The 115343-nt window shown below is 55.0% G+C and carries 95 protein-coding genes and 1 pseudogene (1 of these 96 running past the window's edge); 46 read left to right on the top strand and 50 right to left on the bottom strand.

The genetic code is table 11. The features are described 5' to 3' along the window. On the top strand, window positions 1–75 hold the end of the coding sequence (locus CUN67_RS09665) for an IS1182 family transposase (RefSeq protein ID WP_208715061.1). Its footprint begins 1335 nt before the window's first position; 75 of the gene's 1410 nt are visible here — the last part of the coding sequence; its start codon lies off the left edge, out of view; its stop codon occupies window positions 73–75. Window positions 76–235: 160 nt separating this feature from the next. Here the strand turns inward: CUN67_RS09665 and CUN67_RS09660 are convergent, their stop codons facing one another. The 5 genes from CUN67_RS09660 to CUN67_RS09640 are packed head-to-tail and all read right to left on the bottom strand — an operon-like array spanning window position 236 to window position 4906. After that, window positions 236–919, bottom strand: a complete 684-nt coding sequence (locus CUN67_RS09660; protein ID WP_208715060.1) for a GntR family transcriptional regulator — start codon at window positions 917–919, stop codon at window positions 236–238. Between the two features lie 45 nt (window positions 920–964). Further along, window positions 965–2380 (bottom strand): dihydropyrimidinase, encoded by a 1416-nt coding sequence (hydA, locus tag CUN67_RS09655; protein ID WP_208715059.1) that lies wholly within the window; start codon window positions 2378–2380, stop codon window positions 965–967. Next, window positions 2377–3126, bottom strand: coding sequence for an amino acid ABC transporter permease (locus tag CUN67_RS09650; protein WP_208715058.1), 750 nt, complete (start codon window positions 3124–3126; stop codon window positions 2377–2379). Before CUN67_RS09650 ends, hydA begins: the two co-directional genes overlap by 4 nt. A gap of 17 nt (window positions 3127–3143) precedes the next feature. Then, the gene (locus tag CUN67_RS09645) at window positions 3144–3974 is read right to left on the bottom strand and encodes an ABC transporter substrate-binding protein (RefSeq protein WP_217621302.1); all 831 of its coding nucleotides are present in this window, start codon (window positions 3972–3974) and stop codon (window positions 3144–3146) included. A 35-nt stretch (window positions 3975–4009) separates the two neighbouring features. Next, window positions 4010–4906 carry a dihydrodipicolinate synthase family protein gene (locus tag CUN67_RS09640; RefSeq protein WP_084874788.1) on the bottom strand — a complete coding sequence of 299 codons (897 nt, stop codon included), beginning with the start codon at window positions 4904–4906 and terminating at the stop codon, window positions 4010–4012. Between the two features lie 90 nt (window positions 4907–4996). Between CUN67_RS09640 and CUN67_RS09635 the strand changes: the two genes are divergently transcribed. The 8 genes from CUN67_RS09635 to CUN67_RS09600 all read left to right on the top strand — a co-directional run bounded on the left by CUN67_RS09635 (window position 4997) and on the right by CUN67_RS09600 (window position 15448). Further along, a complete protein-coding gene (locus CUN67_RS09635) occupies window positions 4997–7954 on the top strand; it encodes an FAD-dependent oxidoreductase (RefSeq protein WP_208715057.1) in 2958 nt (985 codons plus the stop codon). Next, window positions 7947–9179, top strand: a complete 1233-nt coding sequence (locus CUN67_RS09630) for a M20/M25/M40 family metallo-hydrolase (RefSeq protein WP_208715056.1) — start codon at window positions 7947–7949, stop codon at window positions 9177–9179. The genes CUN67_RS09635 and CUN67_RS09630 overlap by 8 nt, the downstream gene beginning before the upstream one ends. Further along, on the top strand, window positions 9176–9904 hold the full coding sequence (locus CUN67_RS09625; protein ID WP_084874777.1) for an amino acid ABC transporter ATP-binding protein: 729 nt from the start codon (window positions 9176–9178) through the stop codon (window positions 9902–9904). The genes CUN67_RS09630 and CUN67_RS09625 overlap by 4 nt, the downstream gene beginning before the upstream one ends. Window positions 9905–9920: 16 nt before the next feature. Beyond that, window positions 9921–10853, top strand: coding sequence for a LysR family transcriptional regulator (locus CUN67_RS09620; protein ID WP_208715055.1), 933 nt, complete (start codon window positions 9921–9923; stop codon window positions 10851–10853). Between the two features lie 199 nt (window positions 10854–11052). Further along, window positions 11053–12279 carry an MFS transporter gene (locus tag CUN67_RS09615; RefSeq protein ID WP_208715054.1) on the top strand — a complete coding sequence of 409 codons (1227 nt, stop codon included), beginning with the start codon at window positions 11053–11055 and terminating at the stop codon, window positions 12277–12279. Between the two features lie 58 nt (window positions 12280–12337). Then, entirely contained in the window at window positions 12338–13837 is a 1500-nt protein-coding gene (locus tag CUN67_RS09610; protein WP_208715053.1) for an amidase, read from the top strand. Between the two features lie 11 nt (window positions 13838–13848). Then, complete coding sequence (locus tag CUN67_RS09605; RefSeq protein WP_208715052.1) at window positions 13849–14196, top strand: RidA family protein; 348 nt, start codon at window positions 13849–13851, stop codon at window positions 14194–14196. 4 nt (window positions 14197–14200) lie between these two features. Further along, window positions 14201–15448, top strand: coding sequence for an NAD(P)/FAD-dependent oxidoreductase (locus CUN67_RS09600; protein ID WP_208715051.1), 1248 nt, complete (start codon window positions 14201–14203; stop codon window positions 15446–15448). A 5-nt stretch (window positions 15449–15453) separates the two neighbouring features. Here the strand turns inward: CUN67_RS09600 and CUN67_RS09595 are convergent, their stop codons facing one another. Beyond that, a complete protein-coding gene (locus CUN67_RS09595) occupies window positions 15454–16368 on the bottom strand; it encodes a LysR family transcriptional regulator (protein ID WP_208715050.1) in 915 nt (304 codons plus the stop codon). 86 nt (window positions 16369–16454) lie between these two features. Between CUN67_RS09595 and CUN67_RS09590 the strand changes: the two genes are divergently transcribed. Then, window positions 16455–17375: a carbon-nitrogen hydrolase family protein gene (locus CUN67_RS09590; RefSeq protein WP_208715049.1), complete on the top strand. Its 921-nt coding sequence runs from the start codon at window positions 16455–16457 to the stop codon at window positions 17373–17375. 51 nt (window positions 17376–17426) lie between these two features. Here CUN67_RS09590 and CUN67_RS09585 read toward each other — a convergent pair whose 3' ends face one another. After that, the gene (locus tag CUN67_RS09585; protein WP_208715048.1) at window positions 17427–17795 is read right to left on the bottom strand and encodes a hypothetical protein; all 369 of its coding nucleotides are present in this window, start codon (window positions 17793–17795) and stop codon (window positions 17427–17429) included. A 183-nt stretch (window positions 17796–17978) separates the two neighbouring features. Between CUN67_RS09585 and CUN67_RS09580 the strand changes: the two genes are divergently transcribed. Further along, window positions 17979–18596 carry a DUF3313 domain-containing protein gene (locus tag CUN67_RS09580; RefSeq protein ID WP_208717148.1) on the top strand — a complete coding sequence of 206 codons (618 nt, stop codon included), beginning with the start codon at window positions 17979–17981 and terminating at the stop codon, window positions 18594–18596. 88 nt (window positions 18597–18684) lie between these two features. Here CUN67_RS09580 and CUN67_RS09575 read toward each other — a convergent pair whose 3' ends face one another. Together CUN67_RS09575 and CUN67_RS09570 are read right to left on the bottom strand one after the other, a co-directional pair. Further along, a complete protein-coding gene (locus CUN67_RS09575) occupies window positions 18685–19296 on the bottom strand; it encodes a TetR/AcrR family transcriptional regulator (RefSeq protein ID WP_208715047.1) in 612 nt (203 codons plus the stop codon). Window positions 19297–19358: 62 nt separating this feature from the next. Next, window positions 19359–21029 carry a DUF4091 domain-containing protein gene (locus CUN67_RS09570; protein WP_208715046.1) on the bottom strand — a complete coding sequence of 557 codons (1671 nt, stop codon included), beginning with the start codon at window positions 21027–21029 and terminating at the stop codon, window positions 19359–19361. Between the two features lie 452 nt (window positions 21030–21481). On the opposite strand from CUN67_RS09570, the gene CUN67_RS09565 reads away from it, so the two are divergent. From CUN67_RS09565 to CUN67_RS09535, 7 genes are all read left to right on the top strand, one after another. After that, on the top strand, window positions 21482–22747 hold the full coding sequence (locus CUN67_RS09565; protein ID WP_208715045.1) for an ABC transporter substrate-binding protein: 1266 nt from the start codon (window positions 21482–21484) through the stop codon (window positions 22745–22747). A gap of 88 nt (window positions 22748–22835) precedes the next feature. Next, window positions 22836–23771 (top strand): carbohydrate ABC transporter permease, encoded by a 936-nt coding sequence (locus tag CUN67_RS09560; protein WP_208715044.1) that lies wholly within the window; start codon window positions 22836–22838, stop codon window positions 23769–23771. Between the two features lie 98 nt (window positions 23772–23869). Next, complete coding sequence (locus tag CUN67_RS09555; RefSeq protein ID WP_208717146.1) at window positions 23870–24652, top strand: carbohydrate ABC transporter permease; 783 nt, start codon at window positions 23870–23872, stop codon at window positions 24650–24652. A 27-nt stretch (window positions 24653–24679) separates the two neighbouring features. Continuing rightward, complete coding sequence (locus tag CUN67_RS09550; protein ID WP_208715043.1) at window positions 24680–25804, top strand: ABC transporter ATP-binding protein; 1125 nt, start codon at window positions 24680–24682, stop codon at window positions 25802–25804. 15 nt (window positions 25805–25819) lie between these two features. Then, entirely contained in the window at window positions 25820–26737 is a 918-nt protein-coding gene (locus CUN67_RS09545) for an ROK family protein (RefSeq protein ID WP_208715042.1), read from the top strand. Further along, window positions 26734–27504 (top strand): transcriptional repressor AgaR, encoded by a 771-nt coding sequence (gene agaR / locus CUN67_RS09540; RefSeq protein ID WP_208715041.1) that lies wholly within the window; start codon window positions 26734–26736, stop codon window positions 27502–27504. Before CUN67_RS09545 ends, agaR begins: the two co-directional genes overlap by 4 nt. Before the next feature lie 20 nt (window positions 27505–27524). Further along, the gene (locus CUN67_RS09535) at window positions 27525–28688 is read left to right on the top strand and encodes a Gfo/Idh/MocA family protein (RefSeq protein WP_208715040.1); all 1164 of its coding nucleotides are present in this window, start codon (window positions 27525–27527) and stop codon (window positions 28686–28688) included. Between the two features lie 33 nt (window positions 28689–28721). On the opposite strand, the gene CUN67_RS09530 is transcribed toward CUN67_RS09535, so the two are convergent. Next, window positions 28722–29531, bottom strand: a complete 810-nt coding sequence (locus CUN67_RS09530) for a DeoR family transcriptional regulator (protein WP_208715039.1) — start codon at window positions 29529–29531, stop codon at window positions 28722–28724. A gap of 249 nt (window positions 29532–29780) precedes the next feature. Between CUN67_RS09530 and kbaZ the strand changes: the two genes are divergently transcribed. The 5 genes from kbaZ (at window position 29781) to kbaY (ending at window position 34952) form a co-directional block, all read left to right on the top strand. Continuing rightward, on the top strand, window positions 29781–31061 hold the full coding sequence (gene kbaZ, locus CUN67_RS09525) for a tagatose-bisphosphate aldolase subunit KbaZ (RefSeq protein WP_208715038.1): 1281 nt from the start codon (window positions 29781–29783) through the stop codon (window positions 31059–31061). Between the two features lie 12 nt (window positions 31062–31073). Continuing rightward, window positions 31074–32201, top strand: a complete 1128-nt coding sequence (nagA, locus tag CUN67_RS09520) for an N-acetylglucosamine-6-phosphate deacetylase (protein WP_208715037.1) — start codon at window positions 31074–31076, stop codon at window positions 32199–32201. Between the two features lie 180 nt (window positions 32202–32381). After that, window positions 32382–32618: a hypothetical protein gene (locus tag CUN67_RS09515; protein WP_208715036.1), complete on the top strand. Its 237-nt coding sequence runs from the start codon at window positions 32382–32384 to the stop codon at window positions 32616–32618. Between the two features lie 307 nt (window positions 32619–32925). Next, on the top strand, window positions 32926–34095 hold the full coding sequence (locus tag CUN67_RS09510) for an SIS domain-containing protein (RefSeq protein ID WP_208715035.1): 1170 nt from the start codon (window positions 32926–32928) through the stop codon (window positions 34093–34095). Next, window positions 34095–34952, top strand: coding sequence for a tagatose-bisphosphate aldolase subunit KbaY (gene kbaY / locus CUN67_RS09505; RefSeq protein WP_208715034.1), 858 nt, complete (start codon window positions 34095–34097; stop codon window positions 34950–34952). Before CUN67_RS09510 ends, kbaY begins: the two co-directional genes overlap by 1 nt. Before the next feature lie 117 nt (window positions 34953–35069). Here the strand turns inward: kbaY and araD are convergent, their stop codons facing one another. The 11 genes from araD to CUN67_RS09450 form a co-directional block, all read right to left on the bottom strand. Further along, entirely contained in the window at window positions 35070–35768 is a 699-nt protein-coding gene (gene araD, locus CUN67_RS09500; RefSeq protein ID WP_208715033.1) for an L-ribulose-5-phosphate 4-epimerase, read from the bottom strand. Next, on the bottom strand, window positions 35765–36625 hold the full coding sequence (locus CUN67_RS09495) for an L-ribulose-5-phosphate 3-epimerase (protein ID WP_208715032.1): 861 nt from the start codon (window positions 36623–36625) through the stop codon (window positions 35765–35767). Before CUN67_RS09495 ends, araD begins: the two co-directional genes overlap by 4 nt. Next, window positions 36622–37278 carry a 3-keto-L-gulonate-6-phosphate decarboxylase UlaD gene (ulaD, locus tag CUN67_RS09490; RefSeq protein WP_208715031.1) on the bottom strand — a complete coding sequence of 219 codons (657 nt, stop codon included), beginning with the start codon at window positions 37276–37278 and terminating at the stop codon, window positions 36622–36624. Before ulaD ends, CUN67_RS09495 begins: the two co-directional genes overlap by 4 nt. Then, window positions 37275–38756: an FGGY-family carbohydrate kinase gene (locus tag CUN67_RS09485; RefSeq protein ID WP_208715030.1), complete on the bottom strand. Its 1482-nt coding sequence runs from the start codon at window positions 38754–38756 to the stop codon at window positions 37275–37277. The genes ulaD and CUN67_RS09485 overlap by 4 nt, the downstream gene beginning before the upstream one ends. Then, window positions 38753–40048 carry an MFS transporter gene (locus CUN67_RS09480; RefSeq protein ID WP_208715029.1) on the bottom strand — a complete coding sequence of 432 codons (1296 nt, stop codon included), beginning with the start codon at window positions 40046–40048 and terminating at the stop codon, window positions 38753–38755. The genes CUN67_RS09485 and CUN67_RS09480 overlap by 4 nt, the downstream gene beginning before the upstream one ends. Next, on the bottom strand, window positions 40045–40521 hold the full coding sequence (locus tag CUN67_RS09475; protein WP_208715028.1) for a YhcH/YjgK/YiaL family protein: 477 nt from the start codon (window positions 40519–40521) through the stop codon (window positions 40045–40047). The genes CUN67_RS09480 and CUN67_RS09475 overlap by 4 nt, the downstream gene beginning before the upstream one ends. Before the next feature lie 14 nt (window positions 40522–40535). Continuing rightward, entirely contained in the window at window positions 40536–41534 is a 999-nt protein-coding gene (gene yiaK / locus CUN67_RS09470; protein WP_208715027.1) for a 3-dehydro-L-gulonate 2-dehydrogenase, read from the bottom strand. Window positions 41535–41848: 314 nt separating this feature from the next. Next, entirely contained in the window at window positions 41849–42682 is an 834-nt protein-coding gene (locus CUN67_RS09465; protein ID WP_208717144.1) for an SMP-30/gluconolactonase/LRE family protein, read from the bottom strand. 14 nt (window positions 42683–42696) lie between these two features. Continuing rightward, window positions 42697–43797, bottom strand: a complete 1101-nt coding sequence (locus CUN67_RS09460) for an ABC transporter substrate-binding protein (RefSeq protein ID WP_208715026.1) — start codon at window positions 43795–43797, stop codon at window positions 42697–42699. Continuing rightward, window positions 43794–44894 (bottom strand): ABC transporter permease, encoded by a 1101-nt coding sequence (locus CUN67_RS09455; protein WP_208715025.1) that lies wholly within the window; start codon window positions 44892–44894, stop codon window positions 43794–43796. Before CUN67_RS09455 ends, CUN67_RS09460 begins: the two co-directional genes overlap by 4 nt. Window positions 44895–44916: 22 nt before the next feature. Continuing rightward, complete coding sequence (locus CUN67_RS09450; RefSeq protein ID WP_208715024.1) at window positions 44917–46443, bottom strand: sugar ABC transporter ATP-binding protein; 1527 nt, start codon at window positions 46441–46443, stop codon at window positions 44917–44919. Window positions 46444–46768: 325 nt separating this feature from the next. On the opposite strand from CUN67_RS09450, the gene CUN67_RS09445 reads away from it, so the two are divergent. Then, the gene (locus CUN67_RS09445; protein WP_208715023.1) at window positions 46769–47584 is read left to right on the top strand and encodes an IclR family transcriptional regulator; all 816 of its coding nucleotides are present in this window, start codon (window positions 46769–46771) and stop codon (window positions 47582–47584) included. A gap of 98 nt (window positions 47585–47682) precedes the next feature. On the opposite strand, the gene CUN67_RS09440 is transcribed toward CUN67_RS09445, so the two are convergent. Beyond that, window positions 47683–48234, bottom strand: coding sequence for a YbhB/YbcL family Raf kinase inhibitor-like protein (locus tag CUN67_RS09440; protein WP_208717142.1), 552 nt, complete (start codon window positions 48232–48234; stop codon window positions 47683–47685). A gap of 114 nt (window positions 48235–48348) precedes the next feature. Here CUN67_RS09440 and CUN67_RS09435 point away from each other — a divergent pair, with 114 nt between their 5' ends. The 3 genes from CUN67_RS09435 (at window position 48349) to CUN67_RS09425 (ending at window position 64229) form a co-directional block, all read left to right on the top strand. Continuing rightward, entirely contained in the window at window positions 48349–52917 is a 4569-nt protein-coding gene (locus CUN67_RS09435) for an ATP-dependent helicase (protein ID WP_208715022.1), read from the top strand. 133 nt (window positions 52918–53050) lie between these two features. Continuing rightward, entirely contained in the window at window positions 53051–58636 is a 5586-nt protein-coding gene (locus CUN67_RS09430) for a hypothetical protein (RefSeq protein ID WP_208715021.1), read from the top strand. Beyond that, a complete protein-coding gene (locus CUN67_RS09425; protein WP_208715020.1) occupies window positions 58590–64229 on the top strand; it encodes a hypothetical protein in 5640 nt (1879 codons plus the stop codon). The genes CUN67_RS09430 and CUN67_RS09425 overlap by 47 nt, the downstream gene beginning before the upstream one ends. A 19-nt stretch (window positions 64230–64248) precedes the next feature. Here CUN67_RS09425 and CUN67_RS09420 read toward each other — a convergent pair whose 3' ends face one another. From CUN67_RS09420 to CUN67_RS09410, 3 genes are all read right to left on the bottom strand, one after another. Then, window positions 64249–65361, bottom strand: coding sequence for a lactonase family protein (locus CUN67_RS09420; protein WP_208715019.1), 1113 nt, complete (start codon window positions 65359–65361; stop codon window positions 64249–64251). A gap of 323 nt (window positions 65362–65684) precedes the next feature. Further along, a complete protein-coding gene (locus CUN67_RS09415) occupies window positions 65685–65897 on the bottom strand; it encodes a hypothetical protein (protein WP_208715018.1) in 213 nt (70 codons plus the stop codon). Next, a complete protein-coding gene (locus CUN67_RS09410; RefSeq protein WP_208713471.1) occupies window positions 65872–66663 on the bottom strand; it encodes a hypothetical protein in 792 nt (263 codons plus the stop codon). The genes CUN67_RS09415 and CUN67_RS09410 overlap by 26 nt, the downstream gene beginning before the upstream one ends. Before the next feature lie 44 nt (window positions 66664–66707). Between CUN67_RS09410 and parS the strand changes: the two genes are divergently transcribed. Next, window positions 66708–67151: a type II RES/Xre toxin-antitoxin system antitoxin gene (parS, locus tag CUN67_RS09405; protein WP_208715017.1), complete on the top strand. Its 444-nt coding sequence runs from the start codon at window positions 66708–66710 to the stop codon at window positions 67149–67151. Beyond that, window positions 67148–67609, top strand: coding sequence for an RES family NAD+ phosphorylase (locus CUN67_RS09400; RefSeq protein ID WP_208715016.1), 462 nt, complete (start codon window positions 67148–67150; stop codon window positions 67607–67609). The genes parS and CUN67_RS09400 overlap by 4 nt, the downstream gene beginning before the upstream one ends. A gap of 13 nt (window positions 67610–67622) precedes the next feature. Here the strand turns inward: CUN67_RS09400 and CUN67_RS09395 are convergent, their stop codons facing one another. Next, window positions 67623–68522 (bottom strand): diguanylate cyclase, encoded by a 900-nt coding sequence (locus CUN67_RS09395; protein WP_208715015.1) that lies wholly within the window; start codon window positions 68520–68522, stop codon window positions 67623–67625. 269 nt (window positions 68523–68791) lie between these two features. Continuing rightward, complete coding sequence (locus CUN67_RS09390; RefSeq protein WP_208715014.1) at window positions 68792–69697, bottom strand: LysR family transcriptional regulator; 906 nt, start codon at window positions 69695–69697, stop codon at window positions 68792–68794. Between the two features lie 106 nt (window positions 69698–69803). On the opposite strand from CUN67_RS09390, the gene CUN67_RS09385 reads away from it, so the two are divergent. Next, a complete protein-coding gene (locus CUN67_RS09385) occupies window positions 69804–71225 on the top strand; it encodes an aldehyde dehydrogenase family protein (protein WP_208715013.1) in 1422 nt (473 codons plus the stop codon). Between the two features lie 79 nt (window positions 71226–71304). On the opposite strand, the gene CUN67_RS09380 is transcribed toward CUN67_RS09385, so the two are convergent. The 5 genes from CUN67_RS09380 to CUN67_RS09360 form a co-directional block, all read right to left on the bottom strand. Then, the gene (locus CUN67_RS09380; protein ID WP_208715012.1) at window positions 71305–72492 is read right to left on the bottom strand and encodes a cytochrome c biogenesis protein DipZ; all 1188 of its coding nucleotides are present in this window, start codon (window positions 72490–72492) and stop codon (window positions 71305–71307) included. A gap of 20 nt (window positions 72493–72512) precedes the next feature. Beyond that, entirely contained in the window at window positions 72513–73283 is a 771-nt protein-coding gene (locus CUN67_RS09375; RefSeq protein ID WP_208715011.1) for an alpha/beta fold hydrolase, read from the bottom strand. 166 nt (window positions 73284–73449) lie between these two features. Beyond that, window positions 73450–74745 carry an ATP-binding protein gene (locus CUN67_RS09370; protein WP_208715010.1) on the bottom strand — a complete coding sequence of 432 codons (1296 nt, stop codon included), beginning with the start codon at window positions 74743–74745 and terminating at the stop codon, window positions 73450–73452. Next, window positions 74742–75482, bottom strand: a complete 741-nt coding sequence (locus CUN67_RS09365; protein WP_208715009.1) for a response regulator — start codon at window positions 75480–75482, stop codon at window positions 74742–74744. Before CUN67_RS09365 ends, CUN67_RS09370 begins: the two co-directional genes overlap by 4 nt. Before the next feature lie 91 nt (window positions 75483–75573). Beyond that, on the bottom strand, window positions 75574–76572 hold the full coding sequence (locus tag CUN67_RS09360; protein ID WP_208715008.1) for an alpha/beta fold hydrolase: 999 nt from the start codon (window positions 76570–76572) through the stop codon (window positions 75574–75576). 360 nt (window positions 76573–76932) lie between these two features. On the opposite strand from CUN67_RS09360, the gene hpaD reads away from it, so the two are divergent. From hpaD to hpaI, 7 genes are all read left to right on the top strand, one after another. Next, the gene (gene hpaD / locus CUN67_RS09355) at window positions 76933–77946 is read left to right on the top strand and encodes a 3,4-dihydroxyphenylacetate 2,3-dioxygenase (RefSeq protein ID WP_208715007.1); all 1014 of its coding nucleotides are present in this window, start codon (window positions 76933–76935) and stop codon (window positions 77944–77946) included. 63 nt (window positions 77947–78009) lie between these two features. After that, window positions 78010–79236, top strand: a complete 1227-nt coding sequence (locus CUN67_RS09350) for an MFS transporter (RefSeq protein WP_208715006.1) — start codon at window positions 78010–78012, stop codon at window positions 79234–79236. A 26-nt stretch (window positions 79237–79262) separates the two neighbouring features. After that, window positions 79263–80549 carry an FAD-dependent monooxygenase gene (locus CUN67_RS09345; RefSeq protein WP_208715005.1) on the top strand — a complete coding sequence of 429 codons (1287 nt, stop codon included), beginning with the start codon at window positions 79263–79265 and terminating at the stop codon, window positions 80547–80549. A gap of 34 nt (window positions 80550–80583) precedes the next feature. Then, complete coding sequence (locus tag CUN67_RS09340; protein WP_208715004.1) at window positions 80584–81630, top strand: amidohydrolase family protein; 1047 nt, start codon at window positions 80584–80586, stop codon at window positions 81628–81630. A gap of 118 nt (window positions 81631–81748) precedes the next feature. After that, window positions 81749–82624 (top strand): fumarylacetoacetate hydrolase family protein, encoded by an 876-nt coding sequence (locus CUN67_RS09335; RefSeq protein ID WP_208715003.1) that lies wholly within the window; start codon window positions 81749–81751, stop codon window positions 82622–82624. A 2-nt stretch (window positions 82625–82626) separates the two neighbouring features. Further along, the gene (gene hpaH / locus CUN67_RS09330) at window positions 82627–83430 is read left to right on the top strand and encodes a 2-oxo-hept-4-ene-1,7-dioate hydratase (RefSeq protein WP_208717140.1); all 804 of its coding nucleotides are present in this window, start codon (window positions 82627–82629) and stop codon (window positions 83428–83430) included. Window positions 83431–83437: 7 nt separating this feature from the next. Next, window positions 83438–84202, top strand: coding sequence for a 4-hydroxy-2-oxoheptanedioate aldolase (hpaI, locus tag CUN67_RS09325; protein WP_208715002.1), 765 nt, complete (start codon window positions 83438–83440; stop codon window positions 84200–84202). 72 nt (window positions 84203–84274) lie between these two features. On the opposite strand, the gene CUN67_RS09320 is transcribed toward hpaI, so the two are convergent. The 8 genes from CUN67_RS09320 to CUN67_RS09285 form a co-directional block, all read right to left on the bottom strand. Continuing rightward, window positions 84275–85096, bottom strand: a complete 822-nt coding sequence (locus CUN67_RS09320) for a DUF2218 domain-containing protein (RefSeq protein WP_208715001.1) — start codon at window positions 85094–85096, stop codon at window positions 84275–84277. Window positions 85097–85245: 149 nt separating this feature from the next. Further along, window positions 85246–85632, bottom strand: a complete 387-nt coding sequence (locus CUN67_RS09315; RefSeq protein WP_208715000.1) for a RidA family protein — start codon at window positions 85630–85632, stop codon at window positions 85246–85248. A 12-nt stretch (window positions 85633–85644) separates the two neighbouring features. After that, window positions 85645–86979 (bottom strand): hypothetical protein, encoded by a 1335-nt coding sequence (locus CUN67_RS09310; protein ID WP_208714999.1) that lies wholly within the window; start codon window positions 86977–86979, stop codon window positions 85645–85647. A 211-nt stretch (window positions 86980–87190) separates the two neighbouring features. After that, window positions 87191–88414, bottom strand: a complete 1224-nt coding sequence (locus CUN67_RS09305) for a DUF3500 domain-containing protein (protein WP_208714998.1) — start codon at window positions 88412–88414, stop codon at window positions 87191–87193. Continuing rightward, complete coding sequence (locus CUN67_RS09300) at window positions 88411–89274, bottom strand: fumarylacetoacetate hydrolase family protein (RefSeq protein ID WP_208714997.1); 864 nt, start codon at window positions 89272–89274, stop codon at window positions 88411–88413. Before CUN67_RS09300 ends, CUN67_RS09305 begins: the two co-directional genes overlap by 4 nt. 17 nt (window positions 89275–89291) lie before the next feature. Beyond that, window positions 89292–89666, bottom strand: a complete 375-nt coding sequence (locus CUN67_RS09295) for a nuclear transport factor 2 family protein (RefSeq protein WP_208714996.1) — start codon at window positions 89664–89666, stop codon at window positions 89292–89294. Then, window positions 89666–90448, bottom strand: a complete 783-nt coding sequence (locus CUN67_RS09290) for an SDR family oxidoreductase (protein ID WP_208714995.1) — start codon at window positions 90446–90448, stop codon at window positions 89666–89668. The genes CUN67_RS09295 and CUN67_RS09290 overlap by 1 nt, the downstream gene beginning before the upstream one ends. Window positions 90449–90708: 260 nt before the next feature. Further along, entirely contained in the window at window positions 90709–91416 is a 708-nt protein-coding gene (locus tag CUN67_RS09285) for a pirin family protein (protein ID WP_208714994.1), read from the bottom strand. Between the two features lie 166 nt (window positions 91417–91582). Here CUN67_RS09285 and CUN67_RS09280 point away from each other — a divergent pair, with 166 nt between their 5' ends. Next, window positions 91583–92158 (top strand): TetR/AcrR family transcriptional regulator, encoded by a 576-nt coding sequence (locus CUN67_RS09280; RefSeq protein ID WP_208714993.1) that lies wholly within the window; start codon window positions 91583–91585, stop codon window positions 92156–92158. A gap of 1 nt (window position 92159) precedes the next feature. On the opposite strand, the gene CUN67_RS09275 is transcribed toward CUN67_RS09280, so the two are convergent. The 5 genes from CUN67_RS09275 to CUN67_RS09255 form a co-directional block, all read right to left on the bottom strand. Further along, a complete protein-coding gene (locus tag CUN67_RS09275) occupies window positions 92160–92753 on the bottom strand; it encodes a TetR/AcrR family transcriptional regulator (protein ID WP_302882429.1) in 594 nt (197 codons plus the stop codon). A 117-nt stretch (window positions 92754–92870) separates the two neighbouring features. Further along, the gene (locus CUN67_RS09270) at window positions 92871–94298 is read right to left on the bottom strand and encodes an efflux transporter outer membrane subunit (protein WP_208714991.1); all 1428 of its coding nucleotides are present in this window, start codon (window positions 94296–94298) and stop codon (window positions 92871–92873) included. A 1-nt stretch (window position 94299) separates the two neighbouring features. Further along, on the bottom strand, window positions 94300–97461 hold the full coding sequence (locus CUN67_RS09265) for an efflux RND transporter permease subunit (protein WP_208714990.1): 3162 nt from the start codon (window positions 97459–97461) through the stop codon (window positions 94300–94302). 2 nt (window positions 97462–97463) lie between these two features. After that, complete coding sequence (locus tag CUN67_RS09260; protein WP_208714989.1) at window positions 97464–98621, bottom strand: efflux RND transporter periplasmic adaptor subunit; 1158 nt, start codon at window positions 98619–98621, stop codon at window positions 97464–97466. Between the two features lie 230 nt (window positions 98622–98851). Continuing rightward, window positions 98852–99511: a glutamate racemase gene (locus CUN67_RS09255; RefSeq protein ID WP_208714988.1), complete on the bottom strand. Its 660-nt coding sequence runs from the start codon at window positions 99509–99511 to the stop codon at window positions 98852–98854. 130 nt (window positions 99512–99641) lie between these two features. Here CUN67_RS09255 and CUN67_RS09250 point away from each other — a divergent pair, with 130 nt between their 5' ends. After that, window positions 99642–100262, top strand: a complete 621-nt coding sequence (locus CUN67_RS09250) for a LysE family translocator (RefSeq protein WP_208714987.1) — start codon at window positions 99642–99644, stop codon at window positions 100260–100262. 64 nt (window positions 100263–100326) lie between these two features. On the opposite strand, the gene CUN67_RS09245 is transcribed toward CUN67_RS09250, so the two are convergent. After that, the gene (locus tag CUN67_RS09245; RefSeq protein ID WP_208714986.1) at window positions 100327–102687 is read right to left on the bottom strand and encodes a membrane-bound PQQ-dependent dehydrogenase, glucose/quinate/shikimate family; all 2361 of its coding nucleotides are present in this window, start codon (window positions 102685–102687) and stop codon (window positions 100327–100329) included. Between the two features lie 631 nt (window positions 102688–103318). On the opposite strand from CUN67_RS09245, the gene CUN67_RS09240 reads away from it, so the two are divergent. Beyond that, window positions 103319–104287, top strand: a complete 969-nt coding sequence (locus CUN67_RS09240) for a GT-D fold domain-containing glycosyltransferase (RefSeq protein WP_208717138.1) — start codon at window positions 103319–103321, stop codon at window positions 104285–104287. Window positions 104288–104389: 102 nt separating this feature from the next. On the opposite strand, the gene CUN67_RS09235 is transcribed toward CUN67_RS09240, so the two are convergent. The 3 genes from CUN67_RS09235 to CUN67_RS09225 all read right to left on the bottom strand — a co-directional run bounded on the left by CUN67_RS09235 (window position 104390) and on the right by CUN67_RS09225 (window position 108312). Next, window positions 104390–105022, bottom strand: a complete 633-nt coding sequence (locus CUN67_RS09235; protein ID WP_208714985.1) for a DapH/DapD/GlmU-related protein — start codon at window positions 105020–105022, stop codon at window positions 104390–104392. A 118-nt stretch (window positions 105023–105140) separates the two neighbouring features. Then, the gene (locus CUN67_RS09230) at window positions 105141–106547 is read right to left on the bottom strand and encodes an MFS transporter (protein WP_208714984.1); all 1407 of its coding nucleotides are present in this window, start codon (window positions 106545–106547) and stop codon (window positions 105141–105143) included. 649 nt (window positions 106548–107196) lie between these two features. After that, window positions 107197–108312, bottom strand: coding sequence for an ABC transporter substrate-binding protein (locus tag CUN67_RS09225; protein WP_208714983.1), 1116 nt, complete (start codon window positions 108310–108312; stop codon window positions 107197–107199). 320 nt (window positions 108313–108632) lie between these two features. Here CUN67_RS09225 and CUN67_RS09220 point away from each other — a divergent pair, with 320 nt between their 5' ends. The 6 genes from CUN67_RS09220 to CUN67_RS09195 are packed head-to-tail and all read left to right on the top strand — an operon-like array spanning window position 108633 to window position 115016. Beyond that, window positions 108633–109787 (top strand): mandelate racemase family protein, encoded by a 1155-nt coding sequence (locus CUN67_RS09220; RefSeq protein ID WP_208714982.1) that lies wholly within the window; start codon window positions 108633–108635, stop codon window positions 109785–109787. Between the two features lie 60 nt (window positions 109788–109847). Then, complete coding sequence (locus tag CUN67_RS09215) at window positions 109848–111479, top strand: ABC transporter substrate-binding protein (RefSeq protein WP_208714981.1); 1632 nt, start codon at window positions 109848–109850, stop codon at window positions 111477–111479. After that, entirely contained in the window at window positions 111476–112501 is a 1026-nt protein-coding gene (locus CUN67_RS09210; RefSeq protein WP_208714980.1) for an ABC transporter permease, read from the top strand. The genes CUN67_RS09215 and CUN67_RS09210 overlap by 4 nt, the downstream gene beginning before the upstream one ends. After that, window positions 112498–113403 (top strand): ABC transporter permease, encoded by a 906-nt coding sequence (locus tag CUN67_RS09205; RefSeq protein ID WP_208714979.1) that lies wholly within the window; start codon window positions 112498–112500, stop codon window positions 113401–113403. The genes CUN67_RS09210 and CUN67_RS09205 overlap by 4 nt, the downstream gene beginning before the upstream one ends. Next, entirely contained in the window at window positions 113375–114241 is an 867-nt protein-coding gene (locus CUN67_RS09200; RefSeq protein WP_208714978.1) for an ABC transporter ATP-binding protein, read from the top strand. Before CUN67_RS09205 ends, CUN67_RS09200 begins: the two co-directional genes overlap by 29 nt. Before the next feature lie 19 nt (window positions 114242–114260). Beyond that, window positions 114261–115016, top strand: coding sequence for an ABC transporter ATP-binding protein (locus CUN67_RS09195; RefSeq protein WP_208717136.1), 756 nt, complete (start codon window positions 114261–114263; stop codon window positions 115014–115016). A gap of 89 nt (window positions 115017–115105) precedes the next feature. Here the strand turns inward: CUN67_RS09195 and CUN67_RS30260 are convergent. After that, window positions 115106–115343: pseudogene (locus CUN67_RS30260) on the bottom strand (integrase core domain-containing protein); the annotation flags it as partial.

Below are 115343 nucleotides of genomic sequence, written 5' to 3'. Positions count from 1 at the left end.
CTGGCGCTTCTGATGCTTTTTAACTGGCTGTTAAGGGAGCTGAGAGGCAGTTCAGGACGCGAAGTGAACGGATAAGAAAATGAATGCCCTGTCAGGGCCGGATGGCGAAAAATATCGCGATCGCGACCTGCGGTCGCTACAAAAGAAGAACCCCACCGGAAAAAGTGGGGTTCGTCAGCAGTCTGACAAAGGCATAACCATTTGGTTATGCCTTTGTTATTAATGACGGGGGATTTTACAACGAGGAAATCACATTATTGCGCAGATTAATGATGTGGCTACGAATAGATGCCAGACTTTTTTCCCGATCGCCTTCACGCATCGCATTGAGCAAATCAAGATGCTCGGCGTGGTTTTCCTGCTGGCGATGCAGCGGGCTATGCAGGCGAAACAAACGCACGTTGACACGCAGTCCTTTTAACACCTGCGCCAGCACCAGGTTACCACTGGCTTCGGCAATGGTGTTGTGCAGCTTTTCATCGAAGCGCCAGAAAAGATGTTCCTGTGCTTCACCGGCGTCAATCAACTCACGCAACTCTTTAAGCAGATCATCCAGCGTACCGGCACTGATTTTATCCAGCGCTTTACCCACCGCTTCCGCTTCCAGCACTTCCCGCAGCGCCATGGTATCAAGGTATTCTTTGATATCGACGGTGCGCACGGTATAGGAACGTGCGCCACGTCGTTCCAGCAGATTTTCACCCGCCAGTCTGACCAGCGCCTCACGCATCGGCGTGCGGGAAACCTGCAACTCTTCCGCCAGTCGCGATTCCAGCATTTCACTACTTCCGGGAATTTTACGTTCGAGGATTAACTCTTTCAGCAACGCATAAACCTGCTCAGACAAACTGGCTGATTTCATATACAACGGCTTGGCAGCCATAATCGCAGCAAGAGTGTGATCCTGATAGTCAGTCATCTTCACGCAGTGTCCAAAAGTAAAATGGGTAATGAGTTTACCGGATTATCCGCTTATTGGGAAAGGCACCGCACAGCTGAGAAACGCACCATTCCCCGCCCTTCCCTGATATTCACCCTCCGCCCAGACCTTTTCACCACGCGATAAGGTGATGGCAGGCCAGGCCTGTACCTGTTTACCTTCATAAGGCGTGTGATCGGCATTGGTGTGCAAATCGCTATTGCTGATGGTTTTATCGATATCCGTATCCCAGATCACCAGGTCGGCATCCGATCCCACCGCGATGCTGCCTTTTTGCGGATACAGGCCGTAGAGTTTCGCCGGTGCGGTCGCGGTTAAATCAACAAAACGCTGGGCTGAAATGCGCTTCTTCAGTACCCCTTCACTCATCAATAACGGCAGACGCGTTTCCAGCCCGGCGATACCGTTGGGTACCAGATCAAAAGACGCATTGTCGCCATGCAACTTCTTACCTTGCGGATCATCGAAGTTAAACGGGCAATGATCCGAGGAAAAAATGGTAAAGGTGCCGTTGGCTAACGCATTCCATACGGCATTCTGGCTGTCGGTATCGCGCGGCGGCGGGCTACAAATGCATTTCGCCCCGTGGAAACTGTCATCGATACCCAAATCCTCAGCCGTGAGAAACAGATATTGCGGACAGGTTTCAGAGAAAATATTAATGCCCTGACCACGCGCCCAGTAAATCTGTTCAATGGCCGCCCGGCTGGAAACGTGGACCAGCAAAATCGGCACATCCACCAGTTCCGCCAGCGAGATGGCCCGATGCGTGGCTTCACGCTCACCAATCGGTGAATGCGCCAGCGCATGGTAGCGCGGCGCAATTTTGCCCTGCTGCTTCAGCCGCTCGGTTAACCAACTGATGCAGTCATCATTTTCCGCGTGAATCATAGCTATTGCTCCGGCTTCACGCGTCGCTTCCAGCACATTCAGAATATGGTGATCGGTCAGTTTTAACGCGTCATAGGTCATGTAGATTTTAAATGACGTGTAACCCTGCTGGATAACCTGCGGAATCTCGTCAATCACCGCCGCGCTGGCGTCAGTAATGATTACGTGAAAAGCGTAATCAATGCAGGCTTTACCTTCAGCACGCTGATGGTAATCGGCGATTGCATCGTGCAGGCTTTGCCCTTTGAATTGCATAGCAAAAGGAATAATGGTGGTGGTGCCGCCACAGGCAGCCGAACGCGTGCCGCTGATAAAGTCATCGGCCCCGACAGAGCCATCGGTGGAAGGCTGATCCAGATGGCAATGGGCATCAACGCCGCCCGGCGTCACCATCCGGCCATTGGCATCGATCACCTGCTGCGCCTGGGTTTCATCCAGTGTGGCGGCGATGACGCTGATACGGCCATCATTGATGCCAATATCACCACGATAACGATCAGCTGCCGTCACGATGTCCGCATTTTTAATGATCAGATCAAAGGATTTCATGGCTGCGTCTCCCGGGTGTAAGCGCTGGAAACTTCCTTAAAGCTGGGTTTAACCGGTTCACTGCTGTGGGTGGTATTTTGATACGCTTTAGCGTAGTGACGTTCGATTTTACGCTGGATAAAGTCCCACAGGGTGGTGAGGAGCAGATAATAGGTGGCGGCCACCATAAACAATTCCAGCACCATAAATTGTTCCTGCATCAATATCTGGGTACGACGCAGTAACTCCTCCATGGAAATCACCGAAGCGATGGAAGTGGTTTTTAATAATCCATTAAAGCTGTTGCCTAACGACGGCAGGATTAAACGCATGGTCTGCGGGAAAATCACGTAACGCGCCACATTCAGCTGATTAAAGCCCAGTGCTTTGGCGGCATTAATTTGCCCTTTCGGCAAGGCCTGCACGCCACCACGAATAATCTCCGCCAGATAGGCCGCTTCATTCAGCACCAGCCCCATCACCACCGCTTCTATCACGGTAAAGCGAATGCCAATCTGCGGCAGGCCGGTATAGATAATAATCAGTTGTACCAGTAATGGCGTGCCACGAAAAATCCAGATATAGGTGCGGGCAATCTGGTTAATCCATGACCAGGGAGAGAGTCTGGCAAAGGCGAGTAATATTCCCAATACCAGCCCGCCAGCCATACCCGCAAGGGTTAACAGGACGGTGTTTACCGCCCCCATGAAAATGAAATAGTTGGTGAGATAATGGAAGTACCCTTCCCAGCTCCAGCCCTGAATCATAATTAGCTTTCCTACAGTTACGAGTGGGGACCCTGAACACTAAAGGTTCCGGTGATCATTTTCGCGCCATACTTGTTAAACAGCGCCGGTAAGCTGCCATCGGCATTCATCTGGTTCAGCACCTTCGCGGTGGCATCTGCCAGATGCGCGTCTTTGAATGCAATAGCAACCGGTGTCGGGTCGATACCAGAAAGCACCTGCTTAAACATCCCTTTGTGCTGATAATCCGCGGCAACGGCGTCGATGCTGATCACTGCGCTGACCTGCTGCGCGCGTAACGCCTGGAATGCCACGGTAAAGTTATCGAAGGTATGAATATCAACCGGCTTGAGGCCTTTGGCTTCCAGCTCTTTGCTGATTTTGCGGATGGTGGTTTCTTCAAAACCGCCGATTTCCACTCCCACACTTTTACCCGCCAGGTCTTCCACTTTGGCAATTTTGCCACTGTCGGCAGGCGCCACGGAAACACTGATGGCCTGGCTTTCATACGGGATCAGATACATGATTTTGGCGCGTGCCGGAGTGAAGAAAATGCCGGTGTTGATCATGTCCCAGCGTCCGCCCTGCAAACCAGGGACCATCGCGGAAAATTCAATACGGGTGTAGTCCGGTTTCAGGCACAGACGTTTGGCAATCTCCTCGCCCAGCTCGATGCGCATGCCTTTTAACTGGCCTTCGCCATCAACATATTGCAGTGGCGGTAAGGTCGGGTTAGTGGACATCTTTAACTCACCCGCTGTCACCAGGTTTGCCCCCTCAATCGGGGTACAGGCCGCGAAGCTGGCTTGCATAAACAGGCTACCCGTAAGAAGACATGCAGCGGCTATCAACGTTTTTTTGGTCATCATTTACATTCTCCGAATAAGCAAAAACAGGACGGGTATCAATGCTGAAAGCTGTTCAGCACGGCGAGTTTTTCTAATTCATGACGCAGAACCTGGTGCAAATCGCTGGCCAGCGGCAGACGCGGTGCACGCGGGATGCCCACTTCCAGCCCCATCATCGACAGGCCCGCTTTGCTGGCGGCGACATAATGTGGCCCGCCAACTGCCCGCACCACGGGCAGAATTTTGTGATACAGCGCCAGCGCTTCATTACGATCGAGACGGTCCACCGCGGCCTCAAACATTTGCGCGCACTGCGAGGGCAACAGGTTAGAAGCCACCGCCACCCAGCCGCAGGCACCGAGCCAGAAGGATTCGTAGCCGAGGATACCGGCGAACACATTCATGCGGTCGCCGCACAGTTCAATGATGTCGCGCACACGGGTGACTTCCAGCGTGGATTCTTTGATATAGCTGACGGTGTCGATTTCCGATAAACGCGCCACGGTTTTCGGCAGCAAATCGACATTGGCGGTGGCCGGGTTGTTGTAAATCATGATCGGAATGGAAAGCGCTTCGCCCACCGCACGGTAATGGGCAAACAATTCGTCTTCGTTCGGGCAGCTATAAAATGGCGGGATGATCATCACGCCATCCGCACCCATCGCTTCGGCTTCTTTACTCAGCTCCACACATTCCGGCGTCCATTCCGCGCCGGTTCCCATCAGCACCGGTACACGCCCTCTTGCGGTGCGAATCACCGTTTCGGTGACCAACTGGCGCTCCTCGCGGGTCATTGATAAAAATTCACCGGTACTGCCCAGCGGGATAAGTCCATGAATACCTTGCTCAATTTGCCAGTCGACCAATTTTTCCAGAGCTGGCACGTCAATTGCTAAACCATCCTGAGTGAAAGGAGTAATTAACACCGTATAAGTACCGCGAAACTGCGCCATGTTTTGAGTTCCTTAAGAAATTGCTTGATGCATACCGTTTGTATACCGTATACATAATGTATACACAAGCGTTGTCGGATCACAAGCGTTATGGAACTCAAATCTCCCAACATCATTCCTGCCAGCAAAACTCTGACCATCTGGTTTGAGGGCAAAGCCGTACCAGCCCTGCCTGACGAAACCATTGCGGCGGCACTCGCGCGGCAAAATATCGTCACTATCCGTGAGACCGATCAGGGCGACAAACGGGGTTTATGGTGCGGCATGGGTGCTTGCTACGAGTGTGTGGTGCAGGTGGATGGCAAAGGATCGCAACGCAGCTGCATGACCCTGGTGCAGGACGGTATGCAGGTGCAGAGCCAGCGCACTCCGCAGCCGCCCACACAGCCTCTGGCTCCGCCGCCAGGTAACCTCACCCCTGAAACACGCGACTGCGATCTGCTGGTGCTGGGCGCAGGTCCGGCCGGGCTTTCCGCTGCGCGTACCGCCGCCGCAGCGGGCGCGAAAGTCATCGTGATCGATGAACGCCCGCAGAGCGGCGGCCAGTTTTTTAAGCCGCTGGCCCCTTCTCATACCCTGCATGGCAAAATGCCGCCGCAGTGGCGCGATGGCGAAACACTGCTGAACGCAACCCTGGCTGCCGGGGTCGACATTCTGCAACAGGCCACCGTATGGGCGGCCTTTTCAGCGCAGGAAATTGGCGTTATCTGGCAGGATCAATCGCTGCTGATCCGTCCTCAACAACTGATCATCGCCACCGGTGCCTATGAGCGCCCGGTACCTTTTCCTGGCTGGACTTTGCCCGGCGTGATGACGACCGGCGCAGGCCAGACGCTGGCGAAAGCGTATCGGGTGATACCCGGTGAGAAAGTGGTGGTCAGCGGTAATGGTCCGCTCAATTTGCAGTTTGCCGCCGAGCTGGTGGCCAGCCAGGGCAAGGTGGTTGAGGTGCTGGAGCGCGCCGCTAAACCGGGGATCAAAATGATGCGGCAGATCCTGACCATGGCAAAAGTTGCGCCTGAACTGTTGTTAAAAGGACGTCATTACCTGTCGATTCTGAAAAAAAATCGTGTTGCAGTGCGCTGGGGATATGAAGTGGTTGCGGCGCACGGACAGGATCGTTTAGAACGCATCACCGTTATGGCAGTGGATCAGAGCGGGCAGCGCATTCCCGGTTCGAGCCGTGAAATCCCCTGCGATGTGCTCTGTCTCGGCCACGGTTTTATTCCCTCCACCGATCTGGCGCGTTCGCTGGGCTGTGAACAGCAACTTGCCACCACCCCGTTCAGCACCCCAACCATTAAAACTGATGCAGACGGTGCAACCAGCGTCGCCGGTGTTTACGTGGTGGGCGATGGTGCCCGACTGGGTGGCGCGCAGATTGCTCAGGTACGTGGTCAGCTGGCTGGCGTCCGTGCGCTCCAGGCACTCGGCAAAACGGCGGCAGGCATCGATATCCGTCAGTTGAAAACACGCCTCGCCAAAGCAGAAGATTTTCAGCAGGCGTTGTGGCAGGTCTATCAGGCTCCCGCGGTGAGCCTGCAATCCCTGCCTGATGAAACGGTGATTTGCCGTTGTGAAAATATCACCCTTGGCAGCTTACGTCGCGCCATCAGCGCAGGCATGGATACCCCCGCCGCGCTGAAGCGTAATCTGCGTACCGGCATGGGATTATGTCAGGGCCGGACCTGTTCCGGCATGGTGGCGCAGCTGGTGACGGAGATGACCGGACGCCAAAAGCAAACCAGCGGATTCTATGCGCCCCGCTTCCCGGTGCGTCCGGTGCCCATCGCTGCGCTGACCTTTGAGAAACAGGAATGGGGTGGCCACAAACCCGCCATCACCCCCAACCTGGCCCGCCCGGTGGAATCTGCGCCATTGCCCCCGCAGAAAACTGACGTACTGGTCATCGGCGGCGGCGTAATGGGCAACTGCCTCGGTTATTACCTGGCCGCGGGTGGCGCTGATGTTCTGGTGGTGGAGCGCGACGATATTAATTTACAGGCTTCCGGGGCCAACGCGGGCAGCCTGCATGTGCAACTGCTGTCCTTCGATTTTGGTGCCAAAGCCGAACAGGGTGGTGGTCCGGCGGCGCAAACGCTGCCATTGGGGCCGGTTTCGGTCCGGCTGTGGCAGGAACTGGAAGCGGCCAGCGGCGAGTCGCTGGAGATCAAGATCACCGGCGGATTGATGGTGGCGGAAACCGAACAGGAGATGCGCTTCCTTGAGCAAAAAATATTGCTGGAGCGCCGCTACGGCATCGAAGCCAGCATGCTGGATGCGCGCGAATTAGCGCGTCTGTCCCCTAACCTTTCCCCGCAGCTCATCGGCGCTGAATTTTGCCCGATGGAAGGCAAGATCAACCCGCTGCGCGCCACTTATGTGGTGAATCAACTGGCGCGTGCCCAGGGGGCCCGTTTCCAGCGTGGCACCGATGTGATGGCCATCGAACGCCTGTCTCACGGCGGCTATCGGGTGCAGACCAGCCGTGGCGTGATTGAGGCGCAGCGAGTGATCAATGCCGCCGGTGCTTGGGCCGCCAAAGTGGGTGAGATGGTGGGCATCAACGTGCCGGTCAAAGGCGCACCGTTGCAGATGATTGTCACCGAGCGCGCCGCGCCGCTGGTTGATCACCTGATTGCACACGCGGGTCGTCATCTCAGCCTGAAACAGACGGCGTACGGCAGCTTATTAATTGGTGGTGGCTGGAGCGCGCAATTTAATCCGGCCATGCGTATGAATCAGCCCTCGCGTGAAAGTATTGAAGGCAATTTGTGGGTAGCGAATAACGTGCTGCCCGCCCTGAGTGGCCTGCATATGGTGCGCAGCTGGGCCGGGATGAATATCAACATTGATGGCGCGCCGATTATTGGCGAGGTGCCCGGCATGCCCGGTTTCTACAATGCCGTGACGTCCAATGGCTATACCCTGTCGCCGGTGGTGGCCCGCAGCCTGGCACAACTTATTCTTCGTGGCAGCAGTGAGATCAATCTGTCGCCTTACCATATTTCCCGTTTCGATAATCACAGGACTGCTGTTAATGAGTAAACAACGTGTCGCCACATGGATTGAAAACCATTTCCCCGACCAGGTTGAGATGCTGAAAATTCTGGTGCAAACCCCATCGGACAACCCGCCAGGTGATTGCACACCTCATGCTTTAGTGACGGCGCAGCAGCTGCGCGCGCTCGGGCTGGAAGTGGAGAGCTTTACCGTGCCGGATGAGGTGGTTCAGGCTGCCGGCATGCGCAGCGCAACCAATCTGGTGGTGCGTCATCGTTTTGGTCCAGGTCCGACGGTGGCGCTCAATGCCCATGGTGATGTGGTGCCACCGGGAGGCGGCTGGAGCAAAGATCCTTACGGCGCTGAAATTGAAGATGGCTGGTTATATGGCCGTGGGGCAGCGGTGTCGAAATCAGACATCACCACGTATGCTTACGCCCTGCTGGCCCTGATCCACAGTGAAGCGCAGCTGAATGGCACCATCGAACTGCACATTACTTACGATGAAGAAACCGGTGGCGCAACCGGTCCTGGCTGGCTGCTGGATAACGGCATCAGCAAACCGGATTACGTGGTCTGTGCCGCACTCAGCTACTTTGTCGTCACCGCGCACAATGGTTGTCTGCATCTGGAAATTACCGTGCAGGGTAAATCGGCCCATGCTGCCTTTCCTGCCAGCGGCTGTGATGCCATCGAAGCCGGGAACCGTTTAATGAGCGCGTTGTATCACTATCGCGACTCGCTGGCAGAAAAACAGTCGCAGGTTCCGGGCATTGATTCCCCTACGCTGGTCATCGGCCTGGTATCGGGTGGCATTAATACCAATGTGGTTAGCGATAATATGGTCATTCGCCTCGACCGCCGCATTATCCCGGAAGAAAACCCGGAAGCGGTTGAACAGGAATTAATGGCGCTGATTGCCAGTGTGGAACAGCAGCTGACCGGCATTACCTGCCAGGTAAAACGTATTTTGCTGGCGCGCCCTTTTACCTCCTCTGCCGCGAGCATCGCGCTGGCCAGGATCTTCAGCCAGCAGGCGGAAGAAATCCTGGGGGAGCCGATCCCGTTAGTCGGGCTACCACTGTATACCGATGCCCGCCTTTACAGCGCCGCAGGCATTCCGACCATTATGTACGGTGCCGGGCCACGCAGCTTCCTTGAGGCCAATGGGCACCGTGCCGATGAGCGCGTGCATCTCGATGATTTACAGCATGCCACCAAAATCGTGGCCAATAGTCTGCTTACCCTGTTGCAGGAGAAAAACGCATGATCGCCATTAATAATCTGTCGAAATATTATGGTCAGTTGCCGGTGCTGAAAAACTGCACGCTGAATATTCAAAAAGGCGAAGTGGTGGTGATTTGCGGCCCGTCCGGTTCCGGGAAATCCACCTTAATAAAATGCATCAATGCGCTGGAGCCGTTTCAGCGTGGCGAAATCGATGTGGATGGCATGAAGCTCAGTGATAAGAAAACCAATCTCACCGCCCTGCGCCAGCAGGTTGGCATGGTGTTCCAGTCCTTCGAATTATTCCCGCATATGACGGTGCTGGAAAACCTGATTGTGCCGCAGATGCGTAACCTGAAACGCCCGCGTGCGGCGGCATTAGATAAAGCGCAGGAACTGCTGCAACGCGTGGGTATGGAACGTCACGGGCATAAATATCCGGCGCAGCTGTCTGGTGGTCAGCAGCAACGTGTCGCCATCGCCCGTGCACTGGCGATGAATCCCAAAGTGATGTTATTTGACGAACCCACTTCGGCACTGGATCCTGAAATGGTGGCGGAGGTGCTGGCGGTGATGGCGGAACTGGCTGCTGAAGGCATGACCATGTGTTGTGTCACCCATGAACTGGGCTTTGCCCGTAAGATTGCTGACCGCATCATTTTTATGGATGCCGGGGAAATAATTGAAGACGCCGAGACCGAGACCTTTTTCACCACCCCGGCTTCACCGCGCGCACGAAATTTTCTCGACCAAATCATTCATCATTAACGAAACAAGGCTGAGTATGAAAGCACGCCACCTGCAGGAAAATGCCGTCCGCTACTTTCTGGAAGTGGTTCGCTCGGGTTCACTCAGCCTGGCGGCACAGAAACTGAATGTGGCTGCTTCCGCCATCAGCCGTCAGATCAGTGGCCTGGAAGATCGGCTGGGGGAAACCCTGTTCGAGCGGCGTAAGGAAGGGATGATCCCCACCGCCGCCGGGGAATTGCTGGCGGCCTGGGCGATCCGCACCCAGCTGGAAAGTGAAAAGGTGGTGCATGAGCTGGCCGAACTGAGTGGACTGCGTAAAGGTGAAGTGCGCATCGACAGCTCGGCAGGCTTCAGCGTCGATTTTTTACCGATGATGATCGCCTCCTTTCGTCGCCATTATCCCGATATCCATTTTCGCCTGCATGTCACCCACGCCGAAGAGGTGGTGCGGCGGCTGCGCGAGGGGGAAAGTGACCTCGGGCTGACCTTCAGCCAGGTTCCCGAGGAAAATATTCATGTCGCCTGGCGTTTGCAGTCTCGCCTGGTGGCGGTTATGCCGCCCGATCATGTGCTCGCCCGACGCAGCGGGTTACAACTGTCGCAGCTCAGTGGTTATCCTCTCGGGCTGCCGGAACGGCCAATTATGTTGCGCCGCCTGTTCGATGCCTGCTGTAGCCGCCAGGGGATCGTTATTTCGCCGGTGTTTGTCACCAACTCCATCAGCGCGCTGCTGGCCTTTGTACGTTACGAGCAGGGCGTGGTGGTCGCATCGGAAATGACGGTGCGGGAATATATCCGCGCGCATAATCTGTGCGCCGTCCCGCTGGTGGGACAGGATCTGCACGGCATCAATATCGAACTGAATACCCTGGCGGGCCGCAGCTTACCCAAAGCAGTGACGGCGTTTATTGATCATTTTATTCGTGAAATGGAATCCACCCCGTTTATTTCCGCCGTCACATCATAATATTCACTTATTACCCAGCCTCTGAATCAATCCTTTTTCGCTGTTTCTGGCGGCGCGAAATAATAAGGCCTTATCACCACGTTATCTTTGCCGTTTTGCTATGGATAACGTGAAAAAGTTGAAATGGTGATAACCCTGAGCGCATGGCAGGATGAATTTCCGCTGAGAAATTCACGCCTCCGGCTAATAAGGAACTGCCATGCAACCTTCATCGTTTTACCGGCATTGGGTGGTTATTTTGCTGTATATCGCCTGGTGTATCGCCTTTATTGATCGTGTGGTGCTGAGCATGGGAGCACCGGCGCTGACGGCGGAAATGCACCTCAGCCCCGCCGAACTGGGTCTGGTGTTAAGCGTGTTCTATTTTGGCTTCTGGCTGATGCAGTTGCCGGGCGGCTGGCTGGCCGACCGTTTTGGCGCTAAGTCGGTGGTGATTATGGCGATCGGTTTCTGGTCATTATTCACCCTGCTGACCGGTCTGGCATGGTCACTGGCATCTTTATTATTCATCCGCCTGTTGTTTGGTCTGGGCGAAGGCGCTTTCCCCTCGGCAGCCATTAAGAATGCGGCGGAAAACTACAGCACCGAACAGAAGCCCAAAATTACTTCGTTGCTGGTGTCGTCAAATTATATCGGCAGCATGATCGCCCCGTTGTTAATTGCCCCACTGCTGCTGCATTTCCACTGGCGTCACACCTTTATGCTGATTGGGATTTTGGGGCTGGTGTTTGTGCTGATATATAGCCTGACCGTGCGCAACACCCCGGCGAGTGACAGCGAACAGCGGCAGCGGATTAACCTTCAGGACGTGAAAAGCGTCATGCGACACCCGCTGCTGTGGAAAATCGCCGCGGTGTGGTTTGGCCTGAGCCTGATCAACAAAGGACTGGATTCCTGGATGCCGGTTTATCTGATGACCGAGCGTCACCTCGACCTAAAGGCTGTCGGCGTGCTGCTGCCGATCCCCTATCTGATGGCGGGCATCGCGACCGCTATCGGCGGCTGGGTGATGGTGAAATTCTTTAATGGCCGGGAAAACCTGATGCTGCTGTTCAGCGCCCTGTTTACCGCCATCTCTATCGGTTGCATGTACCGCGCAGAAACGCTGACCGGCGTGATTGTCGCCCAGGCATTCACCTATTTCTTTAAATCGTTTGTGCTGGCGGTGGCTGTCGCACTTCCGACCAAAATCCTCGCCCCGCGCATGGTAGGTTCGGGTATCGGGGTGATCAACTTTGGCGGCCAGGCGGCAGGTTTTATTGCCCCGCTGGCGATTGGTCTGATGGTGCAACACTTCAGCTTTGGCTCCGCTTTCCTGTTCCTGATGGGGGCCGCGGCGTTCTCCACGCTGATGAGCCTGACCATCCGCACGGAAAAAACCGGTGCGCGCCTTCTGAATTGCGCACCTGAAAAACCTGCGCGATAAATCGCGCCGCTACGCGTCAGTGCAAACCCGAACATATAAATTAAAGAAGGATGATGCGATGGATACGTTATGCGATCTCCCGGCCACTGAAGCCCGCTGTCTGATTGGCGAAAAGAGCATCGCCCCGAGCGAGCTGCTGGAAAGCTGCATCAACCGGATTGAACAGGTCAATCCGGCGGTCAATGCGCTGGTGGCCTGTGATTTCGCCACGGCGCGCGCCGTGGCACAAAAGCAGGATAAAGCGCTGCTGCGCGGTGAACCTCTCGGCCCATTACACGGCTTGCCGCTGGGCGTGAAGGATATGATCGACGCTGCCGGATTGCCAACCACCTTCGGCAGCGTGGCGAAACGTCACAACGTGGCGCAACAGGATGAGCGGCTGGTGGCGGTATTGCGGGCCGCGGGCGCTAACGTCGTCGGCAAAACCAACGTGCCGGAATGGGGTGCCGGAGGGAATTCACGCAACGCGGTGTATGGCACCACCGGTAATCCGTTTGATACCACCCGCTCGGCCGCAGGATCGTCCGGCGGATCTGCGGCGGCGCTGGCCTGCGGCATGGTGTCGCTGGCAACCGGTTCCGATACCGGCGGTTCGCTACGTAACCCGGCGGCCTTTAATGGTGTGGTCGGTTTCCGCCCGACGGCGGGCCTCATCCCGGCAGAGAAACGCGGTTGCGCCTGGTTGCAAATCTCCACCCTGGGTCCGATGGGACGCACGGTGGATGACGCCGCATTGATGTTCAGCGTGATGCAGGGCGAAGATGCGCGCGATCCCCTGTCGCATGTGGTGCCAGGACGCCAGTTGCGGCAACCACAGGAGTTCTTCCCGCTGGCCGCGATCGATCTTTCCTCGCAACGCCTGGCCTGGAGCAGTGATTTCGGCTTTGCCCCGACCGAACAAGGCGTGGTGGCGTGCTTTCACGGCAAAATGCAGCATATCGCCCCGCTGTTCGCCAGCGCCGAACAGGCGACGCCGGATTGCCAGGGAGCGAATGAGGCGTTCGAAACCCTGCGCTCGCTGTTGTTTCTCACCGCGACACGTGAACTGTATCAGCAGCAGCCGCAGTCAGTGGGGGAAAACGTCCGCATGAATATTGAAGAAGGCTTGCGCTACAGCGCGCTGGATATCGCGCGCGGACTGGATTTACAAACCCAGCTGTATCGGCGCTGGGAAGCGTTTTTTCACGACTATGATTATATGGTGTCGCCAGCGGTCACCATCAGCCCACGTCCGTGGACCGAACTTTATCCGCGTGAAATCAACGGCCAGCCGACACGGACCTATTATCACTGGCTGGCGCTGGCGTATGTCACCTCGCTGGCCGGGCTGCCCTCCCTTTCCTTACCACTGGGGCGGGATGCGCAGGGGATGCCGTTTGGTTTGCAGATCATCGGCAAGCGTGGGGACGACACGGGCGTGCTGCGGGTGGCCAAAGCGCTGGAGCAGAAATTTAGCCATGATCCGCAGCTGGCGCGCCCGCAACCGGACATTGCCGCGCTGCGTCAGGCGTCGCCCATCGCCAGTATGGCGGATTTTTATCTCCCTTTAGGAAAGTAAACGAGGACAACATGAATTTACCTTTTTCCAAAGTCCGTCTGGTCGGTGATCAGGTGTGGCTCTCAGGTGTGATTGGGTTTGAAGAGGATGGCTCGCTGGCGGCGGAAGTCAGCCGCCAGACTGACCGCGTGATGCACACCATTCAGGCCACGCTGGCCGAACAAGGCTGCACCCTGGCAGATATCTTCTCCTGTACCGTATATCTCACCGACGCCGATTTGTTCGCCCCGTTTAATCTGGCGTATGCCAAATGGTTCAGCGATCCTTTGCCGGTCAGAACCACGGTACTGGCGGGTCTGGTGCTACAGGAAGCGTTGCTGGAGATCACCGTGGTCGCGCAAAAACCCACTGCGGAGTAAAGCGATGGCGCATGATGTGTTAGTGCTGGGGGCCGGAATGGTTGGGGTAAGTTGCGCCCTGCATCTCCAGCAACGAGGTTATGATGTCGCGCTGCTGGACCGGCGCGATCCCGGCGAAGAAACCTCCTATGGCAATGCGGGCATTATCCAGCGCGAGGCGGTTAACCCTTACGCTTTCCCGCGTGAACTCAGTACCTTACTCAGCGTGGCGGGCAATCGTCGGCTGGATGTGCGTTATCATCCGCGCGCGATCCCTTCCCTCATCTCGCCGCTGTTGCGCTACTACGCCCATTCGGCACCCCAGGCTTATGCGCCGATCGCGAAGGCTTACGCCTCGCTGATCGCCTTATCGATCGATACCCATGAAGCGTTACTGGATGCCGCCAACGCTCGCCATTTGCTGGGCGAGCGCGGCTGGTTGATGTTGTTCCGCAGTGATAAACAGCGCGATGCGGCCTTTCTCGACGCTGACAAATTGCTGGCAATGGGAGTAAATCATCGCAAGCTGGACGCGGCCCAGCTACAGGCCACCGAACCCGCATTACGCGCACCGCTAAGCGGCGCGGTGTACTGGACTGACCCACTGACGGTGCGCGATCCGGGCGCGCTGGTAAAAGCCTATGCGGCCTTGTTGTTTGCACGCGGAGCGGCCTGGCATCAGGGTAACGCCCAGACGCTGCGCCCGACGGCGGACGGTGGCTGGCAGGTGCAAACGCAGAGTGGCGAAGGGTTGCAGGCGCGTCAGGTGGTGGTGGCGCTCGGTCCCTGGAGTCCACAGCTGACCGGTGATTTTGGCTATCGCCCGCCGCTGTTTGTGAAGCGCGGTTACCATCAGCATTTCCAGCCGGTAGCGGGAGCAACGCCACGCCACTGGATGCTGGATGAAGAACGGGGTTATCTGCTCGCGCCGATGGCGCGCGGTTTACGCATCACCACCGGAGCGGAACTGGCCCATATTGATGCGCCTGCCACCCCTGTTCAGCTTCAGGCAGTGGAACAGGTGGCGCGCCAGCTGGTGCCTATGGGTGCCGCCGTGGAAGCCGAACCCTGGAAAGGTGCGCGTCCCTGTATGCCGGATATGAAACCGGTGATCGGCGCGGTGCCGGGCCAGCCAGGTATGTGGTGTGCGTTTGGTCATGGTCATCAGGGATTTACCCTCGGCCCAGCCACCGGTATGTTGCTGGCCGAAATGATGCACGGCGAGCGTAGCAGCATTGCGATGGAGGCGTTTAGCCCGGCACGACGTTTTTAACGCAGTTACGGTTTACACATAACCTTCAGCAACTCACGCAAAATATTTCTCACCCCGGCCACCGCCGGGTCCCTGAGACTGTCGGTTCGCCAGGCCAACTCAACCGAATACTCAGGTAATTCAATCGGGCAGCGTAAAAGCTGTAAATCGAACATTTCCGCCATCGCGCGAGCGGCGTGGCTGGGCAGCGTCACAACGGATCGTGAACCTTTGATCAGCCAGGGAACGGCGGAGAAATGCGTCGCGGCGGCTTCAACCGTGCGTTTCAGCCCCCGTTCAGCCAGTGCTTCATCGACAATACCCACCACGCCACCCGATGAAATCAGAATATGTTGCAGTCCGGTGTACTCATCGAGGGTTAACTGTGGCGTCGTCAGCACAAAATCCGTGACGCAGGCGTAGTCATTCACCCCGACTAACTCTTTACTCAAGGCTGCCGAGCTACCGCTCCCCGCGGTCACCGCCAGATCGACCATGCGATTCATCAACATCCCGGCGGCAATCCGGCTGTGAATTTGCCGGAATATCAGCCGCAGCCCCGGATACTCCTGTGCCACGCGGTTAATCAGTTTGCGCGCCAGTGCGATTTCGTAATCATCGGACCAGCCCAGCACCACGCTGCGGCCATCGAAGGCCGCCTGATCCAGCTGCGCCAGTGAAAGGCTCTGGCGACAGCGATTCAACGCCTCACTGACAATCGGTTTTAACTCTTCAGCCCGACGACTCGGACGCAGACCACGCCCGGTACGGTCAAATAAATGGTCGCCATAGATTTTGCGCAGCCTGCCTAACGCCGCGCTCACCGCTGACTGGGTAATCCCCAGCCGCACAGCGGACCTGCTGGCGCTGCCTTCTTCATACAGGGCTTCAAATACTTTGAAGAGATTAAGATCGAGTGACTCGATATTTATTTTATTCATATCTGATATACAGCATGGCCGATTGATTCATATCACTATAGCGGGGAATATCGGTGCTTCACATCTCCGGCAACAGGGTATTAACCATGACCACCTCAACCGTGGCGGTGCTGCAAATGGGTTCCGCCCCTGCAGGCAAAGCACAAACCTTAGAAAAAATTCTGTCTTATGAAGATCAGATCATTGCCAGCGGTGCCCGTCTGGTGGTGATGCCTGAGGCCCTGCTCGGCGGCTATCCCAAAGGGGAAACGTTTGGCACCCAGCTGGGGTATCGCCTGCCGGAAGGACGGGAAACCTGGGCAGAATATTTTGCCAACGCCATTGATGTGCCGGGCAAAGAAACCGCTGCGCTGGCGGATCTGGCGCGCAGAACCCAGGCCGCATTAGTGATTGGCGTGATTGAACGCGAAGGCAGCACCTTATATTGCAGCGCGTTATTTTTCGAACCCGAAACCGGGCTGGCGGCGAAGCATCGCAAATTGATGCCAACCGGCACCGAACGTTTGATCTGGGGCCAGGGCGACGGTTCCACCCTGCCGGTGCTGGATACGCAGGCCGGACGCATCGGTGCCGCGATTTGCTGGGAAAACCATATGCCGCTGCTGCGTACCGCCATGTATGCCAAAGGCGTACAAATCTGGTGCGCGCCAACGGTCGATGAGCGTGATGTATGGCAGGCATCGATGCGGCATATCGCCCATGAGGGACGCTGTTTTGTCCTCAGTGCTTGCCAGATTCAGCCGTCACCGGCGGAACTGGGGATTGAAATTCCCGGCTGGGATAGCCAGCGTCCGTTGATTCAGGGCGGCAGCGTGATTATCGGCCCTTTGGGTGATGTACTGGCCGGTCCGCTACGCGGCAGCGAAGGCTTGCTGTGTGCGCAGATTGATACCGATGAACTGATTCGCGCCCGTTATGACTTTGATGTGGTCGGCCATTATGCCCGCCCGGATGTTTTCTCTTTATCTGTTGACCAAAAACCAAAAAAAACCGTAACTTTCCAGTAATCTAACGGCCAACACCAGGGCCAGCCTGAAACGGCGCGATAAATCGCGCCGCTACAGATCAGGTAAACAACTATTTTCCGCCATAAACCGTTTCACGGCAGCGCGTACCGCAGCACGTAACGGCATCGCCCGATTAACCCGGTACTCATAAAGCAGCTGCAAAAATGTCGTGACCATGATTTCCGGTCTGCGGTAGCGCAGTTCACCCTTCAGCATCGCCCCATTGACGATCCACATCACCTGTTCTTCCACTGCTGGCGGGCAACGGGTTGCCAGTGCCAGCCTCAGCCCTAGCCTGTTTAATCTTTTGCCCAACGGCAGGCTGGCGTAGCGCAAGGGAAGCGCCATATTTCCGGCCAGTAATAAATCTGCCTCATTTCTGCATACGCCGTTTTCACCACTGATGATGGTTCTGTGCATCCCCCGCCCCCCCCCCCCTGAAACCTGCTGCAACATCTGCTTGACAGAAACAGCATAAATCAAGATAACTATACCGTACAGTTTAATTATAGCGTTTTTATACTCATTTTTACTTTTTAAGAGGATCGGATAGTGGAGAAATCATTGAAGGGGATTTATGCGGGATTGACTGTGCTGATCCTGATGGCGGGCGTAACCGGATGTTCCAGTAACGCGCCGGTGAAGTATACCGGGCTGGAGTCCTCTTCCCGGCTGAGCGCCAACGCCGGGGATGACAGCGACAGAATCCCCTTTCGCTACAGCGCGCCTGTGGACTGGAAGAAATACGGCAAGGTAATCATTGAACCGGTCAGCATTTATCAGGGCAGTGACGGCCAGTTTAACGATATGGATCAAGCCGATCGCCGCCATCTCGCCGATTATATGCAACAGAAGTTTGGCAAGGAATTAACCACGCGCTTTCAGAGCGCCACGTCCCCTTCCCCGAATACTCTGCGTCTCAAACTGACGCTGACCGGTGCCGATACCACCACCCAGGTAGCCGGGACCGTCACCAAATTCGACCTCGCTGGCGGACCTTATAATATCGTCCAGTCGATTCGCGGCGGGCGCGGGATGCTCAGCGGTTACGTGAACTATGCGGTTGAAATTCATGATGCCGAAACCGGTGAGCTGCTGCTGGCCTACGTCGCGGAGCAATATCCTAATGCGATGAATATCGGTGCGACCTTCGGCTCACTCAGCGCAGCAGAAACCGGTATTGATAAAGGGGCGGAGGAACTGCTGAAAAAATTACAGTAACAGCTCGATTAATGTAGCGGCGCGATTTATCGCGCGCTTTTGGGCCGGGGCACGGCTGATAATAGCGCGATAAATCGCGCCGCTACCGTTAACGGGCACCCGTCAGAAACAGATCCACTGCCGCCGTCACCATTTCAGCAATACGGGCTTCAGAATAGGTATCCATCTCTTTTTTCAGCATCAACTCATCAACTTCTGCCCTGAGCAAAGATGAGAACTGACGGGCGCGTAGCATCGGACAATTTTCTGCCAGCTCGCCCAGCTCCATATGTTTTTTCATCAGGCTGGCGAGGATCTCCATACTCTCCCGTACCCCTGAGTCGTGGAAAAGCGCGCCTATATCGGAGTGGCCAGCTTCACCGACCACCACACGATACAGTTGCAGCGCCTGGCTGTCCGTCATCAGTACGCTGAGCATGCCCTTGCCAAAACGCTGCAGTTTCGATTCCAGACTTAACGCTGCACTCTCGCTTTGCAGCAATTCTGCTGACGCCTCTGTGAGGTAGTGGGTACTGTAGGCTCTGACCACCGCTTCAAACAGGGCTTCTTTTGAAGGGAAGTAGTTGTAGAGCGTGGCCTTGGAACCCCCGGCGCGTCGGGCAACTTCATTCATTGAGGCCCGCTCATAGCCGTGTTCCTGAAACACCGCGGAAGCGGCAGTCATAATGGCCTGTCTTTTTTCATCGGTAAGTGTGCGCATAGCATCCTCTTTGCGGCTGAACGGGCAGCATAACAAAACCGCCCGGTTCATTAAACCGCAGGTTATGCTTTGTTGCTGGCAATGCGTCGGTTTACCTCGTGGCGCAGGTGCAGCAATTTCTCCGCATCAGCGGGCCAGGCCTTAAAGGTAATGCGCATCCCCATTACCTCCTCCACTAAGGCTTCCACCGCTGCACGCCCTTGCAAGCTTTCCAGTAGCTGTAACGCCCGCAGATCCTGCAACGCTTCCAGCAGCACTTTCAGGCGAATTGAGGGCAAGGGCGTGAAATCTTTTCCAGGATAAACCAGGAAAGGATCACCCGCCGGAAATGCCTGTAAACCATCCGTTACCGCGAAGGGATCAATCGCTTCGCGTGACAGCTCACTGTTGTAGAAGTTAAAGCCCCAATGCAGGAATCCCTCAATGCGATATAACCACAGCTGAACGCCAAGGATGCGGTTGCGCACCGACGGTTGCGCCATAAAACGGTTGGCAACATCCAGGTATTGAGCGCAGCAGTAATAGGTCCACTGGCCGGGTACCTGGTTCTCCAGAAAAGGTTCCAGATGATCCGATGCGGTGACGGGTTTCTCCACCAGGCCGAGCCGATAGAAATCGTAATCCGACAAGGCATCCAGCGTGCGATAGCCAGAAATCAGCGGACGCAGCAGATCGCTGGCTTTGCGATAGTTTTCCAGATGCTGATCGGTGGGTTCATCGGAAATGTGGAACCACACCCGATCCTGCAATCCCTGCTGATTAAACCAGGTCGTCAATTGCGGCAGGAAGGCGGTGAGAAAGTGACGCCATTGTTCGCCAAACGCATCAGTATGCCAGCCAAAACGCGCTTCCCGGCGGCCATCCGGCAATTCCACCATCACATGAGGCGCATGAGCCGCTCCCCATTGGGTAAAAAAGTGGGCGATCTCAAAGTCCCGAATCCCCTCTTCCCGGCATAACGCCACCCAGCGTGCCAGGCGCTCAAAGCCAAAGCGGTAGCCCCCCTGCCCATCATCCATGACATCAACCAGCTGCACCTCAGTACGCACCGTACCGGGCGCGGTATCAAGTGGCGGCGTAAACAATGGCGTCAGCATCATATTGACGCCGTGCGCCACCGCGCTACGCACAAAGTTACGTACCGCCTGCCAGTATTCCTCACTGAACACCGGCAGTTGATAGTAATTTGCCAGGCAATCGGTATGGATCCATTCAGTATGGTAAAGCTGTTGCTCAGGCAGCGCGTCCGGTAACACCGTCAGCGTTAGCGTGCTTTCGCTTACCAGGCTGCTGTCCTCTTTATCCTGCAAGCGCAGGGTAATATTGTGCTGCCCCGGCGGCAAACCGCTGGCCGCTGGCGTCACGCAGAGCCACAGCGCCCCCTGATAGTTGCAGGTAATTTGCAGCTCAGGCGTGGTGAGCGGCATCAGCAGGTCCGGAAACAGACCCGGTTCGGTGGTCAGATAGTTTTCATCCACGGTGTTGTAACAAGGCAGATGGCCCGGCACTGAGGTGACCTGGTACAGCTGTAACCAGGGCAGTAGCTCACTCTCCACTGTCCAGTGCCATGTGCGGCGGGTTTTGCGCTCCCCGGACGGGAGAAAATATTGCGCCTGAAAAGAGAACGTTTCATTGGCAAGAATGCTGGCTGTCGTCAGTTGCTTTACATCGGTAATTGTTTTTTGGTGGAACATTTTTTCCAGCGACGAAGTCAGCCGCAGATGTAACGTCATGGTTCATCCCTTATAGATTCAGAAGTTGGCAATTTAATAGCACGCATACTGAAAAGAAAAAATAGAAAAAAAAGGTAATAAGAAAATAAGATGACGCAGCTCGCAAAACATAATATTTTCCTGCGAACAGTGAAAGCCGGTCAGAAATAATGTTATGGCTTGAGTTTTAATTAGCGTTATTAATGTCATATCAATCCTGCCAACCTGCGCAGAAAAAACCCTTGCTAATTAGATCATTACCGTCTCACCATCCTTTCGTTTCGCTGCTTGTGTGACGAAATCACGCCTGAAATCCTGCCAAAACCCTTTCGATCTCGAAAGATCGAAAGGAAAATCGCCACTCACACTTACACTTTTTCGTTGTTGACAGCCAGATTACGGATGGTTTACAAAATCGTTTACCAACACCGGGTCTTTCCAGCGAAATACTTTTTATTGATGAGGGTTGTGTCATGCTGTTTACAAAAAACAATAAGTCTCATATCAGGCCAGTAATTTCCGGAATCACATTAGCTGTCGCACTTTTAATTCCTGCACTCAGCCAGGCAGCCGATAAAATAACGCTGCGTTACGCTATTTGGGATCGAAATCAACTTCCTGCTGAAGAAAAAATTGCTCAGTCATTCGAAAAGGCTAACCCGGATATCAATATTGATATAGAAGTGGTGCCTGCTTCACAGTATTTCGTCAAACTGGATTCCGCCGTCGCAGGGGGCGTCGCCCCGGATATTTTTTGGGTCAACATGCCTTACTTTATCCAGTATGCGCAGAACCATGTGCTGGCCCCGCTGAACGGTTACCTGAACGATAAATCGGTGGATCTGAACAACATCGTCGCCAGTTCCGTTAAAGCGTACCAGTTTGATGGTAACCAACTGGCGATCCCGCGTGATGTGGATGCGATAGCCGTCTGGTACAACAAAAAACTGTTTGATCAGGCTGGCGTCAGCTATCCGAAAAAGGGCTGGACCTGGGATGACCTGAAAACCACCGCCACCGCGCTGAAAGCAAAACTGAAAGGCGACGCTTTCCCGCTGTATATGGATCTCAGCAATGACGGCCAGGAAAGCTACCTCAATCTGCTGTACCAGAAAGGTGTGCATATTGTTCCGACCAACGGCCAGCCGACCGATATCGCCAGCGATAACGCTATCTGGGTGTATCAGCAATTACAGCAAATGATGAAAGATGGCCTGCTGCCAACCGCCAATCAGATGAGTGAACTGAAAACCGACTCGGTGTTTACCTCTAATCGTGCCGCGATGGTGTATGCCGGTTCCTGGCAGGCCGCGCCTTTCGCCAGCAACCCGCAAATTAACGACCATATTGGTGTGATTGAAATGCCGCGCATCGATAAAGAAGCTGGCGTCGCCCACAGCCTTGGCTTTGCCCTGTATGCCAACGGCAAACATAAAGATGCCGCCTGGCGTTATGTCTCCTTTATGGCGCAGAAGTCTTCACAGGAGGAGCTGGCTGCCGCAGTCATTCCGGCCAACAAACAGACGATGCCTGCCTGGGCTGCCAATGTGAAGCAGGTTGACGTCACCGCCTATCTGACCGCACTGGATCACGCCACCGCTTACCCCACCGCCGGTACCAATACACCGAAGTGGCAAAATATGTGGATCAGCAGCCTGAAGAAAATCTTTATGGGTGCAGATGCCAAAGAGGAAATGGATAAATCGGTGAAGAAAATCAGCCGTGTGATGGAAAAATAATTTAGTAGCAGCGCGAGTTATCGCGCTGCTATCAGGTTCACCATCATCAACCCGCGCGATAAATTGCGCCGCTTCGGAGCCGATAAAGATGGAAAATATCTCCCCCGTTACCGTCAAGCTAGCCAGGGTAACAACGGTAAAAAATGTCAGTAGTCTGGAACGAGCCGAGCGTTTCTGGGGCTGGATAATGATCGCTCCGCTGGTTATCGGCTTACTGGTATTTTATTTTATTCCCTTTCTCCAGACATTTTTTTATAGCTTTACCGATCTCAACCAATTTATGAACTGGACTGAGGTCAGCCTGGATAATTATCGCGACCTGTTCACCGATGATGATTTTTATACCGCTGCCCTCAACACCCTGTTTTATGTGGTGGTGTGCGTGCCGGTCAGCCTGGCTCTCTCGCTGCTGCTGGCGATCGGTCTGAACCAGCCCATTCGTGGCAAGACGCTGTTCCGCACCCTGCTGTTTCTGCCCGCCATCACCATGCCCGCTGCGGTAGCAATGGTGTGGCAGTGGTTGTTTAACGGTGATTTCGGCCTGGTTAACCATGTGCTGGGATTTATTGGCATCTCACAGGTTGACTGGCTGTCCGACCCGAAAGTGGTCCACCTCAGCGTTTCCATTATTATCATCTGGTCATCACTGGCGTTAAAAATCATTATTCTGCTGGCTGGCTTACAGAATATTCCCCGCCAGGTCTATGAAGCAGCGGATATTGATGGCATTGGCACCCTGCGCCGCTTCTTCTTTATTACGTTACCGCTGATGCTGCCAACATTATTTTTCGTGTCGATTATGAGTTTCATTGAGGTACTGCAAATCTTCGACGTCATCTTTTTAATGTTCGACCGTTCGATGATTGAAAGCGACGCGATGACGGTGACGTTCCTGTTTTATAAATATGCCTTTTACTTGCAGGAAAAAGGTTATGCCTCTGCCATCGCCGTGATGCTGTTTATCGTGACCCTGGCGATCAGCCTGGTGCAGATGTTTATTGGTAAAAAAATCAAGGTTACCTGAGGAAGCCAGCCATGAGCACATTAACCCAATCCGAAGAACTGGCGTGGTTTCGTCGTCAGCATCAGGAAAAACTCCGCCGACTGACGGTGTACGCGCTGATGACACTCGCCAGCCTCATCTCGCTGGTGCCGTTTATCTGGATGTTACTGACGTCGCTGAAAACCCAGCCGGAGAGCATTCAGATTCCGCTGGCGATTCTGCCTCAGCATCCTTCGTTGCAGGCATATCACCGTATTCTGACGGAGATCCCCTTCACCACCTTTTACATCAACTCGTTTCTCTACACCTTTTTCACCGTCACCCTGCAAATGTTGATCGCGGCGATGGCCGCTTATGGCTTCTCGCGCCTGACGTTTCGTGGTCGCGATACGGTGTTTATGTTGTGCGTATCGATTCTGATGGTGCCCGCGCAGGCTTTCCTGATCCCGCAGTTTCTTATCGTGCAGAAACTCGGTCTGGTGAATACCCTGAGCGGCCTGATTCTGCCCGGCATCTTCAGTATTTATGCCACTTTTCTGCTGCGCCAGTTCTTCCTTGGCGTACCGCGCGAGCTGGAAGAAGCCGCACTGCTCGATGGCTACAACCATTTCACGATTTTCTGGCGCATTTTGCTGCCGCTGATCCGTCCGGGATTGATTGCCTGCACCATTATTAATGGCCTGTGGGCATGGAATAACCTGATGTGGCCGTTAATCGTCAATACCAGCGTCGATAAGTTAACCCTGCCGGTCGGACTGGCGTCGCTCGCCAGCCGTGCAGGCGTGCCCTATCCCATGCTGATGGCCGGTGCACTGATGGCGGTGCTGCCGATGCTGATTTTATTCATCTTTTTCCAGCGCTATTTCATCCAGGGCATCGCCAGCGCCGGAGTTAAAGGGTAATTCCCCCCCCCACATGAGGAAGCAGCTATGTCTGGCATTCAACTGCATGATGTGAAGAAAATTTATCCCAACGGTTTCCAGGCGCTGCACGGTATTGAGCTTTCGATTCAGGAAGGCGAATTCATGGTGTTTGTCGGGCCATCGGGCTGTGCGAAATCAACCTTGCTGCGCATGATTGCCGGGCTGGAAAGCATCAGCGCAGGCGAAATTGTGATTCAAAACCGTTGCGTCAATCAGGTGTTACCCAAAGACCGGGAAGTCGCGATGGTGTTCCAGAACTACGCGCTGTACCCACATATGACGGTGTACAAAAACATGGCGTTCAGCCTGAGTGGCAAAATGCCACGCGATGAGATCGATCGCCGGGTGCGTGAAGCGGCAGAGAACCTGGAAATCAGCCACCTGCTGGAGCGGAAACCGGGGCAATTGTCGGGCGGTCAATGCCAGCGCGTGGCGCTGGGGCGGGCGATTGTGCGTCGTCCACGCGTGTTTTTGTTCGATGAACCGCTGTCGAATCTTGATGCGAAGCTGCGTGTGTCGATGCGCCTGCAACTGATCAATCTGCATCAGCAACTCAAAGCGGAAGGCTTACCCTCAACCATGATTTATGTCACCCACGACCAGGTGGAGGCCATGACCATGGGCGACCGCATCTGTGTGCTGGATCGCGGCGTGATCCAACAGGTGGACAAGCCGGTCACCCTTTATCATCAGCCTGCCAACAAATTCGTGGCCGCATTTATCGGCAGCCCGGCTATGAACCTGCATGATGTAACTATTACCACTAATAACGGCCAGCCTGCCTTGTCATTTGACGATGCTGGCAAGGTGGTATTGCCTGCCAGCGTGGCGGCTCGTCTGAACGGCTACAATGAAGCGCAAATCTGCCTCGGCATTCGCCCGGAGCATGTGCTGATCACCACGGTGGATGCGCCTGGGGCGTTACCCGCCACGGTGCAGACGGTGGAACATATGGGTAATGAAGAGATCGTGCATTGCGATGTGGCCGGTCGCCATTTTGTCGCACGCTTCCCCTCTTCTCCGGGTTGGGCATCACAACCGGGCGAACGTATCGGTCTGCAACTGGCAATGGACCATGCCCATTTGTTTGATATCACTCACGGGCGGGTGCTGCGCCCGGCGGCCTTCTAATCCCAGGATAACCCTATGCGTTACGGATTTGATATCGGCGGGACTAAAATTGAAATCGCCGCCTATGACGACAGGATGCAACAGCTGTTTCGCCAGCGGGTAGCGACACCGGGTGAGGATTACACCGCCTTTCTCAATTGCCTGGTGGCGCTCACCCAGGAAGCCGACCAGCAGTTTGGTTGCAAAGGGAAAGTGGGTATCGGCTTACCGGGCATCACCGATCCGCGCACGCAGCAGCAGCTCTCGGCCAATGTTCCCTGCCTTACCGGCCGCAACCTGAAGCGGGATATCGAAACCCTGCTCAATCGGCCAGTGGCGATAAGTAATGATTGCCACTGCTTCGCGCTTTCAGAAGCTCACTCGCCGCAAACGCTGGATTACTCGGTGGTGTTTGGCGTGATCATCGGTACCGGCGCGGGCGGCGGATTGGTGGTGAATAAACAACTGTTCACCGGTAAGCATGGCATGGCGGGCGAATGGGGCCACCTACCGGTGCCTGCGCGCCTGATTGAACGCTATCAGCTGCCCTCATTCGCCTGTAACTGTGGCCTGAAGGATTGCTACGAACGTTATGTTTCCGGGCGCGGTCTGCTGGCGCTGAGCCAGCATTTTGGTCATCCGGCCCGCGATTTGCCCGCGTTGATGATCTGTTTCCGGCAACAGGACCCACTGGCCCAGCAACTGTTCAGCATGTTTATCGCCATCCTCGCCAGTGCGCTGGCGGGTTTACAGATGATGCTGGACATCGACGCTTTTGTGCTGGGCGGTGGTTTGTCCAATATTCCCGAGATCTATCCGCGCCTGCCGGATGCCATGCGTGAAGGATTATTTGCCGTCAGCCCTCCGGCGGAGATCCTGCCACCGGTGTTTGGCGACAGCAGCGGCGTGCGTGGCGCTGCCTTACTCAACCATGTTCAGGGGGAGTCTTTATGATCAATACCGAGCAACGTCGTGAATCGATTATTGAGCAGCTAAGACGCGAAGGCGTGGTACGGGTGGAAGACCTCAGCACCCTGTACAACGTCAGCTCGGTCACCATCCGCAACGACCTGCGCTGGCTGGAGAAAAGCGGCTGTGCGATCCGTGGCTATGGCGGTGCGCAACTTAATCGCCAGTTTGTGTTTGATCGACCGCTGGAAGACAAAGGCAAAATCAACCGCGACGTTAAATTCGCCATCGCCAAAGCCGCCGCCGCCCTGATTAATGATGGCGAGGCGGTGATTATCGATTCCGGCTCCACCACCAGCCTGATGACCAAACACCTGGAAAAGCAGAAGGATCTGGTGGTGATGACCAACGCCATCAACATCGCTTACGAACTGGCCAGCCGCGAAAACATTCATTTGATGGTGCTGGGCGGCAATGTGCGCAGTGCTTCCTGGTCGATCGATGGCCCGACAGCGGAGCAGCATATCCGTCAGTACCGTTTCGACAAACTGTTTCTCGGTGTCGATGGCTTCGACCTGACCTCCGGCATCACCACACCCCAGTTGGGTGAGGCGCAGATTAATCGCGCCATGTGTGATGTCTCGCGCGAGATCATTGCCGTGGCCGACTCCAGCAAATTTGGCCGTACCAGTTTCTGTTTGATCCGCGAGGTGGAGCGTATCCACCGGCTGGTCACCGACAGCGCCATATCCGAGCAGTACGTTCGCGCCCTGGAAAAAATGGGCGTCGAAATCATCATCGCCGATCGCTAATACCGCGGGAGAGTAGCTTCATGAAAGTAGGCATCATTGGATTAGGGTTCCGTCTCGGTTATCTCGGGCATGTGTTCAGTAGCCTGTCGCCAGACTTTACCATCGTCGGTTACGTCGACCCGGCTCCTGCCGGGCTGGCGACCCTGCAACAGCATGGCATCGCAGCAGGCGTTGCCTATGACACACCAGAGGATTTGCTGGCGGCGCATCAGATCGATCTGTTAATGATCGGCTCCCCCAATCACCTGCATCTGGAGCATATTCACATCGGGCTGGCGGCTGGCGTGAAGGTGTTTTGCGAAAAGCCAGTGGTGGCAAGTCTTGAACAGAGTTATCAACTGGCGGAATTGCTGGCGCAATATGGGCAGGAACAACTGCTGATTGGTCTGGTGTTGCGCTATGCGCCAATGTATCGCGACGTGTTGCAGGCACGGCAGTCCGGTGCGCTGGGCAACATTGTTTCGGTCGAAGCCTCAGAACATATCTATCCTTACCACGGCGCGTTTTTTATGCGCGACTGGCGGCGCTACTCACGCTACTCCGGCAGCTTTATGCTGGAGAAATGCTGCCATGACCTCGATCTCTACAACAGCCTGATTGGTTGTCGGCCGATGCGCGTTGCCAGCTTTGGCGGGCGACGGAACTTTGTGCCGGAAAATGATCCGCGCCAGCAAGGGGTGGAGGATATGACGTTGTTTCACCAGAAACCGTCCGGCTGGCTGGGTGACGATAAAGTGTTCGACAGCGATGGCGACATCGTTGACCACCAGGTGGCGATTGTCGAATACGCCAACGGCGTGGCGATGAATTTCCATACCAATATTAATGCGCCGGACCAGTTCCGCCGCTTCTGTATTATGGGGTCGCGCGGCCAGGCGGAAGGCGATTTTATCCGTGGTTTCCTGTGGGTACACGATGTCATGAGCGGCAAAAAAACGGTAGATAAGCAGTACGCCACCCGTACCGCGCTGTCGCAGCATTACGGCGCCGATGAACAAATGGCGCATGAGGTGATCGATCATGTGCTGCATGGCGGCCCGTTGCCGGTTTCGCCGCAGGATGCGATTGAAGCCGGTATCCTGGCGCTGGCCATGGATGAAGCCCGTGAGCAGCGTAAGCTGGTCGATTTAGCGCCGGTATGGGAGAAACTTGACCGGTTGCTTACCCCGGCGCAAACCGTCTGAGTGATGACGCGGGCGAGCCAGCGCCCGCAATGCTTACTGGCTAACCAGCACCACTTCAATACCCGCCCGACGCAGCCCTTCAAGGCTGTTCTGCGGAATGCTGTCGTCGGTGATGATCATATGGATACGCTGGGTATCGATGATTTTGTGCAGGCTGGAACGGTTAAATTTGCTGGAGTCGGTCACCACGATGATACGTTCTGCCACTTCACACATGCGACGATTCAGGCGCGCTTCATCCTCGTTGTGGGTACTGATGCCGCGATCCAGATCGATGGCATCGACACCGAGAAAAAGCAGGTCAAAATGATAGTTCTGCAACGAATGATCGGCCTGGTCACCGTAGAACGACAGCGACTGGCGGCGCAGATGCCCCCCGGTCATCAGCACTTCCACCCCTTCCGCTTCCACCAGGGCGTTGGCAACGTTCATCCCGTTGGTCATGGCGATGACGTTCTGATGCTGGCGCATATGGCGGGCAATCTCAAAGGTGGTGGTGCCCGAATCGAGGATGACCCGATGTCCCGGTTTAATCAGCTCGGCAGCCACGCTGGCGATGCTACGCTTTGCCGAAATATTCAGTGTACTTTTGTCCTTAACCGAAGGTTCCGCTGCGCCCTGGCCGTTATCACAGATCAGCGCCCCCCCATAAACGCGCACCGCAATACCCTGCTTTTCCAGAAACGCCAGGTCGTTACGAATGGTCACGGTGGAAACCCCGTACAGTGCCGAGAGGTCATTCACCTGCACGCTACCTTGCTGGCGTAATTTTTGAATAATCTGCTCGCGCCGCTCGCTGGTCGCCGCCACGCTTTTTTCCATCGGATTATCAGAATGCTGCATAAGGTTAGCCTGCCATTCATTGCTTTCGTTTTATTTCGATTCGGCTATTAACGCCTTTCTTTCGGGCAAATGCAACCTTTGCCATCCACGAGTGACCGACAAAACGCTTTTCCATCTTGCGTTATCTTTTTCTTGCCTTTCGTTTTATGCATCTGGTAGCTTTCACTATGCTTTCATTCATCGCTGCCCGGCGCAAAAGAAAAGGTTATGAAAGGTCAATGGGTGGCATCTTACCCTGTGGAGCTTTAAGTGAAACTACTGACTGAAATTATCGCGCGTCATCGGCAAGGGGAACAAAATGGCATTTATTCCGTATGCTCGGCACATCCGTTAGTGCTGGAAGCCGCCCTGTGCTTTGCCCGCGATCGCCAGCAGCCTCTGCTGGTCGAAGCCACCTCCAACCAGGTGGATCAGACGGGCGGCTATACCGGTATGACACCCGCTGACTTTCGTGATTTCCTCTGGCAGCTGGCAGATACATGCCAGTTTCCGCGTGAACAACTGATTCTCGGCGGCGACCATCTCGGCCCCAATCGCTGGCAAAAGGAAACTGCCGAGGTGGCGATGCAACATGCCGAGGTATTAATTGCCCATTATGTGCAGGCGGGCTTCAAGAAAATTCATCTGGATTGCAGCATGTCCTGCGCCGATGATCCGGTGCCCCTGACCGATGCGCTTGTGGCGCAACGCGCCGCGCGGCTGGCGGTGATTGCCGAGGAAACCTGCCAGCAGCATTTCGGCTGCCGTGACCTGGTGTATGTCATCGGCACCGAAGTCCCGGTACCGGGCGGCGCTCACGAGACGCTGGCGGAGCTGGCCGTCACCACCCCGGAAGCGGCGCAGGCTACCCTGCTGGCGCATCATCACGCCTTTGAACAACAAGGGCTGTCTGAGCTATGGCCACGAATTATCGGCCTGGTCGTGCAGCCTGGCGTGGAGTTTGACCATACACAAATCATTGATTATCAGCCGCAAAAAGCACAACAACTCTGCCAGTGGGCAGAAACCGCAGGAAGGCCGTTGTTCGAAGCCCACTCCACCGATTATCAAACGCCAGAGTCCCTGCGCCAGCTGGTTATCGACCATTTCGCCATTCTGAAAGTCGGCCCGGCGTTGACGTTTGCCCTGCGCGAAGCGCTGTTCTCCCTCGCCAGTATTGAGGAGGAACTGCTGAGCGCCAAAGCCTGCTCTCATCTGCGCACGGTGCTTGAGGAAGTGATGCTCGACAAACCTGGTTACTGGCAAAGCCATTATCACGGCGATAGCTATACCCGCCGTCTGGCGCGCGGCTTTAGCTATTCGGACCGGGTCCGCTACTACTGGCCGGATACGCAAATTGCCGACGCGTTTACTGTGCTGATCCGCAATCTGGCGGATACTCCGCTCCCTCTGCCGCTGATCAGCCAGTATCTGCCGCTGCAATACGCCAAAGTGCGCCAGGGCCAGCTGCCTGCCACCCCCCATGCGTTGTTGATCGACCATATTCAGGATGTGCTGCAACAGTATCACTGCGCCTGCCAGCCAGCTTAAGGAGCCTGCGAGATGGAGCAAATTATTCGTGCGCGGCGGTTGTTGTGCGAAGGGGGCTGGCGCGATGATCAGCAGCTGCACCTGGTGGATGGCACCATCACCGCCATCCAGTCAATCGCCCCCGGTGAGAGGCGACGGGATGCCGAGCTGCTCTGCCCGGCCTATATCGATACCCATGTGCACGGCGGCGCGGGCGTGGATGTGATGGATGACGATCCCTCGGCGCTGCTGACACTGGCGCAATATAAAGCACGCGAAGGGGTCGGTGCCTGGCTGGCCACCACCGTCACCGCTCCGCTGGCAGAAATCATCCAGGCATTGCGGCGCATTGCCACTTATCGCCATCATCCGTCCGGTGCCCGGTTGCTGGGCAGTTACCTCGAAGGACCGTGGTTTACGGCGGAAAACCGTGGTGCGCACCTGCCGGAGTGGTTCCGCGAGCTGGATATCAACGAGATCGATCAATTGATCGATGTGGCGCAAGGCACCCTGCGCATGGTGGCACTGGCCCCCGAAAAACCCGCGGCGCTGGCGGCGATCCGTCACCTGAAAGCCCGCGGTATTCGCGTGATGCTCGGCCACAGCGCTGCCGGTTATGACCAGACTCTGGCGGCACTGGATGCCGGTGCCGATGGGCTGGTGCACTGCTTTAACGGTATGCGCGGTTTGCATCATCGCGAACCGGGTATGACGGGCGCGGGATTAAGCGACGCGCGCGCCTGGCTGGAGTTGATCGCCGATGGTCATCATGTCCATCCGGCGGTCCTGCGTCTGACCTGCCAATGCGCGCAGCAACGTATCATTCTGATCACTGACGCCATGCGGGCCGCCGGAATGGCCGATGGTCTCTACTCCATCTGTGGGCACGATGTGGAAATGCGGGCAGGTGTGGTGCGCACGGCGCAAGGGGGACTGGCTGGCAGCACGCTGACGCTGGATGCTGCGGTACGCAATATGGTCGCCCACGGTGGCATCAGCAGTGAACAGGCGATTGCGATGGCCAGCCTGCATCCGGCGCGCCTGCTGGGCATATCGCATCAGTTGGGAACCCTCTCCCCCGGGAAACAGGCCAATCTTCTGGCGCTGAATGACCAGCTGTTTCCCCAGCAGCTGTGGGTTAAGGGCGTTGCGGTATATTAAGGGCGCGCAATAAATTGCGCCGCTACCGACCGCAGATTTCCGTAGCGGCGCGATTTATCGCGCTTTTTTCAGTGATGTTCTAAGAAAATTTGATCAATAACATTGATAGCTAAATTTGAACTGAAGCGCTTCAGCTTTTGCCTTAGAATAAAACTTCGACAGACAAACTGATTGAAGCCTATGACCCCGCATAACGTATTAACCCTGACCGTTGCCGCTGTTTGCTCGCTGTTACTCACCAATGGTATCGCGGCATTTCGTACTATCCTCAACGCCACTGCCGACGAGCAGCGTGAAAAAATCAAGATAGGTCAGTTAGATATGACAATGCGTCGTTATATGACAGGCGAAGGCGTCGGCTATATTTTAACCTCTGCCGTCAGTATCATCGGTTGGTTGATGTTTATTTCTGGTTAACGCGGTAAATATTATTACCGCTTTATTTCTTTGCCGTTAAATATCCCTCTGCTTTATTTAGGTTCTTTTCTCCACTCACCTGCCATTCACCGCAATCAAATCCAACACGCCTGCACCTGATGTGTAGTGGCGCGATGTCGCGCGCGCCTGTCCCCGCCCTTTCCTTTTCTTTCCCTCTTATGTTGAACTTTCGTTTCCTTTCTTGTAGATTGCCTTATCAGTTTAAATAACCAAACGACAGCAAAAAGAAAGGTAGTGAAACTATCGGACTGGCTTTCAGTGACGGCTTAATCTTAAGGATATTGTTATGAATGAAACCCTTGCGGCCAACATGTCGGGAACCCAAACCTGGACTGAAGAAGAAATTCGGCAACAACCGGCAAGCTGGATGAGCGCCCTGCAACATCTCGACGCGCAGCGCGCCAAACTGGATGACTGGCTGGCAACCTTCTACGCCCAGCCAAATGGCAGGATCATCCTCACGGGTGCGGGATCGTCAGCCTTTATCGGCGACATCATCGCCCCTTATCTGGCACGTCAGCTGAAGGCCAATGTGGCTGCCATCCCCACCACCGATTTAGTCACCAATCCGATGGACTACTTTGCTGGCGAGCAGCCTTTATTGCTGGTTTCCTTTGCCCGTTCTGGCAATAGCCCGGAAAGCGTCGCCGCGGTCCAGCTTGCCAATCAGTTTGTGCCCGATTGCCGCCATCTGATCATTACCTGCAACGCCACCGGTGATTTGTATCGTTTTGCCAGTGAGCATGACAACGCCAGGGCGCGTCTGATGCCGGCGGAAACCCATGACCGGGGTTTTGCCATGACCAGCAGCATCACCACCATGATGCTCAGTTGCCTGGCTATTTTTGCCCCGCAGCAGTTCAACACCCAACGTTTCAGTCATGTTGCTGAATGCTGCGGGAAGATCATTCAAAGCCACGGTGATTTCAGCCAGTCAGCCTTTGGCCATCTCGACTGGCAACGGGTGGTGTATCTTGGCAGTGGCAGTTTGCAGGGTGCGGCTCGCGAATCCGCGCTGAAGGTGCTGGAACTCACTGCCGGACAACTGGCCGCTTTCTACGAATCACCGGTTGGCTTCCGTCATGGCCCTAAATCGCTGGTCGATGATAAAACCCTGGTAGTGCTGTTCATCTCCGGCCATCCCTATACCCGGCAGTACGACCTTGACCTGCTGGCCGAGCTACATCGTGAAAAGATCGCGCTGCGCGTCGTCGCCATCACCAGCCAGCCTGCTGCTGAGGTTGAAGCCGGTCCGCATCTCTATTTACCCACGTCGCAGGCACTGAACGATGTTGAGCTGGCCTTTTGCTTCCTGATCTATGCGCAGATCTTCGCCCTGACGGCTTCACTGAAGTCCGGCATTACCCCGGATACCCCTTCCGCCAGCGGCACGGTGAATCGCGTGGTTCAGGGCGTGGTGATCCATCCGTGGCAGCAGCATAAGGATGCACACTGATGGGTATTATCTCGACCAAATATCTGTTGCTGGATGCGCAGGCGCGCGGCTATGCGGTGCCAGCCTTTAATATCCATAATGCCGAGACCATTCAGGCGATCCTGGATGTTTGCCAGGAAATGCAATCGCCGGTGATTCTGGCGGGCACGCCTGGCACCTTTAAACACATTGCGTTCAAAGAGATCTTTGCGCTGTGCGAAGCTTACTCAGCCAGTTACGGCCTGCCGCTGGCGCTGCATCTTGACCATCATGAAACCCTTGATGACATCCGCACGAAAGTCTCTGCCGGGGTACGCAGTGCGATGATCGACGGCAGCCATGTGCCCTTTGCCGACAATGTGCGTCTGACGCGCGAGGTGGTTAACTTCTGTCATCGCCACGATTGCAGCGTCGAAGCGGAACTGGGACGCCTCGGTGGCGTAGAAGATGATATGGCAGTCAGTGACGAAAGCGCGTTTCTCACCGATCCCGATGAAGCACGGCAATTCGTCGAACAAACCGGGGTGGACAGCCTGGCGGTGGCGATTGGCACCGCGCATGGTCTTTATACCCAGACGCCGAAGATTGACTTTGACCGGCTGGCAAAAATTCAGCAACGCGTCGATATCCCGCTGGTACTACACGGTGCCAGCGACGTACCGGATGACTATGTTCGTCGTGCCATCGGGCTGGGCGTGTGTAAAGTCAATGTCGCCACTGAACTGAAAATCGCCTTTGCCGGCGCGGTGAAGAACTGGTTTGGTGAAAATCCGCAGGGTAACGATCCCCGCTACTATTTACGGGTGGGGATGGATGCGATGAAAGCGGTGGTACGCGATAAGATTCTGGTGTGTGGATCGGCGGATCGGCTGAAATAAGCTGATTACGCGATAAATATTGCAGATACCGTAGCGGCGCAATTTATTGCGCGGATTTTTTCCTGCACCGCGCATGAAATTGCGCGATAAATCGCGCCGCTACAAATCCGTACCGTTTTACTGCCCGTAATAGGCATTGGCCCCGTGCTTCCTGAGAAAATGCTTATCCAGCAAATTCTGCGGCATATCTTTGATCCCCGGCGTCAGCTGGCGCGAGAAAATCCCCATATAGGCAATCTCTTCCAGCACCACCGCGTTGTGCACCGCGTTATCGGCGTCTTTGCCCCAGGCAAAGGGACCATGCGCATTGACCAGCACCGCCGGGATCGCCGTCGGGCTGATGCCGCGCGAACGGAAGGTTTCGATAATCACCTCGCCGGTGTTGTGTTCATAGTCATCGACGATTTCCTGTTCGGTCATCAGGCGGGTACAGGGGATGGTGCCGTAGAAATAGTCGGCGTGGGTGGTGCCCCAGGCGGGCAAGTCCTGCCCGGCCTGTGACCAGATGGTGGCATGGCGCGAATGGGTATGGACGATGCCGCCGATATCGGCAAAAGCACGATACAACGCCAGATGGGTGGCGGTATCCGACGACGGTTTTTTGCTGCCTTCCACGATGCGTCCGCTTTCCAGCTCCAGCACCACAATATCCTCCACCGTCATGCCGTCATAATCCACGCCGGAGGGTTTGATCGCCACCAGGCCGCTGGCGCGATCGATGGCGCTGACATTGCCCCAGGTGAAGGTAACGAGGTGGTGGCGCGGCAACGCCAGATTGGCTTCCAGCACTTGTTGTTTCAACGTTGATAAGCTCATTGCAATCCCCCTTCCTGCATTTTCTGTTCAATCCAGCGCCGCGCCTGCACGATCTCCGCGACCGGTTCTTCGGCTTTTTCCGTCCACATCTCAATCAGAAACGCACCGCGATAGTTCAGCTGCTTCAGCGTGCGGAACACGCTGACAAAATCGACGCATCCCTGACCAAAAGGCACGTCACGAAACTGTCCGGGTGAATCGGCGGTGACCGGCTGGGTATCCTTCAGATGGATGGCGGCGATACGGTCAATGCCCAGCGTCAGTTCGGCGGTCACGTCGTTGCCCCAGGCGCTGAGGTTGCCGACATCGGGATAGACCGAGAACCACGGTGAAGCCTGCTGCTGCTCCCATACCTTCCATTTGCTGATGGCGTTAATAAATTCGGTATCCATAATTTCCACGGCCAGCATCACCTGGGCCGCTGCCGCGCGTTCCACCGCACGCGATAATCCGGCGGCAAAGCGTTCTACCGTCCCGGCATCGTGCGGTTCGTAATAAACGTCATAGCCCGCCAGCTGGATGGTACGAATGCCGACATCCTTCGCCAGCTGGATCGCCCGATCCATCAGATCATCGGCACGCTGACGCGTCGCGGCATCGTGGCTGCCGAACGGAAAACGACGATGCCCGGACAGGCACATCGACGGAATGGTAACGCCGGTTTCAATCATCGCGTTCACCAGCGACAGACGCTGTTCTTTGCTCCAGTCCAGCCGTGCCAGCCGTTCATCGGTCTCATCGACCGACATCTCGACAAAGTCGAAACCGCAGGCTTTCGCCAGCGCGAGGCGTTCCGGCCAGGTCAGATGGGCGGGCAGCGCTTTCTCATAGATTCCCAGTGGATGCTGGCGTTTCATGGTGTTCCCCAGATGTTGGCAATGGCCTGATGAAATTGGCTGGCGGTCTCCACGCCGGTGACACTGTCACTCAGCGCGCGCCCGGCGATAAACGCCTTTACGTCGATATTGCGAAACTGCGGCAGTTCGGCCGGGGTAATCCCCCCGGTAATGGACAGCGCAAACCCCATATCCGATAACGCCTGCATCGCAGCAAGATCCTGTTGGCTCCACTGCTGACCACTGGCCTGCGCATCACGCCCCCGATGGTAGATGGCCTGGGTTAGCCCCAGGCTGCGCCACTGCCGTGCATCTTCCAGCGTCCAGTGACCAAACAATTCAATCTGGATATCGCCCTGGTAGTCGCGCGCCACATCCAGCGCAGTGGCGAAGGTCGCCAGCGGCGCGGCACAAATCACCGTCATCCAGTTAGCACCTGCGTCGAAGGCCATCTGTGCCAGCGTGGCTCCGGCATCCGCCACTTTAAAATCCGCCACCAGGGTTTTGCCCGGATGCTGCTGGCGCAGACGGCGTACCGCCTCAATGCCCGCGCTGAAGCACAAAATGGTGCCAGCTTCGATGATGTCGACTTCCTGATGCAGCTGCTGCGCGGTGCTGAGTGCGGCATCAAGGTCGGTGTGGTCCAGCGCCAGCTGGAGCAAAGGAAGGCTCATGGGGTCACTCCTTGTACAGCTGCCAGAGCATGCACCAGCTGCTGATAACGTTGATATTTCTGCTGATAACGCGCGTGTCTGGCGCTATCCGGTTGCCAGATAACAATCTCCGGGTTGAGCGCCTGCTGCGCCTGTTGCAGCGAGGCATACGCACCGGTGCCGGTCAGGGCCACCAGCGCAGCCCCGAGACAACCGCTCTCGGCGATCTGCGGCACTTCGACCGGCATCCCGCTGGCATCAGCAAACATTTGCATCCAGGGGGTGGAGCGGGTCGGCCCGCCGCTCAGCCGCAGAGCGGTGGCGCGCGGGAAACGCTGGCGGATACGGTTGAGATGGGTAAGGTGCGAGAACACCACACCTTCATAGATCGCCTGCACCAGATGTGCACGGCTGTGACCCGCCTGGATGCCAAAGAAACTGCCGTGCAGATCGGCCCCGGCATTGCAGCCATACAGAAACGGCAGGAACAGCAGCGAGCTGCTGGCCGGTGGCAGTTCTGCCACCCAGTTATTCAGTTGCTGGTAATCCTCAATGCCCCATTGCTGGCAAAACCATTCCAGATTCGCCGCCGAGGTCGGGCTGGCGTCATGGATGATGAACTGGTCATCAATGGCATAGCGGCCATACACAAACGGATAATTCGCTTCATCGATGATGCGATCGGTAATGCCGCTGGTGACGGACCAGGTGCCCATCACCGCGTTCAGCCGGGTTTCATCATGCAGCCCGGCACAGACTGCGGTAGAAACCACATCAAACAACCCACCCACCACCGGCGTGCCCGCACGCAGGCCCGTCAGTGCCGCCGCCACATCGGTGACATGACCGGCAATCTGTGTCGGACCAATAATCGGCGGTAATGCCGGAATGATTTCATCGATGGCTAAGGTCTGCGCCAACGCTGCTGACCAGTCGCCACTCTGCATGTCATAGAGGTTGGATTCAGAGATGTTGGTCTCTTCACACGCCAGTTCCCCGGTCAGACAGAAACGCAGGTAATCATGCGCCATCAGCACGCTGCCGATGGCGGCATAACGCTGGGGCTCATGCTGTTTAATCCAGCGCAACAGCGACACCGGATGGCCGGTCCACAGCGTCTGACGCGTCTGCGGATACAGCTGCTGTGGCATGCCGTCACGCTGCCACTGCTGCACCAGCTCCAGCGCGCGACGGTCGGATGAGAGGATGCCATTGCCGAGCGGCTGATGTTGCTTATCCAGCAGAAACAGCCCCTTGCCCTGCGCAGAGATGCCGATCCCCGCCACCTGCTGCGCATCCTGCCCGCTTTGCGTCAGTACCTCGCGGATCACCGCCGCCGCCTGTTGCCACAGCTGCGTCATATCACGTTCGGCGCGGCCGGGTTCCGGCACCAGCACTGGCAGTGTTTGCCGCGCCACCGCCAGTTCCCGGCCCTGCGCGTCATACAACCCGGCCTTGATAAAGGTGCCGCCGCAGTCCAGTCCTAACCAGCTGTTCATGCGGCCTCCCGCTTCACGGAGTCGCAGCGTGCGGGCAGCGTCAACGCCAGTACGGAAGCAATCGCCAGCGAAATCGCCAGGCTGTAAACACCGGCATCCTTGCTGTACTCAGCAATCAGCACCCCGACCATATACGGGCCACAGAAACCACCGAGATTACCCAGCGCATTGATCAGGCCACGCGCCGCACCGGCCACTTCCGCGTTAAACAGGCGGGGCGGAATGCTCCAGAACACCCCGGCCGCCGACTGGATAAACACCCCACAGCCCACCAGCGCGGCATACGACCACCAGATGTGATCCTTCAGAACCACCGACAGCGCCATGCACAGGGCAAAGCCCGCCAGCGGCAGTGCCACGAATATCTTGCGACGACCGCTGGCATCGGACAGCGACGAGAACAGAAACATGCCAAAGATCGCCCCGACATACGGCAGAATCGCCAGCATCCCCACCTTCTCGGCGTTACCGTTGGTGAGACCTTTGAGGATGGTCGGCAACCACAGGGTGTAGCCGTAGATCCCGGTCTGATAGAAGAAATTCACCAGAATCAGTCGCCACATCACCGGTTCGCGCATCACCCGGCTCAGCGAGGCTTTGCGGGTGTTCTGGCCTTTGATCATCAACTGTTCGTCATGCAGGGTTTTGATCAGGTACTGCTTCTCCGCCGGAGAGATCCATTTGGCTTCCTGCGGGCGATTGCTGATGGTGAACAGCCACAACACCATGACAAATACCGACAGCACCCCTTCCACGAAGAACAGCATGCGCCAGTCCCAGTTGGTGATGATCCAGCCAGACAGTGGCGCGGTAATAATTCCGGCGATCGGCACGAACATAATGACGATGGCATTGGCGCGGCCGCGTTCTTTATCCGGGAACCAGTTGCCAATCATGGTCAGCACCACCGGCAACATACCGCCTTCCGCCACCCCGAGGGCAAAGCGCAGCGCCAGCAGTTGATACTGACTGGTCGCCAGCCCGGTGAGAATCGAGATCACCGCCCAGGCCAGCAGCGACCAGCCAATAAAGCGTTTGCCGTTGCCGTACACCGCCAGCTTGCCGCCCGGTACTTGCAGGAACAGATAACCAATAAAGAAGATGCCGCCCGCCAGCCCTGCCATTGAGGCACTGATGCCCAGCTCGGCATCCATCCCTCCCGGCATGGCAAAGGCAATATTGACGCGGTCCATATAGGAGATGATGCAGGTGATCAGAATCGGCGGAATGATGCGCAGCCAGCGCAGCGCTGGTACACCTTCCCGGCTCAGTGCGGTAGACGTCAGACTCATGCTGTCCCCTCCAGGTCGGCAGTCGGGATCTTCACCACCACCTTGCGGATCGCCGCAGGCTGGTCCGGTGCACAGTTAGGGCGATGAATATCCTGCGGGAAGAACACCGCAAAGGTGCCGGGCACCATGCGGATCAGGGTTTCATCCGGCGCGTGCTGATAAAAAATGATGTCGCGATTTTCATCATAGGGTTGATGGATGCTCAGGCTGGCGGGCTGATTTGCCACACCAATCACCTCGTCACCCGACACCAGATATTGCACATCAATATGGTGGCGATGGGCTTCCGGGTAATTTTCCTGTGCCGGGGCGGTTTGCAAATCCAGCACCTGCACCTGCCAGCCGGTGGCGCTATCTACGTAGCGTCCGGCGGCGATGTTTGCCAGATCGTGACTGGCGAGATACGCAATCGCCCTGGCGATAGCCGGTGGATAATGACGTGCGTCAGTGTTAGCGATATGTCCGGTAATCATCGGTAGCTCCTCCGTTACAGCGCCTGGATGCGCGTCCAGACACGTTCATCCACCGGAATGCCAAGGCGCTGGTTTTCCGCCCGCAATACCGGGAATCTTTCGCCCGGCAGACGCACCGCCTGCTGGCTGTCAGCACGTTCGGCACCGGTAATCGACGCGCGAATGCGTTGCAGCTTGTGGTCGCGGGTCGCGCCGTCAATCAGGCGGTCAACATCGATGGCGATAAACACCTGCGAGATACCAAATTCGTCGCCGTTGTCTTCGGTCACTTCGGTCACTGATGCGCCGTTGGAAAGCAGCGTGGCGAGCATATCCAGCACCACGGACAGCGCGGAACCTTTCCAGTAGCCCATCGGCAGGATGCGACGGTTGTTTTCGATGGTGCCCGGATCGCGGGTGTAGTTACCTTCATCGTCGAAACCGCCATCCACCGGCAGGGTTTTGCCTGCCAGACGGTTCACCTCAAGCATGCCGTAGGAAAACATCGACATGGACATATCCACCATGGTGATCGGCTCGCCAGGCACGGCGACAATCAGCGGGTTGGTGCCGATGGCACAGTTTTTTGCGCCCCACGGCGGCATCACCGCAATCGAGTTGGTCCAGCAAATGCCAACAAAACCCTTCTCTGCCGCCTGCCAGCCATAACTGCCGCCACGCATCCAGTGATTCGCGTTACGCAGCGCCACCAGGCCAATGCCATGATCGCTGGCCAGTTCAATAGCGCGATCCATCATGTTGCGGGCGGTGATATTGCCGATGCCGCGTTGCGCATCCCACTGCTCGATGGCCCCCAGCGACAGCATTTTTTTCGCCGTGGCGTCGGCCACGATATGCCCGGCATCCAGCTGCTGAATAAAACGCGGGAACCGATTTACGCCATGAGAATAGACGCCGTTGAGACTGGTTTCGGCAAACATCGCCGCACAGTCGGTGGCCTTATCCTGCGGCACCTTGCGGCTTAACAGGACACGCAGGAATTCTTCATATAACTGCTGATAACTGATTCTCATACGGCACTCACTCCCCAGCGCTACGCTTTAAATTTCATATGTTGGAATGTTATTTCAAATAAATCGTATGGGGAAAGCAGCGGCGAGTCAAAGAAATGGGTGGGAATTTTTTACTTATAAATCAATCAAGTAAAAATTTGATCTGCTTTTGTGATCGCCCGCAAATTGGCCGATCTTCAGGCGTGGGGAAGCCGGGTCAGGGGGAAATCTGACCCGACTGATACAGACTGGCACCCATTTGTAGCGGCGCGCTATATCGTGCGCGGTACCGGAAAACCCGCGCGATAAATCGCGCCGCTACGGAATGTGTCCCATTACATACGAATACGCACCCGATACAACGACGTGGTGGCGGTGATATACAACTCGTTACCCTCCGGGCCACCGAGCGTGCAGTTCGATACCCGTTCCGGCAGCGGAATTTTGCCGCGCGTCTCTCCGTGGCTATCGAAGATAATCACCCCGTCGGCGCAGCTACAGTAGATATCACCGTTGCTATCGACGCAGAATCCGTCTGGAAAACCCGGTGCTACCTCGGCAAAGAAGCGCCCTGCCACCAGTTCCCGACCATCCACCTGGTACACCCGCAGCTGCCGACGCCCCAACATGGGGAAATCCACTACCGACATATCAGCCACATACATCAGGCTTTCATCCGGGGAGAACGCCAGCCCGTTCGGACGTTGCAGATCGCTGGCCGCAATGCTGAGCTGCCCACTAGCCGGATCGAAGCAGTACAGATAGCAGCCAATCACCTGGCTATGGGCGTGATACCCCTCCTCATCGTTGATGATGCCGTAAGGGGGATCGGTGAACCAGATGGTGCCATCGGAGCGCACCACCAGATCGTTAGGTGAGTTGAAGCGTTTCCCTTCAACCCGCTCCACCAGCATGGTGACGCTGCCATCATGCTCCGTGCGACTAATACCACGGCGGCCATGCTCGCAGCTCACCACCCGGCCCGCCTGATCGCGGGCGTTGCCGTTAGCGTAGCTGGCGCTGGCTCGCCACAGGCTGAGTTCACCATTGCGCTGCCAGCGAAACATACGGTTCCCCTTCACATCACTAAACACCACCGCATCCTGCTGTGGCAGCCAGACCGGGCCTTCGGCCCAGATCGCGGGAGAACAGAGTTTTTCCACCTGCATCATATTGGCCTCCGTTACTGCACACCCCAGATGGCTTTGTAGTGACCCTGGTAGTTGTTAGCCGGGTCGTAGTTGTTCTGTGGCCCGCCGTCGTTACCGATATTTTCTTTGGTGATCAGATGCGCCGGGGTGACATAGCCGGATGATGGCTGCCCGGCAAAAGCACGGTTAAATTCATCCAGCAATTGCCAGCCGTGCAGTTTGAGCGGTTCCGCCACGGTGGCAATCTGGCTGTCTTCATTGCGGATACGCTGGAACGCGGAAATGGAACCGTCTCCCGCCGAGATATTAAACGGGGCATTTTTCCCGCCTTTGCCAGCGGTTTTCAGTGCCGGAGCCATAAAATCGAAATAGAGATCGTTGATCGACAACGCATACTGGAAATGATCGCCATATTTCTGCAACAGGCTGAAAGTCATGGAAGGCATACGGTTGGCGGTATCGGCCAGCGGTGTATCGATAAACTCGACCACCTTACAACCACTGCACTTCTCAATTTCCTGCTTCATGGTGTTGGCCTTATCCAGCGCGATTTGATAGAGCGAATCGGTAAAGATCAGCACCTGCGCCTTACCGCCCGAACGCACTACCGCATACTGCGCTGCCAGACGCGCGACTTCGGTAGAATCCGAGGTGATATTGTCGGTGACGCCGTATTTCTCAATCGGTCCCGGTTGCGGTTCGGCATGCCAGGCCATCAGCACGATTTTTTGTTCTCTGGCTTTTTTCAGCGGGATTTTCGCCACGTTCGGGTTCCAGCCACCGATGACGATGCCGTCCGGTCGCTGGGCAATCGCCTGATTCAGCGCCGCAAGCTGGTCTTTCACCGAGCCGCCGCCGTCGAGGGTTTCCAGTTTCCAGCCCGCGACCTTCGCTGCCTCACTTAATCCCTGCTGCACCCCCTGCACCCCGCCGTTTTTCATGTCAGAGGCGATAAAGATAATTTTCTTGTTAGCCTGCAGTTTCGGTCCAGTGGTTGGCCCATCCCAGGTGCTGGAACTGGCGGTGGCTTTTGCCACCGCTGCGGTTGCCTGGTCGAGGTAACTGTCTGCGTGCGCGGTCACTGATGCCACCAGCATGGCGGCAAACGTCAGACCTAATGCCTGATTTTTCATAATGAATTCCCTGGTGTGATGGTTTTTTGTTTATGGTCAGGTGCAGAGGCCGGTGCGCTTTGGCTGCGCACCACCGCTTTTTGGTTCAACATGCGGCGACGCTGGGCGTAACCGGCAAGGGTGATCGACAGCAACAGCGTGGCCCCGTTAAACAACGGTTCAACCCAGAAGTCACCGCCAAACTGCTGAATACCGGCAATACCGATGGCGAGAATCGCGATCCCCACCACGGTACCCCAGACGTTAACGCGTCCCGGACGGATGGTGGTGCTGCCAAGGAATGCCCCCACCAGCGCAGGCAACAGATAATCCATACCCACACTGGCCTGGCCGACACCCTGTTCGGCAGCAATCAGTACGCCACTGAAGCCGGTGAGGACGCTGGAGGCAATAAAGGTGCCGATGATGTATTTGTTCACCGCGATACCGTTCAGGCGTGCCGCAACAGGATTGCCACCTACCGCATACATGCAGCGTCCCAGCGGGGTGTGTTCGGTGATCAGCCACAACACGATGGCCACAGCCAGCACATAGAACGCGCCGATGGGGATACCGAACAGCTCGGTATGGTGCAGCGCGCTAAAGGCATCGGGCAGATCGCCGACAATCTGGCGTCCGCCGGAGTGCCACAAGGCCACGGCGTATAACACGGTGCCGGAACCGAGGGTGGCGACAAAACTATCAATATCCGCTAACGCCACCAGAATGCCGTTGAGCAGACCATACAACGCCGAGATCGCCAGCACCGTCAGCACCGCCATCTGCCAGGAGAAGCCATATTCCACCTGTAAGGTGATGGCGAGGATATGCCACAACACAATACCGAAACCGACGTTAAGGTCGATCTTACCGACGATCATCGGCAGCGTAGCCGCCAGGGCCAGCAGGGCAATTTTGGCTTTACTGGCAAGAATCGCCTGTAACGTCAGCATGGTGGCGAACGACGGTGACAGCACGGAAAACAGCAGGGTTAGCAACACGCACAGCAGCAGCAGGCCGTAGCGCGTCATAATCTGCATCGACCAGGGGGCAAAGCCATGCTGTGCCAGGCTTACCCGCTGTTCGAGCGCGGTGGATTTTACGGATGTTTTCGACATAATTTTTCTCCTGCCTTCCTTTTCAGACGTTGGTTAATGGGGCAGCGCTGCTGGCAGACGCCAGCTCCAGCAAACCGGCAAAGGTCACCTGTTCATTTTTTAATTCCCCCACCACCTGGCCACGGTTAAACACCAGTGCGCGGTTGCAGATATGGGCGATCTCTTCAAGGTCGTTGGAAATCACCAGCACAGCGATGCCATCGGCCAGCGCCTTATTCAGCAGGTGATAAATCTCTTCACGCGCACCGACATCCACACCGGCCGTAGGATCCTCCAGAATCAATAACGGGGCGTTGAGGTGCATCCAGCGTGCCATCACCACTTTTTGCTGATTGCCACCGGACAAGGCGCTGATATCGAGGTTGACGTCTTTTGGCCGGACATCGAACAGCTGCACCTTCCACCAGCTGGCGCCAATTTCGGCGCGACGTCCGTAACGTGACAGCAGCCGATGGCCGCAGGCAGTGGGATTAAGAAACAGGTTTTCACGCACGCTCATCGACATCACCAGGCTTTCACCGGTGCGATCGCCAGCCACCAGCGATACACCCGCCGCCATCGCCTGCTGCGGTGTCTGAGGGCGATACGCCTGATCGCGAAAGTGGATGCTGCCCGCGCTGGCCTGACGCAGACCAAACAGCAGGCGACCAATCTCCTCCTGCCCGGCTCCGCGTAATCCTGCCAGCGCCAGCATTTCGCCGGGTTGCAGGCTAAAGCTGACCGGCCCCACTTCATCAATGCACAGTTCGTCCAGCACCAGCACCGGGTTTTGCGCGTCGGGTAACGGCTGCCGCTGGTTCCCTTCCAGCGCTTCACCCACAATCATCTCCACCAGATCATGCAGCTGATAGTCGGCGGTGTTGCCTTCCGCCACATGTTTGCCATCGCGCATCACGCAGATACGGTCGGAGATTTCGATCACTTCATCGAGACGGTGAGTCACGTAGATCATGCCGACCTTGCGGCTTTTCAGCCGATTGATCACATCAAACAGATGGCGCACATCATTGGCCGGTAATGATGCGGTCGGTTCATCCAGCACCAGCACTTCTGCGTTAACCGCCACCGCACGCGCAATCGCCAGCAGCGATTTTTCGGTACGCGAGAGTTCGAACACACGGGCGTCCGGGTCCAGTACGATGCCCACCTCCTCCAGTGCAGCCCGCGACCGCTCGCGTACTGCGCGCCAGTCAATCAAGCCGAGACGACGGGTAAACCCCATCACCAGCGCCATATTTTCCGCCACCGTCATCCATTCGATCAGACCGAGATCCTGATGAATAAAGGCGATTGGCTGGTGCGTGGCCGTTTTCAGACTGGCGGCGGAGGCGATACTGGCATCGTGAAAACGGATATCCCCTTCATCACGGCTGTAGACACCGGCCAGCACTTTTATCAGGGTGGATTTTCCCGCGCCGTTTTCTCCCAACAGGGCAACCACTTCGCCGGGATAAACCGCCAGGCTGACATCATTCACGGCGGGATTGCCGCCAAAGCGTTTGGTGATATGGCTCAGAGTAAGAACCGGTGTTCCCGGGCTATGCTGCATTACCGCCTCCTGCAAACTCCTGGTGAGCATCAACAGCGGCGACAACCTGAAAACACCGCTAAATTTCAACATGCGAAATACGATTCCAAAAAATACTATTCCTGGCGCGCACGAAAAGCAAAGAAGTGAACAGGATATTTCACGTTAATAAACATGTAGTTATATTTTCTGTTGCGGAATTGTGATGCATCACTCACTTCCAGCGGGGGTGGATTTTCGCGAAAAGTCACACTAAAACTGGCGAAGGATTCCCAGGCTGAAGTGTCTGAGTTAACATCTGGCGACTGCTCTTTTACCGGGGCAGGAAAACTGAGAGGAAGCGTGGATGGTGGTTAAAGTGGATAAAGCAAAGGAAGAAAAGAGTGACAAGCCGCTGGGGACGCAGAGCCTGTTTCGTGGATTGCAACTGATTGAACTGTTGAGCAATTACCCCAACGGATGCCCGCTGGCCCATCTTTCTGAGCTGTCCGGTATGAACAAGAGTACCGTGCACCGCCTGTTGCAGGGGTTGCACAGCAGTGGTTATGTCACCCAGGCTCCCTCGCCCGGTAGCTATCGCTTAACCACCAAATTTATTTCAGTTGGACAGAAGGCACTTTCCTCGCTCAACATCATCCACGTCGCTGCCCCGCATCTGGAAAAGCTGAATTTAGACGTGGGAGAAACGGTGAATTTCTCCAGCCGCGAAGATGACCACGTGATCCTGATTTATAAGCTGGAACCCACCACCGGGATGATGCGCACCCGCGCCTATATTGGCCAGCATATGCCGCTGTACTGCTCGGCAATGGGGAAGATTTTTATGGCCTGGGGCAGCGAAGATTATCTGCCCGAATACTGGCAAAGCCATCAAAACAGCATCCAGCAGCTGACGAAAAACACCATCACCACGCTGCCGGAAATGATGGAAGAACTGAAAAACATCCGTCAGCAGCAGACGGCGATGGACCGTGAAGAGAATGAGTTAGGCGTCTCCTGTATTGCCGCCCCGGTGTTCGATATTCAGCAACGCGTGCCTTATGCGGTATCGATATCGTTACCCACCGCTAAGCTGCAACAGATTGGGGTGAAAAAACTGATGGGACCGGTGGTCGCCACCGCCCGCGCGATATCTGAAGAGCTGGGATACCACAGCGTATAAACACCCAGTAGCGGCGCGATTTATCGCGCAGTCGCGTGCGCAGTGCGGGAAACACCTGCGCGATAAATCGCGCCGCTACGAATCCGTGCGGTGGGTAGTTATTGATCGTTAGTAAAACGCCCGACGAGGGTTGCAGCTCCCAGCGCATGTCCTTTTAACTTCGCTACCAGCGCATCATGGGTTAAGCCTGCAGGTAACTGGTCTGGCGATAAATCGGTGGCGACCAGCACAAAATTGTAGTGATGGACGCCGCTCCCCACCGGCGGACACGGGCCGTAATAACGCGTGGTGCCGGGAGAGTTCTTACCCCCGGTGTAACCGCTACCTTTTGCCAGTTCACCCTGAGCAAACGAAGACCGATCGGCGGCGATGTTATACGCCACCAGATGTGTCACGCCCAGCCCCTTTGCTCCCACCGGATCGGTGATCATCAGGGCAAAACTACGTGTTCCGACAGGCGCATCAGACCAGCTCAGTGCCGGGGAAATATTGTCACCGGTGCAGGAAGGATTACCTTGCGCGTTACCGGCAAATGCCTTTGGCAGAATGGCGTTGTCAGTAAAATCGGATGATTGCAAGGTAAAAATCGGGGCAGCCATCACTGAGGCGGGGAACAGCGCCAGCAGTAGCGCGCGCTTAAACATAACCATCATTCACTCCTGTTGATGAATAAACCGACTAAAGAAACAAGTATATACCCTGATTTTCCCCCTTCGACTTCGCTAAACTGAGAAATGCACCGATTAAGAAATCAGGGAAACCGAATGCCAGATTCAGCTCTCAGTCATTTCTTACCCGCAACACAACAATGGTTTCGTGCTGCGTTCAACACCCCCACTCCGGTGCAGGCCGAGGCCTGGCAAGCCATTGCCAGCGGGAAAAACTGTCTGGTGATTGCCCCCACCGGCTCTGGTAAAACGCTGGCGGCGTTTCTGTATGCGATTGATGCCTTGTTTCGGGAACGCAGCCAGGCAGCCACCGTCGAACGCAGCCATAAAACCCGTATCCTGTATATCTCGCCGGTCAAAGCGCTGGCAGCCGATGTCCACCGCAATCTGCAGTTGCCGCTGGCAGGGGTTGAGGCGCAGCGCCGCGAGCAGGGTGAGCCGGAGATAGCGCTGGTCACTGGCATGCGTTCCGGTGATACGCCCAGTGCCGAGCGGGCGCAGTTGCAACGGCGTCCGCCCGATATCCTGATTACCACGCCAGAATCTCTCTTTTTGCTGCTGACCTCGAAAGCCCGTGAAACGTTACAGGGCATCTCAACGGTGATTGTCGATGAAGTTCATGCGGTGGCCGGCACCAAACGCGGCTCCCATCTGGCGCTCAGTCTGGAACGACTCGATGCTCTGCTGCCCCATCCGGCACAACGCATTGGCTTATCGGCCACGGTGCGTCCGGCAGAAACGGTGGCACGTTTCCTCGGTGGCGCGGGTGAAACGCGGGTGGTCAACCCCGATGCGAAACGGCCATTACAGCTGACCATCACCGTCCCGGTGGCAGATATGACCGATATCCAGCAGCGACCGGATGCACGCGCCGTTCAGGATGCCACCCTGGCTGCCGGGTCGATCTGGCCGCATATCGAAGCAGGTATCCTCGACGAAGTGCTGCGCCATCGTGCCACGCTGGTCTTCACCAATTCGCGCGGGCTGGCGGAGAAGCTGACCGCGCGTCTTAACGAACTTTATGCCCGGCGGCTGGGGGAGCAACCAACCGGGCCTGAGGAATCTTTCGGCTACGGTTCCTTTACCGGTGGCACCGAAAAGCGAGTGCAAACACCTGACAATTATATCGCCCGCTCGCATCATGGCTCGGTGTCGAAAGAGCAAAGGCTGGACATTGAAACCGCCCTCAAGGCCGGGGAATTGCGCTGCGTGGTGGCGACATCAAGTCTTGAACTCGGCATTGATATGGGCGATATCGACCTGGTGATGCAGGTCGGGGCACCGTTGTCGGTTGCCAGTGCACTGCAACGCGTTGGGCGCGCCGGACATCAGGTTGGCGGCACCCCCAAAGGCATTTTCTGGCCGCGAACGCGACGCGATCTGGTGGATACCGCGGTGACGGTTGATGCCATGCTGGCAGGCGAGCTGGATGCTATCGCCGCACCGCATAACCCACTGGATGTGCTGGCACAGCATACGGTGGCCGCCGCCGCGATGGACACCTTACAGGTTGATGCCTGGTTCGATCGGGTCCGGCGCGCCGATCCTTTCCGCACCCTGCCACGCTCCGCCTTTGACGCGGTACTGGATATGCTGGCAGGACGCTATCCTTCCGATGAGTTTGCCAATTTGCGGCCACGTATCATCTGGGATCGGCACAGCAATACGCTCAGCGGTCGTCCGGGTGCGCAGCATCTGGCCGTCACCAGTGGCGGGACAATCCCGGATCGCGGCATGTTCAGTGTGATGTTGCCCGAGGGGGAAGAACAGGCCGGAGCCAGGCGCGTGGGCGAACTGGATGAAGAGATGGTGTACGAATCGCGGGTCAATGACATCATCACCCTCGGTGCCACTTCCTGGCGTATTCAGCAAATCACCCACGATCAGGTGGTGGTGGTCCCTGCACCAGGGCGCTCGGCGCGTCTGCCGTTCTGGCATGGCGAAGGGGTTGGCCGTTCTGCCGCCCTGGGCGAAGCGATTGGGCGTTACCTGCGCGCCATCGATCAGGGTGCAGCACCGGGTGCGGCCCTGGATGCGTTTGCGCGCCACAATATTCAGACGCTGATTGCCGAACAACACAAGGCCACCGGCACGCTGCCCACCGACCGCACCTTACTGATTGAACGCTGCCGGGATGAAACCGGCGACTGGCGCGTGATTCTGCATTCGCCCTATGGCCAGCGCGTCCATGCTCCCTGGGCGCTGGCGGTAGCGGAACGCATTGGTCGGGTGATGGGCATCGATCCTGCCGTGGTCGCCAGCGATGATGGCATTGTCGCGCGTTTCCCGGACAGTGAAGGTCGCGTACCGGGAGCAGAAATGTTTCTGTTTGAGCCGGATGAACTGCAACGGGTAGTGACCCAATCGGTTAGCCAGTCGGCGTTGTTTGCCGCCCGGTTTCGCGAATGTGCGGCGCGCGCGCTGTTGTTGCCCCGGCGCAATCCCGGTAAACGTTCACCGCTATGGCAGCAACGCTTACGCGCCGGGCAGTTACTGGAAGTTGCCCGCCAGTTTGATGATTTTCCCATCCTGATTGAAACCGCGCGTGAATGTTTACAGGATGTTTATGACTTGCCCGCTTTGCATCACCTGATGTTGCGGCTGCAACAGGGGGACATTCAGCTGGTGGAGGTCAGCACTGACTCCCCGTCACCGTTTGCGGCACCGTTGCTGTTCGGTTACGTGGCCGAATTTATGTATGCCAGCGATGCGCCCCAGGCGGAGAAACGCGCCTCAATGCTGGCGCTGGACAGCAAACTGTTAAGCGATCTGCTGGGCCAGGTCGATATGCGCGAGCTGCTGGATCCCGCCATGGTTGCTCGCGTAGAACAGGAATTACAGCGCACATTGCCTGATTACCACGCCAGCAGTCGCGAAGGGGTGGTGGATCTGCTGCGTGAAATCGGCCCCCTCACGACAGCAGAGTTAACCGCACGCTACAGCGGCGCAGAAGGGCTGGATAACGGATTAGCGGCGCTTCAGCAGGCGCAGCGTATTTTCAGCGTCAATATTGCCGATGAAACGCGCTGGGCGGTGGCTGAAGACGCCGCACGACTGCGCGATGCGTTAGGCAGCACCGTGTCAGATACCTTGCCATCCGCGCTACTGCAGCCCGTGGCGCGCCCGTTGTACGATCTGATCAGCCGTTTCGCCCGCACCCATGCGTTGTTTACCTCATCGCAGATTGCCCTGCATTTCGGCCTGGGACGCGCGGTCGCGGATGATGCACTGGAGGTGTTACGTCAGCAGGACAAAGTGCTGAAAGGTGACTTCACCGCATCCGACACTCAGGAACCGCAATGGGTGGCGCAAACTGTCTTCCGTCGCCTGCGTGTGCGTTCATTGCAGGCGGCACGGGAAGCCACCAAACCGGTTGATCAGGCGGTCTTCGTCGCCCTGCTGCTGGAACGCCATGGGATAGTGAGTGATGCCGCCACCCGTCAGGCCCAGGGCGCATTTAGTGGCGTCAATGGGGTGCTGCGCGTGATTGAACAGCTGGCCGGTATCGCATTGCCCGCTGCGTTGTGGGAATCACACATTCTTCCCGTGCGGGTCCGTGATTACCAGCCTGCCATGCTGGATGAACTCCTCGCCAGCGGCGAGGTGATCTGGAGCGGTCAGCGCGCGCAGGGTGCCAGTGAAGGCCTGGTATCATTACATTTGAATGATTACGCCGCTGAAACGCTGTCTGCGCCAGACGAAGGAAAAGCGGTTGCGCTGACGCCGCTACAACATTCGCTGCTGGAACTGTTGCAGGACGGCAGCGGCTGGTTTGTGCGGCAATTGCTTCCGCGTCTGACAGATGAACATTCTGACGCGTCACTCATCTATGAAGCGATGTGGGATCTGGCCTGGCGTGGTTATCTCACCACCGATACCTGGTCAGCACTGCGCACGCTGAGCAGCAATACCAGCGCGCCACGTGCCCGTCCCAGTCGTCATCGGCGCGGACGCCTCAGTTACGCCACACCCGCTGCGCGTATCAGCACCGGTCCGGCCCTGAACAGCATGGCTGGCCGCTGGTCGCTGATTACGCGCCCGGCCATCGCCGATACCGAGCGCGCACTGGCGCTGACGGAAAATATGCTGGATCGCTTTGGTGTCATTAGCCGTGGTGCGGCCATCGCGGAACAGGTGCCGGGAGGATTTCCGGCATTACAACCCATGCTGCGCGGGCTGGAAGATGCCGGGCGGCTGCTGCGAGGCAGATTTGTTGCAGGTATGGGGGCAGCCCAGTTTGCTGATCATACGGTGATTGATCGCTTGCGCCAGCTCGCGGGCAACCCGCATTTTGGCACCAGCCCTGTTGCCCTTGCCGTCCTTGATCCTGCTAATCCTTTTGGTGTACAGCTACCGTGGCCACAGAGTCTGGCCGGTAATCGACCGGTACGCCGTAATGGCGCACTGATGGTGATTGCTCGTGGCCAGGTGCTGCTTTATTTGCCTCAGGGGGGTAAGGAGCTAATGACTTTTGCTGCCGCCGTGACCAGCGATGAAATGTATGCAGCGGTGCTGGCGCTGGGTGTGGCACTCAAACGCGAGAAGCATCTTAACTTTACGCTGGAGCGCATCGATGATCTTCCCGCCGGGCAATCACCGCTGCTGCCCGCTCTGAAAGAAGCCGGATTTTCTCGCGTACCACGCGGTTATAGCTGGTACGGCTAGACCCTGTCAGGTCTCCGCTCAGAAATTTTTCATCATTTCATCACGATCCCTTGCTTGTCAAAATCCAGAGCCGCAGCCAGGTTTTAGCCTGTTTTGGACAGATGTTCCGGTTTTTACCGTTAAGGAGTTTCGCATGCAAGGAGCAGCCCCTGTTTCCACACCGGCTACCGGCCGGGCCGTACCTGAATCTGCACCTCTGTCCACCTTTCCCCTGAGCCGGTTCTGCCGTTCCCTGCGTAACAGCCTGGCGCATCTCTACAGCAACCACCGCCTGCCACGCTCCCCTTCTGAAGCGCTGCGACAGAGTCTCTCTAATGCCTCCGGCTATCTCAGCATCCTCACACGATCCAGCCCTTCAGGCATTGAGACGCCACCGCTCGCCGCCGCGCAGCTGGTGACACGATGGATATTTTCCCTGCTGCAACAACAGGCCATACATCAGGCTGACGCTCAGCGCCTTCAGCTGCTGACCGTCACCTCTGCTTATCCCGCCGTGAATGCGTTTATTTACCGCCTCAATACCTTCGCCCTTTCCGCCACCTCGCCACAGCTGGCGACCTGTGCACTCCGGCGGATTGACACCTTCGTCGCCAGCCAGCACACGTGGCTCGCCAGCCTGCCACTGCAGGAACAACAGGTTTGTCGCGAATTTATGCATAAGCTCACCGCCTGCCTCGAAAATATGGCTTTCTGGCAGCCACGCGCCACGCTCCTGCTCCCGGCGGTCTGTCGCCTGGCGCCTTACTTCAGCGTCTGGGCCGGGGTGGCTCTGCCTCAGCTCGCCTCTTCTGCCTCATCCCCACACACCCGCCAGCTGCTCAGTGCCAGCATCCTCACTGAAGATAATACCGGCCCCGATGCCGAACAGTGGTTCACACCGGACAGAACCGTTATCAATCTGCCGGGGGATGTGACACTCCCGACCCTGCATCTCAGCAAAGGACAGTCGCGCTGCCTGCGGCTGCCTAAATGTCCTGCTGAGCTGGTCAGCCATACCGGCAATCTGACCACAGGCTTCGACATCGCCGGTGTCGGCATCGAACACAACCTCGCCACCGAAGTCTGTATCAGCAATTACGGCGTTCCCGAAATAGAAATCAACCGCCAGCTGAACGCCGCCACCACCGCTTATCCCTCGCGGCTTTATCGTGTCCCCCTGCGCATTGCCGGAGCAGGCGATGACGGCGTCTGTCCCGCTTCACGCGCTGCTATTCCCGTCACCTTCAGCCACCAGCCGGACCTGCTTCCCGCACCCGTTCTCGCCGGGGAACCACTGCGGGCGGCATCAGCAGACTGGAATTTTCTGCCGATGGTCGGGGCGCAGTACAGCGCCGGAGATGCCAATAGTGCGCGTGAACAGAATTCATTCCTCTCCCCGTTCTTTGACTGGGAGGATTTTTACTTGCCGGATGAAGTGGAAGAAACGTCGCCGCCTGCCGAAACGCTGTCAGCATCATTATCGCCAGCTGAACAGATTGATCACGAGGTCAACCTGTTCGAACGAGATAAAAGGATTTTATTTGCCTTTCGGTTTCCGCCCAGATCCCCCTCAACAACAGATTCCCGGGGGTTGACCACATCAGTTCCTGCTACAACCCCCGATAGTATGACCCGGTTGTTTGGCCGGACTGATGAAGTGAGTGCAGCAGGATCGTGCCGGGTACCTTACATACCGCTGGTCGCCCGCGATCTTAATGAAATGTTCGAGAAGATAGATCACTGGCTCAGACAGATGACGCCTAAACAAATTGATAACGTCATTCATGTTTTTTTTACCCGTATGACGGGAGACACCCACTCTCAACTCCCCCTTCTGGATAAAATCGTCACCGTGGCAAGAAAATTAGTGATGAAAAATCGTCAACAATATGCGTTTGATGATAACGAATCTTTCCAGTTTGCGGCTCAACTCTTTAAGCACTCGTATTTTTCCAGCAATAAAGAGCTGTTGAAAGCCTGGGTGAAATCCGGAGAAGGAAAACAACAACTGGCCGATATACTTCTTAATGCTATAGATCGTGCCATACCTGATTCAGGTAAATTGTTATCTGAGACCTTCAATATCCTTACACAGATCGTAAAACCAGAATTCACTTCATTTTCCTCACTGGCAAATATCCAGATAGACTTACAAAACAGATTTAAAAACAACCTGATAGCAACGATAACAATGCCGAATACAACGCCACCTCGTTTTTTGGAAAATGAAACAGCAATTGAAAAACTACAATTTCTCCATCTCGAATTTATTAAAAACAACCTACCCTGCTTTCGTTTAAGCAACAAACTGGATGTGAGTGATGAAATTGTGTTATCAAAAAACGGTATGTTATTAACTATCGCTGCAGGTATCATCTGCGATGATAATAAACTCATCAATCTTGCAAAAAATAAATTAATACAGTTTGGCACTCAGGCATTACTGCGTCTTTCAGAAAATTATCTATTAACAAAGTTCTCCTTTTTTAATCATCTGCTGGATACGGGAAAATTCAGGATGTTTGATTTTATTAACAGACTCGAAGCCGAAGGAGGTCTGCTGGTTCGCACATTATATTTCAACCATATCATTCATCAAAAACTGCAACAAGGTGGAATACAAGCCAGCCAGCTTAAATCTGACTATCAGGCTTTAGCCGATGTCTCAAAAAAACTCTGCAACCTGGCGCTGGAAGATATATCCGATATCGATCAGGATTTTTTTCTAAACGCATCGAGGGAACCAGCAGGTTTGGAGGTCTGTTTTATTACGGCAGAAAATACATCTGACGCGGTTAAAAAACGTCATTTTATTGGCTTTACTCTGGCTGCCCACTCAGAGCGTATCAGACGATGTTATACGGTTTCCGAAATTCCAGCGCTCAATAATTTCGTTGCGCTTCTTGCTTATAATGATTCTGAAAACTATCGAAATAAAGAGCAGTATACCAGCTGGATTAATTATCGCGGTAAGGCCGATTTTATCGCGCGCCTGTCAGGGCAGAATATTGGTTTAATGTCCCAAAGCACATTTTTTGTCAGCGATAAAATCACCGTTCCTGCCGCCAGTGCAGGAGAAAGCTGGAAAAGTTATATTCAGAATCTTAGCCAAAGCATAGTCAGCCAGCGTTTCCCTGAAATGAATACGACATCAACAGTGTCATCATCAACGTCACTGAATACTTTGATTAATTTTACCGGAAACTTAATCTCTCAATTTATCCCGATAGAATCCTGTAAGCAGGCGCTGAATGATGTCCTTGAAAAACCAGACACCGCGACGAAAGTGTTACTCACCCTTGAGGATGCGATGCTATGCCTTTATGATCTATCACCTGAAGGCGAAAGCAGCAAACTGGTAAAATCTTTAGCCTATGTTGCCCGTTCGGTGATTGGAAAAATAACGGAAAAAATAAGAGAAGAAACAAAACGTACATCTGCACAATTCAACGCTGAACCAGGCAATATTCCAGTACTTCAGGAACAAATTTACCTGGAAGATAGTCAGATTAAACATGTTTTGGCTAACTCCTCCCTCTTCAGTGCTGATTTTAACTGGATGTTGCATAACAACTCCCTCAACCTCCGGCAATTACCTCCTCAGATTAAATTTCTTAATGTCGTCTGGAATATGATCACCGATCAAATTTATTGCAAAGCCAATACCACGCAAGGCGTAAGAAACTATCGGGTGGACCAGGAAAACCTGACACTTCTCCCTAGCGATCATGAGATTCCTGATCATGAGTTGCATACTCAGGACTTAGCATTAAATGTAAATTCTTTCTTAACTCAAATAAAAAATGGCACTCTCGATGCGTTGAAAATAGCCAGACTTGAAGAGGATATGACCGTTGTTGATAAGTATGGATATGTTTATTTCAAAAAAGAATTCAATGAGATTAACTTTGCCAGGGCAAATATTACCGATCTGTTTTTCAACAATTTGATTGCACCTGCTGGCTGGAAGCCGGTAAATCTGTGGGTTAAAAATGACGACGGGGACATGATTATCACCGAATGGCGGGACAATCATGGGCATAGTCAATTTCAACAGCTTTCTAAATTTAGCGACTTCTTTCGCTCCTGGACCGGCGAACCTCATAATAATAATGAACGATCGCAACGGATAAAGCGGGATGTGTCTACACCTGCACCCGACTACACTGACATCATTAGCCCAATGACATATGGCTATCGCATAGTTAACCCCTATGAAGACTATCAACGTATTGCTGCAATGAAGGAATTAATTACTGAAGGGAGTAAACTTCCCGACCCGCCTCACTTTGCCGAAATTGAGTGCAGAAAAATGATGCAGGATCTGGAGCGAAACCTGCCATTTGGCGTACTGGAGCAAAAATTTCCTGCGGCCAGAGAATTTATCAGAAAATTCGCCCAATGGGACATTCCTGCGGTGATCAATGCCGGTTTTAAAAAATTCACCAAAGCCATTGAACTTTTCCACCAGATTTACCCTGAAGAAAACACCTTCTATCCTAAAGCGGTCCTACTGATTGAAAAACTCGAAGCACTGGATCGTAAAATAACGGCTTTTCGCTATCGCAACCAGGCATGGAGAGATAAAGTAGCGATTTATTATGATCGTTACCCAGCGCGTGAAATAAAAGTCAATAGCCGAATAAACAAGATCCTCGACAGTCTTTCTTCACCCTCCCCCGGCTCGCGTGACACGGCAAAATACATCCTGAAAACCAGGACAACTCAGGACATGGTACGCAATTACCCTGAGTTCTATGCCAGACTCACTGACAATTTAAAAGAATTGCAAGCGCAAGCGAGAATGACCAGCAACCTCTTTAATAATCGATTGTACCGTAACGTTATGGGAGACACGCTTTATGAATTTACGGGGGTAAAATTTTCTCAGGATGAAATTGCCTCTTTCACTTCTGATTTTAGAAGAATGCAGAACCATATCATCGCCACAACACCTGACAAGTTCCGAATTTTTGAAGAGCGATTCTCAAGAGATGGCAAGTTGGTTTCCGGTTGTTTTAAAGATGATGCAGAGAAAATTTTATTTAGCACTGGCGACCTCGCGTTCACCAACCTTAATGATAACCACAAGTACATTTATGTTCAGAAAATCCTCAATGACGATTTATTCAAACAGATCGCCGCGCATGAAATTGACCATGTTAATAATGGATTAGATCTGGCTTACACCCCACCGGAAGTCTATATTGAAAGTTATAACTTAATTAAAAAGTTCAGTTTTAGCGGAATTCAACAGATTGGCAAAGAACTACTTTCTGACAGAGGCCATCTGGTTGATTATCTTATGCGTGATAAAGATTTTCTGAGCAACTTTTGCGAACAACTAATTCGCTATGCCAAAGACCCTGTTCATCGAGTAAAAATTGGTGACTTTCAGCATAACTATTTAGGTAAAAATGCGGTTCATTACCGTAACCGCTATAGTGATGAAGCCATTGCAAAGCGTTCTGAATTAAAAAACCTGGTGGCGATTGCCTATAACGATCATCCCTTTCTGCTCTATTTTTTTAAACAGAATGCCGACTTTATGATCAGCCTGTGGCATCGATTAGCTGGCATCGCCAATAAATATTTTAATCAGGACAGAACCATCAGTGAGGAAGAAACCGCAAAATTTGAGCTTCTAAAATCTTTAGTGCTGAAGGCGGGTGCTGCCATGCTGGATGAGGTGAATGCTGGTGCATCAACTTCGAATGCAGGCCAGGGTAGTCAACGTTGAGGAATTTAATATGCATGGAGCAACACCTGTTTTTGCACCGGCTACCGGCCGGGCCGTACCTGAATCTGCACCTCTGTCCACCTTTCCCCTGAGCCGGTTCTGCCGTTCCCTGCGTAACAGCCTGGCGCACCTTTACAGCAACCATCGCCTGCCACGCTCCCCTTCTGAAGCACTGCGGCAAAGTCTCTCTAATGCCGACAGCTATCTCAGCATCCTCACGCGCTCCAGTCCCGCAGGCATTGAGACGCCACCGCTCGCCGCCGCGCAGCTTGTGACACGATGGATATTTTCCCTGCTGCAACAACACGCCATACACCAGGCTGACTCCCGGCGCCTTCAGCTGCTGACCGTCACCTCTGCTTATCCCGCCGTTAATGCGTTTATTTACCGCCTCAATACCCTGGCCCTTTCCGCCACCACGCCTCAGCAGGCGACCTGCGCACTCCGGCGGATTGAGGCCTTCACCGCCTGCCAGCATGCATGGCTCGCCAGTCTGCCGCCGCAGGAACAACAGGTTTGTTGCGAATTTATGCATAAGCTCACCGCCTGCCTCGAAAATATGGCTTTCTGGCAGCCCCGCGCCACACTCCTGCTCCCGGCGGTCTGTCGCCTGGCACCCTATTTCAGCGTCTGGGCCGGGGTGACTCTGCCTCAGCTCGCCTTATCAGCCTCTCCCCCTCCCGCCTGCCAGCGGCTCAGTGCCAGCATCCTCACTGAAGATAACACCGGCCCCGACGCCGAACAGTGGTTCACTCCGGACAGAACCGTTATCAATCTGCCGGGCGATATGACACTCCCGACCCTGCATCTCAGCAAAGGACAGTCGCGCTGCCTGCGGCTGCCTAAATGTCCTGCTGAGCTGGTCAGCCATACCGGCAACCTGACCACAGGCTTTGACATCGCCGGTGTCGGCATCGAACACAACCTCGCCACCGAAGTCTGTATCAGCAATTACGGCGTCCCCGAAATAGAAATCAACCGCCAGCTGAACGCCGCCACCACCGCTTATCCCTCGCGGCTTTATCGTGTCCCCCTGCGCATTGCCGGAGCAGGCGATGACGGCGTCTGTCCCGCTTCACGCGCTGCTATTCCCGTCACCTTCAGCCACCAGCCGGACCTGCTTCCCGCACCCGCTCTCGCCGGGGAACCACTGCGGGCGGCATCAGCAGGCTGGAATCTTCTGCCCATGGTCGGGGCACAGTACAGCGCCGGAGATGCCAATGGAGCGCGTGAACAAAATCCATTCCTCCCCCCGTTCTTTGACTGGCAGGATTTTTACTTGCCGGATGAAGTGGAAGAAACGTCGCCGCCTGCCGAAACGCTGTCAGCATCATTATCGCCAGCTGAACAGATTGATCACGAGGTCAACCTGTTCGAGCGGAATAAAAGAATGTTTATTCCCTTTTTATTTCCCATGACATCACGCCCCAAAACGGGTTTTCCCGCCACCTCGACATTACCCTCTGCCGTAACACAAAACATTATGCATCAGTTATTCGGCGCGACTGATGAAGGGAAGCCGGTCGGCTCGTGCCGGATAAAGCATGAGCCGCTTATTGCACGCGATCTTGATGAGATGCTGGCTAAAGCACAGCGGTGGCTCAGGCAAATTCCAGCAACGCAGATTGATTACCTGATTCACTCTTTTTATCGCCTGTCGAATGACATAAGCGACTCGCCATCAAGTGCGTTAGCCGAGACGGTATCCATAGCCATAACGTTAGTGAGCGGGAGCGATCACCAATATGATTTTGATCATGACGCGGCCTATCGATTTGCCTCATTTTTGTTCAGGGATTCACCCTTCATCGGTAACCAGGAGCTGCTGGAAGCCTGGATAAGTTCCTCCGAGGGAAAACAACAACTGAGTTATATTTTGCTGGGGCGTCTTGATCGTACGCTTCCCGGTCAGGGAAACTTGCTGTCCACAGCTTTCTCTTCTCTCTTCAGGATCATGAGACCTGAACATACCCTTTTTTCATCATTGGCAAATATCCAGCTCGACCTGAAAAACGGGTTAAAAAATAACATCAGGACATCAGTAATAAGCACAGCAGGTTCATTACCCCATTTTCTTAAAAGTGAAGTCAATATGGAGAAATTGCAGTTTCTCTTTCTTGAATTTATTAAGTACCACCTCCCCTTTTTTCGCTTAAGCGCAAAACAGGACGTCAGCAATGAACTTATCTTTTCTGCCAGTGGCGTACTGCTCACTGTTGCAGCGGGTCTGATCGAAGATGAGAATAAGTTGAGTAACCTCACGAATAAAAAGTTAAAGCAATTCGGCATGCATGCCCTGTTGAACTATTCTGAAGATTATCTGCTAAGAAAATTCTCTCATTTTGACAGGTTGTTGAAGAAAGGTCAGCTCACGATGATGGATTATCTCAACGGTCTCGTCACCAAAGGTGGATTACTGGCGCGGTCATTGTATCTCAATAACAATATCGCGCTTAAATTATTGCAAGGTGGTGAGCCAGCCAGAAATCTTAAAACAGAATATATGAGCCTATCCGATATAGAAAAGAAAATTTATATTCTGGCTCTTGGGCAAGTTCCCCAATCAGACCAGGCATTTTTTCTTCGTGCGTCACGGTCATCAGCAGGAATTGAAGTCTGTTTTATCACATCAGAAAATTCCACAGAATCGGTAAAACATCGTCATTTTATTGGGATGACCATTGCAGCAGATTTTGAAAATAACAAACGCTGTTATTTTATTTCTGAGATTCCGGCACTCAATAATTTCGCCGCAGATCTCATCTATGATGATTCTCAACATTATGCTGCGAAAGAACAATACACCCACTGGATTAATCAACAGGGCAAGGCTGCCTTTGTCTCTCGTCTTTCACCGCAAAGCAGCCTTCAGTCATCACAAACAACATTTTTTACCCATGATATAAAACCGATATTGCCAGCCGACCTAACAGACAACTGGCAAACGTATATTCATCAATTAAGCCAGCACATTGTCAATCGGCGCTTCCCGGAAATACACGCGGCGACAACCGTCTCTCCTCCTGTAAACGCAGTCAATACCATGATTAATTTTACAGGGAATTTAGTCACGCAATTTATTCCGATACAATCCTGTAAGCATGCAATTGATGATATTCTTGACATCCCCAATACGGCAAAAAAAACCTTGCTGACCCTCGAAGATGCCGCAATATGTCTTTATGATTTATCGCCTCAGGGCGAAGGCAGTAAAGTGGTAAAATCCTTGTCCTTTGTTGCCCGTTCTGTGGTCGGGAAAATTGTAGAAGACATCCGCACAGTCATAAAACCCACCTCACCTGCGGCAAATCAGAATCCCATCGATGTTCCTCAGCTTGAAGAACAGATGTACATGGAAGATAGCCAGGTAAAACATTACCTTGCCAATGCACCGCTATTTAATGCCGATTTTGGCTGGATGATCCATAATAATTCGCTCGATATTTTACAGCTATCCTCGCAGGTAAAAATCACCGATGTCCGCTGGAACACCATAACCGACCAAATCTATTGCAAAGCGAATACCACCCAAGGTTTCAAGAATTATCGTTTTGATCAGCGAAATTTTTTACTCCTTCCAACCTCGCACTTACTTCCTGATAACCAAATGAATAATCAGGAGTTAGCATTGAATACTCATGATTTTCTCTCTTGTATCAGGAACGACACCCTTGACGCTTTAAAAATAGAGCGCATTGAACAGGATATGCACGGGACAAATAAATATGGGATGGTATATTTCAAAAAAGAATTCAATGAGGTTGATTTCAACACCTCAAACATCACGGAAACGTTCTTTGATAATTTGATCCCGCCTCCTGACTGGAAACCTATAGCCATCTGGGTGAAGAAAGACCACACCAATACCATTATCACCGAATGGAGGGATCATCATGGTCACACGCAATTTCAGCAGTTGTCTGCTTTTATGGATTTCTTCCGGGAGTGGCAAGGTGATCCAACAGACAATGTTTCAGCAGCCAGGCGAGTACAACGTGCTGTGACCACTCATGCCCCTGACTTTACCAATGTAATCAGCCCATTAAGTTATGGTTATGAACTGCTGGCTTCTCACCAGGATTATCTGAGAAAACTCTCCATTAAAGAATTAATTAAAGAAGGAAACAAACTTCCTGACCCTCCTCATTTTGCCGAAATTGCCTGTAGAAAAATGATGAAAAATTTATTGCGCATGCTTCCACCCGCCTTTTTAGAAGGAAAATTTCCGGCAGCTAAACATTTTATTGAAAAATTTGCCCACTGGGAAACTGTGGCGATTGTTAGTCCCGGTTTCAAAAAGTTCTCGACCGCAGTTGAGCAATTCCATGAAATGTTTCCAGACGAAGGGTTATTTTATTTCTCGGCAAAAAAAATTATAAATGATCTTGAAGAATTAGATAAAAAAATAAAAATTTTTCATTATCGCAATGAGGCATGGCGAGATCAATTAACAGCGCATCACACTAAGTATATTGCCCGTGAAATGAAAGTTAATAATCGGATCAACAGCATTATCGACCGGATATCGTATCCAGGATTAGAAGGCGGTGGCCGATACATCCTCAAGACCCGAACCCGACAAGAGCTGGAAAATCAATATCCTGTTCTATTCAATAAGCTCAAGATTAATATTAAAGAATTGCATTCTCAGGCAGAAATGATTCGTGATTTATTCATAAAGAAAACACACCCGAAGATGATAGAGAATGTTTTACTGGAATTTACCGGCAAAAAATTCACCCCCGATGAAGTAAACTCTTTTACTTTTGACTTCAAAAGATTGCAAAATAACATTTTAAGAATAACCCCGGAAAAGTTCAGGATCTTTGAAGAAAGATACTCAAGAAGTGGCAAGCTGGTTTCTGGATGCTTCAAACATGATGCTGAGAAGTTGCTTTATAGTGCTGGTGATGTCGCCTTTACCACTGCTGATGATAATCATAAGCATATTTATCTGCAAAATGTACTTAACGATGACTTATTTAAGCAAATTGCCATACACGAAATCGATCATTTTAATAATGGACTTAATGCGGTCTATACGCATCCTGAAGTCTATATTGAGAGCTATAATCTTATGCGGAAATTCACCTTCCGCGGAGTTGAAAAATACGGCAAGGAACTTCTTTCCGACCGAAATCATTTGACTGATTACCTGATGCATGACAACGAGTTTTTACAATCCTTCTGTATTCAGCTCATGCAGCATGCTAAAAACACCCTTCACAAAAACACCATAGAGCAATTTGAGCGTAACTACTTAAGTGAGCACTCCCCTCATTTTTCTAATCGTTATAGTGAAGAAGCTGAACCTAAACGCAAAGATCTCAAAGTTCTTATTGATATTGCTTACAACGATCATCAATTCCTGCTTTATTTTATCAAGCATAATGCCGACTTTATGACGTCCTTTTGGCATCGGGTGGCCGAAATGGCCGCTGGCGCTTCCGGGGCGACACCGGAAACTGATAAGGATGTCCCGTTACAGTTTGATCTCATAAAATCTTTAGCACTCAAAGTCAGTGCTGCGCTGTTTCATGAGCCGGACGTTGGCACGTCTGGCTCCAGCGCAGGGACATCAGGTACGGGTTAAGTTGGCAAAAGCACCCTGATCAAAAACTGACGATGGTTACCCAGTTCGCATCGCCACCCACCGGGGCACTGCCTGCGCGTTTCAACACACCACTGCGCTGGCTGATGGCGTAGCTGCCAGTGACCTGACTTTTCTCACCGCTGGCAATCAGCCAGCGGCCATCTGGCGTAATCGCAATGCCACGCGGTTGCTTCTCTACCGACCAGCTGCCGATTAAGCTGAGTTTTCCATCCTGCTGATTCACCCGATAGCCGGAAACCGTACTGCTGGTGCGTTCTGTCACATATAAAAAGCGGCCATTGGGAGTCATGCGAATATCCGCTGCCCAGATCCGCGGCGTCGGATCGCTGTAATCTGCCAGACGTTCGCGACCATGTTGTAAATGGTACTGCGCAGCCACGGCATTGGGCCACTCCGCCACTTTGGTCAGCGCGCCATTTTTCTGGCGCTGGAACTGAGTGATGATGCCGCCCATTTCACCCACGTTATACAGATAGCGATTATCAGGTGACATCACGGAGTGACGCGCCCCATTGCCCGCTTCGGTGTCCACATAACCGCTGGCAATGGGTGTCAGACTCCCGTCCCCGGTCAGGTTAAGTTGCAGGACGCGGTCAGTCCCCAGATTGCCAACATAGGCCGATTGCCCTGTCGCATCGGTGATCACCGAATGAGCCGCATGGCCGGTTTTATAAGCTGCGACGGGCGGCGCTATCACTTTGCCATCGCCCGACAGGCGATAGACATGTACCACATCGCCATCATAGGAAGCACCCAGCAGAAAACGACCACGCGCATCAATGCTGATATAAGGATAACTGGCAGCGGCTGAGGTTTCGCTGGCCTGTTGCAGGTCGCCGTTCTGCGTGTCAATGCTCCAGCTCATCAGTCTGAGCGGCTGGCTACGAATGGCGGCATATAAATGATGATGATCGGCGCTCAGCGCCATCGGCATGACTTTTCCCCCTGTCTGGGTATGTCCCAGTAACGTTAACGCACCGGTTTTATCATTCAGTTCATAGCGAGCAATAGAACCATCGGTGGCTTCTGAGACATAGACAAAGGTTTGTGCCAGTAACGGTCCACTAAAAAGCAGCGAGGTCAGCAACGCAAGGCGTAGGGTGATTTTCATTCTTTTTCTCCGTAGGGTATCTATCGCGTATATAGATATATGCGGTGTTAAGCGTAGTGATATGTGTGAATGCCTGAGAACATTAGGGCATCATTATAAAGAACAAGTAATTTCAGTTGGTTATAAGAAATTAGCGGAAAAAGTTTACTGCCAGATTGTGCGCTGGCTCACTGGTGATATCTGGCTTAACGTCGGGGGAAATGGAGACGCGCTTGCTTTGAAGTGAATCGGTACAGAGGGAAATGATTTATGTTCACAATGGAGATCCTGATGAATTCTATGATCAGGGGAATACCACTCTAAGCGGTATTTCCCTGAGTCTATTACCGATCATCTCCGCGTAGTTTACCCAGGCAATAGGCGGCCAGGTATCCAACGATGAAAGAACCGAAAAAACCAGTAAGTTTCATCACAAGGCTATCGAAAATATAGAATGATGCGAGAGCCAGAAAGCTCATCGCAACCGTAATAGTTCCCTCGATGGCATGTGACAAAAGCCAGCCGATACTTTTAGCCAGCCAGTTTACAAATTTCATTGTTAATCCTTTTACACACTTCTGGATGACTACTGATAAAATCGAGGTAGGGTTTTAAGTGATCTTCGACAATAAAGTAAATCATGTCCAGTCCTTGAGGTTGTACCTTCCAATAAATGTGTGGATAGTGGGTTTTCATTCTTCGGCTGGCTAAGGCGGCTTCCTCAATAAGACCCTGCCATAATCCGGCACTTATGGTAAAGCTGGTTCCAAATCGATAAAGCGTCTTCCAGGCAACACCACCACGGGCAAAATTAACAATGGAAGCACTTACAACTTGTGCGGTTAAAATCTGAGCACCAACCCGGCCAGCTAATCTGCCAGTACCATATCCAATTTGATTGTGTACGGCTTGCCTGCCCCGTTCATCAAGTTTGTGGTAAAACTCAGTAATAACAATAGTGATTAAGCGTCTGAGCGGTTCTTCATTGCGTACTAATGATTTGATAACCTGATAAAAACGTTCATTTTCTTGACCATTCCGAATCATACGGTCAAAGCCAACAACACCAGTACTGATGTAAGTACGCTTTACACCGTAATAGAAATTCTTTGGCATTCCCTTAACGCTGTCCCATATACCCTCGGCAATCCTTGATACGTCCATAGCTACAATCCTTAGCTGCTTATAAAGTGAGCAATTATAATCTAAAATCAACCCTTTTTCATTAAAATTATTAATAAGTTGCAGAAAGCGGAATTTTGCACCGGCTCCCGATTTGTCCCAACTACCTGAGCACCAGCCTGCATTGACACTCTTGCACACCACCTCCATCTGGTTATAATTAACCAACCAAATGGAGGTCAATCATGAAGCAATTCACACTCCCCACCACATCCCACGAACCCGAGCGTTTATGGCAGTTTGCCGGGCTGAATAGCGCCGATGGCGTGTCACTGATGGGTCAGATAGATGCAGGTCTGGAGGGTGCCGTCGCCAATCGTATCGTGTCATGGGCGCGGATTACCCAGGCCGATTTACGTCATATGACCGGCATTCCCGGCACCACCTTTACCCGTGGATTAAAAAATCGCTTCACCTCGGAACAAAGCGAACGCCTGGTGCGTTTTATTCGGGTGATGGACCGCGCCGTTGAGCTGTTTGAAGGTAACAGAGAACAAGCGCTGCAATGGCTGAATGAACCTGCCCGCGCGCTCGGCAACCAGAAGCCAGGTGACCTGGTCGCTTCGGAAACCGGTGCTTATGAAGTGCTGAAACTGATCACCCGTCTTGAGCACGGTGTCTATTCGTGAAGCTTTACCGGATGACCAAAACGCGCTTTCTCAGTTCAGCATGGAGCGGCTACGGTGCCAGGGAAGGGGGTGGCCGCTGGAACAGCATCGGCGTCTCTATGGTTTACGTCTCCGAGACAGCCTCTCTCACCATGCTGGAAACGCTTGTCCATCTGCAAAGTGCCAGCATTCTCGATTTTTTCACCTTGCTAAGTATTGAGGTTCCTGACGATCTGATTCAGTGGATTGATGTCGCGCAGTTGCCGCAGGATTGGGCCGCAGCGCAAGCCCCCGCCGCGCTGCGTCAGTTTGGTGATTTCTGGTGCGACAGCCAGGCGTCGGTCGCATTACGCGTACCGAGCGCCCTGTCACCCGTTGAGTTTAATTATCTGCTTAACCCCGAACATCCCCAATTCAGTCCCCTCGTGAAAGATGCCGTGGCGATCCCCTTTCGTTTCGATGAACGGCTTGCTCGCTGATGTTTCGTTATGGTTATTTATAAAGTATACCCATCTCATTATTATGATTCAGCATACAAACATCCCGGCCATTCTGTTTACCGTGATACATTGCCTTATCAGCAAGCTCGACAATACTTTCCAGAGAACAACCTTCCTGAGCCTGAGCAACACCAAAAGTTACCGTTATCTTTATTTTCCTGCCTTCATAGAAAAATGTTTCGCTGCGAATTTTCACCATTAATCTTTCAATGATTTTTTTGATATCATCAAGATGCTGGACTTCGACCAAAATAACAAATTCCTCACCACCATAACGATAACATTTCTCGTATGACCTCATGGCTTGCAGCAATAGATTAGCCAGACCTTTTAACACCGCATCGCCGCCATTGTGACCATATTCGTCATTGACGGTTTTAAAATGATCGACATCAAGAATAATCAGATAAAGTGCTTTTTCGCTTCGTACACAGCGTGCCTGTAAGCGTGGAAAATCATTGTTCAACTTGCTACGCATCGGGAGTTCGGTGAGCGCATCATAGGCACTGCGGCTTGCCAGCAAGCATGACTTGTAACTATCTACCGCATCGAGGAAATTTTTCTGTTTATGGAAGTATTCTGTCAGTTGCGGGTGGGTAAAAGTATTCGCCTTGATGGAGGAAATAATGTCTCTGACCGATTGATGCATTTTTTTATGTGCGTCGGAAATACGTAACAGATCATTCTCATTACAATCACATTTGATCAGTACAGAATCAATCCATCGACCAAAATCACAGTGTTCGTGTGAATGCGTCCCTTCCAGGGTCCTGTCAAAATCGCCGCCGAATAAACTAATTTCAAGCAATCGGTTTGACCATTCATAATGATTTTTGATGGCGTGGTTTAAATTTGTAATATCGACATCGATATCGTAGATGGTTCTTTGCATTACTCCTCCAGGATTTTTAAAACTATGGATAAGCTTACAAAGCCAACATCATAGATTTTATTGTTTTTTGTAAAAAAGAAGCATCCTGATGACTATTTTGTATTTTTATGATCTCTGTGCAGTAATAAGGCGTAAGTTATTGTTTTCAGCTAATCAGGAAGCGGATTTTATTACCCTGAGGTTTTATTTGTCGATAATATTGACCAGATGTTAACTAAGCACATCAAATATGAGTAAAGTAATGTGTAGCGGCGCGATAAATTGTTTCGCTACAGATCACACGCGCCCCTGGCTTCCCGGATAAACTCCGTCAGCGCTTTTAAGGCGGGTGGCACTAAACGGTGGCCGGGATAGTACAAACACAATGCGCCGAGATTCACCTGCCACTCTGGCATCAATTGAATCACTCTGCCCGCCAGCACATCCGCTGCGATATGCCGCTCTGACAGACAGGCAATCCCCAATCCCCCCACCACCACTTTCTGCGCCGAAGCCAGATCGTTGACGATAAGCAGCGGCTCCACCTGCACCTTATGGCTTTGCTGCTGATGGCTCAGTTCCCAGCGGTAAATGCTGCCGTCAGCCATGCGCATACAGATGCAGCGATGCGCACTGAGATCTTCAGGCTGTTGCGGCGTACCGGCATGGGAAAGATAGTCGGGTGATGCCACCAGAATCATGCGCAACGGCGGCGTCAGTTTTACCGGGATCATATCGGCCGGGATATCATCCGCCAGACGGATGCCTGCATCAAAGCCCGCCGCAATAATATCCACCTTATCTTTCTGACTGTGAATATCCGCGCGAATGCGCGGGTAACGTGCCAGAAACGGCAGCAAAATTTCGTCATACCACAGTGCGCAGCTCTCCGGCGGCACATTGATGCGCAGCGACCCGGCGGGGTCGGCTGGCAGGCTGGCGATCTCGGCGGATGCGCTGCGGATCACCTCGACCGCAGGCGCTATCTTCACCATAAAGCGCTGTCCGGCCTCCGTTAACCCTACGCTGCGCGTGGTGCGGTTGAACAGCCGCACACCCAGTCGCTTTTCCAGTCCCGCGACGGCATTGGTGACAGCCGATGGCGAGATTTCCAGCTCACTGGCTGCGCCGCTGAAACTGCCGCGCCGCGCCACTGCCAGCATGATTTCAAGTTCACTGATACCGGTTCGATTCATCAATTATTCCGTTAAACGCAATACCCTTTGCAGGGTCAGGCGGATTATAGCGACATCGCGTGCGTGCTACTTTTCTTTGCACTACAGCCTTACAGGAGAACAGCCCATGCGCTCAATCGAACATATTTACATTAATGGCCGTTTTGTCACCCCGGCAGGCACCGAGAGGATGGATATTATCAGACCCGCCGACGGCAGCGTGATCGGCACAGCCCGGCTGGCCGATGAAAGCGATGCCATGCACGCCATCGCGGCAGCCAAAGCCGCCTTCCCCGCATTTAGCCAATATAGCGTTACGCAACGGCTGGCGCTGCTGGAAAGTATGTTTCACGCCTTGCAGCAATGTGAAGCGGAGCTGCACGAGGCGGTGCGCGAAGAATATGGCGCACCTTCCTCACGTTCGCAATGGATGGCCACCTGGCCCGCTGATGTCATCAAACTGGTGATGGTCGAACTGCAAGCCTATCCTTTTCAGCAACAGGCAGGACGCGCCACGGTGCAGATGCTGCCGCTCGGGGTGGCCGGACTGATCACGCCGTGGAACAGCAACGCTGGCTTTATCTGCCATAAGCTGGCTACCGCGATTGCCGCCGGTTGCACCACGGTGATCAAACCCAGTGAATTCAGCGTACTGCAAACCGAGGTGGTGACCAGAGCACTGGATCGTGCCGGATTACCGCCCGGCGTATTCAACATCGTCACCGGTCGCGGTGCGACGGTGGGTCATGCCATCAGTACCAGTCCGGATGTGGCGAAAATCTCCTTTACCGGCTCCACCGCCACCGGCAAAACCATTCTGCGCAGCGCTGCTGACTGCTTTAAACGCGTTACCCTGGAGCTGGGGGGCAAATCGCCCACCCTGATTTTGCCCGATGCTGATGCCACACGCGCCGCCGAACTTGCGGTGCAGGCGGGTTTTATCAATAGCGGGCAAGCCTGCATTGCCGGAACGCGCATTCTGGTACCAGAACAACGTAAAGCCGAATTTGAACAGGCTCTGGCCGCCGCAGTGCAAGCTCAGCGCTCTGGCGATCCGGCTGATGCCAGCACCACCATTGGCCCGATGATTAACCAGCAGCAATGGGAGCGCGTTCAACGTTACATTGAACTCGGTACACAACAGGGTGCACGTCTGCTGGCGGGTGGCAGCGGCCGACCGGAACCGCTGACCCACGGCTGGTATGTCAAACCGACCTTATTTACTGATGTCAGCAATGATATGCGCATCGCCCAGGAAGAAATCTTTGGCCCGGTACTGAGCCTGATAACCTATCGGGATGAGCAGGAGGCTATCGCTATCGCCAACGATACCCGGTATGGGCTTTCGGCATTGGTCATCGGTGAAGATGAGGCCAGAGCACGCCAGATTGGCGAGCAGATTCTGGCCGGCAGAGTGATGATTAATACCCTGGCGCATGAACCGCGCGCCCCCTTTGGCGGATTCCGCAGTTCGGGCATCGGACGGGAAATGGGACAATGGGGGATCACGGCGTTTCTGGAACCGCGGGCGTTAACCTTCGCGTCTTAATACCTGGTCGGCATAAATGCCGACCCTACGATCGTAGGGTGCGCATTCATGCGCACCGGTAAATTGAGGTCATTGAGGTTTACGCTTTAGCTTCCTGCAACAGCTGCTGGATCACCTTCTCCTGCCCGGCATAATCGCCTTCACCAAATGCGGTGTAACGCAGCTGGCCGTGAGCATCGAAAATGTAATGCGCTGGCCAGTACATATTGCCGAAGCGATTCCAGATGCTGTAGTTGTTATCCGCCACCACCGGGTATGGCAGCCCCCATTGTTTGATGGCCCGAGCGACCGCTGCCGGATCACGTTCCCACGGATACTCCGGGGTATGCACGCCAATCACCGTCAGGCCATCGGCATGATATTTCTTTGCCCAGTCACGGACGTGCGGCAACGTATGCTGGCAGTTGATGCAGTCATAGGTCCAGAAATCAATCAGCACCACTTTGCCCTTGAGATCCGCCCGGCTCAGCGGTGCGCTATTGAACCATGACGTGCCGCCCTCCAGCCCAGGCAGGGCACTTTGCGTCTGTTCCACCACCGGCACCGGGGTAATTTTCGGCGCGCTGGTCGGCAGAAAGTGGCTCAGACGCTGCTCAAGATTTTGCGCCAGTGCAGGAGCCGCCTGCAATGCCCCTTGCCTGCCGCTGGCGAGCAACACCACCGATGCCAGCATCAGCACCCCAGCCCCCTTACGCAGACCTGTCATCATTGCCAGACCGGGACGCAGACGGGCAAGCAATCCCTGTCCGGCATACCACAACACCCCCAGCATCAAGGCACACCCGCCACCATAGGCCGCCAGCAATAAACCCACCGAAAAGGCATGCTGACCGGTTACCGCAAGACTAAGAATCGCCCCGAGTACCGGCCCCGCGCAGGGTGACCACAGCATACCGATCGCCATCCCGGCCAGCAGTGCCGCCGCCAGGCCAGTGCGCTGGTTGCTGGCATTATTGATACGGTTGCCGAGCAGCATAAAAGGCGTGGTGATAAATTGCGCCGCCCGGGTGGACAGCAGCGTGATGGCCGTCAGCGCCAGGAACAGCAGTGCCAGCCAGCGCCCTGCGGTCGTCACCTGCGTCACCCAGCTACTTGCCACCGAAATCAGCAGGGAAACCACGGTGAACACCAGCACCATCCCCGCCAGCAACGCGACCATTTGCCCTCGTTTGCCGCGCACGCTGGCAAACACAAACGGGATGACCGGCAATGTGCAGGGACTCAGTAACGTCAGCATCCCCGCCAGAAACGCGATAACTAATGACATAGCTAACCTCCAGAGAGTGATTATTGAGCGTTCACGCCGTCAACGGCACGGGTAATAACCTGCGCGACAGTAGTCGGGTGACTCAGCATTGAGGTATGGCTGGCCGCTACGCTGCTGACGCTGGCGTGGATTTGCTGCGCCATGGCCCGTTCCAGATCAGGGTTAATCATCCGGTCTTCCGTGCTAACCAGATACCAGCTCGGTTTTTGCATCCAGGCCGCGTGGCTGACTTTGTCACCAAAGGCCGCGGCGCGAATCGGTCCCTGCGTCACGGCGAGAAGTTTTTGCTGGCTGGCGGGCGCATCCTGCGCGAAATCCTTCGCCACCGTTGGCGCTGGCAGGTAGAGGAAACCGTCCGGCGTTTTGGCAATACCGGCGCTGCCTGGCGGGGATGGGTAGCTTCCTGCCAGATCGCCGGTCGATTGTCCGGCGGAAGGCGCGAAGGCGGCGACATAGACCAGACCTTTCACATGCGGATTGTTACCTGCTTCGGTGATAACCGTGCCACCCCACGAATGCCCCACCAGCACCACATCACCCGGGGCGCGGGCAATGGCACGCTGAGTGGCGGCGACGTCATCCTGTAAGGAGGTCAGCGGCAGTTGCACCGCAATCACGTTAATGTGGTGAGATTGCAGCAGCGGTATCACCCGATTCCAGCTACTGCCGTCCGCAAAGGCACCGTGCACCAGCACCACGGTGTTGACCGGCGGATTTTGCTGGGCGGCGAGAGCAGTAAAAGAAGCCGTAAGTGTGACGGCGGCAAGGGCACTAAACAGAAACTTTTTCATCGGGAACCTCGTGAATATGATGGGGTGAATGCACTACTGCGTTATCTGGCAGTGCGCTTATTTAACCCAACGGATGTATTCACAACGTTTCCGTCATCCCCCCTTTTTGTCTCCTCACATATCCCGGGGTGGTGTTGATACATAAGGCTACAAAAGGGTCACGTTGTTACCCTCGCAGCATGACCTGCACATCAAGCCCACCCTGCGGACGGTTGCTCAGTTTCAGGCTACCGGCCATCTGGCTGACCAACTGCGCGGCGATAGCCAGTCCCAATCCGGTGCCGCCGGTGTGACGATTGCGTGAATTCTCGACGCGGTAGAACGGTTCCAGTACCGCATCCAGCTCCGCTTCCGGGATACCCGGCCCGTTATCACGCACATGGATGACCATCGTGCCATCCGCGCGGTTCAGCAGCAGCACCTCGGCCTGATGACCAAATTTCAGGGCATTATCGATCAGGTTGGTCATGACGCGGCGTAGCGCCTGCTGGCGAATGTGAAAGTTATCTGTGCCGCTACAGGGCAAAAAGGTCACGGCTTTGCCGACATCCTGATAGTCGCAGGCGATGCTATCGAGAAATGCGTTGAGGCTCACCCGCTGTGGCGTTTCATCCGGTATCTGCGCCGAACGCGCATAATCGATACCTTCACGCACCAGGCGGCTCATATTATCTAAATCGCCCAGCAGCTTGTCGCGCAGCTCCGGCTGTTCCGACATTTCGACACGCAGCTTCATGCGGGTAATGGGGGTTTGCAGATCATGAGAAATGGCGGCCAGAATCTGCGCCCTTTCCTTAAGATGATCCTGGATGCGTAGCTGCATGGCGTTAAAGGCACGTGCCGCCTGCTGTACTTCCGCCGGGCCGCTTTCAGGCATGATGCTGGCACGGGTGGGTTTCAGCCCTTCAACCGCCTCGGTGAAGCGCATAAAAGGCCGCACCACCTGCCGCACCGCGATCCAGGCACAGAAGGCCAGCAGCACCAGCTGAGCAAACAACACCACTGGTAGCCAGCGGGCAATGGGGGGCATCCGCGGCCACAGATCCAGCGTCAGCGGTGCGCCATCATGCAACGTAATATGGGCCTGAATATGTAACTTCGGGCCGGGAATGTTGCTGAAGGTTAAGGGATAGTGTCCACCGAGCGTCTGCTGGAGCGAGCGGATGGCATCGCGGGTACGCCAGCTGTCCGGCCAGGGGCCAGCCTGTCCTGCCGACAGTTGATAGCGATAATTGCCGCGCGCCAGTTTTGCCAGCCAGCCTGGCCGCTCTGAGGGCGGGAGGTGATCAAGAATCGCCACGCTGGTGGCGACATCATATTCCAGGTTGCCGAGCATCACGGTTTTGGCGCTGCTCATGCGCTCAATCATCAGGCTGACCACCGTCATCCCGTTCGCCAGCACCAGTCCCAGCAGGACAATCAGCACCAGCCGGGACAACAACGAACGCGGCCAGAGCCTCATAGATTGACCTCTTTGATCATCACCGGCGATGCCAGCACATAACCTTCGCTGCGGATCGTTTTAATGTAGGCGGGTTCGCGCGCATCCTCGCGTAAACGCTGACGCAAGCGGCTGACCAGCAAATCAATCGAGCGTTCGAACAACTCGGCCTCACGTCCCTGCGTCAGGTTAAGTAGCTGGTCGCGCGTTAATACCCGCTGGGGATGATCGAGAAAGACGCGCAGCAAGCGATATTCTGCCCCGCTCAGCGCCACAATCACCCCTTCGTTATCCAGCAGATGACGCGCCGAGGTATCCAGCTGCCAGTCACCAAAGGCAATCAGGCGACCGGTCTCGGTAATTTGCAGATTGGGCGGCAAGGCGCGGGTGCGGCGCAGAATCGCTTTGATCCGAGCCAGCAGCTCACGCGCCACAAAGGGTTTGATCAGATAATCATCTGCGCCCATCTCCAGCCCGAGAATACGGTCGCTGTCTTCACTGCGTGCGGTCAGCATCAGAATCGGCAGGTTACGTTGCGGGTCGCTGCGTAACTGACGACATAAGGTCAGGCCATCGTCGCCGGGCATCATAATGTCCAGCACCACCAGGTCCACCGCATTGGCCGCCAGCAGCGCACGCATTTCCCGGCCATTGGCCGCCCCGGTGGCGCGATAGCCGGATTTAATCAGATAGTCGGTGACCAGTTCGCGGATATCCCGGTCATCATCAACAACCAGGATGTGATCAATATGCTCCAAAACAACCTCCTGTCATCAGTCAGGTCAAAAGGATGAATGCAAAAAAGACCGGTACAAAATACCGGTCCGAAAACAAATTATTACCACAAAATCACATCTTTGCGGCATCAACCACCGCTTTGACAAAATCCTGCGGATCTTCTGCCGGTGGATTGTGTCCGATATTGCCGCTAAAGGTGCGATGTTCATATTTGCCGCTGAATTTTGCCCGATAAGCTGCCGGGGCCGGATGCGGCGCGCCGTTGTTATCCCCTTCAATGGTAATGGTCGGTACGCTGATGACCGGCAGCGTGGCCAGTTTTTTCTCATACGCCGCGTATTGTGGTTCGCCTTTCTCCTGCCCGATACGCCAGCGGTAATTGCTGACGGTGACGGCAACCTGGTCCGGATTATCCAGCGCCTGGGCGCTTTGGTTAAATGTGGCATCACTGAATTTCCAGCCAGGAGAAGCCTGCTGCCAGATTAATTTGGCGAAATCATGGGTATTTTTCGCATAACCTTCACGGCCACGTTCAGTGGCGAAATAGAACTGATACCACCATTGCAGCTCGGCCTGTGGCGGCAGCGGTTTTTCACCAATCTGCTGGCTGCTGATCAAATAACCGCTTACGGAAACCAGCGATTTCACCCGCTCCGGCCACAGTGCCGCCACGATATCCGCCGTACGTGCGCCCCAGTCAAAACCGGCGAACACCGCCTGTTTAATGCCCAGCGCATCCATCAGCGCCACCGTGTCAGCGGCCAGCGCTGAGGGTTGTCCATTACGCGGCGTGCTGGCCGACAGAAAACGGGTGGAACCATAACCGCGCAGATACGGCACGATTACGCGATAACCCCGCGCCGCCAGTTGTGGCGCAACGCTGGCGTAGCTGTTGATGTCGTAAGGCCAGCCATGCAGCAGAATCACCGCCTGCCCGTCACGCGGACCGATATCGACATAGCCAACGTTCAGCACCCCGGCTTTCACCTGATGGATGGTATGAAACGCCTGCGCATAATCGGCTTCTGTCGGGGTTGCCGCAGCGGCATGGGTGGCAGCAAACAGGGCAGTCGCGGTGATCAATGTAGCCAGCAATGGTTTACGAAACATGGCGGTATCTCCAGAAATTTGATTGATGAGTGACAACGCCTACATAACACCATGCCGATGTATTGGGGTTGTTTCTGACAACCCGGTTTTTTGCCTCGCGATGTATTGGTGAGCGGCGCAGATACAGTGCGATACAAAACCGCGCGATAAATCGCGCCGCTACCAAACCCTGCACCGCCCGTAGCGGCGCAATTTATTGCGCAAAAAATCCGCACCTGCGTCCTGCAAAAATTTTCCCTCCAAACTGTGCGCTCGATCGCCAATCGCGGCAACATTATGAGATATATCTATTAACACGATATATCTAAATTTATTACAACAGCGCTACCCTTTGTTTAATCTGAAAGAGAGAACATACCCATGCCACAGATCGACGAGTTGGTTCTGGAGCCACCTTTCAACGTGACGCGTGCCAGTCATGTTGTCCTGAACGTTCGCGACCTTGAGGTCAGCAAACAGTTCTATACCGATCTCATCGGATTGGTGGTCAGTGACGAGGATGATTCCAGCGTGTATCTGCGCGGTCTGGAAGAACGCGGGCATCACAGCCTGGTGTTGAAAAAATCGCTGGATACCCACTGCACCCGGATCGGGATGCGGGTACGTAACGATGACGATATCCATAAAGCGGAAGCGTATTTTGCCTCACAGGGCCGGGAAACCGCCGTGGTGGAGGTGCCTTATCAGGGATTAACCCTGCATGTCACTGACAACGTCGGCGTACCGCTGGAGTTCTGCGCCTCAATGGAGTCGTGTGAGCGGATGCTGAAGCAGTATCAGCATTATCGTGGTGCCAGCGCCCAGCGTCTCGATCATTACCAGCTCCAGACCAGCGATGTGCGCCAGGCGTGGTCGTTCTATCAGCCGCTGGGTTTTCGCGTCAGTGAATACACCTGGTCTCAGGTTGAGCAGGATCAGCATTTGTGGGGCGTCTGGCTGCAACGTAAGGGCAATCCCCACGACATCGTTTTTACCCAGGGACCCGGGCCGCGCCTGCACCATTTCGCCTACACCCTGCCCGATACCAACGACATGATCCGTGCCTGCGATGTGGCCGGGGCACTGGGGTACGCACCGCAACTCGAACGCGGCCCAGGCCGCCACGGTATCAGCGGTGCGTTGTTTGTCTACTTCCGCGATCCCGATGGGCACCGTATCGAGCTGTTTAATACCCATTACCAGCATATCGACCTCGAACCGGCCCTCGGCTGGAATCTGGCCGATCCCAAACGCGCCGATCAGTGGGGATTACCGGCACAGAACAAATGGTTCACCGAAGCAACGCCTTTCGCCCACGTCCCGGTTATTCAGCCGGAAGTCCCCGTCGATCCGCCCACGCTGGAGCGCTTTCTCGCCCTTGCCAATGATGGTTAGGGGTACCGGCCCTCTGCGGTAAACCTGAGCATTTTATGAAATCAGCCATTGGGAGAAAGGATCGTGAGTACATTTATTCAAAATCCGCTGGTCAGAATTCTGGTCGCCTATGCGCTTGGCGTGATGGCGGCGATGACCGTCAGTGAAGCGGTCACCGAGTTAGGTTCCATCGCCAAAGAGTTCCATGTCTTTGAACACAGCCAGATTGGGCTGATTATGTCGCTGCCGTCATTGATGGTGGCCCTCGGTGCGCTGCTGGCGGGCTACATCGTTGACCGGGTCGGTGACCGGGTGGTGTTGCTGATCGGTGCCGTGGTGATTGTGGCAGGGGATATCTGCGTGGTCGCCGCCCCGGCATTCAATCTGCTGCTGGCCGGACGCATCGTCACCGGTATCGGCTATGTGCTCACCGCCGTGGCAGCGGTGACGCTATTGATCCGCATCACCACCGGCAAGCAGCGCAATATGGCGATGGCGTTGTGGTCGACATTTGTCCCTGCCAGTTTCCTGTTGCCGTTCCTCTCGGCGGGCCTCGCCGAACATTTTGGCAGCTGGCGTGCCGCCTTTCTGGCGCACTCGGTGCTTACCCTGGCGCTGGCCTTTGTCGCCACCGTCAGTCTGCCGCGCCGCACTGCCGAAGAAAAAGCGCAGTTCTCCCGTACCCGTGGCTTACGTGCCGTGCTGAAAAGCCCGTTGATCTACCTGCTGGGCATTTCATTCGGTGCTGACGCCTTTTTGCAAACCGGCATTATCTCCACCCTCGCCCCTTACCTGGCCAAACGCTACAGCGTGCCGGTGCTGGAAGTCGCGCACTGGAACGTGGTGGCGATGGTGTGTAACGGCATCGGCTGCCTGATGGTCGGCGCGATGCTTAACCGGGGCGTGAAAGCCGCCGCCATTGGCGTGGTCGGGCTGGTTCTGACCGGCGCACCTGCTCTGGCGATCTACACCCTGCCGCTCGGCTTTATGGTGTCCGTCGCGGCTTCATGGGTGTTTATGTTTGGCAGCGGCTTGCTGGTGGGCATGTGGGCGCTGGCCCCGGTGGTTGCGCCATCACGTGAAAGCATCGGTGCCACCAGCGGTCTGATCACCCAGCTGACGCTGGTGGGCGTGTTCTTAGGCCCACCGCTGTTTATCGCCGCGCAGAACAGCGAAGACCCGCAGTCACTGGCGCTGCTGGTGATCGCCGGGCTGGTGGTGTGTCTGGCAGGACTGCCGATCTGGCTGCGCGATGTGCAGCGGCAAACCGCGCACGACCTCAAAACAAATACCCTGAAAAGTCATAGTTGAACTCTGAATAACAAGAGGAAGTCATCATGTTGGATATCGTCATTATTGGTGCCGGTCCGGCCGGTCTGGCAACCGCTCTGCGCCTGCATCAGCAGGGCTTTCGTCCCCGCCTGTTTGAAGCCGTGGCCGAGATTAAACCGCTGGGCGTTGGCGTTGACATCAAGCCATATGCAGTAAAAGAAATCACCGAGCTGGGCCTGTACGACGCCTTTGTCGACATCTCGGTGGAAGCCAAAGAATCGATTTTTTACACCGGCTACGGCCAGCAAATCTTCGGCGAGCAGTGTGGCAAACATATGGGCTACGAATACGACCAGCGTTTTGTCCATCGCGGCCATCTGCAAATGATGCTGTACAAAGCGGTGCAGCAACGTCTGGGGGCTGATGCCATCACCCTCGGCTGTCGTTGCAGCCATTTCGAGCAGGATGACAGCGGCGTGACCGTCCATTTCGATACCCGCTTAAACCCCAATGCGCCGCAAAGCGTGCGTGCCGATGTGGTGATTGGCGTAGATGGTATCCGTTCGGTGGTGCGCAGCAAATTGTTGCCAGAATCCGCACGTAGCCACTTCTCCGGTCTGACGCTGTATCGCGGCGTCACTGTGATGCCGCCATTCAAAACCGGCGGCAGCATTCTGCACATCGGCGACCCGATTCGTCAGGGCACGCTGATCGTCTATCCGATTCAGAACAACGTCGATGACCAGGGCAATCAACTGGTGAACTGGGTGATTGAGCAGGACGAGAAACCGCAAAGCGAAGAGGACTGGAACCAGCAAACCGGCGTGAAGGAAATCGAACATGTGTTTGATGACTGCCAGCTCGATTTCCTCGATGTCAGCGCCATGATCCGCAACGCCCGCGAATGTTATCTGTTCCCGTTGATCGATCATGACCCGTTACCGCAATGGTCGTTTGGTCGCATCACCCTGCTCGGCGACGCCGCACACGCCATGTACCCGCGCGGCGGCAACAGCGTTTGCCAGGCGTTTGTCGATGCGCGCGTGGTGGCGGAGAAACTCGCCAGCATCAATGACCCGGTTGCCGCCTTGCAGGCTTACGAGCTGGAACGTCGCGAAAAAGTGAACTGGCTGGTGCTGGCCTCACGCGGCGAAGGCCCGGAAGTGGTGCGCCGTATCGTCGAGGAGCGCAGCGGCGGTAAGCCGTTCGACGACATCGAAAACATCTTTCCCCATGAAGAAGCCCTGTCGATTTTCAGCGAATACCACGCCAAAGCCGGTATGCGCATTCCGACAGAAAAAGAGACCGACCAACCGACGAAATATAAATCGGTTTTTGCCACCCCTAAATAATTTGCCCCTTAACTGAGACAGAAAGGAACTGACTATGAGCAAGATTATCGATGCCAATATGCACTGGCTGCCCGGCGAGCTGTTTTCTGACAAGAAGCTGCTGAATTCATTTCTCGACTGCGTGCCGAAACAATATGGCGTGCATACCCGCGTAGAGAAAATTGAAGGCAAAGAACTGAGCCAGCTGATTATCGAGCAGCCGAAAGGCTTCGTTAACCTCAACTATGCCGAAGGGCAATACACGCTGGAAAGCCAGCTGGCGGACATGGAGAAAGCCGGGGTTGATCATGCCATTTTCCGTCTGCCGGTGTGGCAGGAGTGGCTGGATCTGGAGACCTGTAAAGAGGTCAACACCCGCATGGCCGAATACGTGAAACGCAGCGAAGGCCGCATGTCGGCGCTGGCGGTGGTGCCACCGTGGGGTACCGAAGATTGCCTGCGCGAAGTGGATCGTTGCCTGAATCAGCTGGGTTTCCGTGGCGCGCAGATCGTCGCCCATTACGGCCAGATTTACCTCGACGATGCCGCATTCCGTCCGTACCTGAAATTCCTTAACGACCTGAGCGTACCGGTGGTGGTGCACCACACGCCGCTGCCGGTGGATTTCAACTCGGTGCTGCCTTACACCAACCAGCGTCGTCAGTTTGGCCGCTGCGTTGACCAGGCGACAGCGGTTGGCCGCGAGCTGTTCAGCGGCATGTTCGATGAGCTGCCGAACCTGCGCTTTATCCACTCGATGCTGGGCGGTGCGTTTTATGCCTTCGCCGATATGCTGGTTCCGCCGCAGCATCAGTTCAACGATGCCGTCGATCGTTTCCAGACCGGCACCGGCAACCTGCGTGCGCAGCTGAGCAACAACATTTTCTTCGATACTTCTGGCGCACCGCAGTGGGGTAAAGCGCAGCTGGAAGCGGCGGTGAAGGTGATTGGTGGCAAAAATATCCTCTATGGCAGCTCCTATCCCATCCGCAAAGACTGGTTCTTCAAAGGGATTGAAACCATCGAAGGTCTGGATATCAGCGCCGAAGATAAAGCCAATATTCTGGGTGGCAACGCTGCGCGTATGTTCAACCTGAAATAACGCGTCACGGCGCTGCGTCAACGCCGTACCCTCCTGTGTCTGGTTCACTGCTCAGCCATCGTGCTGGGAGCGGCGGGTATCTGCTCGCCGTTTTTTTAGCAAAAGAAGGAGAAAACCCGTGGAACGACCGCAATTTATCCGTTTTTCGGCCCAAAATGGTCGGGTGCAGGGATATGGTTTGATCAGCGGTGCCGGTGTTATCGATCTTACGTCACGCTTTGGCACACGCTGGCCAACGCTGGATGCGGTGATCGCCGATCAGGCGCTGAGTCAGCTGGCCGCTGAGGCGCAAAACCTGCCGCCTGATTATGCGCTGGCCGATATTCAATACGAAGTGCCGCTGAGCCAGCCAGGCAAAATCCTGTGCATCGGCGTCAACTATCCCAACCGCAACGCGGAGTATCAGGACGGGCAGCCAGCAGCGGATTACCCGTCGATGTTTGTCCGTTTTGCCGAATCGCTCACCGGCCATCAACAGCCCTTGCTGCGTCCCGCCGAGAGTGGGCAACTCGATTACGAAGGCGAAGTGGTGATCGTGATTGGCAAAGCCGGACGCCGCATTGCAGAAAACGAGGCGCTCAACCATATCGCTGCCATTACCGTCGGTAACGAAGGCACGGTGCGTGACTGGGTACGCCACAGCAAATTTAACGTGACCCAGGGTAAAAACTTCTATCGTTCCGGAGCAATCGGCCCGTGGCTGGTGCCGTTCAGTGATGCCGCACAGCTGGCCGATATCCGTTTAACCACCCATGTGAATGGCGAGCTGCGTCAGGATGACCGCACCCGCCATATGACCTTCTCGTTTAGCTGGATCATCGCCTATATCTCCACCTTTATTCCGCTCAATCCCGGCGACATCATTTTTACCGGCACCCCCACCGGGGCCGGGGCGCGTTTTGATCCCCCTGTCTGGCTGAAGCCCGGCGATGTGATTGAGGTGCACGCCGAAGGCATCGGCACCCTGCGTAACGTCGTTCAGGATGAGGTGTGATGATGCTAAGCCAGAGCGAATTATTAACCGCCGTGGAGGCGCTCGATCATGCCGAGCGCCACCGTAGCCAGACCGGGTTGTTATCGCTGCGCTACCCGGAGATGACCCTGGACGATGCTTACGCCGTACAACAGGCGTGGGTCAGACAAAAGATCGCGGGGGGACGTAAAGTGGTTGGCTGGAAAATTGGCCTGACCTCGAAAGCGATGCAGTACGCCCTGAATATCGACACCCCCGATTCCGGCGTATTGTTCGACAACATGGTGTTTGACGACGGCGCGACCATTCCCGCCGACCGTTTTATTCAGCCGCGTATTGAAGCGGAGCTGGCCTTTGTCCTCAAGGCACCGTTACAGGGACCCGATGTGGATGTCGAAGCGGTGCTGGCGGCGACCGCTTACGTGTTACCCGCGCTGGAAATTCTTGATACCCGCATCGTGCGCAGCGATGCCGCCACTGGCAAAGCACGCACCATTGTCGATACCGTGTCCGACAACGCCGCCAATGCCGGTGTGGTGCTGGGCAGCCAGTTATTTTCCCCGGAAAACGTCGATATGCGCTGGCTGGGGGCGATTGTGTCGCGTAACGCCACCGTTGAGGAAACCGGGCTGGGCGCGGGGGTGCTGAACCATCCGGCACGCGGCATTGCCTGGCTGGCAAACCGGCTGGCGCAATATGGCGATCACCTCGCTGCCGGACAGATTGTGCTGGCCGGCTCCTTTATCCGCCCGATTGAAGCCCGTCATGGCGACACCATTCATGCTGACTATGGCCGTCATGGCTCCGTCAGTTGCTATTTTGCGTGAGGTAACGATGTCTGCACCGATCAATGGTTTTAAACAGGCTTTGCAACATAAAAAGGCGCAGATTGGCCTGTGGCTGGCGCTGGCCAGCCCCTACAGCGCCGAGATTTGCGGCGCTGCCGGTTTTGACTGGCTGCTGCTGGATGGTGAGCACGCGCCCAATGATGTGCCATTGCTGATGAGCCAGTTACAGGCGCTGGCGGCAGCACCGGCCCATGCCGTGGTACGTGCGCCAATGGATGCCCCCTGGTTGATTAAGCAACTGCTGGATATCGGCGCGCAAACGCTGCTGATCCCGATGGTGGAAAGCGCAGAACAGGCTCAGGCACTGGTCAAAGCGGTACGTTACCCGCCGCAGGGCATACGCGGTGTGGGCGCGGCGCTGGCTCGGGCTTCTGCCTTTAACCGCACGCCGGATTATCTGACCACCGCCAATGCGCAGATTTGTTTGCTGGTGCAGGTGGAAAGCCGGGCTGGCCTGGCACAGCTGGATGCCATTGCCGCCACGGAGGGTGTCGATGGGGTGTTTATTGGTCCGGCCGATCTGGCAGCGGATATGGGCTATCCGGGACAACCCGCCACTACGGAGGTACAGCAGGCGGTGGAAGCGGCGCTGCTGCGTATTCAATCACATGGCAAGGCGGCAGGAATTTTGAGTGCCGATGCTAAGCTTTGTGCGCGTTATCTGGCGCTGGGCGCAACCTTTGTCGCGGTGGGCAGTGATGTCGGGCTGCTGGTGAAAGCAACCTCGGCGCTGGCGGCGGATTTCCGTTAAAAATGAACCCGGTGCGCATAAATGCGCACCCTACGGGTGTAGGGTCGGCATTCATGCCGACCTGGCTAAGATTCAGCCGGGCTGCCACACCACCTCAAGCGTTTCCCGCACGGCGGCCTCTTCCAGATGACGCACCAGAATGTGTTGCATCTCAATCAGTTTTTCGTCATTCAGCGCGGTTAAGGTGACACGAAAAATGCCGTCCAGCGCCTCCATGCGGACTTCGCCCATGCTCATGCGGAAATGGCCGCTGTTCTCATCCATCACCACCGGCGTGCGATGCTGGAAATGGCTGCCGAGGCGGCGCAGAAAACGCTCGCCGTTGGGGGTGACGATATCGGCTACACATTTTGCCGCCCCCTCGCTCAGCATCGGCGCATTAAGCAGGGCTTCGATCTGGTTGGCCGCGACATGGATAATGTCGCCGATACGCGTCACCACCTGCTCCGCTACCGGTTCCATTTTGGCGCGCAGGCTGAGTGCACGTTTCAGATGGTCCATCGCCTCCACTATCGCCTGCGGCGACTTACCATGCCCTTGCCCCTTCGGCACCACGCGCGCCACCAGCATATCAATCACGGTTTTATTGGCGCTGAGAAAGGCATGCCCTTCGTCGGTGATGGTGTAGCGTTTGCGTCCACCCTTCTCTAAATCGATCTCGGCGTAGCCGCGATCGTAGAGCCAGGTTAACGCCGGATAGAGCACGCCCGGACTGGGTTTGTAAGTGCCGCCCAGCCGTTCATTGACTTCATGAATCAGCTCGTAACCGTGGCTGGGTTGTTTGGCGATGATCGCCAGCAATAACAGGCGTAATTCACCATAATCGAAGGCACGCGCGCGGCGGCCCGTTTTGCCACCCGCAGGTTGCGTGTCCAATTCGCTCTGTCCGACCATGTCTGCCCCCGCGCTGTTGCCTGAATAACCACACAAATCTCACTGAATTTAAATATATCGAAATTTCCGACATAGTCCAGATTGATATGACTCACAGGCAATATAGAGAAAGGTGCGGGCAGATACAATGACTGCCCGCCGAAGGAGGATTAACGATCGAGTACCGCAATAAAATCGCATTGAATTAAGGTATTACCGCTGAAGTTGCCCTCCAGTGCGTGGCGTGCCGGACGCGAATGCTGCTGCGGGAAAGCCTGTAACCAGTAACGGTTCACCACCTCGCGCTGGCTTTTATCCTGCATCCATAATGTGACCTTAATGACATCCTCCATGCTGCCACCTGCCGCACCGACGATACTCGCCATATGCCGGAACATCAGCGCGCACTGCTCGCCCAAATCGGCGGGCACCTGCTGCGTCTGCGGGTCCCGGCCATAAATCACCCCGGAATACAGCATCGATCCCACCCGGCACGCAGCCGGGATCGGATTGGCATGGGGAAAAGCGTCGATATAAATGCTTTCGCGTTTAGCCATATTTCCTCCCGATTAATAATCGTCGTCCGCCATTTTCGCGCCAAAGCGATACACCAGACGCAGGCGTTCCGCATGATAGTTGCCCGTCACCTCATTAGGGGAATGGACGTAATCAAACTCGAATTCCAGATGCAGGCGCGGCGTGACGTTGTAACCAAGAATCATAAATGCCGCGTTGATATTCTCGGCCGGCAGCGGGTAGTAAATGCCGCTGGAGTCTTCCAGTTCCAGCCGCGTCAGGCCAAACACCCCGAGATACTTCTCATCGTGGTACGCATAGCGCAAGGCAAACGCCTTACCGGGCTGGTTGGTGGTAACCATCGAAACCAGCGGTTGCCCACTTTCCAGCGGGGTATGGTCATAAATGCCGTAGCTATACGGAGCGAAGAACCCCCCGCTAAGGAAGGCATCCTCTTTGCGTGGCACATAGGTCGCGGCGAAATAGAGATCGTGATTGCGCGTTTTCATGCCGATACGCCCGGAATAAAGGTCGGTATCGATGTTGTGATACGGATACGCCTGGTCGCTGGCGTCCCATTCATGCAGATATTGCGCGCCCCAGTACGGTGTCCAGTTACCAAACTTCAGCGCGGATACCGGCAGCTGCACCCCGCCATAACCCAGCTGGGCGCGTTTATCGAAGTTGTAATACCAGGCTTCGGCGAGCGTATTCCACTGCTGACCATAGCGCAGGCCCACGGTGGTAAAACCGTTACTGTCCACCGATGGCATGCTGGTGTCTTCAATTTCAGGCGCACCGGCATCGCCTTTACCAAACTCATCCGAACTTTCGGGTTTGAAACGATAGATACGGTACGCATTCAGCCGGAAGTCACCGGTGTCATTCAGGGCGTAGCTGCCGCCAAACCCTTCATACAGCGCCGGAATCATGGTCCAGCCTTCACCTTCATTGGCAAAGGGGGTGTCCAGCCCGATACGTCCGCCCTGCAGATCAAAACCATATCCCTGATAACGTAGAAAGGCCTTGCCCAGCACGGTCACGTCTTCGGATGGCAGATAGATCTCGGTTTTCTCCGGATCGTCGTTGTTTAATCCAAAGTTATAGGCGCCATAAACCCCCAGCCCGACGCTAAACCCTGCCGCCTGCGGGCTGCGATACTGGATATCCCCCCCGGCGGAGCTGGTGCGTTTATTGGGCAGAGTGCCGCTAAATTCTTTAAAGAAGGTCATAGTTTTTAGCTCGCCCGAGATATTGCCTTGTGTGAGCCAGTCATTAAAGCTGTCGGAGTCAGATGCAGGTGATGCCTCCGCAAAGCAGTTACCGCAGAACAACGCCAGAGGCACTACGGTTAATGCAGCAATTTTGGTTTTTTTCTGAACATGCATTGCCTGATAACCTCGTAATAATATGTAGGGTTTGGCAGGTGCGCATGAATGCGCACCCTACATCCTTGTAGGGTCGGCATTAATGCCGACCTTTTTTAGTTACAGCGAAGCCGCCCGCGTCCCGTGAGGGAACGGTCAATTGACACTTTGGGTTACCCGGGCAAAACGACGTCACCCGGTACGACAGGAATTCAGGCTTTGCAGCCTGAGGTTACTTCTGTAATTGCGACAGCAACGCTTTGCCGTAGTCGTTGCCGTTGGGGATGCGAGTGATGGTGTGAATGTGGAAACGCGCCGGTTGTTCATTGGTCAGCCACATGCCGCTGTGATGGTCGAACTCCAGCATCACCACCGGACTTTGCAGGCGGTAATAAAACACATCGTCATCACCGTGACCGCCAATCCAGCTCCACCAGCTGTCATCCAGATGCTGTTCAATCTGGCGCAACCGCCAGGCGCGTGGACCATCCGGCAGAAAATCGAGAAACACCGCCACCAGCGCCATCAGGCTGGCACGCTGGGCCAGGGTAAACTCCGCCACGCACACCCCTTCCAGCGGGATCACCCGGTTATCCTGAAAGGCTCCTCCCAGATGACGCTGATCGGCAAAGTTAAAACGCTCGGCAGGCATCAGGGGATCTTCCATCAACGCATAGACCGTGGCGCGTTGTTGCTGATCGGCACTGAGGGATTGCATCAACGCCAGCCCCAGCTGTTCCTCTTCGCGAAACAGCACACCATCGCTGGCATCACCGCGCTCGATCACGTTGGGTTCAACGCCAAAAAAGGTCGGTGCAATCACCAGTTGCCTGCCACTGATAAAGCAACAAAACGCCACATGATGGCCGTAGATTGACCAGCCCCACGGCTGCGTGGTGGAAGGCGTGCCGAACAGCAAAAAGTGGAAACTCCAGCGGTTCATGATGTGGGTGAGATCGTAGAGTTCGCCGAGAAAATGGTTGGCATCCATCACCTGCTGCACTTTACTGAAGCCGCGCGTACTGGTGCAGCTTTGCAGTAATGCCTGGAAAGCTTCACGGGTTGGCGCGGCGGTTTCATCCAGCCTGACGCCATAATCATTGAAGGGAATTTCCGGGTTGTACCAGGCGCGCCACTGTTTGGCGTCGATGGCATAACTCACCTGCTGCTGTTGCGCACTATCCAGCGTGGCAACCAATGCCTGTGCCGCCCTCACCGCCTGTTCCACCGCAAACCCCTCATCCCGCAGGGCAAACAGATCCGGCTGCACTTCACCATCGCGGGTAATGCCGCGAAAGGTTTCATCCAGCATCGCCTGCCAGTGCGCTTTGAGTTTTTGCGCTTTATCGGTGGCCAGCATCCGCGCGCCATAGGTTTGCAGATCGACGCCGCGCGCCAGCCCGATACGTTCGGCATCCGCTGGCATCAGGTAATCACGAAAGTTGCGGCTGGTCATCGTGCCTCCTGATGGGTTTCGGCAACCACGGGATTCTCAATATGGCCGAGACCGGCTATCTCCAGCCGCATCACATCACCGGGTTGCAGGAAACGCCCGGTGGGCGCACCAATGCCGGAGGGCGTACCGGTTGCCAGAATGTCGCCCGGCTCCAGCGTCATCACCGTCGAGAGATACGCAATCTGTTCATAGATGTCGTAAATCATGTCACCGCTGTCGGCGTGCTGCCGCAGCTCACCATTCACAAATAGCTTCATCTCCAGCCGCAGAGGATCGGGGATTTCATCAGCAGTGGTGATCCACGGCCCGATCGGACCATGGGTATCAAAGGATTTACCCAGCGTGAATGTTGGTGATTTGTGCAGCCAGTCGCGCGCCGAGACATCATTGACGATGAGATATCCGGCAATCACGCTCGCCGCCTCACTGGCTTTAACGTGACGGCAGCGTTTACCGATCACCACACCCAGTTCGATTTCGTAATCCATTTTGTCGCTGGCCATCGGTTTCACGACCGGCGCGAACGGCCCGTTGATGCAGGAAACCTGTTTGTTAAACCACAGCTGGCTTGCCGGGATAGGAATCCCTGCCTGACGCGCTTCTTCCGCATGTTTGCGGTAATTCATACCAATGCCGAGAAATTTCTGCGCGTCCTGAATCGGCGCTTCCAGCTGTACCGCAGATAACGCAAAGGCCGGGGAACATGCGGCGGCCAGGCGCGGGCGCAGCGGAGTTAACCCGGCCAGCAGCTGGCGCATGGAATCACCCACGCCAGGTACACCTGAGAGATCAATCACCTGATCCCCCTCCACTTTGCCAATGCGGGTGCGGCCCTGTTCGGTAAAACGTACCAGTTTCATGCTGTTTTCCTTTGCTGTCAGACCTGATGAGGAGTTAACTGCGAAAGCAGAATTTGCCAGCCGCGAGCGGTGTGGCGCAGTACCAGCGTCGAGAAGCCGTAACGTTCCGCTTCTTCTCCGGTTTTCAGCCTTACCCGGTTCCGGGTATTGCCAGTCAGGATGGCAATATCACCTTCTATATGGATTGCCAGCGGATCACGCTGAATGGCCACAAATCCGCCCATCCGGGTGACATGCGCCAGAAACTGCGCCTTGTTATGCACCATGCCGGTACTGTGGATATGGATGAGATCCGTAGCCAGCATGCTGTCGAGCGTTTCCACGTCCGCCGCGATTAGCACCCGTTGCCGCTGCTGTTCAAACGCCAGCAATTGATTAATCAGCTCAGTCATCAGATCAACCCCGGATAGGAACCGCCATCCAGTTGCAGGTTCTGACCCGAAATAAACCCGGCCTGCTGGCTGCACAGAAATGCACAGGCGGCACCAAATTCAGCCGGTGTGCCATAGCGTCTGGCGGCAATGGATTGCACGTTCCGCTGGCGCGCTTCTTCACGGCTGATGCCTTCTTTGGCGATTAAGCGTTGCAGCATAAATTCCTGGCGTGGCGTATCGATCCGTTCCGGCAGCAGGTTATTTATGGTGACGTTGTCACGCACCACCTCCTGGCTGATCGCTTTGCACATGGCCGTTAATGCCGCGCGCGCCGAGGTGGAGAGGCCCATCATGTAATGCGGCGTTTTCACCATTGCCGAGGTGATGTTGATAATGCGGCCAAAGCCCTGGGCCTGCATGGCAGGCAACCAGGCGCGAATCAGCTGAATCGCAGGAATAAAGTTGGCTTCCATCGCGTCATGCAACGCGCTCGCTTCCCAGTCCGTTAATGTCCCGGGCTGCGGCCCGGCATTGTTGGTCACGAGGATATCGACCTGCGGTAAAGCGCTGAGGATGGTGCTACGCCCGGCCTCGGTGGTTAAATCCGCGCAGATATAGCTGACTTCTGCTGCTGGATTCTCCTCACGCAACCGCTGTGCAGCCTCCTGCAATTTGGCTTCATGGCGTCCGTTCAGCGTGACGCGCACTCCCTCTGCCGCCAGCGCCTGCGCACACGCCAGCCCCAGTCCCTGAGACGACGCGCAGATAAAAGCGATGTGATTGCGAATGCCCAGATCCATGATTTCTCCCTGCATTGGTGGCGTGGATGAAGATGCGATAACGAATAATTCGATATATCTGGTATTACGATATGTCAGAATATTGCACGGCTCGGCGCTGCAAAACTAAGAGGCGGGTCACGGATCGTTAACAGGATGTGAAAATGAGAAGTGTTTTGATCGTAGGGATGAATGAGAAAATCAAAAACGCGTGATAAATCACGCCGCTACGGAATGTGCGGTTATCAGCATTGTTGCCAACAACCGCACCCGGCTCGCGCCTACAATTGCCCGCTGACGGTACCGCTCAGCACGGCGGGCGCATCGGCTTTCACCAGGAAAGCGATCAGCGTGGCATCACGTTCGCCGCGTATCTCTGGCAGTGACACGGCATCGCTGATGGCATCACCTTTATGCAGGCGCTGATCGCCCACCCGCACGACGCCGTCAAGCAGCGTTACCCAGACGGCAAAACCTTCCCGCTGCGGCAGTGCCAGCTGCTGGTCACGAGCCAGTTTCAGGTCATAGATATACACCGCCTGGCGTAACGTCAGCGGCGCATCGCTGCCTTCAGGTCCTGCCAGTAATGTCCAGTCATTCACCGCCGCACCTTCTGGCCGGGTGAATTGCTGCACACGCCCTTCTCCCCCCGCGCTGGCGGGCCGGATATAAGCCTGCAACATCTCGGTTTCGATCAGCGGTGCGGATTCCTCATGACGCAGACCGTCACCGGCATTCACCACCATCACGCGTTTGGCGTTAAGCGGCGTGCGCTCGCCATCTTCATGCTGATGCTGGGAGGAACCGCGCCAGACATAAGTGAAGATTTCGTCATTCTGATGGCTGTGCATCGGTACGCGCGCGCCGGTTTTCAGCGTCATCTGGTCGACAATCGCCAGCGGGCCAAAAGCCTCGCCTGGACGCTGGCGGCGAATGGTAAAAGGACCATATTCAAACAGCTGGTCGCGCTGGGCACGTAACACGTTCATTATCAGCCTCCACAAATTCAGTTGATGGCGATCATGATAGTGACTGAAAAATTGCACACCAGTAGGTGGATTTGCTCGGTTAAATCAAATTTTTTGACAATTGATAATTCGCTATGCCTGAGGAAATTGCGTAAAATAAGCGCTTATTCTCCGCAGGCCACGCATAATGAATCGGACAGAACAAATTCTTAACGCAGCAGAACAATGCATGCGGCTTAAAGGTTTTCACCAGACCTCAATCCAGAATATTGCCCGTGAGGCAAATGTCAGCGTGGGTTTGATTTATAAATATTTCACCAATAAAGAGTCGATTATCGAAGCGCTGGTGTTAATCATCACGCAACGTTTAAAAGATCGCTTAAATGATGATCTGGAAAAAATTGCCAAATCAGGGGGTCAGGCACGCCTGCCGTTGTTTTCTGCCGGGCTGGTCCCGCGTGAAGTGGAAAATGATATTGTATTATTAATGGAAATATCGTCTGAATCGATGCGTAACCCACGCATTATGCAAATTATGGCCAATGCCTGGCAAAATCTGAAAGATAATTTCATTGCTAAAGAACAGGCACTGCATCCTGAGAAGGACAGCAATGTTATTCATACCCGCCTATATGTGCTGTCCCTGATTATTGACGGCATTATTATCCGCCGCAGTATGAAACAGCGCGACATCGCGCCATCCTTTGTACCGTTCTTTGATGGCATTATCAATGATGTGAACAATACCTCAGTTAAACAATAAATTACGGCAACAAATGCTGGCTAAGGATCGTACTGAGACGCGTCATCTCCTGTTGATCTAAATCGGCATCGACAAAAGTACGACAGGCCACACCATCAATCAGCAGTAACAAAAAATGGATCTGATTAAAACGCTGCTCCGCAGTCGCCTGTGGTTCCCGTTGCTGAAATACACTATCAAGCATGGTAATTAATTGCTGCTCTTGCTCAGCGAGAATGTCACGCACAGCGGCATTACGTGAAGCCTCAGAATAGACTTCCAGCAATAAACACTGGTCCTTAATTGACCATCCCTGCCAGAAAACGGAATCTCTGGCAATAATATCCGCCACCTGCGGTTGCTGGCTGAGTTTATTTTCCAGAAAGGTGCGCCATTCTGTCGCTATGACTTTTATCGTTTCGATGACTAATAATTCTTTACTGCTGAAGAAACGATATATTTGTGCAGCACCCAGCCCACTTTCAGCACTCATATCTGCCATGCTGGCCCCATGAAAACCAGAACGACTGAAACAGACTTTCGCCGCCGCAATAATCAGCTGTTGGCGCTGGAGTGTAAAATCTTCATTATCTGACCTGGCCAATTGAACCCTCATAAAAAGTAGCGGCGCGATTTATCGCGCTATTTTCAGCGACTGCGCAGTATAAGCAAATTCGCGCGATAAATCGCGCCGCTACACACCGTGGGCCGCCAGCAATCGACCCACGGGATTTTACAGCTTAAGTGCTGACTCTTTCAGCGCAGTCCCGCCGCCCATCACTTTGTAGAAGATGATGAGGTTCAGGTAATACGCCTGTTGCGTGGTCACCAGACTGGTGCGCGCGCTATACAGCGTGCGCTGCGCGGTCAGTGCATCCAGGTATGTATCAATACCGTTACGATAACGCAGATCTGCCAGATGGTAGTAAGTCTGCGATGCCGTCACGTTATTACGCTGGCTGCTTAACTCGTCGTTGATGGTGCCACGACGTGCCAGCGCGTCCGCCACTTCCTGGAAGGCGGTCTGCACTGCTTTTTCATACGCCGCGACGTAGTATTCCTTCTCTGCTTTGGTGTATTTCAGCTGCGAAATATTGTAGCCACCGGTGAAGATCGGCAGTGAGATACTCGGCGCAAACGACCAAATCCCGGCACCATTTTTAAACAGTGAAGAGAGTTCGGAACTGCCAACACCGCCGCTGGTGGTCAGCGAGATGGTGGGGAAGAAGTTGGCGCGCGCCGCACCAATGCTGGCATTGGCTGACTTCAGGTTATGTTCCGCTTCCAGCACATCCGGGCGATTCAACAGCGCATCCGACGAAACACCCGCTGGCACCTCGCGGAATGCCTGCCCCAGCGCATCAATACCCTGTGGCAACAGGTTATCCGGCACGCTGCGCCCCACCACCAAATCCAGCGCGTTTTTATCCTGCGCCACATCCGTGGTGTAACTGGCCACATCCGCCATCGCCGAATGATACGTGGTTTCAGCAGAAGAAAGGTCCACCATTGAGGCGGTGCCATGCTCCATCTGCTTACGCGTCACCTCCATCGACTGGCGTGCACTCTCTGCCGTATCTTTGGCGATCGCCAGATTGCTGCGATCGGCCGCCAGCTGCAGCCAGTAATCCGCCGTGTTGTACAGCACGGTCAGACGCGTACTGCGTGCGCCCTCCAGCGTACCGAGATAGGTTTCATACTGCTCGCGCGTCAGGCTCTGGTTTTTGCCAAACAGATCCAGTTCGAACGAACTGACGCTGCCTTCGGCTTCATAACTGTTGCTGATCGCGGTCTGATTACCTTCGCCCGTGAGGGCGCGTGAACGGGTGCCACTGACGCCAGCATTGATGGTCGGGAACAACTCCGACCGTTCCTCACCGTACTGCGCATGGGCGGCTTTGACACTGGCAACCGCTTCACGTAAATCGCGGCTACTGTCCAGCGCCATCGCCACCACCTGACGCAGTTGCGGATCCAGAATATATTCCTGCCAGCCGATATCCCGGTAATTAGCCGCCTGAGTCCCCTGCAATGAACGATAGGCCTCGCCGGAAGGCATGGTTTTGCTCACCGGTGCGTCGGGTCGTTTATAGTCCGGGTCAAGTGAGACACAGCCCGCGAGGAAACAGGGTAAAAATACCACTAAAAGTTTTGCTGACATGTTATTCCCCCGTCTTCTCAGCAGTTGCAGTGTGGCTTGCATGGCTATGCGGCATCCCAGGGAATACGCGACGAACCAGCACAAAGAACAGCGGAACCAGGAAGATAGCCAACAGCGTGGCGGAAAGGGTACCGCCGATAATCCCCGTACCAATGGCGATGCGGCTGTTAGCCCCCGCACCGGTCGATATTGCCAGCGGCAATACCCCGGCAGTAAACGCCAGCGAGGTCATAATGATCGGACGCAAGCGCATCGATGCCGCATGCATCGCTGCTTTCACCAGGTTTTCCCCTCTGCGGTAGTTATCTTCAGCGAATTCCACGATCAGGATGGCATTCTTGGTCGACAGGCCAATGATGGTCAGCAGAGCCACCTGGAAATAGACATCGTTTTCCAGACCGCGCAGCGTAATCGCCAGCAGTGAACCAAACACGCCCAGCGGCACCACCATCATTACCGAGAAAGGCACCGACCAGCTTTCATACAGCGCCGCCAGACACAGGAACACCACCATCAGCGAAATGGCATACAGCGATATCGCCTGGTTACCGGCCAGTCGCTCCTGATAGGACAAACCACTCCACGCGAACGTGGTGCCTTGTGGCAATTTGCTCGCCAGTTGCTCCATCGCCGTCATCGCATCACCGGAACTTTTGCCGCTGGCCGACGAACCCTGAATCTCATAGGACGACAGACCGTTGTAACGGGACAGCACATCCGGGCCATAAGTCCAGTGCGAGGACGAGAATGACGAGAACGGCACCATCGTGGTGTCACCGTCGCTATCGGTTCCCGTCACAAACCATTTATCGATATCCTCCGGTTTGCTGCGGAATTCCTCATCCCCCTGCATGTAAACCTTTTTCACCCTGCCGCGGTCGGTGAAGTCATTGACGTACGTTCCACCAATCGCCGCGCTGAGCGTGCTGTTGATGTCGCTGATGGTCAGACCGAGTGACTGGGCTTTCTCGTCATCAATATCCACCTGTAGCTGCGGCAGATCAGGCAAGGTATTGGCGCGCACGCTGCTCAGAACCGGGTCCTGATTGGCTTGCGCAATCAACTGGTCGCGGAGCTTCAGCAGTTGGGTACGATCGGTGGTCCCACGTCCCTGTAACTCGAAGGTGAAGCCATTCGACTGTCCCAGGCCCGAGATGGACGGCGGCGACAGGACAAACACCTGCGCATCACGGATACCGGACAGGTTCATCATGGCGCGTCCGGCAATGGCGTCAGCGGTATTGGCCGCGCCCTTACGTTCGCTCCAGTTTTTCAGGGAGATAAAACCCACACCGGCATTCTGCCCGCTACCGGCAAAGCTGAAGCCGTTCACCAGCATGCTGACGTTGACGTTATCTTTCTCTTTAGTGGCGAAGTATTGCTGGATCTGACGGCGCACTTCGCTGGTACGGTTTTCCGTGGCCCCCGGAGCCAGCGTGTACTGCACCATGATGTATCCCTGGTCTTCAGTCGGCAGGAAGCCGGTCGGCAGACGCAGATACATAAAGGCGCAGCCAATCAGCAGCACCGCGTACAGCAGCAGGTAACGCACCGAGCTGTGAATCACATGCCCGACTTTATCGTGATAACGCGCCTGGATTTTCTCGTAGCTGCGATTAAACCAGCCAAAGAAGCCTTTCTGCCCGCTTTCATGATCGTGCGGTTTCAACATGGTGGCGCACAGCGCCGGGGTCAGTGTCAGGGCGACGATCACCGACAGCACCATCGAAGACACAATGGTGATGGAGAACTGGCGGTAGATAACGCCGGTAGAACCGCTGAAGAACGTCATGGGCAGGAACACCGCCGACAACACCAGCGCAATACCGATCAGCGCACCGGTGATCTCCTTCATCGATTTTTCGGTCGCTTCCCGTGGCGGCAGATGTTCTTCACGCATCACGCGCTCAACGTTTTCGACCACTACGATGGCATCGTCCACCAATAGCCCGATGGCAAGCACCATGCCAAACATCGTCAGGGTGTTGATCGAGTAGTTAAACACCGCCAGCACGCCAAAGGTACCGAGCAACACCACCGGAACGGCAATCGCCGGGATCAGGGTGGTACGGATGTTTTGCAGGAACACAAACATCACGATCACCACCAGCACAATGGCTTCGACGAGGGTTTTTACCACCTCTTCAATCGAGATTTTAACGAAGTCGGTACTGTCGAGCGGATAAGCGATGTCGTAACCGGTTGGCAGGCTGCTACGGAACTCATTAACCGTGGATTTGACCACCTCGGCGGTCGACAACGCGTTCGCACCGGATGCCAGCTGAATCGCGATACCCGAAGCCGGATGACCATTAGCCAGCACGTTAGCGCTGTAATCGTCATCGCCCATTTCTACGCGTGCAACATCGCTCAGACGCACCACCGAACCATCTGTCTGACTTTTCAACACGATATTGCGGAACTGCTCTGGCGTTTGCAGACGCGAACGGGAACGTACGGTCGCCACCAGTTGCTGCTCTTTACTGGCGGGTTGCGCCCCCAACTGACCAGACGACACCTGGGTGTTCTGGGCTTCCAGCGCAGTTTCCACATCAGAAGGCATCAGTGAATAGGAAGCCAGTTTCGCCGGGTCCAGCCAGATACGCATCGCGTATTCCGCACCAAACACCTGCACGCTACCTACGCCTGGCAGACGCGCCAGGGTGTCTTCCATGTTACTGACCAGGTAGTCAGCCACGTCCGCAGACGTACTTTTGTTGTTTTTATCGTACAGCGCCATGATCAGCAGGAAGTCGCTTTGTGCCTTCTCGACGGTCACACCCTGCTGGGTCACCGCATCCGGCAAACGGCTTTCTGCCTGCTGTACCTTGTTCTGCACCTGTACCTGGGCGATATCAGGGTCAGTACCCTGTTCGAAGGTCACGGTGATTTTGACCTGGCCGGTTGACGCAGTGCTGGTTGACGAGAAGTACAGCAAACCGTCAAGACCGGTCAGCTGTTGCTCAATCACCTGAGTGACGCTGCTCTCCAGCGTTTCCGCTGACGCACCGGTATAGGTGGCCTGAATGCTGATTTGCGGCGGTGCCACATCAGGGTATTGCGCAATCGGCAGACTTTTGATGCTGAGGATACCGAACATCATGATGCAGATGGCAATAACCCAGGCAAACACCGGTCGGCGGATAAAGAACTGAGCCAACATAATCAGTTTCCTCCGGCGGTGTTCGCGCTGGTGTCAGTCGTGGTGGTGCCTGTTTCTACCGCTTTCACTGTCTGGCCCGGCTGCACTTTGCCAGTGCCTTCGACAATCAGTTTGTCGCCACTTTGCAGGCCACTGTCGATCAGCCATTTGTTGCCAATCACGCGATCGGTCACCACTTCACGGCTTGCCACTTTGTTGTCTTTATCCACCACCAGCGCGGTGGCATTACCTTTCGCATCGCGGGTAATGCCTTGCTGCGGTGCCAGGATCGCATCGTTTTTCACACCATTGGTGACGCTGGCGCGCACGTACATGCCCGGCAGCAACTGATGATCCGGATTGGGGAAGATGGCACGCAGCGTGACCGTCCCGGTCGATTCATCCACCGAGACTTCGGTCAGCTCCAGCTTGCCGGGGTGATTGTAAGTGGAACCGTCTTCCAGCTGCACTGTCACTGGCACCTCATCGCTGCTCTGGTTCAGTGACGCCTGCTGGCGTTTCAGCTTCAGCAATTGCACGCTGGACTGCGTCAGATCGACATAAATCGGGTCGAGGGCACGAATCGTCGCCAGCGCCGTGGTCTGCTCGGACGTCACCAATGCGCCCGGTGTCACCGATGAAATACCAATGCGCCCGCTGATTGGGGCTTTGATTTGGGTGTAATTCAGGTTGATACGCGCGCTTTCCACCGCGGCTTTGTACTGCGCAACCGAGGCAATATTCTGCTGGTACGTGGCTTCCGCATCATCGGCATCCTGGCGGGAAACGCCATTCTCTTTCACCAGCGCCGCATAGCGTTCTGCTTTGAGCTTGCTGCTTTTCACCACCGCGATGGCATTTTTAAGTTGCCCGACCGCTTCGTCATAGCTGGCCTGATAGCTGGCGGGGTCAATCTGATACAGCACCTGACCGGCTTTGACCTCATCCCCTTCGGTAAACAGGCGTTTCTGGATAATTCCCCCCACCTGCGGACGTACATCTGACGTCATGGTACCGGTGACACGCCCTGTCAGTTGACTGGTGAGTGTAACCGGTTCTGTTTGTAGCGTTTTTACGCCAACTTCCGTGACCATTGCCCCGGGTTTGTTCTCTGCACTCTGGTCGCAGGCGACAATGAGAAATGCCAGACCCGCAATGACATACCGCTGAAAAACCATCATGGTTAACCCTATAGTGAACGTTCATTCTCAGCGCGGGAGTCTAACAAACAACCGTTGATGGTGTATGTAAGTAAAGTGAAAAGATCGAACATGCCGCATGATTGGCACCTTTGCGGCATTTCCGGGGGACGCTGATAGTTGACCCGTAGCGGCGTGATTTATCACGCGGGGTTTAGCGGCACGGTGCACAGAATTGCGCGATAAATCGCGCCGCTACGGCTCCCTGGGGATTATTGACCGGGTTGCGACAAGCCAGAGCGATTCCTTGCGCAACGCAATGCCAGCTGCGGGCTGGTTAACGGGCGCTGATCTTCGCTGAAATCCTGCGCTGCGATGGTCATCGACACCTGCGCCAGCGCCACATTCGCGGCCCCCTGCTTGCGGGCCTGTTCCACGGCATCCTTAATCAGACGCCGATATCCCAGCAGATCACCCGATTTATAGGTTGCCCAGGCATCCGGGATCAATCGCACTTCGGGTTGCTCCCCAGCGTTTTCTGGCGGGCAAAACAAGGCTGTGGTCGCTGCCAGCGTTGATTCTGCCGCGCACAACACCACGGATTTACCTGCCCGGCGGTGTACTTCGTCCGCCAGCATCCCGTCGGTGCGCCAGACGACGCAGGGATTGGCCTCGTTGTGAAAATTATCTGCCACCGGCCCCAGGGTAGAACAGGTAATCAGAATCGCGTCAAACCACGGCGTCAGGCTATGCAGCAACGCAGTCAAACGCATCTGCTGCTGCGAGGTCATGCCACCGCTCAACTCCGCTTCGGCCAGCAGATGGGGCATCACCAGATGGCTTAACTCCGTGGGTGCCATGCCAAGGCTGGCTGCGGCCTGGTCAAAAATAGTGATATTACTGGCGGCGGTATGTAAACAGGCGATGGTCATAGAAAATCCTTTCTGTGATTATTTGCGGATACTCATTACTATCCTGCTTAGCCACATTGCATTAGTCACGAATTTTCATCAGAATTATTTCACATTGCCATCAGCAGCTTATCACCCACCGCTTGCCATTATGGATTCGAATCTCGTTGCGTTTATTATCGCCATCCTGCCAATCGCCTTGTCACCGGGAGCCAGCTTCACGCTGGCGATTAACAATACCCTGACGACAGGTTATCGTGGTCTGGCGGCGATTATTATCGGGACCACCCTGGGGATCTATACCCATGCGCTGCTGATTGGTTCCGGGATCAGCGCCCTGCTGCTACGCTCTCCGGCTGTTTTTACCCTGCTCAGTTTCGCCGGGGCCTTTTATCTGTGCTGGCTCGGGGTACAACTGATCAAGCGGGGACGCAATGTGGCTTCGCCTTATGTTTCCCGTCGTCCCCGGCAAGCCACCATCAAAGATGCCTGGCTGGCCAATGTGCTGAATCCCAAAGCGGTGATGCTTTACCTCACCGTGGTGTCACAATTTGCGGGTAAACAGGCGGCGTTAAGTCATTTTTTACTGCTGGCCACGATACATATTGTGATCATGAGTCTGTGGCTGGTGGTGGTATGTTGCGTCCTGCTGACCTCGGCCAGGCTTATCAATATCCAGAAAATCGGTTACTTCATTAACGTGGTGGGGGGAGCGGTGCTGGTGATTTTTGCGCTGCAAAACTTCGTGCAACTGCTGCTTCGATTGACGTAGCGGCGCGATTTATCGCGCCGCTACGGGCATACGCCCTGAATCGTTCAGAGCGTATGTTATCCACTTACTTCAGACGGAACGCCACTACGCTGTCACCCTGCTGGGTGCCGAGTGAACCGTGTCCACCCGCAGCGATAACCACGTATTGCTTACCATCTTTGCCCATAAAGGTGGCGGGTGTGGCCTGTGCGCCAGCGCTCAGTTCGGTCTGCCACAGCAGCTCACCGGTAGTGCTGTCATAGGCACGGAAGAAGTTATCTGCCGTGGCACCGTGGAACACCAGATCACCCGCGGTGACCAGCGGACCGCCATGCGCCACCATCCCCATAGGGAAACCCAGTGGGAAACGACCCGGCAGGAAGCTGGTGTTGAGGTTTTTGGTGGTACCGACACGACGCAACCATTCAGTTTTACCGGTCTTCAGATCGACACCCACCATACGGCCCCACGGCGGCGCAATACAGGGAATGCCAAGATCAGACGCCAGCTGCTGAATATGGATAGCGTAATCACCGTGGAAGTTTTCATTCCAGTAAGGCTGACCATCTTTGGTGAACATCCGTTCGGTGGCGGTCTGCGGTGTACGCTTGATCAGCGTGTATTTGTAAGCCAGACGCACCGGCGCAGCAATCAACAGCTGACGCTGCGGATCAACGGCGACAGAACCCCAGTTAAACACCCCGATGTTGCCAGGGAAGATCAGCGAGCCGCTTTCGGTCGCTGGCGTCCACGGGTTGCCATCGTAACGCAGCGTGCGGAAATCCATGCGGCATGCCATCTGATCAAACGGCGTGATACCCCACATCGATTTTTCCGTCAGCGGCTGCGGAATAAAGTTCAGGCTTGAGACCGGTTGTGTCGCGGCAAATTTCTCACCGGCAACGCCACCTGCGGTGGAGACCTTCACCTGATTCACCGGATAGACCGGCTCACCCGTCAGACGATTCAGGACAAACAGGTTGCCGGTTTTCGTCGGCAGGATCACCACTGGCTCACGCTTGCCCTGATAGTCGATATCCACCAGTGACGGCTGCGACGGATTGTCACGGTCCCACAGATCGTGGTTTGAACTCTGATAACGCCATTTAAAAGCACCGGTGTGCAAATCCAGCGCCACCAGCGCATCGCGGAACTTCTCGGTATTACTGCTGGCATCACGTTCAATGCCGACTTCATCCGGCGAGGCATTACCAAATGGCACATATACCAGGCCATTTTTCATGTCAGCACTCAGCGTGCCCCAGGCGATCGGGGTATCCTGCGGGTAAGTCTGACCCGCAGCAACCGGGGCGGTGTTTTCCGGGTTGGCCGGATCGAAGTTCCACACCAGGCGGCCACTTTGCACGTCATAAGCACGAATCACGCCAGACGGGTTGCCGCTGTTAAAACCGTTGTCCATCACCGAACCGCCAACAATCACCAGATTGCCCGCCACTAACGGCGCTGCGGTCTGCATCAGCGCGTGTGGACGGACTTCACCCATATTGCTGTGCAGATCAACCACACCGTTGTTACTGAAATCGGCACAAGGTTTACCAGTATCAGCATCCAGCGCAATCAACTGTGCATCGGTGGTGGCATTGAAGATCCGCTTCCGGCAAAGAGCCGGTGTGATGGCAGCGTTGTCCGCAGCCACCGGCGTTTGCTGGTAATAACTCACGCCGCGGCAGGTCTGGTGCTGTTGCAGATACGAACGATCTTTAGCCGGGGTGTATTTCCACTTCACCGCCCCGGTTTCCGGGTCGAGAGCATGTACTTCGTTGTGCGGGGTGCAGAAATACAGCATGCCATTGGCTTTCAGTGGCGTCGCTTCGAAGGTGTATTCGCTGGCGTCATCCCCCTGACGCAGATCGCCGGTGTGGTAGGTCCAGGCCACCTCAAGGTTGTTCACATTGTCTTTAGTGATTTGATTCAGCGCCGAGAAACGCAGACCATCGGTGGAGCCGCCATAGGCTGTCCAGTCATCCTTCGCGCCCTGCTCACTGCTCTGTGCGCGTTCATTACTGATGGTGCCCGCTTGCGGTAACGGATCATAGAAACACAGGCCGATGACCACCAGGATCATGACAATAACCGTGCCACCGAGGAACGGATGGAAACGACGTTGCGCCTGATAAAGCGGCTTCACCACCCACGGCATCGCCAGCCACAGGCCGATGACACCAAACAGGTCACCACGTGGGATCCATTGCCACTTATCAAAGCCCACTTCCCAGATGATCCACACCAGCGTCATCCACATCAGGACGGCGTAAAGCGTCAGCGCGCTTCGCTGTTGTCTGAACAGTAAAATGGCGGTGATCAGTAACCCCACCGCCATCAAGGCGTAAAACGCACTCCCCCCCAGCATCATTAATTTGCCACCCATGTAGAGCAGCGCGATGCCCAGTAGCGCCAATACGATACTGGTAAGTTTATTAACCATGCTTATCCCTCAAGCCTTTGCAAAATCAACCAACGTCTCTAAAAGAAATCTACAGATTCTCAACATAATTTTAACCTGAGTTAATAAAATGCTAAAACCATTTGCTAAATGTGTCATTAGTAACGTTTATGTATTTAACGTAACTTATCTCATGACTCTGCCTGCTGTGCCCTTGTGAGAATGAAATTACGTTTCATTATTGGTAGGGAGAATTAATCATTAATGCGGATAAATAGCATCTTTTGTTCAGCGATGGCTCAGAAATCAAGCATCTGAAAAAACAGGTAGGTCGATAACGGCTCTTGTCCGTAAGACAAAAAGTTTCCCCCGCAATGATTGTGCTCTTTCAGGGGATGTGCGCCACGACGCTGATGATTTCATTAATTATCATCAATTGAATTTATTTAATCAGTGTTTTTTATTGCGCTAAGGATTGTCCTGGATCGCGGATTAAAACCTGCCGATTTTATTCATATTTTATTTTAAACGGTCAACGGGATTAATTATTAATCATAAGAAAGTCTGCAAGGCAGCCAATTTGGGAGTTTCCTCAGACGCCAATAAACAACATGCCGTGATATAAGTCACGCGACTGCTCTGCGGCAAGCCCGCCAATAACAGAAGGTTAATGATGATCAGCGCTAATTCACTTTATCGCAAATTACGCTTTCCGTTTAAACTCACCCATGCCGCATTAAAATACCCGCGGGCCAATGCGCGTGTTAAACAATATAAGGTGCTCTCACCTGATCAAACTATTGATCTGCTGTTGAAAAACGATCACCTCTCCATCAGCCGCTATGGCGATGGTGAGCTGGAGATGACGCTATTCAAAAACATTGGCTTCCAGGCTTTTGATGAGCGTCTCTCCATTCGTTTAAAAGACATTATGCGCCGTGGCGTTAATGATAATCCCAGTTGCCTGCTCTGTATGCCCGATGCTTTTCGTGGTACGGGGAATATGCGCTTCGGTTCGGCCCTGTTCTGGTTTTTCCATAAAGCATTTTGCTTTTTACGATATGAGCCATTATTAAGTAGAAAATATCTGTACGGTAATACCTCAGTGACCAGACCGTACCACGATTATAAAGATAAGGCCTTATCGGGTGTGATTTTCACCAAATTTAAACAGCTATTTGAAAATAAAAAAATTTTAATTGTGGAAGGCAGTGGCACACGTTTAGGTATGGGTAATGACTTGCTGGCAGGAGCGGCGGAAATCAAGCGTATTACCACGCTGAATCGTAATGCTTTTTCACTCTACAATGATCTCTTCAGTGCCGTGCTGGCACATGGGCGTGATTTTGACATGGTATTAATTTCTCTTGGCCCTACTGCGACAGTGCTGGCTTATGACCTGAGCCAGCATGGCATTCGTTGTATTGATAGCGGCCATATCGATATTGAGTATGAATGGATGCGAAGTGCGGCGCGCGACAAAGTGAAGGTGGCCGGAAAAAATGTTAACGAAGTTGGCGTGTTGCTGAGCGATGAGGTACGCGACAATGATGAAAATTATCGCAGCCAGATTTTGCTACATGTGGGATTGAAACCGGAAGTGGTGCCGACAGCCCAGCCGCTGCGTCAGACAATGCTGTGAATGGCTGGCAACGTCGCTTCATCGCAAGCAATCTCAAAAATGGGTCATTTGAGATTGCTTGCGATAACCAGGTGGGGCAAACCACAAACGCGTCGGTTGGACTTACTGACCGTGCCGCTGGCAAAACGCGTCAATATCACCGGACTGAAAATCCGCCAGATGTGCCATGATCTTCTCCAGCGGCCAGTGCCACCAGGCGATCGCCTGAAGCTGCGCGGCGATGGCCGGTGTGAAGCGCACGCGAATTGGCCTGGCAGGTACCCCACCTACGATGGTGTAAGGTGGCACATCTTTGCTCACCACTGCCCCCGCCGCCAACACCGCCCCATCACCCACCGTGACGCCGGGCAGCACAATCACACCATGACCAATCCAAACATCATGGCCGATGACCACCCGATCGGCACGGCGATTGGCAAAAAAGGAAGCATCGCGTTGCGCCCGATGATCATAATATTCCGGGCAATAAGTAAAACGATGCTGTGAAGCCCGATCCATCGGATGATTCGGTGCGCCAATGCGTACCTGATTGGCGATGGCCGTGAAGCGGCCAATTTGCGCATCCGCAATGCAGCAGTGCTCACCTACGTAAGAGAAATCCCCCAGCTCGCAGTATTCAAGGTAACTGTGTGCGAGGATTTCACATTGCTGACCAATGTGGGTCTCGCGCATACGCACGCTGGGATCGATGACGGTATGTTGCAATTTGGCCGGTTGCACAGCAGCGAGTGCCATAGCGAAAACTCCGAAGTGGTCAGATGTCTGGATAACCTGGCTGCCACAGGGCAGCGACGAGACATCAGCTTAACCGGCCAGGATGACAGCCAGATGGCAAGATACATACCGTATTTGTTCACTGTTTCAGCAGTTGCTGCCCGGCATTCTTTTCCAGCCGATAGACATTGATCAGCGAACAGGCCACCAGCAATGACACGCCGATAAAAGCCACGTTCACATCCGCCTGGCCTGGCACGCTACTCTCCCGCCATCCCATCGAGATACGCATCAGCAGCGCGGCAATCGCGATCCCGGCACTCATGCTGAACTGGAAGAAGATACTGAAAATTACCGACGCATCCGCCATCTTCTCCTGAGGTACATCGGCGAATCCGAGGCTGTTATAGCAACTGAACTGCAGCGAGCGCGTCAGGCCACCAATAAACAGAATGGTGGCGATGGCGAAATAGCTGAGTGACGGGCTGAGCAGCACGCAACTGAGAATCGCCAGCAGGCTGATCAAACCATTCCACAGCAGGATGCGGCGGAAACCAAAACGATTCATCAGCCAGGTGGTGGCAGGTTTCATCGCCAGATTACCGGCAAACACCCACAACACCATCGATCCCGCCTGCACCGCACTCCAGCCAAAACTCAACTGAAACAGCAGCGGCAGCAGGAAGGGAATGGCATTGATGGAGGCACGGAAATAGGATCCGGCAATGGCTGTACTGCGGAAGGTGGGGATCGCGAGCGTCCCGAAAGGCAACAGCGGTGCCGGATGGTGCAGGCTGTGGCGATAGGTCAGCACTGCGCTGATGATACCCACCACCATCAGTAACAATCCGCCGGTCAGCTCGTTGTGTCCCAACAGTTCCAGCCCGGTAACCACCGCGACACAGGCTAAAGCAGTATAAACAAAGCCGAGGCCATCAAACGGTCGCGCTGAGGTGTTATGGGTTTTCGGTACCAGCCTGAAAGTGGCAAGCAACGCCAGTATGCCTAACGGGATATTCAGCCAGAAGATCCACGACCAATGACCATAGGTTACGATAAAGCCCCCCAATGGCGGCCCCAGCACCGGCGCAATCAAGCCAGGCCAGGTAATCACCGCGATGGTTTTCACCATGTGTTTTTTCGCCGTGACACCCAGCACCACCATACGCCCAACCGGCACCATCAAGGCACCACCGATCCCCTGCAATACCCGGCTAAAGGTGAAAAATGGCAGATTGTCGCTGACACCACACAACACCGACGCCAGGGTAAACAGCAGGATAGCGGCAGCAAACAGATTACGCGCCCCGATGCGTCCCGCCAGCCAGCCGCTGATCGGGATAAATATTGCCACGGCTAATAAATAAGCGCTGATGCCGACGTTGAGCGCCACCGGGCCAACGGCAAATTCATGCGCCATTTGCGGTATCGCGGTGACAATCACCGTGGCATCGAGGTTTTCCATAAAAAAGGTCAGCGCCACCAGCAGCGCCAGCCAGAGCGTACTGCCCGCGGTGGAGGGAGTGTGCGACGAGGGGTGAGACATTCCTGCGGCATCCTGTTCAGGTACAAATCGCGTGAAGAATCCACAGGATAGCCGTAGCGGCGCGATTTATCGCGCAGTTTTTTGTTGCGCGATAAATCGCGCCGCTATGGAAGGTGCCCAGGTGGCAGGCACGAAAAAAGGCGGAGTGGTTAGCTCCGCCTTGATTCAAGTTCCGATCAGTGTGCCTGACCGGTCAGTTGCAAAAGGGCAACGATGATCTGCAAGATGACGCGGACTAAATCCAGCAGCAATCTAATCAGTTCCATCACTTTCCTTCTCCTCTGACAGGAGCGCGCCTTCCGGCATCCGGGACTTTGACTCCACCCGCCGAACGCCTGAGCACATCTGTGAGGAGTGCTGAGCGACACTCATTGTGAAAGCCACAGGCCAGCACCATCTGGTACCTGCCGGGATTTGACAATCCGCGCCCCTGGGAGTCATCAGAAACAATGAAGTTACGCCCGACACTCAACACCTGTACAACCATACAGTAGTTGAGCCAAACTTGAAATCTTTCTCTGCACTATTTATGATGCGGGTTGTGAGGAGTGCTGAGCACCCCGTTCATCACGCGGTTACCAGCCGATGTGTGAACAGAAAAAAAGGATTTGGCGTTGCAGCCAAATCCTTTTTTATTGCCTGCGATTTATCAGGAACGATCAGCGGGCAGTGTCACCCAGTAACCTGGCTGATAAGGCAGCGGCAGAAACTTTTCATGAAACTCGCGGAAAGTGGCATCCGGATCGAGGTCAGCGAACAATTCCGGGTGTAGCCATTTTGCCAGCGCCTGAATGGCGACAAACTGATACGGGCTATCGTAAAACTGATGCCAGATCGCGTGGGCATTGCCGTTATGCGCCACCGGCAGGGTTTTGAACGCATCACGCATCATCAGGGTGCGCAGGCGCGCTTCGGCCTCCCCGGTATCGGCACCCGGCCCCACGCCGACCCATTTCCCCACGGTGTTGTAGTTTTTCCAGTTAGCGCCGGTGACCACCACCACATCCGGCTGGCTGGCAATAATCTGCTCCGGATTCAGGGTACCGAAGGTGCCAGGGATCAGATCCTTCGCGATGTTACTCCCGCCAGCTAACTCCACCATCTGACCAAAGTTTTCGTTACCGAATGACATGCAACATTCATCGGTATAGCCACCGGCACGATCAATCATCACTTTCGGGCGTTTGCCGTTAAAATTTTTCAGGCGATCGGTCACCTTAGCAATGGAGGCGCGGCGAAAGGCGATAATCTCCTCCGCACGCTGCGGATTGTTGACCAGTTCGCCCATAATGCGGATGCTTTGTTCGGCATGTTCCATCGGTTTTTCACGGAAATCGATAAACACCACCGGAATCCCCACCGCCTGCAACTTCTCGATCAATTTACCTTCGTCGGTCGCCGCTTTTGATTCGAGGTTCATCAGCACCAGATCGGGTTTCAGCGTCAGCGCCTGCTCGACATTAAAGGTGCCATCTTTGGCCCCGCCAAAGGTCGGTAGCTGCTTAATCTGCGGATAACGCTTTTCATACGCCATATAGCCGTCGTAATCCGCTTTGTGGAAATCATCACGCCAGCCCACCACGCGCTGAAACGGTGCCTGCGTATCAAAGGCCGCCAGCAGGTACATCTGCCGCCCTTCGCCCAGAATGATACGTTTTGACTCCTGCGCCACCTCGACCTGCCGCCCGGCAACATCGGTAATGACTTTGGCGGATGCACCACAGGCAACCGTCAGCAACCCCAGCGCTAACATCCATTTCTTCATGTGATCTAACCCTACAAATGATAATGATTATTATTAATGCATTTCGCGGCGTCACTATTACCTGGCGTGAACAAAATGAAAAGCCCCCGGCGACACATTTTTTTACATTCCTCCCGCTGTGTCACCGCTCACAAAACGCCCTCCTTTCGTGAAAACGCTCACAGCCCACCATGCAATTGCCCAATTTATCGCCGGAATGATCCGCGTTTTGGCTAATGCGTTAACAAAAGGTGAAGACTAAATTACGAAATGAAACACCGTTTTAATTTTATGATAACGCCCGCCCCGGGCATGGACATGTGTTTACCGGAGGAGTTGCCGTGAAGATCAGCGCCATTGATGTCACCCTGTTTACCTACCCCACACGCCGCGTAGCCGATAGCGCCGGGCATTCGCATCCTGGTGCCGAAAGCGACGCACAACTGGCGTTACTGACCCTGACCAGCGAAGACGGCCACTGCGGCTACGCTTTTGCACCCGCCGAGGTGATCCGGCCGCATGTGGTGAATGCTTTCTTTCGTAAGGTGTTACTCGGGCAAAACGCTTTTGATCGTGAACGGTTGTGGCAGGATCTGGTGCACTGGCAACGCGGCAGCGCCCATCAACTGACGGAGCGCGCGCTGTCGGCGGTGGAGCAAGCGTTGTGGGATCTGATTGGCCGTAAATTGCAGCAACCGGTACACAAGCTGCTGGGTGGCTATCGGGAAAAAATTCCCGCCTACGGCAGCACCATGTGCGGCGACGAGCTGGAAGGTGGACTGTCGACCCCGGATGAATACGCTCGTTTTGCCGAACAGCTGGTGACGCGCGGTTATCGTGCCATCAAGCTGCATACCTGGATGCCCCCGGTGTCGTTTGCCCCCAGCCCGGCGATGGATATCAAAGCCTGTGCCGCCGTACGTGAAGCCGTGGGACCGGATATCGCCCTGATGCTGGATGGCTACCACTGGTACAGCCGCAGCGACGCTCTCACCATTGGTAAGGCCCTGGAAAAACTCAACTTCACCTGGTTTGAGGAGCCGATGGAAGAAGAGAGCATGGCCTCTTATGCCTGGCTGGCGAATAACCTGAGTATTGACGTGCTCGGCCCGGAAAGCCTCGGCGGTAAACACCATAGCCGCGCCGACTGGGTGCAGGCGGGTGCCTGCGACATTTTACGCGCCGGTGCCAATGGCGTGGGCGGTATCTCTGCCACGCTGAAAGTCGCCAGTCTGGCCGAAGCCTTCGGCATGGATTGCGAAGTTCACGGCAACGGTGCCGCCAGCCTGGCCGTGGTTGGGGCCATCCGCAACTGTCGCTGGTATGAACGCGGCCTGTTGCATCCCTTCCTCGATTATGAACAGCCCCCGGCGTATCTCCACAGCCTGGTCGACCCCATGGACAGCGATGGTTTTGTCCATCTGCCAACCCGTCCTGGTCTTGGGGAAGACATCAACTTTAGCTGGATTGAAACCCATACCCTGAATCGCTGGTAATAAACCGACACAAGCAGTACGGCAAACAACAATAAACCTCTGACCTGCTGGACTTTGCTTATGAACCTCTTTACCCGTTGCACAACGTGCTGCGTCACATTGCTGCTGCTGACGGCTAGCCCCGCTGGACTGGCCGCCACACCCGACGATCAGCTGATCGTCGGGATGAATATGAACAACCTGCTGACGCTCGATCCCGCCGCCATGACCGGCAATGAAGTGGTGGGTATCGTGGTCAATTTGTATGACGGACTGGTCGAGCTGGATCCACGCCAGCTGACTGATGTCCGTCCGGCGCTGGCGCAAAGCTGGGAGATTAGCCCGGATAACCGGCAGCTCACCTTTCACCTGCGTGACAATGTCACCTTCCATTCCGGCAACCCGCTTTCCAGCGCCGACGTGGTGTGGTCGATGCGTCGCGTGCTGCACCTGAACCTGGCGCAGGCCTCGGTGTGGAAATCCTACGGTTTTAGCAAAGACAATGTGGACCAGCTGATTAGCGCCCCGGATGCACGTACCGTGCAGATCCGCCTGCCTAAGCCGAACGATCCGCGACTGGTGCTTTATTCGCTGGCGGCATTGGGCAGCATGGTGGTGCTCGACAGCAAAACCGTGCAGGCCCATGCCAGCAATGGTGACTGGGGTAACCGCTGGCTGACCACCCACGAAGCCGGGTCCGGCCCGTTCCGTCTTGATGTCTGGCAGGCGAAAGACGTGCTGCGGATGAATCGCGCGGAAAACTACTGGCGCGGTGCGCCGAAGCTGTCACGCGTGGTGTTCCGCCATTTACAGGAATCACAAACCCTGCGGCTGATGATGGAAAAAGGCGATATCGATATTGCCAGCAATATGGCGATCCCCGATGTCAAAGCGCTGCGTCACGACCCGGATCTGACCATCGATGCCGTGCCGAAAGGCACCCTTTATTATCTGGCGATGAGCATGAAGGATGAGCACTTCGCCAACGCCAAAGTACGCGAGGCGGTGCGTTACCTGGTGGATTATCAGGGGATCAATCATACCCTGATGGCCGGTTATGGTGAGCTGCATCAGCGCCCGATTCAGGCCGGGATGCCCGCTACCCTGCCCGACCCCGGCTACAAACTGGATATCCCGCGCGCCAAAGCCCTGCTGACGGAGGCCGGTTATCCACACGGCTTTGATACCACGCTGCGCGTGCTGGCTGATCAGCCGTTTCTCAATATCGCCATCGCTATTCAATCCACCCTGATGCAGGGCGGCATTCGCGCCAAAATCATTACCGGCACCGGTAACCAGATCTACGGGGCGATGCGCGAACGTCAGTTCAACCTGCTGGTCGGGCGTGGTGGCAGCGGTGTGGAACCCCATCCCCACTCCAGTCTGCGTTCGCTGGTGTACAACCCGAATAACGCCGACAGCGCCCGGCTGACCAACTTCCAGGGCTGGCGCACCGGTTTCTATGATGCGCAGCTGAATCAGATGATCGACCAGGCGCTACTGGAGCGCGACAGCGCCCGTCAGCAGCAGGATTACTTCGCGATCCAGCGCCGTTATGACCAGCTCATTCCGGCGCTGATGCCCATTTCCCAGATGGTTGACTCGGTGGTGGTCAACAACCGGGTGCAGGATTATGTGCCGCATCCCTCGGCGACCACCTTCTTACGTGACGTATGGAAAACGCCGGACAGCCTGGCGGGAGGTGCGCAATGAAACTGACGCGAAGCCACTGGCGCAGGCTGCGCAGCCGTGGATGGCAGGTGATGATTACCCTCATGGGGCTGCTGTTGCTGACCTTTTTTATTGGTCGGGTGATGCCGCTCGATCCCGTGCTGGCGATTGTCGGCCCGGATGCCGACCACGCCACTTATCAGCAGGTGTATCACCAGCTCGGCTTTGATAAACCGCTGTGGGTACAGTTTGGCATCTACCTTAACGGCCTGCTGCACGGCAATCTCGGCCAGGCGCTGCTAACCGGGCAACCGGTGATCAACGATATTCTGCGCGTCTTCCCGGCAACGGTGGAACTGGCCACGCTGGCGATTGTCATCGGCACCGGGCTGGGTGTGCCGCTCGGTGTCTGGGCGGCGGCACGCCGCAACGGCCTGGTGGATTATGCGGTGCGCATCATCAGCCTTGCCGGTTATTCCACGCCGATCTTCTGGGTTGGCATGATCGGCCTGTTGCTGTTTTATGCCCATCTCGGCTGGGTCGGGGGGGCCGGACGGGTGGATTTCAGCCTTGATGGTGTGGTGCCGCGCCGTACCGGTTTGCTGCTGGTCGACGCGCTGCTGGCCGGTAATGGCACGGTATTCGCCAACGCGCTGAATCACCTGATTCTGCCCGCCTCGCTGCTCGGCTTCCACTCGCTGGCTTACATCAGCCGTATGACGCGCAGCTTTATGCTGGCGCAGCTATCGCAGGAATTCATTCTGACCGCGCGTGTTAAGGGATTGACTGAGTGGCAGGTTATCTGGCAGCACGCTTTTCGCAACATTCTGGTCCAGCTGCTGACGGTGGTGGCGCTGGCTTATGGTTCACTGCTGGAAGGCGCGGTGCTGATTGAAACGGTGTTTTCCTGGCCGGGATTTGGTTCCTATCTCACCGGCAGCCTGATGCTGGGCGATATGAATGCGGTAATGGGCTGCGTGCTGGTAGTCGGCCTGATTTTTGTCCTGCTCAACCTGATTTCTGACCTGCTTTATCAGGTATTCGACCCGAGGACCAAAGTATGACGATTTCGCTGGAAACACCTTACGCCAGCGGCACACGCGAGCGCCTGGAACGCTGCCGCCGTCTGGCGGCCCGTAGCGGCCAGTTTCTCTGGCGTATGGCCTGCAATCCGCTGACCGCCATCGGGGGCGCGATCATCCTGCTGCTGCTGGTGACCGCGCTGTTTGCACCGTGGATTGCGCCTTATCACCCGCTGATTCAGGACCTGAATAACGCCCTGAGTCCCCCCAGCGCACAGCACTGGTTTGGTACCGACGAATTTGGTCGCGATATTTTCAGCCGCCTGGTATGGGGCGCGCGTATCACCCTGTATATCGTGCTGCTGGTGTCGGTCACCGTCGGGCCGATTGGCCTGCTGCTCGGCGTTACCGCCGGGTATTTCGGCGGTAAGGTCGATAGCGTGCTGATGCGCGTCACCGATATTTTTATCTCCTTCCCCAGTCTGGTGCTGGCATTGGCGTTTGTTGCTGCGCTCGGTCCGGGCCTTGAGCATGTTGTCATCGCCATTACCCTCACCGCCTGGCCACCGATTGCCCGGCTGGCGAGAGCTGAAGCCCTGTCGCTGCGTCAGGCAGACTTTATCTCAGCCGTGCGTTTGCAGGGGGCTTCCCCGGTGCGCGTCATCTGGAAGCACATTGTCCCGCTGTGTCTGCCGTCAGTGATTATCCGCATCACCATGAATATGGCGGGCATCATCCTGACCGCTGCCGGGCTGGGTTTCCTCGGCCTCGGAGCGCAGCCACCGGACCCCGAATGGGGGGCGATGATCGCCAGCGGGCGCAGCTACATGCTGGAGTGCTGGTGGGTGGTGACGGTGCCGGGTCTGGCGATTCTGGTAAATAGTCTGGCGTTTAACTTCTTAGGAGATGGCCTGCGTGACATCCTCGATCCCCGTAGTGAATAACTCCCGACCGTTGCTTGATGTGCAGGATTTGCAGGTCAGCTTCGTCAATGGACGCCACAGCACCCCGGCGGTACGCGGCGTCTCCTTCCAGCTCGGCCAGGAAAAACTGGCGATTGTTGGCGAGTCCGGCTCCGGCAAATCCACCGTGGGCCGTGCCCTGTTGCAACTGCATCCCAAGAGTGCGCAAATCACCGCCCGGAGTATGCAGTTCGCCGGGATGGACCTGTTACGCGCCACACCGGCTGAGATGCGTGCCATTCGTGGCAAACGTATCTCGATGATCATGCAGGACCCGAAATACTCCCTTAACCCGGTGGTACGTATCGGTGAACAGATCGCCGAAGCCTGGCGCAGCCATCATCCCGGCCAGCGCGATGAAGCGCGGCAACGCGCGCTGGCGATGCTGGATGTGGTGCGCATCCGCGATCCCGAGCGGGTTTATCAGCTCTATCCCCATGAAATCTCCGGCGGCCAGGGGCAACGCGTGATGATCGCCATGATGTTGATCACCGATCCCGAACTGGTGATTGCCGATGAACCCACCTCGGCGCTGGATGTGTCGGTGCGGTTACAGGTGCTGACCCTGCTGGATGAGCAGGTGAAACAGCGCGGGCTGGGGCTGATTTTTATCAGCCACGACATCAATCTGGTACACCACTTTTGTGACCGGGTGCTGGTGATGTACGCCGGTCGCGTGGTCGAGTCATTAGCGGCGGCGGATCTGGGCCGGGCGCAGCATCCCTATACCCAGGGGTTGCTGGCGGCGTTACCCGATATGGACCAGCGTCGCCCGCGTCTGCCCGTGCTGCAACGCCAGGACAGCTGGCTGCAACCTTAAGGAGAGAGCCATGAAAGAGATGATCGCGGTACGTAATCTCAACCTCAGCTTTGGCGAAGATGAGCAACGCCATCAGGTGCTGTTCGACGTCAACCTGGCGGTGCGAACCGGGGAAATTTTTGGTCTGGTGGGCGAATCCGGCTCCGGGAAAACCACGGTGCTGAAGTGCCTCGCCGGGCTTTTCACCCACTGGCAGGGTGAGTTGATGATTGATGACCAGCCGCTGGCCCGTCGTATCGCACGCAACCTGTGCCGCAAGGTACAAATGGTGTTCCAGGATCCTTACGGTTCACTGCATCCCCGCCACACTATCGGCGATATTCTGGAGGAGCCGCTGCAGATTCATGGCATCGGTCAACGCCAGCAGCGGGTGATTACCATGCTGGAAAAAGTGGGGTTGAATCGCGCCTGGCTGACGCGCTATCCGCACCAGCTGTCTGGCGGACAGCGCCAGCGCGTGGCGATTGCCCGCGCCCTGATCCTGGAGCCTCGCGTGTTGTTGCTGGATGAACCCACCTCTGCGCTGGATGTGTCCGTGCAGGCAGAAATCCTGAATTTATTGAGCGATCTGCAACAACAGGAAAAGCTGACCTACCTGATGGTGACGCACGATTTGGGCGTAGTGGCGCATCTGTGCCATCGCGTGGCGGTGATGCAGCACGGCAAGGTTCTGGAGACGCTGGAAGTGGATGCGCTGGTGGCGGGTCAGGCAACGATGCCCTATAGCCAAATGCTGGTGGAGGCGAGCCGACATCCGCAGGTGATGCCGGTGTAGAGTGGGCCGTATTGACCTGGTCGGCATTAAGGTACGACCGGGCACATGGGTAACAGATCAGACCGGGCACATAGGTAACACATTTGTGCTCAGTCTATCCGGATAATACGTCTTTCAGACCGGTCGTAATACGCCAGGATCAGCCTGTCGAAGAGGATGACGTCCAGACCGTCATCCACTTCAACGAACCGCACATATTCTCCTCTCAGCGCTGCACTCACGAACAGCCTTCCTCCCAGACAGATATCTCCTTTTATTCCCACAAGGCGCAACTTCGACCCTTCCGGATAGCTCACCTCTGGCACTTTGCCATCCCACTGCCGTGCT

It is taken from the genome of Pantoea cypripedii, from assembly GCF_011395035.1.
Taxonomy (GTDB): domain Bacteria; phylum Pseudomonadota; class Gammaproteobacteria; order Enterobacterales; family Enterobacteriaceae; genus Pantoea; species Pantoea cypripedii_A.
Note: the sequence above shows the minus strand (reverse complement) of the source record. Positions and strands in the feature narration are given on the sequence as shown.

Bases quoted from the DNA above. Each gene is read 5' to 3' on its own strand.
- CUN67_RS09660 (WP_208715060.1), bottom strand. From the start codon at position 919: ATGACTGACTATCAGGATCACACTCTTGCTGCGATTATGGCTGCCAAG.
- hydA (WP_208715059.1), bottom strand. From the start codon at position 2,380: ATGAAATCCTTTGATCTGATCATTAAAAATGCGGACATCGTGACGGCA.
- CUN67_RS09650 (WP_208715058.1), bottom strand. From the start codon at position 3,126: ATGATTCAGGGCTGGAGCTGGGAAGGGTACTTCCATTATCTCACCAAC.
- CUN67_RS09645 (WP_217621302.1), bottom strand. From the start codon at position 3,974: ATGATGACCAAAAAAACGTTGATAGCCGCTGCATGTCTTCTTACGGGT.
- CUN67_RS09640 (WP_084874788.1), bottom strand. From the start codon at position 4,906: ATGGCGCAGTTTCGCGGTACTTATACGGTGTTAATTACTCCTTTCACT.
- CUN67_RS09635 (WP_208715057.1), top strand. From the start codon at position 4,997: ATGGAACTCAAATCTCCCAACATCATTCCTGCCAGCAAAACTCTGACC.
- CUN67_RS09630 (WP_208715056.1), top strand. From the start codon at position 7,947: ATGAGTAAACAACGTGTCGCCACATGGATTGAAAACCATTTCCCCGAC.
- CUN67_RS09625 (WP_084874777.1), top strand. From the start codon at position 9,176: ATGATCGCCATTAATAATCTGTCGAAATATTATGGTCAGTTGCCGGTG.
- CUN67_RS09620 (WP_208715055.1), top strand. From the start codon at position 9,921: ATGAAAGCACGCCACCTGCAGGAAAATGCCGTCCGCTACTTTCTGGAA.
- CUN67_RS09615 (WP_208715054.1), top strand. From the start codon at position 11,053: ATGCAACCTTCATCGTTTTACCGGCATTGGGTGGTTATTTTGCTGTAT.
- CUN67_RS09610 (WP_208715053.1), top strand. From the start codon at position 12,338: ATGGATACGTTATGCGATCTCCCGGCCACTGAAGCCCGCTGTCTGATT.
- CUN67_RS09605 (WP_208715052.1), top strand. From the start codon at position 13,849: ATGAATTTACCTTTTTCCAAAGTCCGTCTGGTCGGTGATCAGGTGTGG.
- CUN67_RS09600 (WP_208715051.1), top strand. From the start codon at position 14,201: ATGGCGCATGATGTGTTAGTGCTGGGGGCCGGAATGGTTGGGGTAAGT.
- CUN67_RS09595 (WP_208715050.1), bottom strand. From the start codon at position 16,368: ATGAATAAAATAAATATCGAGTCACTCGATCTTAATCTCTTCAAAGTA.
- CUN67_RS09590 (WP_208715049.1), top strand. From the start codon at position 16,455: ATGACCACCTCAACCGTGGCGGTGCTGCAAATGGGTTCCGCCCCTGCA.
- CUN67_RS09585 (WP_208715048.1), bottom strand. From the start codon at position 17,795: ATGCACAGAACCATCATCAGTGGTGAAAACGGCGTATGCAGAAATGAG.
- CUN67_RS09580 (WP_208717148.1), top strand. From the start codon at position 17,979: ATGGCGGGCGTAACCGGATGTTCCAGTAACGCGCCGGTGAAGTATACC.
- CUN67_RS09575 (WP_208715047.1), bottom strand. From the start codon at position 19,296: ATGCGCACACTTACCGATGAAAAAAGACAGGCCATTATGACTGCCGCT.
- CUN67_RS09570 (WP_208715046.1), bottom strand. From the start codon at position 21,029: ATGACGTTACATCTGCGGCTGACTTCGTCGCTGGAAAAAATGTTCCAC.
- CUN67_RS09565 (WP_208715045.1), top strand. From the start codon at position 21,482: ATGCTGTTTACAAAAAACAATAAGTCTCATATCAGGCCAGTAATTTCC.
- CUN67_RS09560 (WP_208715044.1), top strand. From the start codon at position 22,836: ATGGAAAATATCTCCCCCGTTACCGTCAAGCTAGCCAGGGTAACAACG.
- CUN67_RS09555 (WP_208717146.1), top strand. From the start codon at position 23,870: ATGACACTCGCCAGCCTCATCTCGCTGGTGCCGTTTATCTGGATGTTA.
- CUN67_RS09550 (WP_208715043.1), top strand. From the start codon at position 24,680: ATGTCTGGCATTCAACTGCATGATGTGAAGAAAATTTATCCCAACGGT.
- CUN67_RS09545 (WP_208715042.1), top strand. From the start codon at position 25,820: ATGCGTTACGGATTTGATATCGGCGGGACTAAAATTGAAATCGCCGCC.
- agaR (WP_208715041.1), top strand. From the start codon at position 26,734: ATGATCAATACCGAGCAACGTCGTGAATCGATTATTGAGCAGCTAAGA.
- CUN67_RS09535 (WP_208715040.1), top strand. From the start codon at position 27,525: ATGAAAGTAGGCATCATTGGATTAGGGTTCCGTCTCGGTTATCTCGGG.
- CUN67_RS09530 (WP_208715039.1), bottom strand. From the start codon at position 29,531: ATGCAGCATTCTGATAATCCGATGGAAAAAAGCGTGGCGGCGACCAGC.
- nagA (WP_208715037.1), top strand. From the start codon at position 31,074: ATGGAGCAAATTATTCGTGCGCGGCGGTTGTTGTGCGAAGGGGGCTGG.
- CUN67_RS09515 (WP_208715036.1), top strand. From the start codon at position 32,382: ATGACCCCGCATAACGTATTAACCCTGACCGTTGCCGCTGTTTGCTCG.
- CUN67_RS09510 (WP_208715035.1), top strand. From the start codon at position 32,926: ATGAATGAAACCCTTGCGGCCAACATGTCGGGAACCCAAACCTGGACT.
- kbaY (WP_208715034.1), top strand. From the start codon at position 34,095: ATGGGTATTATCTCGACCAAATATCTGTTGCTGGATGCGCAGGCGCGC.
- araD (WP_208715033.1), bottom strand. From the start codon at position 35,768: ATGAGCTTATCAACGTTGAAACAACAAGTGCTGGAAGCCAATCTGGCG.
- CUN67_RS09495 (WP_208715032.1), bottom strand. From the start codon at position 36,625: ATGAAACGCCAGCATCCACTGGGAATCTATGAGAAAGCGCTGCCCGCC.
- ulaD (WP_208715031.1), bottom strand. From the start codon at position 37,278: ATGAGCCTTCCTTTGCTCCAGCTGGCGCTGGACCACACCGACCTTGAT.
- CUN67_RS09485 (WP_208715030.1), bottom strand. From the start codon at position 38,756: ATGAACAGCTGGTTAGGACTGGACTGCGGCGGCACCTTTATCAAGGCC.
- CUN67_RS09480 (WP_208715029.1), bottom strand. From the start codon at position 40,048: ATGAGTCTGACGTCTACCGCACTGAGCCGGGAAGGTGTACCAGCGCTG.
- CUN67_RS09475 (WP_208715028.1), bottom strand. From the start codon at position 40,521: ATGATTACCGGACATATCGCTAACACTGACGCACGTCATTATCCACCG.
- yiaK (WP_208715027.1), bottom strand. From the start codon at position 41,534: ATGAGAATCAGTTATCAGCAGTTATATGAAGAATTCCTGCGTGTCCTG.
- CUN67_RS09465 (WP_208717144.1), bottom strand. From the start codon at position 42,682: ATGCAGGTGGAAAAACTCTGTTCTCCCGCGATCTGGGCCGAAGGCCCG.
- CUN67_RS09460 (WP_208715026.1), bottom strand. From the start codon at position 43,797: ATGAAAAATCAGGCATTAGGTCTGACGTTTGCCGCCATGCTGGTGGCA.
- CUN67_RS09455 (WP_208715025.1), bottom strand. From the start codon at position 44,894: ATGTCGAAAACATCCGTAAAATCCACCGCGCTCGAACAGCGGGTAAGC.
- CUN67_RS09450 (WP_208715024.1), bottom strand. From the start codon at position 46,443: ATGCAGCATAGCCCGGGAACACCGGTTCTTACTCTGAGCCATATCACC.
- CUN67_RS09445 (WP_208715023.1), top strand. From the start codon at position 46,769: ATGGTGGTTAAAGTGGATAAAGCAAAGGAAGAAAAGAGTGACAAGCCG.
- CUN67_RS09440 (WP_208717142.1), bottom strand. From the start codon at position 48,234: ATGGTTATGTTTAAGCGCGCGCTACTGCTGGCGCTGTTCCCCGCCTCA.
- CUN67_RS09435 (WP_208715022.1), top strand. From the start codon at position 48,349: ATGCCAGATTCAGCTCTCAGTCATTTCTTACCCGCAACACAACAATGG.
- CUN67_RS09430 (WP_208715021.1), top strand. From the start codon at position 53,051: ATGCAAGGAGCAGCCCCTGTTTCCACACCGGCTACCGGCCGGGCCGTA.
- CUN67_RS09425 (WP_208715020.1), top strand. From the start codon at position 58,590: ATGCTGGTGCATCAACTTCGAATGCAGGCCAGGGTAGTCAACGTTGAG.
- CUN67_RS09420 (WP_208715019.1), bottom strand. From the start codon at position 65,361: ATGAAAATCACCCTACGCCTTGCGTTGCTGACCTCGCTGCTTTTTAGT.
- CUN67_RS09415 (WP_208715018.1), bottom strand. From the start codon at position 65,897: ATGAAATTTGTAAACTGGCTGGCTAAAAGTATCGGCTGGCTTTTGTCA.
- parS (WP_208715017.1), top strand. From the start codon at position 66,708: ATGAAGCAATTCACACTCCCCACCACATCCCACGAACCCGAGCGTTTA.
- CUN67_RS09395 (WP_208715015.1), bottom strand. From the start codon at position 68,522: ATGCAAAGAACCATCTACGATATCGATGTCGATATTACAAATTTAAAC.
- CUN67_RS09390 (WP_208715014.1), bottom strand. From the start codon at position 69,697: ATGAATCGAACCGGTATCAGTGAACTTGAAATCATGCTGGCAGTGGCG.
- CUN67_RS09385 (WP_208715013.1), top strand. From the start codon at position 69,804: ATGCGCTCAATCGAACATATTTACATTAATGGCCGTTTTGTCACCCCG.
- CUN67_RS09380 (WP_208715012.1), bottom strand. From the start codon at position 72,492: ATGTCATTAGTTATCGCGTTTCTGGCGGGGATGCTGACGTTACTGAGT.
- CUN67_RS09375 (WP_208715011.1), bottom strand. From the start codon at position 73,283: ATGAAAAAGTTTCTGTTTAGTGCCCTTGCCGCCGTCACACTTACGGCT.
- CUN67_RS09370 (WP_208715010.1), bottom strand. From the start codon at position 74,745: ATGAGGCTCTGGCCGCGTTCGTTGTTGTCCCGGCTGGTGCTGATTGTC.
- CUN67_RS09360 (WP_208715008.1), bottom strand. From the start codon at position 76,572: ATGTTTCGTAAACCATTGCTGGCTACATTGATCACCGCGACTGCCCTG.
- hpaD (WP_208715007.1), top strand. From the start codon at position 76,933: ATGCCACAGATCGACGAGTTGGTTCTGGAGCCACCTTTCAACGTGACG.
- CUN67_RS09345 (WP_208715005.1), top strand. From the start codon at position 79,263: ATGTTGGATATCGTCATTATTGGTGCCGGTCCGGCCGGTCTGGCAACC.
- CUN67_RS09340 (WP_208715004.1), top strand. From the start codon at position 80,584: ATGAGCAAGATTATCGATGCCAATATGCACTGGCTGCCCGGCGAGCTG.
- hpaH (WP_208717140.1), top strand. From the start codon at position 82,627: ATGCTAAGCCAGAGCGAATTATTAACCGCCGTGGAGGCGCTCGATCAT.
- hpaI (WP_208715002.1), top strand. From the start codon at position 83,438: ATGTCTGCACCGATCAATGGTTTTAAACAGGCTTTGCAACATAAAAAG.
- CUN67_RS09320 (WP_208715001.1), bottom strand. From the start codon at position 85,096: ATGGTCGGACAGAGCGAATTGGACACGCAACCTGCGGGTGGCAAAACG.
- CUN67_RS09315 (WP_208715000.1), bottom strand. From the start codon at position 85,632: ATGGCTAAACGCGAAAGCATTTATATCGACGCTTTTCCCCATGCCAAT.
- CUN67_RS09310 (WP_208714999.1), bottom strand. From the start codon at position 86,979: ATGCATGTTCAGAAAAAAACCAAAATTGCTGCATTAACCGTAGTGCCT.
- CUN67_RS09305 (WP_208714998.1), bottom strand. From the start codon at position 88,414: ATGACCAGCCGCAACTTTCGTGATTACCTGATGCCAGCGGATGCCGAA.
- CUN67_RS09300 (WP_208714997.1), bottom strand. From the start codon at position 89,274: ATGAAACTGGTACGTTTTACCGAACAGGGCCGCACCCGCATTGGCAAA.
- CUN67_RS09295 (WP_208714996.1), bottom strand. From the start codon at position 89,666: ATGACTGAGCTGATTAATCAATTGCTGGCGTTTGAACAGCAGCGGCAA.
- CUN67_RS09290 (WP_208714995.1), bottom strand. From the start codon at position 90,448: ATGGATCTGGGCATTCGCAATCACATCGCTTTTATCTGCGCGTCGTCT.
- CUN67_RS09285 (WP_208714994.1), bottom strand. From the start codon at position 91,416: ATGAACGTGTTACGTGCCCAGCGCGACCAGCTGTTTGAATATGGTCCT.
- CUN67_RS09280 (WP_208714993.1), top strand. From the start codon at position 91,583: ATGAATCGGACAGAACAAATTCTTAACGCAGCAGAACAATGCATGCGG.
- CUN67_RS09275 (WP_302882429.1), bottom strand. From the start codon at position 92,753: ATGAGGGTTCAATTGGCCAGGTCAGATAATGAAGATTTTACACTCCAG.
- CUN67_RS09270 (WP_208714991.1), bottom strand. From the start codon at position 94,298: ATGTCAGCAAAACTTTTAGTGGTATTTTTACCCTGTTTCCTCGCGGGC.
- CUN67_RS09265 (WP_208714990.1), bottom strand. From the start codon at position 97,461: ATGTTGGCTCAGTTCTTTATCCGCCGACCGGTGTTTGCCTGGGTTATT.
- CUN67_RS09260 (WP_208714989.1), bottom strand. From the start codon at position 98,621: ATGATGGTTTTTCAGCGGTATGTCATTGCGGGTCTGGCATTTCTCATT.
- CUN67_RS09255 (WP_208714988.1), bottom strand. From the start codon at position 99,511: ATGACCATCGCCTGTTTACATACCGCCGCCAGTAATATCACTATTTTT.
- CUN67_RS09250 (WP_208714987.1), top strand. From the start codon at position 99,642: ATGGATTCGAATCTCGTTGCGTTTATTATCGCCATCCTGCCAATCGCC.
- CUN67_RS09245 (WP_208714986.1), bottom strand. From the start codon at position 102,687: ATGGTTAATAAACTTACCAGTATCGTATTGGCGCTACTGGGCATCGCG.
- CUN67_RS09240 (WP_208717138.1), top strand. From the start codon at position 103,319: ATGATCAGCGCTAATTCACTTTATCGCAAATTACGCTTTCCGTTTAAA.
- CUN67_RS09235 (WP_208714985.1), bottom strand. From the start codon at position 105,022: ATGGCACTCGCTGCTGTGCAACCGGCCAAATTGCAACATACCGTCATC.
- CUN67_RS09230 (WP_208714984.1), bottom strand. From the start codon at position 106,547: ATGTCTCACCCCTCGTCGCACACTCCCTCCACCGCGGGCAGTACGCTC.
- CUN67_RS09225 (WP_208714983.1), bottom strand. From the start codon at position 108,312: ATGAAGAAATGGATGTTAGCGCTGGGGTTGCTGACGGTTGCCTGTGGT.
- CUN67_RS09215 (WP_208714981.1), top strand. From the start codon at position 109,848: ATGAACCTCTTTACCCGTTGCACAACGTGCTGCGTCACATTGCTGCTG.
- CUN67_RS09210 (WP_208714980.1), top strand. From the start codon at position 111,476: ATGAAACTGACGCGAAGCCACTGGCGCAGGCTGCGCAGCCGTGGATGG.
- CUN67_RS09205 (WP_208714979.1), top strand. From the start codon at position 112,498: ATGACGATTTCGCTGGAAACACCTTACGCCAGCGGCACACGCGAGCGC.
- CUN67_RS09195 (WP_208717136.1), top strand. From the start codon at position 114,261: ATGATCGCGGTACGTAATCTCAACCTCAGCTTTGGCGAAGATGAGCAA.